Raw genomic sequence first — 85,284 nt, forward strand, 5'->3', positions numbered from 1 at the left:
GCCAGGCCGCCTCGAGCCGCCCGGCCTGCGCCAGCGCGCGCCGCACCCGCGGCAGGTTGCGCCCGGTCTTCATGATGACCAGCGCATCGGCACGCGCCATGTGCCCGGCGAGCTCGTCCTCGGGCAGGGTGCCCATCAGCACGGTCAGCACGTCGTCGCCCCAGGTGAAGGGCTCGCCCGTCGCGTTCCAGCAACCGGTCATGCCGGTGATGCCGGGGATCACCTCGATCTCGACCTTGCCGCGCAACCGCACGTAAAGGTGCATGAACGAGCCATAGAAGAACGGGTCGCCCTCGCAGGGGATGACGACATCGCCCGCCTGCGCGAGCGTCACCAGCCGCGCCGCCCAGCTGTCGTAGAAAGCCGCCAGAAGCGCGTTATAGGCGGGGCTGTCGAAGGGGATCTCGGTCGTCACCGGATATTCCATCGGATGCTCGGCGACGCCCGCGGGCAGCAGCCCCTCGACGATGCGCCGCGCCTGGCCCTGCCGGCCCTTCTTGCGGAAATAGGCGATCTGGCGGGCCGTGCGCAGCGCCCGGTCCGCCCGCACCGAGATCAGATCGGGGTCGCCGGGGCCGAGCCCGGCACAGATGATGCGTCCCATGTTCATTCCTTCCGGCTGGCGAGGGCATTCACCGCGGCGACGGTGATCGCGGAACCGCCAAGCCGCCCCTCGACGATCAGGCAGGGCACCGGCGCCGCGGCGATCAGCGCGGCCTTCGATTCCGCCGCCCCGACGAAGCCCACCGGACAGCCGATGATCGCCGCCGGCCGCGGGCAGGTCGGGTCCTCGAGCATGTTCAGCAGGTGAAAGAGCGCCGTCGGCGCATTGCCGATCGCCACCACCGCGCCGCCCAGATGCGGCCGCCACAATTCCAGCGCCGCGGCCGAGCGGGTGTTGCCCATCTCGCGCGCCAGATCCGGCACCGCCGGGTCATGCAGCGCGCAGAGCACGTCATTCGCGGCGGGCAGGCGGGCGCGGGTGATGCCCTCGCTCACCATCCGCGCATCGCACAGGATCGGCGCGCCGGCCTGAAGCGCGGCGCGCGCCGCCGCCGCCATGCCGGGGGTGAAGCGCACCGCGCGCTCCAGCCCGACCATCCCCGCGGCATGGATCATCCGCACCACGACGGGTTCCTCGTCGGGGGTGAAGCGGGCAAGGTCGGCCTCGGCGCGGATCATCGCGAAGGATTGCGCATAGATCTTCGCGCCGTCCTTTTCGTAGTCATAGGGCATCAGGAAAACTCCGGCAGGGAGGGGATCTCGGCCGCGCTCAGGGCACGGCGGCAGGGGGTGTCCGCGGCGCGGCCACGGGCGATCAGGTCAAAGCCCGCGGGCGTCGCGGTCAGCGTCAGCGCGGCCGGCGCCGGATGGGCGCAGCCCTTGGCACAGCCCGAGACATGCAGCACCGCCCCGGGCGGCAGCTGCGGTGCCAGCGTGCGGGCGAGCGCCCGGGTCTCGGCCAGGGCCTGCGGACAGCCCGGCGCGCCGGTGCAGGCATAAACGCGCAAAAGCGGCTCGGCCGGGTCGGTGATCAGGCCCGGCAGCTCGGGCAGGCGCGAAAGCCCCTCGATCAGCAGCATCCGCCAGGGCGTCAGGCGCAGCGCGCCAAGGCCGGCGAGCGTTGCCAGAAGATCGGCCCGCATCTGACCGAAGGGAAAGGCCACGAGCGCGCCGGCAGGGCACAGGCCCGGCCCGGGCGGGGCGCAGGCCGGCGCCGGGGCCAGCCGCGGCGCCAGCGCGCCCTCGGGCCGCGCGCCCCGCGCGGTCAGCGCCGCCATCCGGCCGCGGCCGTCCGTCACACCACCCGCCGCCACGAACCAGCGGGCAAGCGCGATCGCCGCGGCGGGGGCTTCGGCCGCGGTCACCGGCGCGCCCGCGGCCAGCCCCTCGGCGCGCAGGATCAGCCCGCCATCCCGGGCGCGCTCCAGCCGGATATCGGCGGGCGTGCCTTGCAGCACCGGCGCCGCGCCGGTGTCGACGGCAAAGCCGAACTTGCCGGGCAGCAGGGGCGCCTCGGAAAGCGCCCCGGCCAGCGCCGCCGCGAGCGCGTCGGTCGCGGCATCGGCAAAGGGGGTGACCAGGATGTTGCGCCGGGTCTCGGCCGCGACATCGTCGTCAATGAGCCCCGCCCCGCGCAAGGCCGCGATCAGCGGCGCGTGGCTCTCCGCCGTCACCCCGCGCAGCTGCACATGCGCCCGGCCCGAGAGGTCGATGATGCCGCTGCCGAAGCGCCGCGCCGCCTCGGCCACACGCGCCGCGGCGTCGGCGCTCAGCCGCCCGCCCGGCGGGCGCAGCCGCACCACCAGCCCGTCGCCAGAGGCCATCGGGCGCAGCGCGCCCGGGCACCAGCCCTGCACCGTGAAACTCATCGCAGATCCTCCAATGCCGCGGCGATCGCATTGCGCCGACTGTGCCACAGCCCCGCCTCGGCCAGCCGCCGGAACAGGTCGCGCAGCGCGGCAAGCGCGCCCGGGTTTTCCGCCGCCATGAAATCGGTCACCTCGGGCCGGCCAAGGGTCGCCTCGAAGTAAAGGTCGAAGAGATGCGCCGGCACCGCGTCTGCAAGCTGCGCGAAGGCGGCCAGGTGATCGGCCGTCGCCGCGATCTCGGCCGCGCCGCGAAAGCCGTGGCGCATCATCCCCGCCGCCCAGTCCGGATTCGCGGCACGCGCACGCACGACCCGGGCGATCTCCTCGGTCAGGCTGCGGGCGCGGGGGCGGGCGGGATCGGTGGTGTCGAGGTGGTAAAGCGCCGGCGCCGGCGCCCCGAGCCGCGCCATCGCCGCGGCAAAGCCCGCCTCGTGGCCGGCGTAATCGACGGCAAGCAGCAGGTCGCTTTCGGGCAGATCCTGCGCATGGACGAAGGCATCCGCCCCGGCAAGCCGGGTCTCGAGCGCCGCACGTTCGGGCCGCACCGCGCCATCCGCCCCGATCGCATGGGCCGAGGCCGCAAGCCAGGCCTCGCCCGCCGCCGCCCGCGCCTCGGGCGTCAGCGCCGCAGTGACATCGCCCATGCCCAGCCCGTATTGCCCCGGCCGCGGCCCGAAGACGCGCGGGATGCGGGCGGTATAGGGGTTGTCCTCGGGCGCCTCCTCGCGCCCCGCGAGCGCCGCGGCGCCGGTCTCGAAAAGCTGCGCGAGGGCCGGAAAGATGTCGCGAAAGAGGCCCGAGACCCGCAAGGTCACGTCGATCCGCGGCCGGCCCAGAAGCGCCGCCGCGATCACCTCGACCCCGGTCACCCGGCCCGATTGCGCGTCCCAGACCGGTTTCAGCCCGGCCAGCTGCAGCGCCATGGCGAAATCCTCGCCCGCGGTGCGCATCGTGGCCGAGCCCCAGAGATCGACGACCAGACCCCGGGGCCAGTCGCCGTGGTCCTGCAGGTGGCGGCGCAAGAGCTCCTCGGCGTGCGTCACCCCCTGCGCATGGGCGGCGGGCGTCGGCACCGCGCGCGGATCGACGGAAAACAGGTTCCGCCCGGTCGGCAGCACGTCCGAACGCCCCCGCGCCGGACTGCCCGAGGGGCCGGGCGCCACCCGCCGGCCGGCGAGCGCCGCGATCAGCCCCGCGCGCTCGGCCGCGCCACAGGCGCCCCGGCCGAAGACATGAAGCCCGTCGCCGAAGCGGCTTTCCTTCAGGTCGCAGACGAAGCGGTCGATGCGGGTGATCGCCTCGGCGGGGCTGGCGCCCGCAGACAGGGCGAGGTCCTCGGCCACCCCGCTTGCCGCCGCCGCGTCGCGGATCGCGCCGATCAGCCGGTCGCGCCGCGCCGGGTCGAGCCCGTCGGCGGTCGAATATTCGTCAAGCAGCGCCTCGAGCCCGGCCAGCCGCTCGGGCAGTGCGGCTTCGGTCAGCGGCGGCGGCAGGTGGCCAAGCGTGACCGCCCCCAGCCGGCGCTTGGCCTGCGCGGCCTCGCCCGGGTCGTTGACGATGAAGGGGTAAATGACCGGCAGCGGGCCCAGCAGCACCTCGGGCCAGCACGCCGCCGAGAGCGCCACCGCCTTGCCCGGCAGCCATTCGAGCGTGCCATGCGCCCCCATGTGCACGAGCGCCTGCAGCCCCTGCGCCCGCAGCCACAGGTAGAAGGCGACATAGCCGTGCCGCGGCACCCGGGCGAGGTCGTGATAGTCGGCCTCGCGCGCCGTGACCTCGCCACGTTCGGGCTGCAGCGCCAGCAGGATCTTGCCCCGGCGCAACGCGGCGAAGTGGAAGGCGCCATCGTGGCAGGCGGGGTCCTCCGCCGGCGCGCCCCAGGCGGCGGCCAGATCGTCGCGCAACACTGCGGGCAAGGCGGCAAGCGCCGCCTGATATTCCGCCAGCGGCCAGCTCATCCGCTCGGTCGCCAGCGCTTCGGCCCCCGGCCCCGGTGCGATGTCATAGCCCTCGGCCGAAAGGTCATCGAGCAGCGCCCCGGTCGAGGCAAGCGCATCGAGGCCCACGGCATGGGCCATCTGCCAGCTCCGCCCCGGATAGGTCGACAGCACCACGGCCACCGCCCGCGCCGGGGCCGGGGTGGTGGCCAGCCGGTGCCAGGCCGCAACCCGCGCCACCAGTGCGGCGATCCGGTCGGGCTCGGGCGCGTGGATCAGGCGGGCGTGTTCCAGCACCGCGTCGCGCGCGGCCGGCGCCTTGAACGAGACGACGCCGGCAAAGATCCGGCCATCGACCTCGGGCAGCACCACGTGCATCGCCAGATCGGCGGGCGAGAGGCCACGCTCGGCCGCGGCCCAGTCGGCGCGGGCGGCGGTCGACAGCGCGCCCTGGAAGACCGGCACATCAAGCCCGTCAAAGGGTGTGCGCCCCGCCGCGCCCTGCGCCGAAAAGGCGGTGAGGTTGACCACCGCGACCGGCGGCGCCGCGGCCAGATGCGGGGCGAGCCAGTCGGCAAAGCCCGGCGCCTTGAGCGAGGGCGCAAAGCAGGCCGTGGCCTGAAACCCCGCCGCGCGGAGGGCCTCGATCAGCGCCGCGACCGGCGCCATGTCGGCCGCCGCCAGCCAGGCGCGGTAACAGGGCACAAGCACCCGCGGCCCCGCGCCCACAGGCGCGGGGGTCACCCCCGCCTCGGGCGTCCAGAAGCCGAATTCGGGGAGCGCCGCCGGCGCATCGGGCGCGGGCGCGGGCAGGCCCGCGGCGCGGGCCAGGTGGCACAGCGCGGCGCGCGCGGCCTCGGCTCCGCCCGCATCGCACAGCGCGGCAAGGGTGGCGAGCGTCTCCGCGGGCAGGGTCGAGGCCTCGGCCAGCCGCGGATCGGGCCGGCCATCGGCAGGCAGAACGGCCAGCGCCATGCCCCGCCGCCGCGCCAGATCCTGCACCGAGGCAAGGCCATAGGGCCAATAGCCCTCGCCGCCGATCAGCCGGATCAGCACCGCCTTCGCCCCCCCGAGCGTGCGCTCGAGATAGGTGTCGACCGAGACCGGGTGGCGCAGCGCCGCCAAGGGGGCAAGCCGCAAGGGCGGCAATGCCCCCGCCGCCGCATGCCAGCCCTCCGCGAAAGCACCGAGATCCGAATCCGAGAAGGACAGCACCACCAGATCCGCGGGCGATTGCCCCAGATCGGTCGGCACTTCGGTCTCCTCGAGCCCGTGGCTTTCGCGGAAGACGACATGCATCAGGCGGCGGCCTCGCTCAGCGCGGCGCGGATCGCCCCGGCGTCGACATCGGCGCGTTCGGCGATCACCACGAGGGCCGAACGGCGCGGATCGGCGCCCCAGGGCCGGTCGAACTGCCGCCGCACCCGCGCGCCGACCGCCTGCACCAGAAGCCGCATCGGCTTGCCGGTGACCGCGACATGGCCCTTCACCCGCAGGATGTTGCGCTCGGCCGCCAGCCGCTCGATCGCGGCGACAAGGCGCTCGGGATCGGCGACCTCGGGCAGCTCGATCACCACCGTGTCGAAATCGTCATGCTCGTGATCGCCGTGGTCATCGTGATGCGAGGGGCGCGCAGCAAGGTCGTCCTCGGCCGCGGCGGCAAGGCCCAGCACCACGGCCGGATCGATCGCGCCCTCGACCATCGGCAGGATCGGCAGCGGCCGCGGCGCCTCGGCCTCGATCGCGGCGCGGGCGGCGGCAAGCCCCGCCTCGCCGGCGAGATCGGCCTTCGACAACAGCACGATATCGGCGCAGGCGATCTGGTCCTCGAACACCTCGGACAGCGGCGTCTCGTGGTCGATGCTGTCATCGGCGGCGCGCTGCGCATCGACCGCGGCCAGATCCGGGGCAAAGCGCCCGGCCGCCACCGCCTCGGCATCGGCGACCGCGATCACCCCGTCGACGGTGATGCGCGAACGGATCGCCGGCCAGTCGAAGGCCTTGAGCAGCGGCTTCGGCAGGGCAAGGCCCGAGGTCTCGATCAGGATGTGGTCGGGGCGGACGGGCTGGGCCAGAAGCGCCTCGATCGTCGGGATGAATTCGTCGGCGACGGTGCAGCAGATGCAGCCGTTCGCCAGTTCGACGATATTGTCGAGCGGACAGCTCTCGTCGGCGCAGGCGCGCAGGATGTCACCGTCGACGCCCACGGTGCCGAATTCGTTCACCAGGATCGCCAGGCGCCGGCCCTGCGGGTTCGCCATCAGATGGCGGATGAGCGTGGTCTTGCCGGCACCGAGAAAGCCGGTGATCACGGTGACGGGGATCTTGGTCAGGTCGGTCATGGTCACTCCTGCGGGGGGATGCGGGCAAGGCTCTGCTTGCGGAAGATCTCGGGGCGCGCGCGCCAGGGCACGAGCCCGTCGGCGCTGGCGGCATAGAGCGCGGCGCCGGAGAGGATCTCGGCGGCGTTTTCGGGGCTCAGGCGGCCGTAGACATAGCTCCACTTGCCCGGCGCGCTCAGCGCCACGGCACAGCCCTGCGCACAGGCCGAGAGGCATTCGACGCCCCGGATGCGCAGCCCCTCGGGGCAGCGGCCCGCGGCCAGTGCGGCCAGCAGCGCGGCACCGGGGCGCGCGCCCTCGCCGGGGTCCTCGCCCGCCCTGCGGCAGGTGGTGCAGACATGAAGTGTCGCGGTCATCGCCCGTCCTTCCAGTTCGCGGAAAGGGGGCTGGCCAAGGGATCGACGGGCACACGGGGGCGACCGGCAATCCACCCGGTCGCGGCACACCCCGTCCGCCCGTAATCGTCAGCGCTGGCAGGTCTCCCGGCTTGCGGATCCAGGGTTTCCCCAACGGGCGCCCACCTTCCCGGCCAAAGGCCAGTGGCTTGGGCGACCTTTCCGGTCACGGTCGCGGGGGCGGCTGCGCTTGAGGCCCGGCAAGGCCCTATCGCATTCCCTCTTCGCCTGTCGTAGGACAGGAACCAACGCGCGGCCACCAGAGGCCCGGGCGCGCGATTTGTCAAGCCGAAGGAGAGCCGCGATGACGCCCGAGACCGAAGCCGACGCCGCCCGCCACGCCGCGAAGATGGCCAGGAAGAAGGCCGCGCGCGACCGGATGATGGCGACGAAGACCGGCGAGAAGGGGCTGATCATCGTCCATACCGGGCCGGGCAAGGGCAAAAGCTCGTCGGGCTTCGGGATGATCCTGCGCGCCATTGCGCATGAGATGCCCTGCGCCGTGGTGCAGTTCATCAAGGGCAGCTGGGACACTGGCGAGCGGCGCCTGATCACCACCCATTTCGGCGATCTGTGCCGCTTCGTCGCCTCGGGCGAGGGCTTCACCTGGGAAACCCAGGACCGCGAGCGCGACATCGCCGCCGCCCGCGCCGGCTGGGACAAGGCCAAGGCGCTGATCCGCGACCCCGAGATCCGCATGGTGCTGCTCGACGAGATCAACATCGCGCTGCGCTATGGCTATCTCGACCTCGACGAGGTCCTGGCCTTCCTGCGCGACGAGAAGCCCGAGATGACCCATGTCATCCTGACCGGCCGCAACGCCGCCGAGGCGCTGGTCGAGGCGGCCGACCTGGTGACCGAGATGACGCTGGTCAAGCACCCGTTCCGCGCCGGCATCAAGGCCCAGCCGGGCGTCGAGTTCTGAGCCCGGACCGGGGGCCAGCCCCCGGACCCCCGAGGTATTTTCGGCAAGATGAAAGCAGGGAAGGCTTAAGAATGATGTGCCACGCTGACGGGGCGGTACAGGGAGAGGTCCCGATGACCGCGCAAGGTGAAAGCGCCGCGTCTCCCCCGCCCTGCCGGCCCGAGGCGCGGCGCGGCATTACTGAAACCGCCCTGCCCTTTCATCTTGCCCCAAATACCTCCGCCGGAGGCTCCCGCACTCTCGGCCGCGCGACGGCGGGAGGCCGGGGATGACGGCGCTGATGATCCAGGGCACGGGCTCGAACGTCGGCAAGTCGATGCTGGTCGCGGGGCTGTGCCGGGCGGCGCGGCGGCGCGGGCTGAGTGTCGCCCCCTTCAAGCCGCAGAACATGTCGAACAACGCGGCCGTCACTGCGGACGGCGGCGAGATCGGCCGGGCGCAGGCGCTTCAGGCGCGGGCGGCGGGGCTTCTGCCCGTCACCGACATGAACCCGGTGCTGCTGAAGCCCGAAAGCGAGACCGGGGCGCAGGTCATCGTGCAGGGGCGGCGGCGCGCCGTCACCGGGGCGCGCGATTATGCCACCTTCCGCGCCGGGCTGATGGGGGCGGTACTTGAAAGCTTCGGCCGGCTCTCGGCGGCGCATGACCTTGTCCTTGTCGAGGGCGCGGGCAGCCCGGCCGAGGTGAACCTGCGCGCGAACGACATCGCCAACATGGGCTTTGCACGCGCGGCCGGGGTGCCGGTGGTGCTCGCCGGCGACATCGACCGCGGCGGAGTGATCGCGCAGATCGTCGGCACCCAGGCGGTGCTGGACCCGGCCGACGCGGCGCTGGTGCGCGGCTTTCTGGTGAACAAGTTCCGCGGCGACCCAAGGCTCTTCGACGACGGCTATCGCTTCATCGAGACGCGCACCGGCTGGCCCGGTTTCGGCGTGCTGCCCTGGTTCTCCGCGGCGCATCGGCTGCCCGCCGAGGATGCGCTCGACCTGGCCTCGGGCCCGGCCTCGGGCGGGGTGAAGATCGCCTGCCTCACCTTCTCGCGGATCGCGAATTTCGACGATCTCGACCCGCTCGCGGCCGAGCCGGGGGTCGAGCTGGTGATGGTGCGCGCGGGCGAGCCGATCCCGGGCGATGCGCGGCTGGTGATCCTGCCCGGCACGAAATCGACGCGCGGCGATCTCGCCTTCCTGCGCGCGCAGGGCTGGGACATCGACCTCGCCGCCCATCTGCGCCGCGGCGGCGCTGTGCTGGGCATCTGCGGCGGCTATCAGATGCTGGGCCGCGTGATCGCCGATCCCGAGGGGATCGAGGGGCCGGCGGGCGAAAGCCCCGGGCTGGGCCTTCTCGACGTGACCACGGTGATGACGCCAGAGAAGCGGTTGAGCCGGGTCTCGGCGCGTCATGCGGGCACGGGGCTGGCGGTCGAAGGCTATGAAATCCACATCGGCCGCACCGAGGGGCCGGACCGCGCCCGCCCCTTTGCCGATATTGCCGGCGCGGCGGAGGGCGCGATCTCGGCCGACGGGCGGGTGAGCGGCAGCTATCTGCACGGGCTCTTTGCCGCAGACGACTTCCGCGCGGCCTTCCTCGGCGGGCTGGGCATCGCCGCCTCGGGGCGCGGGCACGAGGCCGGGGTCGAGGCGGCGCTCGAGGCGCTCGCCGATCACGTCGAGGCGCATCTCGACGTGGGCGGGCTTTTCGCCCTCGCGCGCTAGCGGGCGAGGGCTGCGCTCAGGCGGCCCCATTCCGCCGCGCCGCCCGGCAGGCCAAGGCGCAGCCAGGTGGGTGACCAGGGGAAGATCCGCGACCAGATCCGTTCGCGGGCAAGGCCCTCCTGCGCCGCCGGCGCATCGGGGGTGGCATAGGTGCGAAACAGCGCCGTGCCGCCGACGAGCGACCAGCCCGCGCACTGCGCCAGCGCATCGAGGCGGAGGGCCTCGGCCTCGAGCCGGGCGATGGTCGCGGCGCGCCAGGGCGCATCGGCAAGCGCGATCCGGCCGATCTCGAGCGCGGGGCCCGAGACCGGCCAGGGCCCGGCCGCGGCCTCGAGCGCAGCGACCGTCGCGGCATCGGCGAAGACAAAACCAAGGCGCACCCCGGCAAGGCCCCAGAACTTGCCGAAGGAGCGCAGCACCGTCAGCCCATCGGTGCCGGCATGGGCGGCAACCGACAGCCCCGGCACCGGGTCGGCAAAGCTTTCGTCGACCACCAGCCGACCGACGGCGCCCGACAGCGCCAGCAGATCGGCGGGCGCGTGGGTCTGGCCATCGGGGTTGTTCGGGTTGACGACCACGGCCAGATCGGCACCGGCAAGGTCCGTCAGCCGCGCCACCTCCTCGACCTGCCAGCCGGCGGCGCGCAGCTGCGCGGCATGCTCGTTATAGGTCGGCGCCAGCACCCGGGCGCGGCCGGGCGGGCCAAGGCGCGGCAACATCTGGATTGCCGCCTGCGCGCCGGCCAGTGCCACCCCGGGAGCAGCCGTGCCGAAGGCCGCCTGCGCGGCGGCAAGCAGCGCGGCCTTCGCCGGCGCCGTGGGCAGCGCCGTCCAGGCCTCGGGCGGCAGCGGCGGCAGCGGATAGGGCTCGCGGTTGATGCCGGTCGAGAGGTCGATCCAGTCGGTGCCGCCAAAGCGCGCCCGCGCCGCATCCAGATTGCCACCGTGATCGCGCATCAGATCCCCCAGACTGCCGCCGCCGCGATGAGAAGCCCGAGCCCCGCCATCGCCCGGCGGTAAAGCGCAAGGCCGCGGGCAAGGTCAAGCGGCGCCGGATCGGGGGCGGTGCCGTTCAGCCAGGGCTCGGCCGCGACGGTGGTGCCATAGATCCGCGGCCCGGACAGCCGCACGCCAAGCGCCCCGGCAAGCGCCGCCTCGGGCCAGCCGGCATTGGGCGAGCGATGCGCGCGGGCGTCGCGCGCCATCACCGCAAGCGCGCGGCCCGGCGTGCGCGAGACCAAAGCGAAGACCACCCCGGTCAGCCGCGCCGGGATCAGGTTCGCGACATCGTCGATGCGCGCCGCGGCCCAGCCGAAGGCCTCGTGCCGCGCGGTGCGGTGGCCGATCATCGAATCGAGCGTGTTGATCGCCTTGTAGGCGGCAATCCCCGGCAGCCCCGCCACCACGCCCCAGAAGAGCGGCGCGGTGATCCCGTCCGAGCTGTTCTCGGCCAGGCTTTCCAGCGCCGCGCGGGCAACGCCCGCCTCGTCGAGCGCCGCGGGATCGCGGCCGACGATCATCGACACCGCCTGCCGCGCCGCGCCAAGGTCACCGGCGACGAGCGGCCGGGCGACCGCGGCGACATGGTCGTGCATCGAGCGGATCGCGACCAGCGGCCAGGCCAGCACGCCGCCGATCACGATGCCGAGCGGCCCCGCCGGCAGCAGCGCCTGTGCGACCGCCCCCGCCCCCGCCGCAAGGGCGATGGTGAGAAGCGCCGCAAGGACACCACGCGCTCGCCGTGCCGTGCCCTCGCGGTTCAGCCGGCGGTCAAGCGTCGCGATCAGCGCGCCAAGCCAGGTGACCGGGTGGCCGATGCGGCGAAACAGCGCGTCGGGCCAGCCGAACGCCAGGTCGATCGCGCAGGCAACCAGCATCATCGCGGCAAAACTCATCTCTCTCCTCCGGTGAAGCGGCGGATGCCGGTAAGGCCCGCGGCGCGCAGCACCGCCCCTGCGCCCGCGGGCAGAGTGCCCGGCACGAAGAGGAAGGCACGGGCGGCGCCGGTATGGGCGATCGCGTACCCGGCGGCGCCAAGCGCGCGGGCGATCTCGGCCGTGGGATCGCCCACGGGCCCGCGCAGCGCAAGGGTGCGGCGCGCGCTTTCGCTGGCGAGTGCCGCCAGGGTGGGCAGATCGCCGCCCCGGGCCCAGAGCCGGGCGAGATCGGCGATGTCGGGGAACCCCGCGTCACGCGGCTCGGTCCGGCGCGGCGGGCCCCAGAAACCGCCGATTGCATGGAACCGCGGCAGCGCCGGCAGGTGCGCCACCGTCCGCCCCTCGCGCGAGGCCCACAGATGCCGCGCGGGAGACGCGAACATCAGCGGGTCCGAGGCGCCCTCGGCCGCGACGCAGGCGCGGGCGAGCCCCTCGGGCGGGCCCTGCCAGCCCGCAAGCCGGGCAAGGGCGACGAGGGACGCCGTCGAAACCCCGGTGCCCATGCCGGGCGGGGCGAGCGGGCGCAACGCCACGCGGCCGGGCAGCGGCAGGCCAAGCCGGGCGAGCAGCGCGCGCACCTGCCCCGACGGCGGTCCGCCATGCAGCATCAGCCCCAGCCCGCCGCTGGCCTGCGCCACGACACCGAGCGACGGGCAGGGCAGCGTAATCAGCGCCACCGGCCCGTCGGGGCCAAGCCGGCCCTGCAGGAACTCGCCGAAATGGCCCGGGACGTGCAGGCTTGCCCTCATCCGCAGACCCGGTTCACGCCGGCCACCGACCAGCCGCCGCCGGGCAGCGCCAGCAGCCGGGTGAGCGACAGCGGCGCCACCTGAAAGGCGAGCGCGCCCGGCACCGATCCGGTGGCGAGCGCCAGCGCCGCCCGCACGATGCCGGCATGGGCGACGACGGCCACCCGCCCCTCGCCCGCGGCCAGCGCCGCAATCGCCGGGGTGGCGCGAGCACACAGATCGGCAAAGCTTTCGCCGCGCGGCGGGCGGTGCGCGGCGAGTTCAGACGCAGAGAGCGTGCCGATGTCGGGCAGATCGGCGAAGGGCAGGCCTTCCCAGTCGCCGAAATCCTGCTCCCACAGCCGCGGGTCGGTCTCGGGCTCCAGACCGGGCCAGAGCGCCGCCGCGGTCTGCCGGCAACGCAGCGCGGGCGAGGCGACGACGCGCAGCGCCCCCAGCTCGGCGCGCAGCGCGGCAAGCGTGCCCACGTCGGGCAGATCGGCCGGCACATCGCGGCGGCCGGCCAGACAGCCGCCATGGCGCGCGGGCGCATGACGGATGAAGACCAGCTCGCGCATCCCCTCGGCGGACATCTCGCATTTCTCCTTTCGCGGCTGCGCCGTTTCTGCTTTGAAGCCGGGCGGGGGACAAGAGAAACCATGAGCCAGACCATTCTGATCACCGGCGGCGTGCGTTCGGGCAAGAGCGCGATCGCCGAGGGCCGCACCCTCGGCTTCGGCACGCCGGCCGTCTACATCGCCACCGCGCAGGCCTTCGACGGCGAGATGGAAACCCGGATCGCGGCGCATCAGGCCCGGCGCGGCGCCGAGTGGCGGACGGTGCAGGAGCCGCTCGACCTTGTCGGCGCGCTGGCCGCGACCGATGGCGCGCCGCGGCTGGTCGATTGCCTGACGCTGTGGCTGACGAACCAGATGCTGGGCGGGCACGACTGGCAGGCGGCGGGGCGCGATCTGTGCGCGGCGCTCGCCCGGCAGACCTCGCCGGTGGTTCTGGTGACGAACGAGGTCGGACTGGGCATCGTGCCCGAGAACCGGCTTGCCCGCGAGTTCCGCGATGCCGCGGGGCTTCTCAACCAATGGGTCGCGGCCGTGGCGGACGAGGTGATCTTCGCCGTGGCCGGCCTGCCGATGAAGGTGAAATGATGACATTCCAATCGCTTGCCGAAATCGCCGCACTGGCGGACACGCTGCCGGCCGTGGACGAGGGCGCCCGCGCCGCAGCCCTTGCGCGGCAAAACAGCCTGACCAAGCCGCCGGGGTCGCTCGGTCGGCTCGAGGATCTGGCGATCTTCATGGCGGGCTGGCGCGGCACCGACCGGCCGCGCATCGCCAAGGCGCAGGCGGTGATCTTTGCCGGCAACCACGGCATCTGCGCGCAGGGGGTGAACCCCTATCCGCAGGACGTGACGAAGCAGATGGTGGCGAATTTCGAGGCCGGCGGCGCCTCGATCAACCAGCTGTGCCGGGTCAACGGGGCCGAGCTGAGCGTCGTCGCGCTCGATCTCGATCATCCCACCGCCGATTTCACCCAGGGCCCGGCGATGACCGAGGCCGAGACGCTTGATGCGATGAACCGCGGCGCGGCGGCGGTCGATCCCACGGCCGATGTGCTGATCCTCGGCGAGATGGGCATCGGCAATTCGACGATCGCGGCGGCGCTCGCCTCGGCGCTCTTCGGCGCGACGCCGGCCGACTGGGTCGGGCCCGGCACCGGCTCGGACGATGCGGGGATCAGGCGCAAGATCGCGGCGATCGAGGCGGGGCTGCGGCTCCATGGCGGCAAGGACGCGATGACGACGCTCGCGCGCCTTGGCGGGCGCGAGCAGGCGGCGATCTGCGGCGCGGTGCTGGCGGCGCGGGCGGCGCGGATTCCGGTGATTCTCGACGGCTTCATCTGCACCGCGGCGGCGGCGACGCTCTATGCCGCCGACCCGCGGTTGCTTGACCATTGCCTCGTCGGCCATGCCTCGGCCGAGCCCGGGCACCGGCGGCTGCTGGCCGCGCTCGGCAAGACGGCGGTGGTCGAATTCGACATGCGCCTTGGCGAGGGCTCGGGCGCGGCGCTTGCGCTTGGCATCCTGCGTGCCGCGCTCGAATGCCACAACGGCATGGCGACCTTCGGCGAGGCGGGGGTCAGCGAGGCATGATCCGCGCCCGCGTCGCCGAGGCACAGCTGGCGCTGATGCTGCTGACGCGGCTGCCGGCCGGGCGGCTGCCCGAGCCCGCGCCGGCGATCGGCGCGGCGGCCTGGGCCTTTCCGCTGGCGGGGCTCGCCGTCGGGCTGGTCGCGGCGGCGGTGCTGGCCGTGGCCGGCGCGCTTGGCCTGCCGCCGATGCTGGCGGCGGGGCTTGCGCTTGCGTCGATGGTCGTGACCACCGGCGGTCTGCACGAGGACGGGCTCGCCGATGTCGCCGATGGCTTCTGGGGCGGGCGCGAGCGGGCGCGGCGGCTCGAGATCATGCGCGACAGCCGGATCGGCTCCTATGGCACGCTCGCGCTGATCCTGTCGCTTGGCCTGCGCTGGCAGGCGCTGGCGGCGCTGACTGCGGCGGGGCACGGAGTCGCGGCGCTGATCGTCACGGCCGGGGCCGCGCGCGTCGCGCCCGTGGTGCTGATGGCGGCGCTGCCGCCCGCGCGCGCCGATGGCATGGGCCATCTGGCCCGCGGCGTGCCGGGCGAGGCGGTGGGGACGGCGCTGCTGATCGGGCTGGCCATCCTGGTGCTGGTCCCGGGCACCGCGCTGGCCCTGCTGGCCGCGGCGCTGGCCACGCTCGGCGTCGGCCTGCTTGCCCGCGCGAAGATCGGCGGGCAGAGCGGCGACGTTCTGGGCACCGGCGAGCAGATGGCCGAGATCGCCCTTCTTCTGGCGCTGGTCGCTCAGCTCGGCTGAGGCGGCAGGCTCGGCCGGCTCAGCAGCCGCTCCATCACGAAGCGCGAGGAAACAGCGCGCATCGGCACGGCCTCGGTCAGGCGCCGGTAGAGCGCGTCATAGCTTGCCATGTCGGCGGTGACGACGCGCAGCAGGTAATCGGCCGCGCCGCCAAGCCGCAGCACCTCCATCACCTCGGGGATCGGCTCGAGCGCCGCCAGAAAGGCCGCGCGCCACGCCGGCGTATGGTCGAGCGCGATCACCTCGACATAGACGGTGAGCCCGAGACCGAGCGCCTCGGGCGCCACCCGGATCGTGCGGCCGGCGATGACGCCGGCCTCTTCGAGCTTGTGCACCCGCCGCCAGCACGGGCTTTGCGACAGGCCGACGCGGTCGGCAAGCTCGGCGATCGGCAGGGCGGCGTTGATCTGCAACTCGCGCAGGATGCGGCGGTCGATCGCGTCCATCTGCCCCTCCTCAGGCGGTCAGGAACTCGCGCACGAAGGCCGAGGCGGGACGCGCGCGCAGATCGGCCGGGCGGCCCACCTGCTCGATCCGGCCCATCGACATCACCACCACGAGGTCGGACAGCTCCATCGCCTCTTCCTGATCGTGGGTGACGAAGATCGTGGTCAGCCCGGTGGTGTCGTGGATCTCGCGCAGGCCGTGGCGCAGTTCCTTGCGGACCTTGGCGTCAAGCGCCCCGAAGGGCTCGTCCAGCAGCAGCATCCGCGGCTCGATCGCCAGCGCGCGCGCCAGGGCCACGCGCTGCCGCTGCCCGCCCGACAGCTGCGCCGGATAGCGCCCGCCGATCTCGGGCAGACGGATCAGCTCGAGGAGTTTCGTCACCCGCCGCGCGATCTCCTCCTTCTCCGGGCGCAGCGCGCGCGGCCGCGCCTTCAGCCCGTAGGCGATGTTCTCGAACACCGTCATGTGGCGGAAGAGCGCATAGTTCTGGAACACGAAGCCCGCGCGGCGCTCCTGGATCGTCATCCCCGTCGCGTCCTGCCCGTCGAAGAGCACGCGGCCGGATTCGGGAAACTCGAGCCCGCCGAGGATGCGCAGCAGCGTCGTCTTGCCCGAGCCCGAGGGGCCGAGCAGCGCGACCAGCGCCCCCGAGGGGATCGACAGCGACACCGGTTGCAGCGCAGCGGTGCGGCCGAAGGTCTTGGCGATCTCGTCGATCTCGATATGCATGGCAGGCTCCTTTCAGGCGCGGCGGTTGGCCGACAGCGCATCGGCATGACGCCATTCGAGCGCGGTCTTGAGGGCGAGGGTGAAGAGCGCCAGCACGGCGAGCAGCCCTGCAAGCGAGAAGGCGGCGACGGTGAGATACTCGTTGTAGAGCATCTCGATCGCGATCGGGATCGTGGCGGTGACGCCGCGGATCTTGCCAGACACGACGGCGACGGCGCCGAACTCGCCCATGGCGCGGGCGGTGGCGAGCAGCACGCCATACATCAGCGCCCAGCGGATATTGGGCAGCGTCACGGTGAAGAACATCCGCCAGCCCGAGGCGCCGAGGCTGAGCGCGGCCTCTTCCTCGGTGCGGCCCTGCTCGACCATCACCGGCAGGATCTCGCGCGCGACGAAGGGGAAGGTGACGAAGACGGTGGCCAGCACGATCCCCGGCAGGGCGAAGACGACGGGCATCCCCTGCCCCACCAGCCAGCCGCCCAGCGTGGTATTCGCGCCGAAAAGCAGCACGAGGCAGAGCCCCGCCACCACCGGCGAGACCGAGAACGGCAGGTCGATGAGGGTGATGACCACCGCCTTGCCGGGAAAGTCGAAGCGCGCGATCGCCCAGCCGGCAGCCAGGCCGAAGACGGCGGTCAGCGGCACCGACAGCGCCGTGACCAGCAGCGTCAGCCGGATCGCGGCCTGTGCCTCGGGCTCGGCCAGCGCGGTCAGGGCGGCGCCGGCGCCCTGCGACAGCGCCTCGCCGAAGACGGTGACGAGGGGGGCGAAGAGCAGCACCGCCAGCAGCGCGAGCACAAGGCCGATCAGGGCACGGCGCAGGAACGCCGGCTCCTCGGTCGCGGCACGGAAACGGCGCGCCGGGCGGGGCGGGGCAAGATGGGCGGCGTCAGACATGACCGATCCTCCGGCGGCTCCAGACCTGGACCGCGTTGATGAGCAGAAGCATGGCGAAGGAAATGCCGAGCATGGCGATGCCGATCGCGGCGGCGCCGTCGACGTCGAACTCCTCGAGCCGGATGACAATGAGGAGCGGCGCGATCTCGGTCTTCATCGGCAGGTTGCCGGCGATGAAGATGACCGAGCCGTATTCGCCCACCCCCCGCGCCAGCGCGAGGGCAAAGCCGGTGAGCGCGGCGGGCATCAGCACCGGCGCCACCACCCGGCGCAGCGTCGTCAGCCGCGAGGCGCCGAGCGTCGCCGAGGCCTCCTCGACCTCGCGGTCGACCTCGGCGATCACCGGCTGCACGGTGCGCACGACGAAGGGCAGACCGACGAAGACCAGTGCCACCAGAATGCCCGGGGGCGCATAGGCGATGCGCAGCCCGGCCTCGGCCGCGATCTGGCCGAAGACGCCGTTCGGCGCATAAAGGGCGGTGAGCGCGATGCCCGCGACCGCCGTCGGCAGGGCGAAGGGCAGGTCGATCGCGGCGTCGATCAGGCGCCGGCCGGGGAAGCGGTAGCGCACCAGCACCCAGGCCACGAGCACGCCGAAGACGAGGTTGAAGGCTGCGGCGATCAGCGCCGAGCGGAAGGAGAGCAGGAGCGCCGAGCGCACCCGCTCGCCCGAGATCGCGGTGGCCAGATCGGTCAGCCCCATTCCCGCGCCGCGCACGAGCAGCGCGCCGATGGGCAGAAGCACGATCAGGCTCAGCAGGCTGAGCACCAGCCCCGCGCTGAGCGCGAAGCCGGGCATCGGGGATTTCGCGACGATGCGCATGACGGCCTCACTTCGCGGTATAGATCTGGTCGAAGGTGCCGCCGTCGCCGAAGTGCTCGGGCTGTGCCTTGGCCCAGCCGCCAAAGTCCTCGATCGTCACCAGATGCAGCGGGGCGAAGCGGGCGGCATCCTCGGGCGCGGCCTTCGAGCTGTCCCAGGCGCGGTAGAAGTGCTTGAGCGCGAGCGCCTGCGCCTCGGGGCTGTAGAGGTGCTCGAGATAGGCATTGGCCAGGTCGCGCTGTGCATCGGTCTTGATGTTGGCGTCGACCACCGCGACCGGCGGCTCGGCCAGGATCGAGACCGAAGGCACGACGATGTCGAAGGAATCTTCGCCAAGCTGCTTCTCGGCCAGCCAGGCCTCGTTCTCCCAGGCCAGCAGCACATCGCCGATGCCGCGCTGCGCGAAGGTCGTGGTCGCGCCGCGCGCGCCGGTATCAAGCACCGGGACATGGCGGAAGAGATCGCCGACGAAGGTCTTCGGGTCCTGCCCGTTCTTCTCGGCCCAGGCCCAGGCGGCCAGGTAGTTCCAGCGCGCCCCGCCCGAGGTCTTCGGATTCGGGGTGATGACCTCGACGCCGTCCTTCACCAGGTCGCCCCAGTCGTGGATGCCCTTCGGATTGCCCTCGCGCACCAGGAAGACGATGGTCGAGGTGTAGGGTGAGGAGTTGTGCGGCAGACGCCCCTGCCAATCGGCCGGCAGCTTGCCCGCCGCGGCGATCTTGTCGATGTCGGAGGCGAGCGCGAGGGTCACGACCTGCGCATCAAGCCCGTCGATCACCGCCCGCGCCTGCGCGCCCGAGCCGCCATGCGAGACCTCGACCTTCGCCGCCTCGTGCCCCTGGGCAACCCACCAGTCGGAGAACAGCTTGTCGTAATCGCGGTAGAACTCACGGGTCGGATCGTAGCTGACGTTGAGCAGAGTCTCGGCCGCCTGCGTCGGATGGGGCGCGGCAGCAAGGGCCGCCAGCGCCAGCGCCAGCGCGGTGATGGTCGTGCGCGCCGCCCGCACCAGGTTCACCGGAAAGCCGGTGAGGGTCTCGCGGCCGGTGGTGATGGTGACGCGCCCGTCGGGATGCGCCTCGACAAGCTGGCCCTGTGCGCTGAGTCGGCCGGCGAACTGGATCGTCCTGAACATGCTTCCCTCCTGTCGTGCTGGGCTCCTGGCCCCTTCACGCTTATCACGACAGAGATTGTCGTTATTTGCAACGGAAAAAACTCGGCTTATTTCATCGAGATTTTGGAAATTTATTCCCCGGCGCAAAAAGACAGGCCCGGACTGCAAGGGCAGCCCGGGCGCAATGGTCTTTCAGCGGTTTGGCGGATCAGCCCGGCGGCAGCGGCTGCGCCAGGATCTTCTGCGCCATCGGCGTGGCGTGCAGCATGTCCTCGAGCGTGAGCGATTCGATCAGCACGAGATAGGACCAGTAGAGTTCGGCAAAGACGCGCCGGATCCGGCAGCTTTCCTCGTCGGAACAGTCGTCGCAGCGCTGGTAGGCCTTGCGCGAGAGGCAGGGCAAGGGCGCGATCGGCCCGTCGATCATCCGCAACAGATCGGAAATCGGCACCTGCGCCGGCTCCTTGATCAGTGTGTAGCCGCCCGAACGGCCGCGGGTCGAGGCGATGAAGCCGCCATTGCGCAGCTCGAGCAGGATGTGTTCGAGAAAGCGCTTCGGCGCGCCCGATCGCGTCGCGATCTCTTCGATGCGCAGCGCCTTGCCCTCGGCGGCCTTCTCGTCGCCCAGCACCATCAGCGCCTTCAGCGCATATTTCATCTTCTGCGTGATCATGCGCCTTGATAGCCCAGCCCCGCCGGCCCCGCAACAAAATCGACCGATCGGGTCGGGTTTTCCCGCCCCGCGGGAACAGGCCCGGCCCGGCTCGCGTTCGCCCTGCGGGGCGGACCGAAACGACGCAGGGTCTTGCCGAACGGGCATTTCCGGCGCTTGATCGGGACCGAGCCCCGGAACCGGAGAAGGGAGCAGACGATGAGCCTCAAGGACGAAATTGCCCAGCTGCGTGCGGAATTTGACGCCCATGTCGCCACTCAGGCGGCCACGGCCCGCAAGGCGGCCGAGGCGGTGCGCGACACCACCGGCGAGATCGGCGACAGCGCGCGGATGGAGGCGCTGATGGAAACCATCGGCGACACGCTTGACGACATGTCGGGCGAGATCGAGAAATTCCCGAAGCTGACGGCCCTTGCCGCGCTTGGCGTCGGGCTGGCGCTTGGCGTGGTGATCGGGCGCCAGCTGCGCTGAGGAGGGATCATGACCGGATTCGAATCGACGAAGTTCTATGCCCGCGTCGCATTGATGCGGCGCCGGCTGTTGCTGAAGCAGATGATCCGCCGCGCGCTTGCGGGCACCCTCGCCGTGGCGGCGCTGATCGTCGCGGCGGGCTTCGCCACCCGCACACTCTATCTGGCACTGGTGCCGTCGCTGGGCGAACTTGGTGCCACCGGTGTGCTGGCGGGCGGCTACCTGATTGTCGCCATCGGGCTGCTGCTCTACGCGCTGAGCGAGCCCGGCTCGGCCGAGATGACGGCGCTGACCGAGATGGAGGAGATCGCCCGCGCCCGCGCACTGTCGGAGACGCAAGGCACCGTCGCCGGCGTCGAGGGCCGGATCGAATCGCTTGGCAGCTCGATCTCGATCGGGCTCGGTCTGCTGGGCATGCTGCGCCGGATCATGGCCCGGAAGAAGGCGGCGGAGTAAGCCCGCCGTCCGAGCTGCGGTCGTGCATGTAGAGCGCCCAGACCGCGACGAAGAGCGCCGCGATCAGCGGGCCGACGACGAAGCCGTTCACCCCGACGAGCGTCAGCCCGCCCACGGTCGAGATCAGCACCAGGTAATCGGGCAGCCGGGTACCCTTGCCGACCAGCGGCGGGCGCAGGAAGTTGTCGATCAGGCTGATGACCAGCATGCCGACCAGCATCAGCGCAACGCCGCGCATCACCTGGCCCGAAATCAGCAGGTAAAGCGCCACCGGCAGCCACACGAGGCTCGCCCCCACCGCCGGCACCAGCGACAGCACCGCCATCAGCACCCCCCAGAGCAGCGCCGCACCGATATCGAGCGCGGCGAAGGCCAGCCCGCCAATCGTGCCCTGGATCAGCGCAATGATGATGTTTCCCTTCACCGTAGCGCGCATCACCGCCTCGAATTCCTCGATCAGCTTCTCGGTATGACGGTCGCTGAGCGGGCTTGCGCGGCGGATCGTGGCGGCGAGTGCCGGCCCGTCGCGGAACAGGAAGAACAGCAGATAGAGCATCACGCCGAAGCTGACGAAAAGCTGCGCCGTGCCCTGGGTGATGGTGAAGGCGCGGGTGGCGATGGTCTGGCTCGCGGTCTCGAGAAAGCTGGTGACACCGGACTGGACATCGCCGAAATCGCCAAGATTCAGCGCCGAAAGCGCCCGCCGCGCCGCCGGTGGCAGCGCCGCGCGCACCTGGTCGAGCAGCGCCGCGGGATCGAATTCGCGGCTGCTGATCGAGGTGGTAAGCGCCGAGGCCTCGCGCGCCAGCGCCCCGAGAATCACCACCCCCGGGATCACCACGATGCAGATGCAGGCGGCGACGCTGACCAGCGCCGCCAGCGACCGACGCCCGCCGAAGCGGCGCTCGAGCCAGACCTGCAGCGGCCGGAACAGCAGCGCCAGGATCACCGCCCAGAGCACCGAACCATACCAGGGCAGCACCAGCCAGATGAAGGCGACGGAGACCAGCACGACCAGGGCGAAGAAGCTGGCATTCGGCGAGGGGGATCTGAACATCGGGCGGAGCTCCGCAGGGATCACGACGGGGGCAAGGCCCCGACGGCGGCAGCATATCGCAGCGCGCCGGCCAAGAACACGCGGATTGCCGCCGCGGTTCCCCAGGGCCTTAAACATCTTGTCAATAAATTGAAAAACATCGGATTTTGCCGCGACGGAACAGCGCGCAGAACGCACCCCCGCGTTGACAGGGGCCGGCTTTCGCGGCAGCCTGAGCGCAACCGCAATGCCGGCGTCCCGCCGGCCGGCCCCGCCTCCCCGGGGCGCGTTCCGCAAGGAGGTCGTGCATGATCCGTGCAAAACAGGTGTCGCTGGCCCGGGCCGTTCTCGTCTGCGCCTGCCTCAGCGTCACCCTGCCCGGCCCGGCGCTGGCCGGCGGGTTTTTCGATGGTCTGCTGGTCAGGCTCGGCCTGCGCGAGGCCGAGACGGCGATCGCCAGCTCGAACGGCCGGATCGAGGCGCAAAGCGTCGATGTCGCACCGAAATACGCCGGCCGGATCACCGAGGTCGACGTGCACGAGGGCCAGATCGTCGAGGCCGGCGAGGTGATCGCGAAGATCGACGACCGCTCCTATCAGGCGCAGTTGCTGGCCGCCGAAGCCTCGGTGCTGCAGGCGAAGGCGGCGAAGGAACAGGCACAGGCCGCGGTGACGCAGGCGCAAAGCGCGCTCTCGGTCGCGCAGACCACCTATGACCGCACCGTCACCCTGCATGCCGAGGGCCACGCCGCGCAAAGCGTGCTGGATGACGTGACGAACGCGCTTGAAACCGCGAAGGCGGCGCTTGCCGCGGCGCAGGCGCAGGTCTCGAACGGGGACGCGCTGATCGCAGCGGCAGAGGCCAGCGTCGAGCAGGTCAAGGTGGCGATCGACGATCTGACGGTGCGCGCGCCGCTGCGCGGGCGGGTCGAATACCGGCTGCACGAACCGGGCGAGGTGATCGCCGCGGGCACGCCGGTGGCGACGCTGCTCGATCTGACCGACGTCTACATGAACCTCTATCTGCCGGCGACGGTGGTCGGCACGCTGGCCACCAATGATGAGGCGCGGATGATCCTCGACCCGATCCCGCAATATGTGGTGCCGGCGAAGATCACCTTCATCGCCCCCGAGGCGCAGTTCACGCCGAAGAGCGTCGAGACGCAGGAAGAGCGCGAGCAGCTGGTGTTCCGCGTCAAGCTGACGATCCCGAAGGAGCTCCTCGAGAAGTTCGAAGAGCAGGTGAAGGTCGGCGTGCGCGGCATCGGCTATGTCCGCACCAGCCCCGAGGCCGAGTGGCCGGCGAACCTTCAAGTCAAGCTGCCGCAATAGGCCGGTCATGGGCTTTGCCGCGGAACTCGAGGCTGTCAGTCACCGCTACGGAGCGACCGCCGCGCTTGCCGGGGTGACGCTGCGGATCCCGGCGGGCTGCATGGCCGGGCTGATCGGACCGGACGGCGTCGGCAAATCGAGCCTGCTCGCCCTCGTCTCGGGGGTGCGCAAGCTGCAGGCGGGCAAGGTCACGGTGCTCGGGCAGGACATGGCGCAGGCCGCCGCCCGGCAGGCGACGGCGCCGCGCATCGCCTACATGCCGCAGGGCCTTGGCCGCAACCTCTACCCGACGCTGACGGTGCAGGAGAACCTCGACTTCTTCGGCCGGCTGTTCGGCCAGAAGGCCGAGGAGCGCGCCGCGCGCAGCAAGATGCTGCTCGAGGCGACAGGGCTTGCCCCCTTCCCCGACCGGCCGGCGGGCAAGTTGTCGGGCGGCATGAAGCAGAAGCTCAGCCTGTGCTGCGCGCTGATCCATGACCCGGACCTGCTGATCCTCGACGAACCGACGACCGGCGTCGACCCGCTGTCGCGCCGGCAGTTCTGGGAACTGATCGACTCCATCCGCGCCCGCATGCCCGGGATGAGCGTGATCGTCGCCACCGCCTACATGGAAGAGGCCGAGCGCTTCGACTGGCTTGCCGCGATGGACGACGGCAAGGTGATCGCGCAAGGCACGCCGGCCGAGCTGCGCACGCAGGCCGGGGCCGACACGCTGGAAGAGGCCTTCATCCGCCTTCTGCCCGAAGAGGAGCGCGCCGGCCACAAGCCGGTCGAGCTGCGCCCGCGGGTCATCAGCGAAAACAGGGCCCCGGCGATCGAGGCGCGGCACCTGACCAAGCGTTTCGGCGCCTTCACCGCGGTCGAGGACGTGAGCTTCGAGATTCCCGAGGGCGAGATCTTCGGCTTCCTCGGCTCGAACGGCTGCGGCAAGACGACGACGATGAAGATGATGACGGGGCTCCTTGACCCGACCGAGGGCGAGACCCGGCTGTTCGGCGAGGCGCTGAAGAACTCCGACATGCAGGCGCGGCTGCGCATCGGCTACATGTCGCAAAGCTTCTCGCTTTATACCGAGCTGACGGTGCGGCAGAACCTCGAGCTGCACGCGAAGCTTTATGGCGTGGCGCCCGAGCGGCGCGCGGCGCGGGTGAGCGAGGTGCTGGCCGAATTCGAGCTGGACGAGATCGCCCGCGAGATGCCCGAGAGCCTGCCGCTCGGCATCCGCCAGCGGTTGCAGCTGGCCGTGGCCACGATCCACGAGCCGCGGATCCTGATCCTCGACGAGCCGACCTCGGGCGTCGACCCGGTGGCGCGCGATGCGTTCTGGCGCAAGCTGATCTCGCTCAGCCGCGACAAGGGCGTGACGATCTTCATCTCGACCCATTTCATGAACGAGGCGGCGCGCTGCGACCGGATCTCGCTGATGCATGCGGGCAAGGTGCTGGCCGTGGGCGCGCCCGCCGAGCTGGTCGAGAGCCGCGGCGCGCAGACGCTGGAAGAGGCCTTCATCGGCTTCCTGCAGGACGCGCTTGGCCCCGAACCCGCGGCGGGCAACACCGATTTCGACGGCGCCCGCAGCCCGCGCAGCCCGCTGCGCCAGTCGTTGACGCGGCTGTGGGCCTATACCTGGCGCGAGACGCTGGAACTCGTGCGCGATCCGATCCGGCTGTTCTTCGCGCTGATGGGGCCGGTGATCCTGCTGATCACCGTGGGCTATGGCATCTCCTTCGATGTCGACGACCTGTCCTTTGCCGTGCTCGATCAGGACCAGACCCCGGAAAGCCGGCGCCTGACCGAACAGTTCAGCGCAATCCGCCAGTACGGCGAGGAGACACCGCTGACCGGCACCGGCGACATGACCGCCCGCATGGGCAAGGGCGAGCTGACCGTCGCACTCGAGATCCCGAATGGCTTCGGGCGCGAGCTGCATCAGGGCAAGGTGCCCGAGGTCTCGCTCTGGATCGATGGCTCGATGCCCTTCCGCGCCGAGACCGCACGCGGCTATGCCCTTGGTCTGCTGACCTATTTCTCCGAAATCTATGCCCGCGAAAACGGCCGCACCGACCGCACGGGCGTTTCGATCGAAACCCGCTATCTGTTCAATCAGGCGTTCAAGAGCACCAATGCGATCATGCCGTCGGTGGTGATGCTGATCCTGATCATGATCCCGGCGGTGATGTCGGCGATCGGTGTCGTGCGCGAGGTCGAAACCGGCACCATCGCCAATTTCCGCTCGACCCCGATCCGCAAGATCGAGTTCCTGCTCGGCAAGCAGATCCCCTATATCGTGATCGCGACGCTCAATTTCTGGATGCTCTTCGCGCTCGGCATGGTGCTGTTCCGGCCGCCCTTCACCGGCTCGCTCGTCGCGCTGGCGGGGGTGACGCTGCTTTACGTGATCGCCACCACCGGGATCGGTCAGCTGATCTCGTCCTTCACCAAGACCCAGGTCTCGGCGGTGTTTGCCGTCGCGGTGATCACCATCATCCCGACGGTGAACTTCTCCGGGCTGATCGTGCCGATCTCCTCGCTGAAGCCAAGCGGCCATGCCCTCGGCCTCGCCTTCCCCGGCGCCTGGTATCAGACGGTGTCGATGGGCACCTTCCTGAAGGGCTTCGGCTGGGCCGATATCGGCGCCAGCACCCTGGCGATCGCCGGCTTTGCCCTTTTCTACATCGTCGCCGCGGTCTTTGCGCTGCGCAAGCAGGAGGCCTGAACCGATGTGGCAAAGCCTGCTCAACACCCTGCGCCTGACCGGCAAGGAGCTGCGCGCGATCCGGCGTGACACGGTGATGCTGGTGCTGATCTTCTACGTCTTCACCGTGGCCACCTACATGGTGGCCGACGCGATCTCGACCGAGATCAACGATCTCGCCGTTGCCGTGGTCGACGAGGACCAGAGCGCATTGTCGCACCGGCTCACCGATGCGATCCAGCCGCCGCTGTTCAAGCATCCGGTGAGCCTGAGCCCGGCGCAGGCGGAACAGGCGCTGAAATACGGCGATTACATCCTCGTCGTCTCCGTCCCGCCGAAGTTCGAAAGCGACCTGCTGTCCGGCCACGCGGCCACGATCTCGATCGACGTGGATGCGACCGCGGTGGCCCATGCCGGCAATGGCGCCGCCTTCATGCAGGAGTTGCTGGCGGGCGAGCTCACGGCCTTCTTCACCCCGAACGGCTCGACCGCCTCGCTCGTCGACGTGGTGTTCCGCAACCGCTTCAACCCGAACCTGACCTCGAAGTGGTTCACCTCGGTGATGCAGCTGATGAACTCGGTCACCATCCTGACGCTGATCCTCGCCGGCGCCTCGCTGATCCGCGAGCGCGAACATGGCACGATCGAGCATGTCCTGGTGATGCCGGTGCGCCCGCATGAGATCGTCTTCTCGAAGATCCTGGCAAATGGGGCAGTGATTCTCGGCGCCTCCGTGTTCAGCCTGCTGGTGGTCATCGAGTGGCTGATCGGGGTGCCGCTGACGCAAGGCGTGCTGCCGCTCTTCATCGCGGGCACCGCGATCTATGTCATCGCCGTCGCCTCGATCGGGCTGCTGCTGTCGACCTTCACCCACACGATGGGGCAGTTCGGGCTGCTGATCATCCCGGTGATCATCGTGATGATCCTGCTGTCGGGGGGCATGACGCCGATGGAATCGATGCCCGAGTGGCTGCGCCTGCTGATGCAGCTGATCAGCCCGGCGCCGCATTTCGTGGCCTTCACCCAGTCGGTTCTCTACCGCGGTGCGGGGCTTGGCCTCGTGGCGCCGGAGATGGCGGCGATGGCGGCGATGGCGGCAGTGGCGCTGGCTGTCGCGCTTGCCCGCTTCCGCCGGGTGCTGGCGAATTGATCCCTTCCATCAATCTGTTGCAGGAAGGACAGACTCGCGCATAGCGTGTAGTCGGCTCTGGCGCCGCCGGAATAATTGTGTGACAGTCGCGCGATAGTGTCGGCGACGGCGAGCGCGAAAAAGAAAAGAATGATGCCCGACAAGAACCGCATCAGACGGATCAACCTGATGATCGAGCTGGCGACTTATGTCGCCATCATGCTCGCGTTCGTGTCGCTGTCCTACAACCTCGAACGATTCTCGCGGCTTGCGGCGCAGGATCAGCAGATGTCGGGGCTTTATGCCGCGCAGACCAAGATCACCGAGCGCATCCACGAGGCGGTGAACCGCAAGGAACTGTTCGCCCGGGGAATCGCCGCGGCGGTGGCGCTGCGGCCCGACATCACCGAGCAGGAATTCGCGCGGCTCTCGTCCGGCATCCGACTCGAGGACCCGTCCGTCGTCAACATGGCGCTGGTGCGCGACAAGCGCATCACCCATGTCTATCCGGAAGACGAGAACGAGGGCCTGATCGGCACCGACCTGCGCAACGTGCCGCGGCAGAGCGCCGTGCTCGATCGCGTCGGCCGCACCGGAAAATCGGCGCTCGACGGCCCGATCACGCTGCTGCAGGGCACGCAGGGCTTCATCCTGCGCGAGCCGGTCTTCCTGCTCGGCGACGACGGTGACGCGGGGCAGCTCTGGGCCATCGCCTCGATCGTCTTCGACAAGGACAAGTTCCTGCGCGAGCTCGGCCTCGACGAGTTCACCGCCGAATACCAGATGACCATCCGCGCCCACAACATGCTGGGTGACGAGCGCACGATCTATGGCGAGAACGCGATCTTCGCCCATGACCCGGCGATCCAGCAGCTGCGCCTGCCCTCCTCGATCTGGACCATCGCCCTGCTGCCCGTGGCCGGCTGGGACGCAACCCCCGCCCAGACCGAACGCAACCGGATGCTGACCGGGATCGCGATGATCGTCACGCTCGCGATGGCTTGGTATCTGAACCGGCTGCGCGCCGCGAACTGGCACAGCGCGGCGCAGCTGCGCGCCGCCGTGAACGTGCTGCAATCGGGCTTCGTGCTCTTCGATCGCAATGACCGACTGCAGATCTGCAACGAGCGCTACCGGGAAATCCACGGCCCCGCCGGCGGCGCCATCGTCAAGGGCGCAACCTTCGAAAGCATCCTGCGCGAGGGGCTGCGCCATGGCATCTTCCCGGATGCCATCGGTCACGAGGAAGCCTGGCTTGCCAAGCACCTCGCCCGCGGCGAGCAGAAGGCCAGCCGCTTCGAGCTCGAGCTCAGCAACGGTCACTGGCTGCAGATCCTCGAGCAGGAAACCCCGACCGGTGGCCGCGTCGCGGTGCTGAACGACATCACCGAACTGCTGCACAGCCGCCAGCGCGCGCAGCTGGCCGAACAGCGCCTGTTCGACGCCATCGACGCGCTGCCGGTGGGGTTCTGGCTGTTCGACGCCGAGGACCGGCTGATCATGTTCAACCGCGTCTCGGGCAATATGCTGCCCGGCATGCAGCGCGCGTTGCGGGAAGGCCGCAAGCTAGGCGAACTGGTCGAGCGACGCGCCGCGATCTCGAAGGAAATGCTGATCGGTGGCCGCCCGGTCACCGACCCGCGCGAGGTGCTCGACAACCTGCACGCCGAGACCTCGGAACTCGAGGTCTGCTATGACGGCGACCTGTGGTTCCGCTACTTCACCCGCCGCACCTCGGAAAACGGGCTGGTGATGTTCCGCGTCGAGCTGACCGACCTGCGCCGCCACCAGCGCCAGATCGAGACCTCGAACGCCGAGCTGCGCGCCGCGCTGGCCGAACGCGACGCCGCCGAAAGCCGCTTCCGCGATGTCGCCGACATCAGCACCGAATGGTTCTGGGAGCAGGACGAGAACCTGCATTTCACCTATCTTTCGGAAGGCTTCCGCCGGGCGATGGGGCGTGACCCCGCCGATTTCATCGGCCGCGCCCGGATCGAGTTCCTGGTCGAGCGCGACGGCAGCCCCGAGGCCGAGAGCCTCGTCGCCCTGCGCGAGACGATGGAGCGGCACGAACCCTTCAAGGACGTGGTCTACAGCTATCGCTTCCACCCCGACCACGAATCCTGGATCCGCACCAGCGGCAAGCCGGTCTTCGCCAAGGACGGCAGCTTCCGCGGCTATATCGGCACCGCGGCCGATGTGACGCAGTTCTATGCTGCGCTGCGCCAGGCCGAACAGGCCGACGAGGCCAAGACCCAGTTCCTGAACATCATCAGCCATGAGCTGCGCACGCCGCTGACCGTCGTCACCGGCTTCAACAGCTTCATCTATAACTCGGACCGGCTGCCCTCCTACGTCACGCTGCACAAGCTGCTCGAGGCGCAGGACAACCCCTCGCTGCGGCGGCTGTTCGACGCCTATCGCACCGACATCCGCTCGTTCTCCGACCGGATCCGCAGCGCCGGGGTGCAACTGCAGACGCTGATCGACGACATGCTCGACCTCGCCCGGATCGAGGCGAACACCATCCGCATCGAGACCACGCGCATCGACAGCCTGCGAGTGACGCAATCGGTGGTCGACCAGATGCAGTCGATGGCCGCCGAGAAGCATCTCGAGCTGCGCTGCGAGATGACCGACCTGCCGGTTGCCGCCGACGAGACGCGGTTGCGCCAGATCCTCACCAACCTGCTCGGCAACGCACTGAAGTTCACCGATCACGGCTCGATCACCGTGCGCAACGAACGGCAGGGCGACATGGTGGTGTTCCGCGTCGAGGATACCGGCATCGGCATCGCCGCGGACAAGCTCACGGTGATCTTCGACCGTTTCGCGCAGGTGACCGAGGGCACCGGCACCACCCGCCGCAACCAGGGCGTCGGCCTCGGCCTGGCGATCTGCAAGGACCTGGTGCGGCTGCAGGGCGGCTGGATCCGCGCCGAGAGCCGGATCGGGCGGGGCAGCACGCTGGTCTTTGCGCTTCCGGCCTGGAAGGACGCCTGAGACGCGCCCCCCCGCGGCGGCAATCACGTCGAAAAAGCGGCGTGCCGCCACGATTTCGACCGGTTCTATCCTTAGTCCCGGGCCAATTGGATGCGATAGATTTGTTAACCGCGATTAGGACGATGCCGCCCTGAGCTTCCTGTCTGTGCAATCGGGCCGTGACGCGGTCCGACAGCCGGCGGCTGAAATTCAGGGGCAGATCATTGATGGGGTTTTGTTGACGATGGAACAGTCTGTTCGACTTGCCGTCCCGGCTGTGCTCGGGTCTTTCTCCAGGACGGCGCTTGTGTCGCTGAAGGGGGGGGCTGCCCGGGCAGAGGAGGCCATCGCCGCGCTTCCCCAAAACGAGCACGGAGGTGCGGGTCAGGTGATGGACGGCAATGCCATGGTCATCGTGTCCGGCCCTGATGGCCGGATCTGCGAGGTCAGCGAGAAATTCCTGCACGCAATCGGCTACCCGAGCGCCGCGCTGATCGGCATGGCCGCAGAGCGGATCTATGCCGACGAGGACGGCCGGCTGCATGACGAGATCCGCGAAACCACCGGCCGCGGCCGGATCTGGTCAGGCGCGCCGCAACTGCGCGCCGCCGACGGCCGCCTTCTGGCCACGCGCTGCATCATCATTCCGGTGCGCGACCCCGATGGCCGCAACCGGCGCAACGTGGCGATTCACCTCGAGGTCACCGGCACCCGGCTGACGCAGATGGAACACATGATCGCTTCGGCCTTCAACAAGATGCGCGAGGCGGTCTATGTCGTCGACGCCGCCACCCAGACCCTGTGCTTCATGAACGACTTCGCCTTGCAGGAGCAGGGCTGGTGCCTGGGAGAGATCGCCACGCGCACCATGTCGGACACCAATTACATGGCCGAACAGGAGGTGATCGACGCGCTCTTCCGCATGGTCGAGAGCGACGGCAAGGGCTCGGCCCTGTTCCAGTCGGAACACGGCGCGCGCACCTGCGAGGCGCAGGCCTATGCCATCACCACGGAGACCGGCGAACATCGCATCCTGCTGATCCTGCGCGACATCTCGCAACAGGCGAAGGCCGAGCGCGACCGCAAGGAGCTGCTCTCGGTGATCACCCACGAGCTGCGCACACCGCTGACCAGCATCAAGGGCGCGCTCGAACTGCTGAAGGCGGGCGCGGTCGGCGCGCTTTCCGAACAGGCGCATTCGCTCGTCACCATCGCCGCGAACAACAGCGAGCGGATGCTTGGCCTGATCCGCGACATCCTCGACATGGAGGAGATCGGCCAGGACAGCTTCGAAATCGAAAGCGAGCCCGTCGATCTGAGCGCCCTCGTGCGCAACGCGATCGAGGCACATCGCGGCTATGGCGCACATCTGGGCGTCAGCTTCGTCGACGGCGGCACCATGCCCGGCGTCATCGCCCAGGCCGAACCCGTGCGGCTTGCCCAGGTGCTGTCGAACCTGCTCTCGAATGCCGCCAAGGTCACCGCACCGGGCGGCAAGATCGAGATCTGGGCACGCCGCGAGCAGGGCTGCGGCGTGATCTACGTGCGCGACCACGGCCCGGGCATTCCGCTGCAGCTGCGCGACAAGCTGTTCAGCCGCTTCACCAAATCCGAGGCCCCGAACCGCTCGCGCGTGTCGGGCTCGGGGCTGGGGCTGAGCATCGTGAAGACCATCATCGACAAGCTCGACGGCGAGATCACCTTCTCGACCGAGACCGGCAAGGGCACCACCTTCCGCGTCGCCCTGCCGCTCTGATCCCCCGTCCCGACCTGCGCCCCGCCCAGCGGTTCCTCCGCGGGCGGGCGTTTCGTTTCGGATGCCCGCCCCCACCGCAGCACCTTCTCGGACAGACGAAAGCCGCCGGCACGGGGTGCGGGCGGCGGGGATCGCGCGGCGGCGGGGAAAGCGGGTCAGTCGTCGAAGGCCGCGGCTTCCATCAGATCCATCAGCGGATCGAGCATCACGGCAAGCCCAGCGGGAACCTTCGGCTGCGGCATCCGCAGCAGGCGCTGCAGCTGCCCGTCCAGCTCGGCCGCGCGGGTTCCAAGTTCGGGAAAGCCGACCGTGGCCGCGACGCCGCTGATCTTGTGGACCAGGAAGGCAAGCGCGCCGATCGCCTCGGCCGCCTGTGCCGGATCATCGAGCGCCGCCTGCAACCGCTCGACCTCGACGATCTGCGGCACCAGACGCTCGGTGAACTGCGCCCGCGCCTCCGCCAGCGCCTTCGCCAGCGGGGCAGGCATCGGACCGGGGAAGGAGGGGGCAGGCATGATCATCGCCTTTGCGAAAGGGGTCCTCAGTTGAACAGGCCGCGGAACTGCTGCAGCGCGCCGGACCGCGTCCGGGTCTGAGCGTAGGCCTGCGAGATCGTCTTCGCAATCAGGTCCTTCGGGCTCGTGTCGAACATCGAGGTATGGACCTGCTCGCCCACCGAGACCGAGACGTTCATCGGCAGACCGCAATCGATCGTCAGCCCGAATTCCGCCAGCGTCATGCCAAGCGCCACTTCCAGATCCTCGCGCTCGATGTCGTTCACCCGCGGCAGGACGGCGACGAAGCTGCCGTTGCCGTAATAGGTGATCATCACCTCGAGATGGCGCAGGTTCTCGAACACCGCCTCGGCGACATCGGTCAGGATGCCGCGGAACTCGGACGGGCTGCTCATCGAATAGAGGCTTTCCACCCGGCGGATCTGGAAGCCGACCGCCGCCACCATGAAGCGGCGCAGGCGGCTGAGCCGGTGCAGATAGTTTTCCATGGCGAGCGCGTTGATGACCCGCGGCACATCGTAAAGCGTGATCGGATCGGCCAGCTCGAAGGGCACGGCCTGGCCCTGCTGCAGGCTGTCGATTTCCGAGCGCAGCGCCTGCGCCGCCTTCACCGAATCGGCGGCCCGCTGCTGCTCGGAGTAGAGCGCCTGCGCCACGCGCAGCCGCGCGCCCAGTTCCTGCACCTCGATCGGCTTGGTGATGTAATCGGTCGCGCCGGTGGCGAAGGCCGCGTCGATGAACGGCTTCTCGGTGACCGAGGTCAGCATCAGGATCGGCGTGCGCCGGTGCAGCGGATTGGCGCGGATGTGGCGGACAAGCTCGATCCCGTCCATCCCCGGCATCTTGATGTCGAGCAGGAAGGTGCTGAACAGATCGCCCGACCGGCCGATCTTCTGCAACGCCTCCTCGCCGCTCATTGCATATTGCACATCCGCGTAACCGAGAGAGGAAAGGACCCCGTCCATCAGTCGCAGGATGATCGGGTCGTCATCGACCACAAGCAATGCCATCGTCTCGTCTCCGCTTCTTCGGGACCCCGCCTGCCCGTGTCGACACCGACCTCGAGGCAACGATTCCCTGCTCAAACAACCTTGAGACGAACGTCAGGGTTAATTCAGGCGCATTTAAGGCAATTTATTGGAAACCATGCCCCGGGGGATTTCATCCGCAGGATGAGTGACCGGGCCGGAGCCCCCGAAGGAAAAGGCCGCGCGGTTTCCCGCGCGGCGCTTCATTCGTCCATCTTGAGGGCAGAGATGAAGGCGGATTGCGGGATCTCGACCTTGCCGAACTGCCGCATCTTCTTCTTGCCGGCCTTCTGCTTTTCCAGAAGCTTCTTCTTCCGGGTGGCGTCGCCGCCATAGCACTTGGCCGTCACGTCCTTGCGCATCGCGCTGAGCGTCTCGCGGGCGATGACGCGGCCGCCGATCGCCGCCTGGATCGGGATCTTGAACATGTGCCGCGGGATCAGCTCCTTGAGCTTTTCCACCATGGCGCGGCCCCGCGCCTCGGCACGGTCGCGGTGCACCATGATCGACAGCGCATCGACCGGCTCGTCGTTCACCAGGATCGACATCTTCACGAGGAAATCCTCGCGGTATTCGCTGAGCTGGTAGTCGAACGAGGCATAGCCCTTCGTCACCGATTTCAGCCGGTCGTAGAAGTCGAACACCACCTCGGCGAGCGGCAGGTCATAGACCACCATCGCGCGCGAGCCGGCATAGGTCAGGTCGAGCTGGATGCCGCGGCGGTCCTGGCACAGCTTCAGCACGTCGCCCAGATACTCGTCGGGCACCATGATCGTCGCCTTGATCCGCGGCTCCTCGATATGGTCGAGATAGGTCAGATCGGGCATGTCGGCGGGGTTGTGCAGGTCGCGCACCTCGCCGTCCTTCATGTAGAGCTTGAACACCACCGAGGGCGCGGTGGTGATCAGGTCGAGGTCATACTCGCGCTCCAGCCGGTCGCGGATCACCTCGAGGTGCAGCAGGCCCAGGAAGCCGCAGCGGAAGCCGAAGCCAAGCGCCGCCGAGGTCTCCATCTCGTAGCTGAAGGAGGCGTCGTTCAGCGCCAGCTTCTCGATCGCGTCGCGCAGCGCCTCGAAGTCGTTCGCGTCGACCGGGAAGAGGCCGCAGAACACCACCGGCTGCGCCGGCTTGAAGCCCGGCAGCGGCGTCGCGCAGGGCTTCTTCTCGTGGGTGATGGTGTCGCCCACGCGGGTGTCGCGCACCTGCTTGATCGAGGCGGTGAAGACGCCGATCTCGCCCGGGCCCAGTTCCGGGAAATCGACCATCTGCGGTTTCAGAACCGCGAGCTTGTCGATGCCGTAGACGGCGCCGGTCTGCATCATCTTGATCCGGTCGCCCTTGCGCACCACCCCGTCCATGACGCGGATCATCACGACGACGCCGAGATAGGCGTCATACCAGCTGTCGACCAGCATCGCCTTGAGCGGCGCGTCGCGGTCGCCCTTCGGCGCGGGCAGCCGGTGCACGATCGCCTCGAGCACGTCGGGAATGCCGAGCCCGGTCTTCGCCGAGATCGGAATCGCGTCCGAGGCGTCGATGCCGATCACGTCCTCGATGTTCGCCTTGACCGCCTCGGGGTCGGCCGCCGGCAGATCGATCTTGTTCAGCACCGGCACGATCTCGTGGCCCGCGTCGATCGCCTGATAGACGTTGGCGAGGGTCTGCGCCTCGACGCCCTGCGAGGCGTCGACGACGAGGAGCGAGCCCTCGACGGCGCGCATCGAGCGGCTGACCTCATAGGCGAAGTCAACGTGGCCGGGGGTGTCGATCAGGTTCAGGACGTAGGTCTCGCCATCCTTCGCCGGGTATTCGATGCGAACGGTGTTCGCCTTGATGGTGATGCCGCGCTCGCGCTCGATATCCATGCTGTCGAGCAGCTGCGCCTTCATGTCGCGCTCGGCCACCGTCCCGGTCATCTGGATGAGCCGGTCGGCGAGCGTGGATTTGCCGTGGTCGATATGCGCCACGATGGAGAAGTTGCGGATGTGATCGAGCTGGGTCATGGCGCGCGTATAGCTGTAAAAACAAGGGCCGGGAAGAGGGATTGCGTGCCCTCCCCGGCCCCGTCGCGGGCGCCGTTCCGGTCCGGGCTCAGCGCGTGCGCGACAGAAGCGCGCCGGGGCGGTAACGGGCGATGGTGGCGGTCAGCCAGCCGGCGATCGCGGCCTTGATCAGGTCGCCCGGCACGAAGGGCAGCGACAGCATCAGCGCCTCGACCGGGCCCTTGCCCAGCACCGCCATCAGCCCGAGCGTGCCGCAGGCGTAAAGCACGACGATACCGCCAAGCGCCGCGCCAAGACCGGCGGCAATGCCGATGTGCAGCCCGCGCAGCTTCTCGACGATCAGCCCGGTGACGAAGGCCGCGGGCAGCCAGCCCACCAGGAAGCCGACGGTCGGCCCGGCGAAGACGCCCAGCCCGCCGCGCCCGCCCGCCAGCACCGGCAGGCCGAGCGCGACGATGATCTCGACTACCAGCACGGCAAGCGCGCCGCGCACCGAGCCGAGCACCGCGCCCGCCAGCATGACGCCCAGCGACTGCGCCGAGACCGGCACGCCCGAGGCGAGCGGGATCGGCGGCACGAGGCCGAGCACCGCGATCAGTGCGGCGAACAGCACGACGAGGGTGAAATTGCGTTCCAAGTCAGTCTCTCCCTTGGGTTGGTTGGGCCGGGCGCGGGGCAAGCCCGCCACGCGCACGCAGCGCATCGGCCAGATGGTCTGAATCATCGAGAAGCGAGAGCGCCAGCGGCGCGATCAGCCGCGGCCCCGGCCGTCGGCGCGAGCGCGCCCGCCAGGACAGCGCCAGAAGCTCCATCCGCCCGCGCAACACCGGAATGAAGCGCAGCACCAGCGCGACGGCCAGCGCCGGCAGCCGCGGTGAAAGGCCGAAGCGGGCCAGCGGCCGCGCCAGCCGCTCGATCAGCGCGATGAGGTCCGGCAGCGGCGTGACCAGCGTGACGAAAGTCGCCAGTGCCACCATGGTGCAGATCCGCAGGCCAAGGGTAAGGCCCAGCAGCGGCGCCCCCTCCCAGACCTGCCAGGACGCGATGAAGGCGACGATCCACAGCACCGGGCGCAGCGCGCGGGCGCCCTCGGCCACCGCGCGACGGCCAAGGCTGACATAGAGCCCCGCCGTTGCGCCAAGCGCCGCGGCAAGCGGCAGCGGCGCGGTGAGCCAGGTCAGCCCGAGCATCGCCGCCGCAAGCGCACCGAACTTCAGCCCGACCGGCAGCCGGTGCGCCCAGCTCGTGCCCGGCAGCGCAAGGCTCAGCATGGCTCGTCCTGCGCCGCGGCCTGCATCGCCGCGACATAGGCGGGCAGAACTGCAGCGGGCGGGCCGTCGGCGGCGACACGCCCGGCCTCGATCCAGATCACCCGGTCATAGCCCGCGACGCGGGCCGGATCGTGGGTGATCAGCATCACGTTTTGCGCAAGCGCGGCGATCCGCGCCTCGATCCGCAGCGCGGCGGGGATGTCGAGGCTGTTGAACGGCTCGTCGAAGAGGATCCAGCGCGGCTCCATCGCCAGCACCGCCATCAGGCAGACCAGCTGGCGCTGGCCCTGCGACAGGGTGTGGCACAGCCGCTCTTCCCAGTCGGCATGGCCGAACCGGGCGAGCATCGCGCGGGCACGCTCGCGCGCCACGCCACGCGGATGGCCCTGCTGCTCGAGCCCGAAGGCAAGCTCCTCGATCACCGTCGGGAAGATGATCTGGTGGTCGGGGTTCTGGAACAGGATGCCGACGGCCGAGAGCGCCCCGGCCCGGTCGCGCGCCACATCGACGCCCGCCACCCGCAGCCGCCCCGCCTTCGGCGCGATCAGCCCGGCCACCGCGCGCAGAAGCGTGCTTTTCCCCGAGCCGTTGCGGCCGACGACGCCCACGCGCCGCTCGCCGATGCGCAGGCTCAGCCCGTCGAAGATGCGGGTGCCCTCGCGCTCCAGCGTCAGGGTCTCGATCTCGATGCTGCCGTCCATCATGCCCTCCGGTCGCGGTGGTTTGCCCGCTTGTCGGCCGCGGGTCAAACGAAACCCGCGCCGCAGGACCGGCGCGCAAGAAATTCATCACGCGGGGCATTGACGCGGCGTCGGCGCGGGAGAATCTGTAGCGCAGAAGATCAGGAGGCACAGATGATCCTTTCCGTCCCGAACATGACCTGCGGTCACTGCAAGGCCGCCGTCGAATCCGCCATCACCGAGGTCGGCGGCAAGGCCATCGTCAGCCTCGAAGACCGTGAGGTCGAGGTGAATGGCCTGCCCGAATCGACCGTGCTCGCCGCGCTGAAGGCCGCGGGCTATGAGGCCGAGGTCATCGCCTGAGACGGCAAGACCGACCTGGGCAGACGCAAGGGGTTGGGCCGGAAACGGCCCTGCCCGCAAAGCCTGCCATCCCGGTTCCCGGTGAAATTTCGCATCGGTGAAATTCCGCCTGTTTCATTGTGAAACCTTGCGTGATCGGTTAGGATCGGCTGCTAATCGACGGGACTCGGGCAACGGACCCTCCCGCAGGAATTGAGGCAGCAGATGAAGAAATCCCTCCTTGTGGCGGCCTGCATGATGGTCGCCGGTGCGGTCGGTGCCGGCCCGATCGACAGCGCCTGCATGAAGGCCGGGCGTGCGAACAACCGCGCGCTGTGCGGCTGCATCCAGCAGGTCGCCGACCTGACGCTCAGCACTTCCGACCAGCGCCGCGCGGCGGGCTTCTTCAAGGACCCCGACAAGGCACAGCAGGTGCGGATGTCGGACAGCGCCTCGGACAACGACTTCTGGGCCCGCTACAAGAATTTCGCCGCGACGGCCGAATCCTACTGCGGCGGCTGAAGCCGGGCGAGCAGGGCGCGCGCCCCGGCCTCGATGATGTCGAGGCAGCCGTCGAAATCACGGGTATAGTAGGGATCGGGCACCTCTTCGGTGCCCGTTTCGCCATTCAGGAACAGCGCAAGCCCGGCCCGCGCCCCCGCGGGGGCCAGACGGGCGGCATCGCGCAGGTTCTGCCGGTCCATCGCCAGAATCAGATCGAAGCGGTCGAAATCGGCGCGCACCAGCTGCCGGGCGCGCAGCGCGGCAAGGTCATAGCCCCGCGCCCGGGCCGCCGCCTGCATCGGGCCATAGGGCGGCTCGCCCACATGCCAGTCGCCGGTGCCGGCACTGTCGAGATCGAGCGCAAGCCCCGCGTCCTGCGCGAGCTGGCGCACCACCCCTTCGGCGGCAGGAGAGCGGCAGATGTTGCCAAGGCAGAGAAACAGGATACGCATGAAGTCTTGGTAACCGAGGAGCGGACGGATGGCCAGAATCGTGATTCTCACCGGCGCCGGGATCTCGGCCGAAAGCGGCATCCGCACCTTCCGCGCCGCGGACGGGCTGTGGGAGGATCACCGGGTCGAGGATGTGGCGACGCCCGAGGGCTTTGCCCGCGACCCGGAACTGGTGCTGCGCTTCTACAACGAGCGCCGCGCGGCGGCCGCCGCGGCCGAACCGAATGCCGCACATCGCGCGCTCGCCGCACTCGAGGCCGATGGCCGGCACGAGGTGCTGGTGGTGACGCAGAACGTCGACGACCTGCACGAGCGGGCGGGCTCGCGCGCGCTGATCCACATGCACGGCACACTGACCGGGGCGCTGTGCGCCGCCTGCGGCGCGCGCTGGCCCGCGCCCGCGGTGATGCGGGTCACCGATCCCTGCCCCGCCTGCGCGGCGCGTGCGGCGCGGCCCGACATCGTCTGGTTCGGCGAGATGCCCTATCGGATGGAGGAGATCTGGGCCGCGCTGCGGGCGGCCGATCTCTTCGTCTCGATCGGCACTTCGGGCAATGTCTATCCGGCGGCGGGATTCGTCGCCGATGCGCGGCATGCCGGGGTCGAGACGCTCGAGCTGAACCTCGAGCCCTCGATGGGCACGCGGTTCTTCGATGCGGCACGGCACGGGCCGGCGACGCAGGTGGTGCCGGACTGGGTCGCGGCGATGCTGGCCTGAGGTCGCGAGGGGCGCCGCCCCTCTTCGGCTGCGCCGCATTCACCCCACCGAATTCATCCGCGGGATTTCGGGCAAGGAGAAAGCGCGCGGGCAGGCAGGGGCGCGGCGCGATGAATCGCTTGACGCGGCGGGGCTTTGCCCTTATGCCCCGCAAACAGATTTCCGGGCGCCGCCTTTGCGGTGTCCGCTTGGTATGAACAGGGCGGACACGCGCCCCGAGGAAACGAAGGATTGATGCCATGTCGCGCGTCTGCGAACTGACCGGCAAGGGCCCGATGTCGGGCAACAATATCAGCCACGCGAACAACAAGACGCGTCGCCGGTTTCTGCCGAACCTGAACGAAGTTACCCTGATCTCGGACGTGCTGGGCCAGTCGTTCAAGCTGCGCATCTCGGCCGCCGGCCTGCGCACCGTGGACCACCGTGGCGGGCTTGACGCCTTCCTGCTGAAGGCCGCCGATGCCGAGCTCTCGGGCACCGCGCTGAAGATCAAGAAGGCGATCCTCAAGGCTCAGGCCGCCGCCTGATCAGGGATTTCCCGATGTTTCGAAAGGCCTCGCTTCGGCGGGGCCTTTTCGTTTTGCCTGCGTCACGATGACGTGAAAGGGCCTCTGGCGCGCCCCCAGGCGCGCGGATATGCTGCCCTCATGTCCGTGCGATCCCTGCGCCCCCTCTTCATCGCCCTGATGGCGACGATCCTCGCGGTGACGAGCCTGACCATGGCCGTCGCCCGGGGGCAGGCGCGGATTGCCGGCGAGATCGTGATCTGCACCGGCTACGGCATCACCATGGTCACGGTGGACGACGAGGGCAATCCCACAGGCCCCGTCCATCTGTGCCCGGACATGGTGCTTGGCATGATGGCCGCGCTCGATACGCCGCCCCCGGTCCTCACGCGTCCCGAGGGACGGGTGGAGCGGGTCGAGGCGCCCGCCCCCGCGCCGCTGCGGGGCAGCCTGGTGCCCCAGCCCCGGGCGCGCGATCCGCCGGCTTTCGTCTGATCCCTTCGCATTCCGAACGCTTCTGGACAGACCGAGGACCCTTCATGTTCCGCACTTCCCTTCTTGCGACCGCCGCGGCGGTCTTTCTTGCCGCGCCCGCTCTTGCCGGCGACATCACGATCACGGACCCCTATGCCATCGCCTCGACGATGATGTCGAAATCCGGCGCCGCCTTCATGCGCATCGAGAATGCCGGCGCCAGCGATGACCGGCTGGTCGGCGCGGCCTCCGACATCGCCGAGCGGGTCGAGCTGCACACCCATATCGCCGATGCCAATGGCGTGATGAAGATGGTCGAGGTGAAGGAAGGCTTCCCGGTGCCAGCCCATGGCGAACACATCCTGCAGCGCGGCTCCGACCATGTGATGTTCCTCGGGCTGAAGCAGCCGCTGAACGACGGCGACACCGTGCATGTGGTGCTGACCTTCGAGAAGGCGGGCGAGGTTCCGGTCGACATTCCGGTCGATCTGAAGCGCGTGCCGGCCGCCGCCGCCCCCGCCGCCGGCCAGATGAACATGAACGGCATGGACCATGGCGCCATGCCCGGCATGAACATGTCGAACTGAGCCTGCCCCCTGCAGCACAGCGAAACGCCGCCCCGAGGGGCGGCGTTTTTCGTTGCCTTGGGGGTTTTCTCAGGCGCCGAGGGCGGCCAGCATCTCGGCCGCGGCCGCCGCAGGAGCGGCCTCGCCACGGGCCACGGCGGCGCCAAGCGCGTCCATCTTCGCGCGGATCTCGGGGTCGCGGTGCAGCCGGGCCAGAAGCCCCTCACGCACCTCGCTTTCGAACCAGTGCCGCGCCTGCGCCGCGCGACGGCGGTCGAAATGGCCATGCTCGCGGCGCCAGGCGGCCAGCGTCGACATCTCGTCCCAGGCCGATTTCAGCCCCTGCTCCTCAAGCGCCGAGACCGGCAGCGCCTTCGGGAAGCCCTCGGGGTCCTGCGGCCGCTTGCGCAGAAGCCGCAGCGCCCCGGCGTAATCGCTGACCGTGCGCATCGCTGCGGGCTTCAGATCGCCATCGGCCTTGTTCACCAGGATCATGTCGGCCATCTCCATGATGCCGCGCTTGACCCCCTGCAACTCGTCGCCGCCCGCGGGCGCCATGAGCAGGATGAACAGGTCGGTCATCTCGGCCACCAGGGTCTCGGACTGGCCCACCCCCACGGTCTCGATCAGCACCACATCGAACCCCGCCGCCTCGCACAGGGCCACCGCCTCGCGGGTGCGCCGCGCCACGCCACCCAGCTGCGCCTGGCTCGGCGAAGGCCGGATGAAGGCCATCGGATCGCGCGACAGCCGCTCCATCCGCGTCTTGTCGCCAAGGATCGAGCCGCCCGAGCGCGCCGAGGACGGGTCGACCGCCAGCACCGCGACCTTCAGCCCCTGCGCGGTCAGCATCAGGCCGAAGCTCTCGATGAAGGTTGACTTGCCGACGCCGGGCGTGCCCGACAGCCCGACCCGCAGCGCCTGCCGGCCGGCGCCCGCAAGCGCCTCGAGCAGCGCCGCGGCCTGCGCGCGGTGATCCGCCCGCCCCGATTCCACCAGCGTGATCGCCCGCGCCAGCGCCCGCCGCTCGCCCGCAAGGATGCGTGGCACCATATCGGCGACGAGAGGATCGGAGACGGGAGCGGCGGAAATCGGATCGGTCATCGGCGGGCCTTCGCTGACGGGGCAGGACGCACGATCCCTCAGCGGATCGTGAAACGGTTTCGGTTTTCTGCCCCCATCGGGCAGTGTATGTCCAGTGCGAAGGCCGTGTTTCCGAGGAGAGCCATGATCCGCGCGTTTCCGAACCCCCTGCGCCGCGCCACCCTGCCGCTCGCCGGTGCGCTGGCTGCGACGCTGTGTCTCGCCGCGCCGCTCCACGCGGACCAGACCGACCGCATCGTCTTCGACGTCTCGCTGCGCGGCGTCTCGGCGGGCCGGCTCAGCATCAACGGCAAGATCGAGGGGGCCAATTACGGCGCGAACGGCACGCTCGAGACCACCGGCCTGCTCGGCTTCCTGCGCAAGATCCGCTATGACGCGACGGTCGCCGGCAGCTATGCCGCGGGCACCTTCACCCCGCAGCGCTTCGACGAGACCGCGAACCGGCCGGGCGACGAATCGGAACATGTGATCGTCTATCAGAACGGCACGCCGGTCTCGGTCAGCCGCAACCCGCCGCGCAAGCCGCGCAAGACCGATGTCGACCCGGCCAAGCAGGGCGGCACGATCGACCCGCTCACCGCGCTTTACGCGGTGCTGCGCGATGTCGACCGCGACGAGGCCTGCAAGCTGAACGTCACCATGTATGACGGCGCCCGGCGCAGCCAGGTCAGCCTGAACGCGCCGCAGGCCGATGGCGACGGCGTCACCTGCACGGGCGAGTATCGCCGGCTCGAGGGCTTCTCGGCCAAGGACATGAAGGAGAAGAGCCGCTTCCCCTTCACCCTGATCTATGCCCCCACGCCCGACGGCAAGCGCCTGCAGGTGGTCGAGATCAACACCGACACGATCTATGGCACCGGCCGGCTGAAACGGCGATAAGGGCCGGGTGAAAGACCGACTGCCCATAGACACGGTTCTGCCCGACCTCGCCTCGGCGCTGATGCGCGCGGGGCGCGTGGTGCTGATGGCGCCGCCTGGCGCCGGCAAGACCACGCGGGTGCCGCTCGCGCTTCTCGACCATGTCGCGGGCCGGATCGTGATGCTGGAACCGCGCCGCCTTGCCGCGCGCGCCGCGGCCGAGCGCATGGCCGAGACGCTCGGCGAGCCCGTCGGCGGGCGCGTCGGCTACCGCATCCGTGGCGAGACGAAGGTGTCGAAGGCCACCCGCATCGAGGTGGTGACCGAGGGCATCCTCACCCGGATGCTGCAATCCGACCCCGAGCTGACGGGCATCGGCTGCCTGATCTTCGACGAGTTCCATGAACGCTCGCTGAACGCCGACCTCGGCCTCGCACTCGCCTGGGAGGCGCGGGGGGCGCTGCGCCCGGATCTGGCGATCGTGGTGATGTCGGCAACGCTCGATGCCGGGCCGGTGGCGGCGCTTCTCGACGATGCGCCGGTGATCGTGTCGGAGGGCCGCGCCTTCCCGGTCGAGACCCGCTGGCTCGGCCGCCCCGTCGCCGCGGGGATGCGGCTCGAGGCGGCGGTGGCCGGGCTGGTCACTGAGGCGGTCGCCGAAAGCAGCGGCGGCGTCCTGGTCTTCCTGCCCGGCGAAGGCGAGATCCGCCGCACCGAGGCGCTGCTGAAGGGCCGCCTGCCCGCCGATGTGGCGATCCGCCCGCTCTTCGGCGCGATGGATTTCGCCGCACAGCGCGCCGCCATCGCGCCCGCCGCGCAGGGCCGCAAGGTGGTGCTGGCAACGGCGATCGCCGAGACCTCGCTCACCATCGAGGACGTCCGCATTGTCGTCGATGCCGGCCGCGCCCGGCGGCTGCGCTTCGATCCGGCCTCGGGCATGGCACGGCTGGTCACCGAGCGGGTGAGCCGCGCCGAGGCCGAGCAGCGCCGCGGTCGTGCCGGCCGCGTCGCCGAGGGCACCTGCTACCGGCTCTGGACGAAGGGCGAGGAGGGGGCGCTCGCGGCCTTTGCCCCGCCCGAGATCGCAGTGGCCGATCTCGCCGGCCTCGCGCTCGAGCTCGCGCAATGGGGCTCGGACGGCTCCGATCTCGCCTTCCTGACGCCGCCGCCCGCCCCGGCCCTCGCCGAGGCGAGGGCCCTGCTGCACGGCCTCGGCGCACTCGAGGGCACGCGGATCACCGCCCATGGCCGGGCGCTTGCCGCGCTGCCGCTGCACCCGCGGCTCGCCCATATGCTGGTGACCGCCGGGCCCGCGGCGGCGACGCTCGCCGCGACGCTCGAGGAGCGCGACCCGATCCGCGGCGCCCCCGCCGACCTTGCCCTGCGCCTTGCCGCGATCGCCAATCCGGGCCGCTTCGAGGCCGATCACCCCTGGCCGGTGCACCGCGGCGCGGTCGAGCGCATCCGGATCGAGGCGAAACGCCTCGCCCGTCTCGTCACGCCCGGCACTGAACGCTTCTCTCTCGCCGAGCAGCTTGCGCTGGCCTATCCCGACCGGATCGGGCTGCGGCGCAAGGGCGAGGCCGCGCGCTATGTGCTTTCGGGCGGCAAGGGCGCGGTGGTGGACGAGACCGATGCCCTTGGCAAGCACCGCCTGATCGTCGCCTCCGACCTCGACGGCGACCCGCGCGAGGCGCGCGTGCGCCAGGGGGTTGCCCTGGCCGATGCCGAGCTGCGCCGCCTCTACGCCGCTCAGATCGGCTGGCACGACGTCTGCGAATGGTCGAAGCGCGAGGGCCGGGTGGTGGCGCGCCGACAGGAGCGTTTCGGTGCCCTCGTCCTCGAAGACCGGCACTGGCCCGAGGCCCCGCCCGAGGCCCTCGCCCGCGGCGCGCTCGACGGGCTGCGCCAGATCGGGCTCACGTTCTCCCCGGCCGCCGCACGCTTCCGTGCCCGGGTCGAGATCCTGCGTGCCGATGGTGCCGCCCTGCCCGATCTCACGGACGGCGCACTTCTGGCGGGCGAGGCGCTGCTCCCTTTCCTGCGCGGCAAGCGGACCGAGGCCGAGCTGCGCGCGCTCGACCTGACCGAGGCTCTGCGCGCCCAGCTGAGCTGGGAGCAGATGGCCGAGCTCGACCGTCTCGTGCCCGGCCATTTCGAGACGCCGCTCGGCCGGCGCGTGCCGATCGACTACTCGGGCGAGGTGCCGACAATCGAGGTGAAACTGCCCGAGATGTATGGCGTCACCATTCACCCCACGGTCGGGCAAAGGCGCCACCCGCTGCGCATCGCGCTGCTCTCGCCGGGCTCGAAGCCGATCCAGGTCACGATGGACCTGCCCGGCTTCTGGGACGGCTCCTATGCCGAGGTGCGCAAGGAGATGCGCGGAAGATACCCACGCCATCCCTGGCCCGAGAACCCGCGCGAGGCCGACCCGACGACGCGGGCGAAACCGCGCGGCACCTGAGCCGGCTCAGCGCTTGTGGATCACCGCGACCTGATCGCGCAGGCCTTTGTTGTAATGGGCCTGAAACACGAAGCAGCCCGAGATGTCGGCCCGCAGCGCCGAGAATTCCGCCGCCATCGCCGGATCGCTGTGCCGGAAGACGCCGCTTTCCGAATAGACCCGAAACAGGTCGCCGGTACGGGTGATGCCGGGACGCTCGTAGGTGGCGGGCTGCCAGCGCAGGTCCTCGATGATGTAGAGCCCGCCAGAGGCCAGCCTGGGAAAGAGCTCGAGGAAGGCGAACTGCTGATGATGCGAGGCATGCGAGGCATCGTCGATGACGATATCGAGCTCGGGCAGCGCCTCGGCCGCGGCCCGGATGTTCTCGCGCTCATCCATGTTGCAGCGCAGGAAGGTGAAGCGCGGGTCCTGGAACCAGCTGAAATCCGACACGTCGAGGCCGAAGATCCGCGCCTCGGGGAAATACTCCAGCCACATCCGCACCGACGGCGCATCCGTGGTCTGCCGGTCGGCGCTGTTGCCGTGCTCGGGTCCGCCGATCTGCAGGCCCATTTCCAGGAAATTGAGCGCCCGCTCACGGTGCGGCAGGAACAGCATCTGATAGAGTTCGGCATAGCGGTGCTTGGTCGACCCCTTGTCCGACCCGAAGCGGTCGGCGAGATCAGTCAGGTTCATCGCCCCGCGGCCATAGCGCATCGCGGCGGGGAGCGGCTTGTCCTGGCGCGCATCGGCCATTCCGGCAGGGGGTGCCCCTTCCGCGGGGGCGGCATTCACTGGAAATTCTGACATCTCAAATCAGGCCATTCTGACCGGGCGCGACGCTACGCCCGGCAGAAAGCAAATCATGACGGGCGCAGACTGGCAATTGCGCACCGCCCTAGGGGGCTCACTTTCCGAGACACCAGCGCATCACCGCCTTCTGCGCGTGCAGCCGGTTCTCCGCCTCGTCGAAAATCACCGAATGCGGCCCGTCCATCACCGCCGAGGTCGCCTCGTCGTTGCGATGCGCTGGCAGGCAATGCATGAACAGCGCGTCGGGCTTCGCCTTCGCCATCAGCGCCTCGTTCACCTGATAGGGGCGCAGCTGGTTGTGACGCCGTTCCTTCGCCGATTCCGGGTCGTGCATCGAGACCCAGGTGTCGGTGACGATCAGATCCGCGCCCTCGACCGCCTTCGCCGGGTCGCGCTCGATCTCGACCGTCACCCCTTTCGAGCGGGCGAAGTCGATCCATTCGCGCTCGGGGTCGAGGGTCTGCGGCCCGGTGAAGGTGAGGTCGAAGCCGAACTGCCCCGCCGCCTGCAGGAAGGACGCGCAGACGTTGTTGCCGTCGCCCGACCACACCACCTTGCGCCCGGCGATCGGGCCGCGGTGTTCCTCGTAGGTCACGATGTCGGCCATGATCTGGCACGGGTGGGTGCGGTTCGTCAGCCCGTTGATGACGGGCACCGAGGCGTATTCCGCCATCTCGAGCAGCGTCGCCTCCTCGAAGGTGCGGATCATGATCATGTCGACATAGCGCGACAGAACCCGCGCGGTGTCGGCGATGGTCTCGCCATGGCCGAGCTGCATTTCCTTGCCCGAGAGCACCATCGTCTGCCCGCCGAGCTGGCGCACGCCGACGTCGAAGCTGACGCGGGTGCGGGTCGAGGGTTTCTCGAAGATCAGCGCAACCATGCAGCCGGCAAGCGGCTGCTCGTCGTCGGGCGCGCCCTTCGGGCGGCCGGCGCGGGCGTCCTTCATCGCGCGCGCGGAATCGATGATCTTGCGCAGTTCGGTGGCGTCGGTGGTGTGGATGTCGAGAAAATTGGTCATCGGTTCGTCTTTCTGACGGCGGCCGGGGCAGAGCCCCCGGACCTCCGGAGCGTGGGCCGGAAACTCAGGCCGCGGGTTTCGCAAGGGCGGTGGCGGCAGCATCGAGGCGCGACACCGCCTCGGCCATCTCCTCCTCGGTGATCGTCAGCGCGGGCAGGATGCGCAGCACATTGTCCGCCGCGGCGACGGTCAGCAGATGTTCGGCATAGCCCGCCGCCACCAGCTCGCCCGGCGCCACCTTGCATTTCAGCCCGAGCATCAGGCCGACACCACGCACTTCCTCGAAGATCTCGGGATGCGCGGCCACGAGCCCCTCGAGGCGCTGGCGCAGGAAGCCGCCCTTGGCGTTCACCGCAGCGAGGAAACCGGGCTCGGCCACGATCTCCATCACCTTCGCGCCGACCGCACAGCCGAGCGGGTTGCCGCCATAGGTCGAACCGTGGGTGCCCGCGGTCATGCCTGCCGCGGCCGCCTCGGTCGCGAGCACCGCGCCGAGCGGGAAGCCGCCGCCGATGCCCTTCGCCACCATCATGATGTCGGGCGTCACACCCGACCATTCATGCGCAAAGAGCCGCCCGGTGCGGCCCATGCCGCATTGCACCTCGTCGAAGATCAGAAGCGTGCCGGTCTCTTCCGAGATCTGCTTGAGCGCCTTCAGGAAGGCGTCGGGCGCGGGCCGGATGCCGCCCTCGCCCTGCACCGGCTCGAGCATGATCGCGCAGGTCTTCTCCGACACCGCCGCCTTCACCGCCTCGAGGTCGAGCCAGTCGAGATGGACGAAGCCCGGCAGCACCGGGCCGAAGCCCTTCACCATCTTCTCCGACCCCGCCGCGGCGATCGCCGCCGAGGAGCGGCCATGGAAGGCGCCGCGGAAGGTGATGATCTCGACCCGCTCGGGCGCGCCCTTCTCGTACCAGTACTTGCGCGCCATCTTCACCGCGAGCTCGCAGGCCTCGGTGCCCGAGTTGGTGAAGAACACGGTGTCGGCGAAGGTCTTCTCGACCAGCGCGTCGGCAAGCTTCTGCTGCTCGGGGATCTGGTAGAGGTTCGACACGTGCCAGACCTTGTGCGCCTGTTCGGTCAGCGCCTCGACAAGGACCGGGGCGGCATGGCCGAGGGCGTTCACCGCGATCCCGGCGCCAAGGTCGAGGTATCGGGTGCCGTCCGCCGTCTCGAGCCAGGAGCCCGCACCCTTCACGAAGGCGAGGGGCGCGCGATTATAGGTGGGCAGGACGGAAGAAATCATCGTCAGTCTCCAGAAAGGAAGGCCAAAGGCGTGCCCGACACCCGGGGGGCTGTCAACGGCTTTGGCCGGATTTCGGCGGGTTTGCTGGGAAATGTGGCGATGGGCCACGGGCGATCGGACGTCAGGCGCTGGCGCGGCGACGTCGGGGACGAGCGATATGGGTGGTCCGTGCGATCATGTCCGCCCGATAGCGCGCGCCCCCCCTTCTGTCAAAGGAAATGCGCGCCGGCTTGACCTGTGGCGCGCTTCGCGCCATTGCGGACACAACCCGAAAGGAGCCGCCATGCCCACCTTCACCGCCTTCTGCACCCTCGATGATCGCGACGCCGCCGAGGCGCTGGCCGAACGGATCGAGGACCTCGATCCCGCGCCCTATGGTGTGGGCGTCTTCGAGATCGAGGATGGCTCGGATCGCTGGGAGGTCGGCTCGTATTTCCTCGCCGCGCCGGACGGCGTGGTGCTCGACCTGCTCGCCGCCGCGCATGGGGCGACGCATTTCGTGGTGTCGGAACTGCCCGAGACCGACTGGGTCGCGCATGTGAAACGTGAACTCGCCCCGGTCGTCGCCGGCCGCTTCTTCGTCTATGGCAGCCACGACGCCGACAAGGTGCCCACCGAGTCCGTGCCGCTGCTGATCGAGGCGGCGATGGCCTTCGGCACCGGCCACCATGGCACCACGCTCGGCTGCCTGAGCGCGCTCGACCGGCTGGAACGGGCCGGGCTGCGGGCACGGAACGTCGCCGACATCGGCTGCGGCACCGCGGTGCTGGCGATGGCGGCTGCAAAGCTCTGGCCCGAGACGGTGCTGGCCTCTGACATCGACCCGGTGGCGGTCGAGACGGCGGCGGCGAATGTCGTGGCGAACGGGCTTGCGGGCCGGGTGATCTGCCTCGAAGCGGCGGGTTTCGCCCATCCGCAGATCGAGGCCGCCGCCCCCTTCGACCTGATCTTCGCCAACATCCTGAAGGCGCCACTGATCTCGCTCGCCCCCGACATGGGGCGGTTCTGCGCCGAATCAGGGCACGTGATCCTGTCGGGCATCCTGCATGAACAGGCCGACGAGGTGATCGCCGCCTACGAAGCCCAGGGATTTACCCTTGTTTCGCGCGACGAATACGGCGACTGGACGACATTGGTGATGCAGCGGAAATAATGCCGCAATTGATCGTTCGCACCTCGGCCGCATTTGCGCCATAATCCATTAATGCCTTGTTAGGCATGTCATTCGGATGACGTGGTGAGTGGACCGGGGAGTGTGACCATGAGCGACCATGGCCTGAAGAGTTTCGAGAAGCGGCTTGCGCGGATCGACCGGATCCACGCGGCCGGTGGCGCCTTCGAGGCGACGGGGGCGCTCGGGCGTTCCTATTTCGACTCGATGCGGCCGCGGAGCCGCCGGGCGATCCCGTTCCGGGCGATCGCCCTGCTCTTCGTCGGCGCGCTGCTGTTCAAGGGGGCGATCTTCGCCCAGCTCGGCGCCGAGACCTATGATGCCCGCGTCGGCGCCCTGGCACAGGGCACGCTGCCGGAACAGGTCGGGGCCTGGGTGCTGCATGCCGATCCCGTCACGCGGGGCATCGGAGACCTGCTGCACCGGCTGATCTACTGATTTCGGGGGAGGGTGCCGGCTCGGGAGGGTCGGCAGAAACGGAAAGGGCCGCGCGGCGTCACGCCTGCGCGGCCCTACCGATTGCGGCGCTCACGTCAGAGCCCCATGTGCTCGGCGTCGTAGCGGGTCAGGCCGATGTCGCTCAGCTCGCGGTCGCTCAGCTTGGCCAGCGCATTGCGGGTCACGCGCGCGTCATTCCAGGCGACGACGGCGTCGATCAGTTTCGAGAAGGGGCTGGTGTGGCCAGCGCGGCCGAGCACCCGGTTGGTGTCGATAGCGGACATTTCGCGTTTTCCTTAGGTTTTCACAAACTGCGTATTTGCTGGGCAATGCCCTTGTGACACCGCACATAGAGGTGGCCATTTGCAAAAACAACAGCGGCACGGGCAGTCCCGCCATGCGTTTTCTGCATGCCGCAACACAGCGAAGCCAGGGATCGCGGGCACCTGGCAGAACGCCGGCAAAACCGGTCATTCTGCAGCGCAGCAGAGCGGCCGAACGCGCATTCCGCCCGGTTTCGCAGCCGTCTCCGCCGATCCCCGCCGGGGGCTTTCCTGTTTGCGATGTTCACTTTTCGTGCTAGTCGTTGGAAAAATGCCACAGCGAAGGGCGAGCAGGATGCGGGTGATCGGAATCGATCCGGGGTTGCGAAACCTCGGCTGGGGCGTGATCGAGATGGAGGGCTCGCGCCTGCGCCACCTCGGCAACGGCATCATCCACTCGGCCGGCGAGGAGCTGGCGCTGCGCCTCGTCACCCTGCACGAAGGCCTGACCGAGGTCGTCGCCCGCTTCGCCCCCGAGGCGGCAGCGGTCGAACAGACCTTCGTCAACAAGGACGCGGTGGCGACGCTGAAACTCGGCCAGGCGCGCGGCATCGCGCTGCTGGTGCCGGCGCAGGCCGGCATCCCTGTCGGCGAATATGCGCCCAATGCGATCAAGAAGGCGGTGGTCGGCGTCGGCCATGCCGACAAGGGCCAGGTGCAGCACATGGTCCGCCATCAGCTGCCCGGCGTCACCTTCGAGGGGCCCGACGCCGCCGATGCGCTGGCGATCGCGATCTGCCACGCCCATCACCTGCAATCGGCACATCGCGCCAACGCCGCCCAGCTCGGCCGCGGCGCGATCGAGATCACCGCCGGTCAGGCCCGGATCCGGAGGGCCGCGCAATGATCGGCCGCATCGCCGGCACCATCCTGCACCGCGCCATGGATCACGTGCTGATCGACGTGCGCGGGGTGGGCTATATCGTCCATGTCTCGACCCGCACCGCCTCGAGCCTGCCGCCGGTGGGCGAGGCCTGCGCGCTCTATACCGACCTGCTGGTGCGCGAGGACCTGTTGCAGCTCTTCGGCTTCCCGACGCTGCTCGAGAAGGAATGGCACCGGCTGCTGACCTCGGTGCAGGGGATCGGCGCCAAGGCCTCGCTCGCCATTCTCGGCACGCTCGGCCCCGAGGGCCTGGGCCGCGCGCTTGCGCTTGGCGACGCGTCGGCGATCAAGGCGGCCCCCGGCGTCGGGCCGAAGCTTGCACAGCGCGTGGTGATGGAGCTGAAGGACAAGGCGCCGACGGTGATGGCCATGGGCGGCACGCTGACCGTCGACACCGCCCCCTCCGACGAGGGGATCGAGACGGCGCCGAAGCCCCGCATCCGCCCGGCCCCCGCCGCGACCCCGAAGGTGAACTTCACCGCCGAGGCGCTCTCGGCCCTCACCAACCTCGGCTACAACCCGTCCGAGGCGGCCAGTGCCGTCGCCCAGGCCGCGGAAAACCCGGAAGCGACCGACACCGCGAAACTGATCCGCGCCGCGCTGCGCCTGCTTGCGCCGAAGGACTGATCCCTTCATCTTGCCGAAAATACCTCGGGGGCGCGGGGGCAGCGCCCCCGCCCTCGCCACAAAGGCCCTGACCGATGACCGAGCCCGACCCCACCCTTCGCCCCGACCGCCTGCCCGAAGACTCCGACCGCGCCCTGCGGCCACAGGCGCTCGAGGAGTTCGTGGGCCAGGCCGAGGCGCGGGCGAACCTGCGCGTCTTCATCGAAAGCGCGAAGATGCGCGGCCAGGCGATGGACCACACGCTGTTCCACGGCCCGCCCGGCCTTGGCAAGACCACGCTCGCACAGATCATGGCGCGCGAGCTTGGCGTCAATTTCAAGATGACCTCGGGCCCGGTGCTGGCGAAGGCGGGCGATCTGGCCGCGATCCTGACCAATCTCGAGCGCAACGACGTGCTCTTCATCGACGAGATCCACCGGATGAACCCGGCGGTCGAGGAAGTCCTCTATCCGGCGATGGAGGATTTCGAGCTCGATCTGGTGATCGGCGAGGGCCCGGCCGCGCGCACCGTGCGGATCGAGCTGCAGCCCTTCACCCTCGTCGGCGCCACGACCCGCCTCGGCCTGCTGACGACGCCCTTGCGCGACCGCTTCGGCATCCCGACGCGGCTGCAGTTCTACACCGAGGACGAGCTTGACCTGATCGTCGCGCGCGGCGCGCGGCTTCTGGGCATTCCGGCCGACCCGGACGGCACCCGCGAGATCGCCAAGCGCGCCCGCGGCACACCGCGCATCGCCGGCCGCCTGCTACGCCGCGTCGTCGATTTCGCACTGGTCGAGGGCGATGGCCGGCTGACCCGCGCCATCGCCGACCGGGCGCTCACCCGGCTCGGCGTCGACCATCTCGGCCTCGATGGCGCCGACCGGCGCTACATGATGCTGATGGCCGAGCATTACGGCGGCGGCCCGGTGGGCGTGGAGACGCTGTCGGCGGCGCTGTCGGAAAGCCGCGACGCGATCGAGGAAGTGATCGAGCCCTACCTGCTGCAGCAGGGGCTGGTGCAGCGCACGCCGCGCGGGCGGATGCTCGGCCAACGGGCCTGGCGCCACCTCGGCCTGGACGCACCGCCTGTTCCGGGTGCCGCGCCGCCGCCGCAGGGCGAGCTGTTCGAGGACCGCTGAGACATCCTGTCGCTGGACGCGCCTGCCCCTGTGCCCTAGCTCGGGTCGGGAAGGAGACCCGCATGACCGCCATTCCGCCGCGTTTCGAGATCACCGAGGCCGAGATCGACCTTGTCGTGCAGCGCTTCTACAGGCGCGTGCGCGCCCACCCCGAGCTTGCCCCGATCTTTGCCGCCCATGTCACCGACTGGCCCGCGCATGAGGCGAAGATCGCGCGGTTCTGGAAGGGGGCGATCCTGCATGCGCCCGGCTACGAGGGCAGCCCGATGATGGCGCATCGCCGTGCGGGCAACGTGGCGCCCGGGCACTTCCCCGACTGGCTCGGCACCTTCGACGCGGTGCTGAAGCAAAGCCTTGCGCCCGAGGCGGCGGCAGGCTGGTCTGCGCTCGCGCATCGCATCGGCCTTGGTCTGCGCCAGGGGGTCGAGGATGTCGGGCGCGCCCCCGGCGCGGTGCCGAACCTGCGCTGAGCCACCCTGCCCCGCGGGCAGGTTTCGAGTATTCTTGCCAAGAAAAAGCCAGGGGCGGGAGATCGGTCAGGGGGCCGGGTCTTCGGGCGCCTTGTCGCGACCGAAGAGCCCGGTCAACGCGCGCCGGGTCAGGTTCGTCACCCGCGGTTTTTGCAGGGCGCGGAACGGCATCGGCCGGCACACCTCGATCGCGGCGACGCCGACGCGGGCGGTGAGCGCGCCGTTCACCACCCCCTCGCCGAAGCGGCGCGAGAGTTTTGCAAAAAGGTGCCCGCCGGTCACCGTCTCGATCAGGTCGTCGCCCGCGGCCACGGCGCCCGTTGCGACGAGATGGGTCATCACCGTGCGCGCAAGCCGCATCGCCCCCAATGTGCCGGCGCGGCCGCCATAGATCTCGGCGACGCGGCGGATCATCCGCAGGTTCGCGGTGAGCGCGGCAAAGACATCGGCGAGCGCCAGCGGCACCACCGCCGTCACCGTCGCCACCATGCGCGCCGCCGCCTCGACCTCGAGCCGCGCGGCGGCATCAAGCGGCGCCATCAGCTCGGTTTCGACGAGCCGCAGCAGCGTATCGGTATCAAGCTGCTCGGGCCCGCGCTCGGCCAGCGTCCGGCGCGGCCAGTCCATCTCGGCCCGCGCCGCATAAAGCCCCGAGACATGGGTGACGACCTTGCGCGCCCGCCCGAGGTCATCGGCCTGCGCCGCCTCGAGCACCTCGCGATGCACCCGGTCGAGCCGACCGAGCCGGGCAAAGGCCGCAAGCTCGCGCGCCGCGATCAGGAGCGCCGCAAGGACAAAGGCGGCAAACAGCACGGTCGCGATCCAGCCCAGCACCGGGTTCGATGCGAACAGCCCCTCGACGAAGCGCCAGGCCGCGACCGAGGCGAGGAAGGTCACAAGCGCCCCGGCAGCGCGCCAGAAGAAGCGGCCGAGTTTCGAGGGCGGGCGCGCGGCGATCCGCGCCGCGATCTGCATCGCGCGGCCTTCGGGCGGCGGCGCGTCGCCCGGATCGGTGACCGGCGGCGCCTCGGCCGGCGAGGGCGCGGCCTCCTCGATCTCGATCAGCAGGGGTTTCTTCACAGCTTGTCTCCGATCAGGAATTCCGCGGCGCGATCAAGACGGATATGCGGCGGCCCCTCGCCCGGGCGCAGGGTGACGGGGGCAGGCACGAAGTCCATCAGCGTGTAATCGGCATCGAGCCAGCGCGTCGCGCCCTCGCGCGCGGGCGCCAGAAGCTGTGCCGGATCGGCGGGCAGATCGCCCGGGAAAAGCGCGACCGAGCGGCCGTCGGCCAGCCGGCCGCGCAGCGCCGGCAGCTCCTCGCCCTCGTGGCGGATCACGTCCTCGGTGGTGGTGCGCAGGCTCGCGAGCGACAGCGCCAGCGTCTGCGCCCCGGCGAAATCGGCCCGGTCCTTCGCCTCGCGCAGAAGCGCGCCGGTGATCGCGGTCAGCCGGGCGTGCTGCGAATGGTGCAGATGGTCGGCCTTGGTCGCGGCGAAAAGAATGCGCTCGATCCGCCGCGCGCCCAGGAGCGCGGCCAGCACGCCGGCCTTGCCGGGGCGGAAGGCGGCCAGGATCCCCGCCATCGCGGCGCGCAGATCCTCGAGCGCGGCGGGCCCGGCATGGATCGCGCCGAGCACGTCGACCAGCACCACCTGCCGGTCGATGCGGGCGAAATGCTCGCGGAAGAAGGGCTTGACCACCTTGTCCTTGTAGGCCTCGAAGCGGCGCGCCATCTCGCGACCAAGCGAGCCGCGGGGATACTCGCCCGGCGGCAGCGGCGCGAAGGTGAGCGCTGGGGAACCTGCCATTTCACCGGGCAGCAGGAAGCGGCCCGGTGAACAGTCGGAAAAGCCCGCCTCGCGCGCGGCATGCAGATGCGCGGTGAAGGGCGCGGCCAGCGCCCGTGCGGCAGGTTCGGTGAAGGCGGCGGCCAGGTCGGCCGCCGCCAGCGCGGCAAGGAAAGGCGCGCTTTCGGGGCGGCCCGGCAGACGCGCCAGCACCGCCTCGGACCATTGCGCGAAGCTGCGGTCGAGCAGCCCCAGATCCAGCAGCCACTCACCCGGGTAATCGACGATGTCGAGATGCACGGTGCGCAGCCCCCGCAGCCCGCCCAGAAGTCCCGTGGGGGCCACGCGAAAGCTCAGCCGCAGCTCGGAGATGGCGCGCGTGCCCTCGGGCCAGTGCGGCGCGGGACCGGTCAGCGCGGCAAGGTGGCGCTCGTAGTCGAAGCGCGGCACGGTGTCGTCGGGCTGCGGCTGCAGGAAGGCCGCGCGGATATTTCCGCCCCCGGTCAGCGCCGGCATCCGGCCGCGGTCGAGCAGGTTGGCGACGAGCGAGGTGATGAACACCGTCTTGCCCGCCCGCGACAGGCCGGTGACGCCCAGCCGGATCACCGGCTCGAACAGCGCCTCGGAAACGGTGGCGCCCAGCCCCTCGACCTGGCGGGTGAGCGTGTCGGCGATGTCGGAAATGCCCAATGCGCTGCCTCGTGTCTTGCCTTCCCTAGATAGGCAACCGCCCGCCGGTTTCACAGGGGGAAAGGCGGGGGCGCTGCCCCCTCTGCGCCTGCGGCGCATTCACCCCCGGGATATTTGAAGCAATTGGAAGCGGGTCGTCCCCTGCTTTCTCCTTGCCGGAAATACCTCGGGGGTGAGGCCGCGAGGCCGAGGGGGCAGCGCCCCCTGCCCCGCTCGGGGCCCGTGCTCGCTCGGGGATTGCGCGCGGGCCGGCGGCAGGCTATCGCCGGGGCATGCCCAGATATGCGTTCAGGATCGAATATGACGGTGGCCCCTTCGCGGGCTGGCAGCGACAGGCGGACCAGCCCTCGGTGCAGGGCGCGGTCGAGGCGGCGCTGGCGCGGCTCGAGCCCGGGCCCCACACCATCGCCGCGGCGGGCCGCACCGATGCGGGCGTGCATGCGACGGCGCAGGTCGCGCATGCGGATCTGCGCAAGGACTGGGACCCGTTCCGCCTGTCCGAGGCGCTGAACTTCCATCTGAAGCCCGCGCCGGTGGCGATCAGCGCCTGTGCGCGGGTGGCCGACGATTTCCACGCCCGCTTCTCGGCGCTCGAGCGGCGCTATCTCTTCCGTCTCGTCGCCCGCCGCGCGCCGGTCGTGCATGACCGCGGCCTCGTCTGGCAGGTGCAGAACCCGCTCGATGTCGCGGCGATGCGGGCGGGGGCGGCGCATCTGCTCGGCCGGCACGACTTCACCACCTTCCGCTCCTCGCTGTGTCAGGCGGCAAGCCCGGTGAAGACGCTCGACGAGATCCGGATCGAGGAGATCGACTACCCGTCCGGGCGCGAGATCCGCTTTCATCTGCGCGCGCGCAGCTTCCTGCACAACCAGGTGCGCTCGATCGTCGGCACGCTCGAGCGGGTCGGCGCCGGCTCTTGGGCGCCCGATCAGGTGCGCATGGCGCTCGAGGCCTGTGACCGGGCCGCCTGCGGGCCGGTCTGCCCGCCGCAGGGGCTCTACCTGAACGGGGTGAGCTATCCGGAAGAACCCTTCGGCTGAGTCACTCCGCCGGCACGTCGGCGGCGTGTTGCGCCTCGACGATGCGGCATTGCAGCGCCGATTTCGGCAGGCTCTGCGGGTCGTATTCGCGCACCGCCCGCGCCACGACCGAGATCACCTCGGCGTCGCTGCCGCGCTCGACCGCATCGCGCAGATCGCGCAGGGCCGCGGCGGTTTCCAGCTCGGACAGGTGATCCTCGCGCACCCGGATGATCTTCGGATGCGCGGTGGCCTGGGCGCCCTTGCGCACCATCAGCTCCTCGTGCAGCTTCTCGCCCGGGCGCAGGCCGGTGACCACGATCTCGATGTCGCCATTCGGGTTCCCGTCATCGCGCACGGTATAGCCCGAGGCGGCGATCATCCGCCGCGCCAGATCGCCGATGCGCTGCGGTTTGCCCATGTCGAGAACATAGACCTCGCCGCCCTCGGCGAAGGAGCCCGCGAGCAGCACGAGGCGCGAGGCCTCCTGGATCGTCATGAAATAGCGCGTCACCTTCTCGTCGGTCAGCGTGACCGGGCCGCCGCGGGCGATCTGCTGCTGGAAGAGCGGGATCACCGACCCCGAGGAGCCGAGCACGTTGCCGAAGCGCACGATCGAGAAGATCGTCTTCGGCGCCCGCGCCGCCAGATCCTGGATCACCAGTTCCGCGAAGCGTTTCGAGGCGCCCATCAGGTTGCCCGGCCGCACCGCCTTGTCCGAGGAGACGAGCACGAAGCGCTTCACCCCGGCGTCGCGCGCGGCCTTCGCCAGCACCGCGGTGCCGAGCGTGTTGTTCGCCAGGCCGACACGCGGGTTCATCTCGACCAGCGGCACGTGCTTGTAGGCCGCGGCATGCAGCACCACGGCAATCGCGTTGCGCTCGATCACCTGGCTCACATGCACGCCGTCGCAGATCGAGCCGAGCACCGGAATGATCTCGACGCCGAAGGATTCGGCAAGGACGTGCATCTCGGCTTCGGCATTGTAGAGCGCGATTTCGGACAGCTCGAACAGCACCAGCCGCGCCGGCCGGCAGCCGATCACCTGACGGCAAAGCTCGAGCCCGATCGAGCCGCCGGCGCCGGTGATCATCACATTCGCGCCGCGATAGGCCGAACAGCCGGTGGTCAGCGCCTCGTTCAGCGGGTCGCGCATCAGCAGCGCCGCGGGGCCTGCCGGCACCAGCCGGCTCATCAGCTCGTCGCCGCCATGCAGCTGCGAGAAAGCCGGCAGCGTCTGCACCTCGAGCCCGAGCTTGTCGAGCCGCTTCGTGATGAAGGTCTGCTTGTCGACCGAAACCGAGGGCATCGCGAGGATCACCCGGTTGATCTTGAAGCGGTCGCGCAGCAGCCCCGCATGCACGCCCGAATAGATCGGCAGCCCGTTCGCATTCATCCCGGCCAGCGTCGCGTTGTCATCGAGAAAGGCATAGACGACAAGGCCTTCGACCTTTCGCAGCTCGCGCGCCAGCGCCATGCCGGTGCGGCCCGCGCCATAGATCGCCACGCGCGTGAAGATCCGCGACCGGCGATACATCTGCGTCAGCAGCCAGACCATGACCTGCCGGGTACCGAAATAGGCCGCGAAATAGACCAGCGCGAAGATCACGTGGAATCCGCCGCTGAGCCCCGCGCCGGTGACCTTCGAGAAGGCCGCTGACAGGATTCCGAGTACCGCCGCCACCAGCATCGACCGGGCGACGGCATCGCCCTCGTACTCCTTCAGCTTCAGCCGGTTCAGCCCGAAGACGGCGCTCAGCAGCGCCGCGGCCCCCATCAGCACCGGCAGCAGCAGCCAGTGATTGAGCAAGACCGAGGCGATCAACGCCTCGGCCCGCGTGCCCTTGAGCAGCATCGTCGCAAGGAACGCGAGCGGCACAAGCAAGACATCGACGAAGAGAAGGATGGACGCCTTCTGCGCGCGGGTCAGCGTGATGATTTTCTTAATCATGATTTCCGGCCGTCCGCGGGGCAAGGGAACAAATGAAACATACTTTGTCGCGGCGGTTCTATCAACTCTTCGCAGTTGCAGAAACCCAGAATCCTGCCGAAAAAAGCGGCAAATTTCCGCCGAGGTCAGCGTGCGACCCGGGCGAGCGTTCTGAAAATCAGCACAATGTCAAAACAGACCGACGCATTTTGCGCATAGAGCAGGTCAAGCTGCGCCTTCGCGGGAACGCAGCGGGCACAATAGACCCGGTCGGTCTCTGCTGCAGTGCGGCATCGCGCCAGCAGCCATTCCTCGTGCCGGTGATAGTGGATCGAGGCAAGCCCCGTCACCCCCGGGCGTGAACGCAGCACCGGACCATAGATCTCGGGGAAACGCTCGACATATTGCCGCAGCGGCGGGCGCGGCCCGACGAAGGAGATGTCGCCGATCAGGATGTTCCACAGCTGCGGCAGCTCGTCGAGACGGAAGCGGCGCAGGATGCGGCCCGCCGGCGTGATCCGCGCGGTCTTGTCCGCCCCCGACACGCCCGAGTCGCGCGCCACGGTGGTCATCGTGCGGAACTTCCACAGCCGGAAGCCTCGGGTTGGCGTCTTCATCCGCTCGGCCGCATAGAAGAGCGGACGCCCCTGGGTGAGCAGCAGCGCCGCCGCCACGATCAGCCCGACCGGCAGCACGATCGGCAGGATCGCAAGGGCGAAGAGGATGTCGAAAAGACGTTTCGAAAGGGTCACGCACGGGTCTCCTGCAGGGCGCGCAGATCGGCCACCACGGCCGCGGCGCGGGCCGGCGTCTCGGGCACGAGGCCGAGATCGACGGCGCGGGTCACGTCAAGCTCGACCTGCGCGATCACGCCTGCGGGCGCCGGGCGCGGCACCCAGGTCTCGCCGGCCGCGGCCAGCAGCGCATCCATCGGCAGCGCACCGGCAAGCGACAGGTTCAGCACCGACGGCAGATCGGCCCCGGCGGCCGCGAGCCGCACCAGACGGGCCAGCGCCGCGGCGAGCGCCTGCGGGCCGATAAAGCTGCGCCGCGGCCCCTGCCCGTCGGGCAGGATGTCGAGCACCCGCCCGCCCTCGGGCGCGGCGCGGCCCAGAAGCGCATCCGCCCCGGCGACATTGCCGATGCGCAGCCAGATCGCCCCCGCCCGCCCGGCAAGCGCCTCCTCCATCGCGGCCTTCGCCGCGCCATAGGGGGCAAGCGGCGCGGGCGCGTCGGTCTCTCGGCAGATGCCCGCGTGGCCCGCGCCATAGACCGCCGCCGAGGAAGCAAGCAGCACCGGCCGGCCGCCGGCCGCATCCGCCGCATCAAGCGCCGCCCGCGCCAGCGTGGTGTTCAGCGCCAGCGCCTCGGGCGTCCCGGCGGTCACGCCGGCAAGATTGACGATCACGTCGCAGGCCCGCGCCGCGGCCGCGAAGGCCTCGGGGTCGCGCATTGGGTCGAAGACCACAGACGGGCCACCCTGCCCGGCAAAGGCCGATTCGCGTCGGGCCTGCCAGACGATGTTTTCCGGAGCCGGTTCTGCAGCTGCCGCGAAAGCGGGCGACCATGCCTGCCGCAGCAGCGGACCAAGGCGTCCACTTCCGCCGATGACGAGGAGTCGCGGATTCTTCGGCTTGAGAAATGGCTGTTTTGTGCTCATAGACGAAGGACGGAATGCTGGGGTGACTCGTGCTGCCATCGCAAAGCCTTAGCATCGGTCGCATGACCGCGAAACGGGGGATGTCTGAATGAAGTCGATGCGCCGTCTATCGGCCGCAGCCGTGTTGTTGTGCTCGCTCGCCGCCTGCACCCTGCCCCGCGGGGCGGCGATGCAGTCGGAGATCCTGGAGAACACGGGCTCGGAAGCACCGCAATTCGCCCATTACCCGGTCGACAGCAAGCTGCTGCCCGAGGTCCAGCGCTGGCCCGCGAGCAAGGCAGCGGTGTCGCGTCCATGGCTCTCGGGCGGGGTCGGCCGCTCCGGACAGGTGCTGACGGCCGGTGATTCGGTGCAGATCGCGGTTTGGGAAAACGGCGAGAACAAGCTGATGACCAACCCCGGCTCGCCGACGACGCAGCTGCAGACGACGCAGATCTCGAGCTCGGGCTCGGTCTTCGTGCCCTATGCCGGCCCGGTCAAGATCGCCGGCCTCACCCCCGACGAAGCGCGCGAGAAGATCCAGACCAAGGTCTCGGAACTGATCCCGGCGGCGCAGGTGCAGCTGGAGTCGACGCCCGGCAAGTCGAATGCCGTGTCGCTGGTCGGCGGCGTGCTGCGGCCGGGCAACGTGCCGCTCACCGACCGCTCGCTCACCGTGCTGAACGTGATCTCGGAAGGCGGCGGCGTGCAGCCGTCGATCCTGAACCCGCAACTGCGCCTGCTGCGCGGCGGCAAGGTCTACGAGACCTCGATGCAGCGCGTGCTCGACGATCCGGCGCTCGATGCCGGGGTGCGGCCGGGCGACAAGCTGGTGGTCGAGCCCGACCGGCGCAGTTTCCTGGCACTTGGTGCCGCGGGGCGCGAGCAGGTGGTCAAGTTCCCGCAAGACCACGTCAATGCGCTTGAAGCCGTCACCCTCGTCGGCGGCATCGACGGCGCGCGCGCCAACCCCAAGGGGGTGCTGATCCTGCGCCAGTACCCGGCCTCGGCGGTGCGCGCCGACGGCAAGGGCGGCCCGACGCAGCAGCGCGTGGTGTTCTCGATCAACCTGACGACGACCGACGGCCTGTTCTCGGCGCAGAACTTCGAGATCCAGCCGAACGATCTCGTGCTGGCGACCGAAAGCGCGCTCGTCAACGTGCGGACCGTGCTCGGGCTGTTCAGCACCTCGCTCTCGACCGTGCGCACGGCGCAGCGGGTCGAGGCGGGCAACTGACCTCTTTCACAGGCGGCGGCAGCCCCGCCGCCTGTGACGCCGCTTGATACCGATACAATCGCGGCACTGGACCTTTGCCGGAAACGGGGCTTAGTCTCCGCCCCCGACAAAGGAGAGCAGACATGTCTTTCGGCAAGAACATCCGCACCTATTTCGAGGGCAAGTGGCATGAGGGCGACATTCCCGTCATGCGCGCGGCCGACCATGGCCTGTGGCAGGGCTCGTCCGTGTTCGATGGCGCCCGCCTCTTCGACGGGCTCGTCCCCGACCTCGAGGCGCATTGCGCGCGCCTGAACCGCTCGGCGCAGGCGCTGATGATCACCCCCACCGTCGGCGACGACGAGATGGTCGAGATCGCCCGCGAGGGGCTGAAGAAATACCCCTCGGGCGCCGCCGTCTATGTCCGGCCGATGTACTGGGCGATCGACGGCTCGGACGTGGGCGTCTCGCCGGCGCCGAACTCGACCCGCTTCGCGCTGTGCCTTGAAGAGGTGCCGATGCCCGCCGCCGATGCCGCGACGACGCTGACCACCACCTCGTTCCGCCGCCCGGTGATGGCCGACAACGTGTGCAACGCCAAGGCCGGCTGCCTTTACCCGAACAACGCCCGGATGCTGGTCGAGGCGCGCTCGAAGGGCTTCGGCAACGCGCTGGTGCAGGACGCCATGGGCAATGTCGCCGAAACCGCCACGGCGAACGTCTGGATGGTGAAGGACGGCGAATTCTTCACCCCGATCGCGAACGGCACCTTCCTGTCGGGCCTGACCCGCAAGCGCCACATGGGCCTGCTGCGCGAGGCGGGCTATACCGTGACCGAGGCGGTGCTGACGCTCGATGACTTCCGCGGCGCCGACGAGATCTTCCTGACCGGGAACTTCTCGAAGGTGACGCCGGCGGTGGCCTTCGACGACGTGAAATATGCCCACGGCCCCCTCACCAAAAAGGCGCGCGAGCTTTACATGGACTGGGCGCTCAGCCGTCCGCTCTGAGCCCGGCGCCCGGCAATCGGGCGGCGGGGGAGAGCGGCCCGATCAGAGGAGTCCGTCGATGCCCCCGTTCCCGTCCGACGACCGGAGCCCGCGATGATCCGCGCCACGGCGCGGCTGGCCCTCGCCCTCTGGGCGGTGGCCTGTCTGGCCGGGGCGCTCTGGGGGCTTTCCCAGAACCCCTTCGCCGCCCCGTTCGTCGAGCGCAGCGCGGCCGAGGCAAAGGCCGCCCTCACCCGCGCCATGGCGCGCGAGGCGACGCCCGAGTGGCTGCTGCCGCGCCTGAGCGCCGCGATCGCCGCCGATGACCCCGACGAGGTCGCGCTGCTGCGCGACATCGGTCGCGACCACGCCATCCCTATCCCCCCGGCTCTGGACACCACGGCCGAGGCGCTGATCGCCCGCCATGACAGCCTCCTCGCGCAGGCCGGCGCCTGCCTGCAGTGCATGGCCGACCTCTCCACCTGCCCCTCGCTCACCCTGGTCGCGGTCTGCGCGATTCCCTTCGAGCTGAGCCCGGCGGGCGATGTCGCGGCCCTTGGCCGGCAGGGCGCGAACCTTGCGACCGGCGAGGAGGTCGACGGGATCGAGGCGGGGCTGGCCGCCGTGGGGCTGGCGGCGACGCTGGTCGCGCTCCCCTCGCTCGGCAGTTCGGTGCCGGTGAAGCTCGGCGCAAGCGTCCTGCGCGTGGCGCGCAAGGCCCGCGCGCTGTCGCCCGGCATGACCGAGGCACTGCGGCTGGCCGCGCGCGGCGGCGGCCGGGCCGAACGGCTTTCGGCGCTGGCCACCGACGTCACCCGCATCGCCGCACAGACCTCGCCGGCCGAGGCGCTGCGGGTGCTGCGCCTTGCCGACAGCCCGGCCGAGCTGAGCCGCCTTGCGCGCCTCGCCGACGCCGCCGGCCCCGACACGCGCAAGGCCCTTGCGGTTCTGGGCAAGGCGCGTAGCCTGCGCATGCTGCACCGTCTGAGCGATCTTGCGGTGATGACGGCGGGTCTCCTGTTGTCGATCGCCGCGCAGATTGGCACTCTGGCCGGAGCCATACTGAAACTGATGCTGCGCCGCGCCCTGCGCCGCCCTCCGCCTCGGCGCCTGCCGCCCGGGCTGCGGACCCGGCCGGGGCCCGGCTGAAGGAGACCCGATGCGCAAGTTCCTTGTCGTGCTCGACGACACGCGCGAATGCCTGAACGCGATGCGCTATGCCGCGATGCGCGCCGCCCATACCGGCGGCGGCGTGACCATCGTCTCGGTGATCCCGCCCGAGGAATATCAGCACTGGATCGGTGTCGCCGAGATCATGCGCGCCGAGGCCCGCGACCGGATCGAGGCGCATTTCGAGGTCTTCGCGAAATGGATGCGCGACCGGCAGGGAGTGGACCCGGAACTGGTGATCCGCGAGGGCGAGCCGGTGCACGAGATCCTCGACGTGATCCGCACCGATACCGAGATCGGCGTGCTTGTCCTTGGCGCCGGCACCGACAAGTCGGGTCCCGGCCCGCTGGTCACCCAGCTCAGCCGCACCTCCGGCTCGCTGCCCTGCCCGCTGACCGTGGTGCCCGGCGACATGTCGAAGGAACGGCTCGAATCGATCACCTGAGCCACGGCGGGCGGGGCCCGGCTGCGCCAAAGCGGCGCATTTTGCCCCGCAAAACTTGACGGAAACACTCGGCGGCCGCATATGTGCCGCAAGCCAAGGAGGCGCGCCATGTTCATCCAGACCGAAACCACCCCGAACCCCGCAACGCTGAAGTTCCTGCCCGGCATGACCGTGCTCGAGGCCGGCACCGCCGATTTCCCCTCGGCCGAGGCGGCGGCGAAATCGCCGCTCGCGAAGCGGCTGTTCTCCGTGCCGGGGGTGGCCGGGGTGTTCCTCGGCGCCGATTTCGTCACCGTGACCAAGGATCCGGCGACCGACTGGGCGCATGCGAAGCCCGCGATCCTCGGCGCGATCATGGAGCATTTCCAGTCCGGCGCCCCGGTGATGGAAGGCGAAGGCACCCCGGTGCACGCCGAGCATGACGGCGAGGACGGCGCGATCGTCGCGCAGATCAAGGAGCTGCTCGACACCCGTGTGCGGCCTGCCGTGGCGCAGGACGGCGGCGACATCACCTTCCACGGTTTCGAGCGGGGCGTCGTCTACCTGCACATGAAGGGCGCCTGCGCCGGCTGCCCGTCCTCGACCCTGACGCTGAAGATGGGCATCGAGAACCTGCTGCGCCACTACATCCCCGAGGTCACCGAGGTGCGCCCCGTTGCCGGTTGAGGGATACGTTCTCGGCTTCGACACGTCGGCCGCGCATTGCGCGGCCGCTTTGCTGCGCGCGGGCCAGCCGGTGGCCGAGCGGCGCGAGGAGATGTCGAAGGGCCAGGCCGAACGGCTGATGCCGCTGCTCGAGGAGCTGCTCGCCTGTGCCGGCATCGGCTGGCATGACCTGGCCGCGATCGGCGTCGGCACCGGCCCGGGCAATTTCACCGGGGTGCGGATCTCGGTCGCGGCGGCGCGCGGGCTGGCGCTGTCGCTCGGCATCCCGGCAATCGGCGTGAGCACGCTCGAGGCGCTGGCCGAGGGCCTCGCCCGCCCGGTCACCGTGGTCGAGGACGCCCGCCGCGGCGAGGTCTATCTGCAGAGCTTCACCGCCGAGGGCGCCGGCGCCCCCGCTCTTCTGGCCCTGACCGAGCTGCCCGCGGGCATCGCCGGCCATGCGCTGACCGGCTCGGCCGCGGCACTCGCCTATTCCGAGGTGCAGGCGGGCGAACTGGTCGAGCCGGCAATGCCCTTGGCCGAAGCCATCGCCCGCATCGCCGCGCGCCGCGCCGGCACGCCGCAGCCGCGCCCGGCGCCGCTTTACCTGCGCTCGGCCGATGCCGCGCCGCCCTCGGACCCGCCGCCGGTGATCCTCGACTGATGACCGCCGCCGAGCTTGCCGCGCTGCATGCCGCGTGTTTCACCACGCCGCGCCCCTGGTCCGAGGCGGAGATCGCGGATCTCCTCGCCTCGCGCTTCTGCTTCCTGATCGAGGCACCCGCGGGCTTCCTGATCGGGCGCGAGATCGCGGGAGAGGCCGAACTGCTGACTGTCGCCGTTGATCCCGCCGCGCGCCGGCAGGGGCTTGGCCGGCGCCTGCTTGCGGACTTTGCCGCCGAGGCCCGCGCCCGCGGCGCCGACACCGCGTTCCTGGAAGTCGCCGAGGACAACGCCGCCGCCCGCGCGCTGTATGCCGCGGCTGGCTGGCAGGGCGCCGGGCGCCGGCGCGGCTATTACCACAGCCCCGACGGGCGCGCCGTGGACGCCCTCGTGCTGAGCCTCGCGCTGGCGCCGCCCAGCATTTGACCATCCGCTCAAATCCCCGCCAACTGCTGCCCGGGCGCGGCAAAATCGCGCTTGACCGGCCGCCGGTCCTCGGCGCTAATCGGGCTGGTCCGCGGGCCCTGCGCCCGCCAACGGCGTTCCGCGAGGGAACGCAGCACAACGACCGGGAGTGACCAATGACCTTGATGAAAAAGTTTCTCGGCGCGGCCGCCACGCTGGCGCTTCTCTCCGGCGCAGCCGCTGCCGATCCGGCGCTGATCTACGACCTCGGCGGCAAGTTCGACAAATCCTTCAACGAAGCGGCCTATGCCGGCGCGAAGAAATGGGCCGAGGAAACCGGCGGTTCCTACAAGGAACTGGAAATGCAGTCCGAGGCGCAGCGCGAACAGGCCCTGCGCCGTCTGGCCGAGTCGGGCGCCAACCCGATCGCGATGACCGGCTTTGCCTTCGGTGACGTGCTGAACACCGTCGCGCCGGACTATCCGAACACCAAGTTCGTCATCATCGACGCCGTGGTCGACCAGCCGAACGTGCGCTCGGTCGTCTTCACCGAGGAGCAGGGCTCCTACCTCGTCGGCATGATGGCCGCGCTCGCCTCGAAGTCGCAGACCGTGGGCTTCATCGGCGGCATGGACATCCCGCTGATCCGCAAGTTCGCCTGTGGCTATGCCCAGGGCGTGAAGGCGGTGAACGCCGACGCCAAGGTGCTGCAGAACATGACCGGCACCACCCCCGCCGCCTGGAACGACCCGGTGAAGGGCGCCGAGCTGACCAAGGCCCAGGTCGCGCAGGGCGCCGACGTGATCTATGCCGCCGCGGGCTCGACCGGCATCGGCATCCTGCAGGCGGCGGCCGACGCGAACATCCTGTCGATCGGCGTCGACAGCAACCAGAACTATCTGCATCCGGGCCAGGTCCTGACCTCGATGGTGAAGCGCGTCGACAACTCGGTCTACGAGGCGTTCAAGGAAGGCCCCGAGCTGAGCACCGGCACCATGGTGATGGACCTCGCCAAGGATGGCGTCGGCTATGCGATGGACGAGAACAACGCCAAGCTCGTCACCGACGAGATGAAGGCCAGGGTCGATGCCGCGGCCGCCAAGATCAAGTCGGGCGAGATCACCGTGCACGACTACATGACGGACAACACCTGCCCGGTGGAATGATGGCACCGGCACAGGAGACGGGGCGGCAGGCAACTGCCGCCCCGGCGATCGAGCTGCGGGGCATCTCCAAGGCCTTCGGCCCGGTGCAGGCGAACAAGGACATCTCGATCCGGGTGATGCCCGGCACGATCCATGGCATCATCGGCGAGAACGGCGCGGGCAAGTCCACGCTGATGTCCATCCTTTACGGCTTCTACAAGGCCGACGCGGGCGAGATCCTGATCCACGGCCGCGAGGCGAAGATCACCGACAGCCAGGCCGCGATCCGCGCCGGCATCGGCATGGTCTTCCAGCATTTCAAGCTGGTGCAGAATTTCACCGTGCTCGAGAACGTCATTCTCGGCGCGGAAGAGGGGGCGTTGTTGCGCCCCTCGCTTGCCAAGGCGCGGCGCGAGCTGAAGCGGCTGGCCGAGGAATACGAGCTCGAGGTCGACCCCGATGCGCTGGTCGAGGAGCTGTCCGTCGGCCACCAGCAGCGCGTCGAGATCCTGAAGGCCCTTTACCGTCAGGCCGATATCCTGATCCTCGACGAGCCCACCGGGGTGCTGACGCCCGCCGAGGCGGACCACCTGTTCCGCATCCTCGCGAACCTGCGGATGCAGGGCAAGACGATCCTGCTGATCACCCACAAGCTGCGCGAGATCATGGAGATCACCGACACCGTCAGCGTCATGCGCCGCGGCGAGATGACCGCGACGGTGACCACGGCCGGGACCTCGCCCGAGGAACTGGCCGAGCTGATGGTCGGGCGCAAGGTGCTGCTGCATGTGCCGAAGGCGCCCGCCAATCCGGGCCGCACCGTGCTGGAAATTCGTGACCTGCGGTTGCGCGACGCGACCGGGGTCGAGCGGATCAAGGGGATCGATCTGACGATCCGCGCGGGCGAGATCCTGGGCATCGCGGGGGTCGCCGGCAACGGCCAGTCGGAACTCCTCGAGGTGCTCGGCGGCTTTGCCGCGGCGACCGGGAGCGTGCGGATGAACGGCGAGGAGATCGACCTGACCGGCCGGCACTCCGACGGCCAGACCCGGCGCGCGCGCGGCATTGCCCATGTCCCCGAGGACCGCCACCACCTGGGCCTGATCCTCGATTTCTCCGCCTGGGAGAACATCGCCTTCGGCTATCACAACGCGCCCGAATACCAGAAGAACGCGCTTCTGATGGACAATGCCGCGATCATCGCCGACACCGAGGGCAAGATCGAGCGCTTCGACGTGCGCCCGCCGAATGCCTTCCTGCCGGCGAAGAGCTTCTCGGGCGGCAACCAGCAGAAGATCGTCCTGGCCCGCGAGATCGAGCGCAATCCCGATCTTCTTCTGGTCGGCCAGCCCACCCGCGGCGTCGACATCGGCGCGATCGAATTCATCCACAAGCGCATCGTCGAGCTGCGCGACGCCGGCAAGGCGGTGCTTCTGGTCTCGGTCGAGCTGGACGAGATCATGTCGCTCGCCGACCGCATCGCGGTGATGTTCGACGGCCGCATCATGGGCGAGCGCCTGCCCGCCGACACCAACGAACGCGAGCTGGGCCTGCTGATGGCCGGCGTCGCCGACAGCGCGGAGACCGCGGCATGACGAAACTGCCGACCTGGGCCGACCTCGTGCTCGTGCCACTGATCTCGCTCGTGCTGGCCGCGGCGATCTCGGCGCTCGTCATCCTCGGAATCGGCGGCGACCCGGTCGAGGCGGTGAAGGTGATGGTCGATGGCGCGCTCGGCTCGCCCTATGGCTGGGGCTACACGCTTTACTACACCACCTCGTTCATCTTCACCGGGCTCGGGGTGACGGTCGCCTATCACGCCGGGCAGTTCAACATCGGCGGCGAGGGGCAGGCGCAGCTCGGCGGGCTTGGCGTGGCGCTCGTCTGCCTGGCGCTGCCCTGGCCGCACTGGACGCTCGCCCTGCCCGCGGCGATGGTCGGCGCGGCGCTCTTCGGTGCAGCCTGGGCCGCGGTGCCGGCCTGGCTGCAGGCGAAACGCGGCAGCCACATCGTCATCACCACGATCATGTTCAACTACATCGCCGCGGCGCTGATCGTCTATCTGCTGGTCGAGGTGCTGCGCCCCGCCGGGCAGATGGACCCGGCCACCCCCCGCTTCCCGAAGGGCGCGGCGCTGCCGGGCTTCCACGAGATCCCCGGCCTGTCGCTGATCTTCACCAGCAAGGTGCCGGCGAACGTCACCTTCTTCGTCGCGCTGCTGGCCTGCGTCGGCGTCTGGCTTTTGCTGTGGCGCACCCGGCTTGGCTACGAGATCCGCGCCTTCGGCAAGTCGAACTCGGCCGCGCGCTATGCCGGGATCTCGCCCGTCAAGGTCATCCTGCTGTCGATGCTGATCTCGGGCGGGCTGTCGGGGCTGATGGCGATCAACAACGTCATGGGCGAGGCCGGGCGACTGCTGCAGAACTCGGCCGAGGGCGCGGGCTTCATCGGCATCGCGGTGGCGCTGATGGGCCGCAACCACCCGCTCGGCGTGTTCCTGGCCGCGTTCCTCTTCGGCTTCCTCTATCAGGGCGGGGCCGAGATGGGGCTCTGGACCTCGATCCCGATCGAACTGCGCCTGCTGGTGCAGGGCCTCGTGATCCTGTTCACCGGGGCGCTCGACACCATGGTGCGGATGATGATCGCCCCGTTCTTCCGCCCGCGCCGGAAGGAGGCCGCCTGATGGATTACGCAACGCTTCTGCAGGTTCTGGCCTCGACGCTGCGGCTCGCGACGCCCTTGCTGCTTGCCTGTCTGGCCGGGCTCTACTCCGAGCGCTCGGGCATCTTCGACATCGGCCTTGAAGGCAAGATGCTGATGGCGGCGATGGCCTCGGGCGCGATCGCGGCGATGACCGGTTCGGCCTGGATCGGGCTTGCCGCGGGGATCGGCGCCTCGCTGCTGCTGGCGGCGCTTCACGGCGTCGCCTCGATCACCTTCCGCGGCAATCAGCTGATCTCGGGCGTGGCGCTGAACTTCGTCGCCTCGGGCGCCACGGTGCTGATCGCGCAGGCGCTGTTTCAGCAGGGCGGCCGCACGCCCCCGCTGACCGGCGCAGCCCGGTTCGAGCCGCTCGCCCTGCCCTTCGTCGACACGCTGAAGGGGGTGCCCCTGTTCGGCCCCTTCTATGCACAGGTTCTGTCGGGCCATTCGATCCTCGTCTATCTCGCGCTCGCCGCGGTGCCGGCGAGCTGGTGGCTGCTTTACCGCACCCGCTTCGGGCTGCGCCTGCGCGCCGTGGGCGAGAACCCGGAATCGGTCGACACCGCGGGCGTCTCGGTGATCCGGCTGCGCTATACCGCCGTCGCGCTCACCGGCGTGCTGTGCGGCGTCGCCGGCGCCTACATGGCGACCGCGCTGCAGGCGGGCTTTGGCCGCGAGATGACCGCCGGGCGCGGCTATATCGCCCTTGCCGCGCTGATCTTTGCGAAATGGCGGCCGTGGTCGGCGCTGTGGGCGACATTGCTCTTCGGCTTTCTGCAGGCGCTGGCGCTGCGCCCCGACGTGATCGAGGGCACGCTGCACATGAAGATCCCGGTGTCGTTCCTCGACGCCCTGCCCTACATCCTGACGGTGATCGTGCTGGCCGGTTTCGTCGGTCGCGCCATCCCGCCCCGTGCCGGAGGAGAACCCTATGTCAAAGAGCGCTGAGCTTGCCGAACTGATCCGCGCGCGCGCCGGCACCGAGCCGCCGCGCCTCGGGCTGATCCTCGGCTCGGGCCTCGGCCATCTTGCCGCCGAGGTCGAGGGCGTCGCGATCCCCTATGCGGACCTGCCGGGCTTTCCCCATGCCGGGGTCTCGGGCCACAACCCGCAGCTGGTGATCGGCACGCTCGAGGGCGTGCGTGTCGCGGTGCTGGGCGGTCGGGCGCATTACTACGAGCACGGCAGCCCCGCCGAGATGCGCCTGCCGCTCGAGGTGCTGAAGGCGCTCGGCACCGAGACGCTCTTGCTCACCAATGCCGCGGGCTCGCTGCGTGCCGACATCGGCCCCGGCGATCTGATGATGCTGAACGACCACATCGCCTTCGCCGGCACCAACCCGCTGATCGGCGAGCCCTCGGACGCGCGCTTCGTGCCGATGACCGAGGCCCATGACCCGGTGATGCGCTCGACCCTGCGCGCCGCCGCCGAGGCCGAGGGCGTGGCGCTGCCGCAGGGCGTCTATTGCTGGTTCTCCGGCCCCTCTTTCGAGACCCCGGCCGAGATCCGCGCGGCCAAGGTGCTGGGCGCCGATGCCGTCGGCATGTCGACCGTGCCTGAGGTGATCCTGGCCCGTTTCCTCGGGCTGCGGGTCGCCGCCGTCTCGGTGATCACCAACATGGGCGCCGGGCTGTCGGCCGAAAGCATCAGCCACGAGCACACCAAGGCGATGGCGCCACTTGGCGCGGCAAAGTTCGAACGCGTGCTGCGACGATACCTGCGCAGCCTCTGAGCCCCGAAAGCGTCATTTGACAGTGGCCCCCGGCGGGGCAACACTGAAGGCTCATCCCGACGGGCGGCCGAATGCAGATCTACCTTCCCATCGCCGAGGTCTCGGTCAACGCCTTTCTCCTGCTCGGCCTCGGCGGAATCGTCGGTCTCTTGTCCGGGCTCTTCGGTGTGGGCGGCGGCTTTCTCATCACGCCGCTGCTGTTCTTCATCGGCATCCCGCCCTCGGTGGCGGTGGCGACCGGGGCGAACCAGGTCGTCGCCTCCTCGGTCTCGGGGGTGCTGGCGCAGTTCAAGCGCAAGGCGGTCGATGTGCCGATGGGCATCGTGCTGCAACTGGGCGGTCTTGCCGGCTCGGCGCTTGGCATCTGGGTGTTCAACCGGCTGACCAAGCTTGGCCAGATCGACCTCGTGGTGCAGCTGGCCTATGTGCTCTTCCTCGGCTCGATCGGGCTCTTGATGCTGCAGGAGGCGGTGCGGGCGATCCGCCGCGCCCGCAAACCCGGCGCCCGCCCCCATGTGAAACGGCACCAGCACCTCTGGGTGCACAAGCTGCCGCTGAAGATGAAGTTCCGCACCTCGGGGCTCTACATCTCGGTGATCCCGCCGGTGCTGGTCGGCATGGCGGTCGGCGTTCTGGCCGCGATCATGGGCGTCGGCGGCGGCTTCATCATGGTGCCGGCGATGATCTACCTGCTCGGCATGCCGACCAAGGTGGTGATCGGCACCTCGCTCTTCCAGATCCTCTTCGTCTCGGCCTTCACCACGCTGATGCACGCGATCACCAACCAGTCGGTCGACGTGATGCTGGCGCTTTTGCTGATCATCGGCGGGGTGATCGGCGCGCAGATCGGCTCGCAGCTCGGCGGCCGGCTGAAGGCCGAACAGCTGCGCATCCTGCTGGCCCTGCTGGTGATCGCGGTGGCGGCGAAACTCGGGCTCGACCTGCTGATCCGCCCGGCCGAACTCTTCTCCCTTTTCGCGGGAGGCCGGGGATGATCCGCTGTCTGCTGCTGCTGCTGCTCTTCGCGCTGCCGGCACGCGCCGGCGACGAAGAGGTCGTCGCCGGTCTCAGCCGCGACAACATCGGCATCACTGCCGCCTTCAACGGCTCCGAGGTGCTGATCTACGGCGCGGTGAAACGCAACGCGCCCGAACCGGGCGGCGCCCCGCTCGCGGTGATCGTCACGCTCGAGGGGCCGGCGCATCCGGTCACCGTCCGCCGCAAGTCGCGCGAGTTCGGGATCTGGGTGAACACCGACAAGGTCCGCGTCGCCGCCGCACCAAGCTATTACGCCGTCGCCACCACCGGCCCGGTGGCCGAGATCCTGTCGCCAGAGACCGACGTGACGCAGCGCATCACCGTGCCGCTTGCCGTGCGCGCCTTCGCCGGCCCGATCGAGGTGGCGGACGCCCGCCCCTTCACCGAGGCACTGCTGCGCATCCGCGAGGAGGCGGGGGTCTATTCGCTCGACGAGGGCGCGGTGCGGCTGGTCGAGGACACGCTCTTCCGCGCCGACTTCCAGCTTCCCGCGAACCTGACCGAGGGCGATTACAAGACCCGCATCTTCCTGCTGCGCGACGGCAAGGTCGTCGACCGCTACCAGACCGCGATCTACGTGCGCCGCGTCGGGCTCGAGCGCTGGCTCTACATCCTGTCGCGCGAACATGCGGCGATCTATGGCGCGATGTCGCTGGCGCTTGCGGTCTTCGCTGGCTGGGCCGCGGCGGCGCTGTTCCGGCTGATCCGGAGCTGAGCCGCTCAGAAGGCGCGGAAGGTCATCGTGGTCAGGGTGCGCGCGATGCCCGGGATATCGAAAAGCGTCTCATTCAGGAAATGGCCGACATCGGCATCGTCGGGCACATAGACCTTGGCGATCAGGTCGAAGTCACCCGAGGTCGAGTAGAGCTCGCTCACCACCTCGCGTTCATAGATCGCGTCGGCGACCGCATAGGTCTTGCCGGGCTGGCAGCGGAACTGGACGAAAACGCAGCGCATGAGAGGCCTCCTTCTGTCGCCGCCACACTAGGCGCAGCGGCGGCCGAGGGGAAGCACCCTCAGCCCTCTTCCTCGCGCTCGAGCGTCAGCGTCGCGCCGCCCTTCGGCAGGTCGTCGATCGAGAGCGGCGCCGAGGGCCGGGCGAGCCGCGCCCGCACCACCCACAGCAGCCGGGTCTCGGCCCGGGTGATCGCGACATAGGCAAGCCGCTTCCACAGCGGGATCCCCGCCTCGGTGCGGCCGGCCCGATAGGCGGCATAGATGTCGGGGGCGAAGACCTGCACATCGGGCCACTGGCTGCCCTGCGCCTTGTGGATCGTCACCGCCGCGCCATGCAGGAAGGCCGCCCCCATCCGCGCCGCATAGGGGATGAAGGGCTCCTCCTCGTCGGGCAGCTCGATCTTGATGATCGAGGCCGCCGACAGCCGCGGCTCCTCGGCCCCCATCACGTGGAGCCGCGAGAAGCCGGGCTTCTTGCCGGGGCCGAGATAGATCACCTGCGCGCCCTTGATCAGCCCCCGCGCCTCGAGGTCGATGCGCTTCTTGCGATGCTTCAGCGGCAGCTCGATCCCGTCGCAAATGAGCGGCTCGCCCGGCAACAGCGCGTCCGCCGGCGCGCCATGGGCGGCGCGGAAGGCCTGGATCAGCCGGATCCGCGTCGCGTTGCGCCACACCAGCACCGGGCTGCGCGCCATCAGGTCGCTCTCCACCCGCTCGGCCCAGACCACCCGCGGATCGCGCGCCGCGGCCGTCTCGATCATCCGCTCGAACGCCTCGAAGGTCAGGCTGTCGTCGGCCAGCGCATGGGCGAGGTCAAGGATCGGGTTGTCATCGGCCTGCCGGTGAATGCGGTGCAGCACGTGCTTCGAGGCAGCGGGCAGACGCTCGAAACACATCTCGCCGGACTGGTTGACCGGCGCGAGCTGCGCCGGATCGCCGAACAGCACCAGCGTCGGGAAGATCTCGCGCAGATCGTCGAACTGCCGCTCGTCGAGCATCGAGGCCTCGTCGACGAAGCCGATATCGAGCGGATCCTCGCGCCGTTTCCAGCCCTGGATGAAGTCGGACCCGCGCAGCCCCGCCGAGGCCAGCGCCCCGGGGATCGACTTGTGCAGATCGTAAAACGCCTTCGCCCGGTCGAGCACCTCCTCGGTCAGGCCCATGTCGCCCAGAAGATCGGGTTTCGGCCGCTCGCCCTGCCCCGCCAGCCATTCGGCGATGCGCTCGTATTCCGGGTCATAGACCGGGGTGTAGAGGATGCGGTGAATGGTGGTCGCCGGCACCCCGCGCGAGCGCAGCACCGAGGCCGCCTTGTTGGTCGGCGCCAGAATCGCGAGCGTGCGCCGCTCCTTGCGCTTGCGCCCCTCGAAATCGCCCGAGACGATCTCGATCCCGGCCTCTTCCAAGGCCTTGTAGAGATTGGCGAGCAGCAGCGTCTTGCCCGAGCCAGCCTTGCCGATCACCGACAGAACGCTCGGCGCGCCGCCCTCGGGCATCACCGTGCCCTCGACGATGTCGACGCCTGCAGCCTCGAGCGCCTCGGCAACGGCATCCCAGGCCTCGGCCTGATCTTCGGAAAACTGGACGGTCGCAGGGGTGGTGCTCATGGGCGCGACCTTACAGGGCGCACCCGGCTTTCGGAAGGCGGGAAATCGGCCCGGACAGGCGCCTCCGGCGGAGGTATTTTCGGCAAGATGAAAGCCCCCTCCCCTTTCATCTTGCCTCAAATACCTCGGGGGCGCCGATTGCTGCGCCATTGGTTCAAGCACCAATCGGCGCGGGGCAGCGCCCCCGGCACCCTATCAGGCCGCGCGCGAGGTCGGGGAGACCAGCGCGACGATGTCCATCATGATCCGGTTCAGTTCGAAATCCTTCGGCGTATAGACCCGCGCCACGCCGAAGCCCTTCAGCTTCACCGCGTCCTCGTCGGGGATGATGCCGCCGACGACCACCGGTACATGGTCGAGCCCGGCCGCACGCATCCGCTCCATCAGCTCCTCGATCAGCGGAATGTGGCTGCCCGAGAGAATCGAAAGACCGACCACATGCGCCTCGTCCTCGACCGCCTTCGCGACGATCTGCTCGGGCGTCAGGCGGATACCGTCATAGGTGATGTCCATGCCGCAGTCGCGGGCGCGGAAGGCGATCTGCTCGGCGCCGTTCGAATGGCCATCAAGCCCCGGCTTGCCGACCAGGAACTTCAGCCGCCGGCCGAGCTGCGAGCTGACCGCATCGACCGCGGCGCGGATCTCGTCGAGCCCCTCGGTCTTGTTCGAGGGCGCGCGCGAGACGCCGGTGGGCCCGCGGTATTCGCCATGCACGGCGCGCATCACGCCCGCCCATTCGCCGGTGGTGGCGCCGGCCTTCGCCGCGGCGATCGAGGCGGGCATGATGTTGCGCCCGGCCTTGGCATCGTCCGAAAGCCGCGCCAGCGCCGCCTGCACCGCCGCCTCGTCGCGCGCCGCGCGCCAGGCGGTGAGCCGGCCGACCTGATCGGCCTCGACCGCCGGATCGACGACCATGATGCCGCCATCGCCCGCGGTGAGCGGCGAGGGCTCGCCCTGCTGCCAGCGGTTCACGCCGACGACGATGGTCTCGTTCGCCTCGATCCGGTTGATGCGGGCGGCGTTCGAGTCGACGAGCCGCGCCTTCATGTAGTCGATCGCCGCGATCGCCCCGCCCATGGCGTCGAGGGTCTCGAGCTCCTGGCGCGCGCCGGCCTTCAGCTCCTCGACCTTCGCCGTCACCGCCGGGTTGCCGTCGAAGAGATCGCCATATTCCAGAAGATCGGTCTCATAGGCCATGATCTGCTGCATGCGCAGCGACCATTGCTGGTCCCAGGGCCGCGGCAGGCCGAGCGCCTCGTTCCAGGCGGGCAGCTGCACAGCACGGGCGCGGGCGTTCTTCGACAGCGTCACCGCGAGCATCTCGATCAGGATGCGGTAGACGTTGTTTTCCGGCTGCTGCTCGGTCAGGCCGAGGCTGTTCACCTGCACGCCATAGCGGAAGCGGCGGTATTTCTCGTCCTCGATGCCATAGCGCTCGAGGCAGATCTCGTCCCACAGCTCGGTGAAGGCGCGCATCTTGCACATCTCGGTGACGAAGCGGATGCCGGCGTTCACGAAGAACGAGATGCGGCCCACCATCGCCGGGAAGCCCTCGGCCGGGACCTTCTTCTTCAGATCGTCCAGAACCGCGATGCCGGTCGCCAGCGCAAAGGCCAGCTCCTGCTCGGGCGTCGCGCCGGCCTCCTGCAGGTGATAGGAACAGACGTTCATCGGGTTCCACTTCGGCAGGTGCTCCCGCGTATAGGCGGCGACGTCGGTGATCATCGCAAGCGAGGGCTTCGGCGGGCAGATATAGGTGCCGCGGCTCAGGTATTCCTTCACCAGGTCGTTCTGCACCGTGCCCTGCAGCTTCGACACATCCGCCCCCTGCTCCTCGGCCACCGCGATGTAGAGCGACAGCAGCCACGGCGCCGTCGCGTTGATCGTCATCGAGGTGTTCATCTGCTCGAGCGGGATCTGGTCGAAGAGCGCGCGCATGTCGCCCAGATGGCAAACCGGCACGCCGACCTTGCCGACCTCGCCCCGCGCGAGCACGTGGTCCGAATCATAGCCGGTCTGGGTCGGCAGGTCGAAGGCCACCGAAAGCCCGGTCTGCCCCTTCGCGAGGTTCATCCGGTAAAGCTCGTTCGACTTCGCGGCCGTGGAATGGCCCGCGTAGGTGCGGAACAGCCAGGGCTTGTCCTTGGCGGGTTTCTGGATCTCGGTCATGGCGGCCTCCGGGGCTGGGGCGATTCACGAATGGGCAAGAAAATTGCCGTTCGAGACCTGATATGCGAAAGAATGTGTCCCTGTCAATTCGCTGCGGCGCGGCGCCGCGGGTGGACATGCAGAGCGGTTGCGGCAAGCCCTGCTGGGCGCAGGACAATCCTTTTGCTTGTGCAGCATGGACTTGCCGGTTTCGGCCCGCAGCCGAAACGAGAGGGACACAAAATTACAAAATCACAACTTCGAGCATTGCATTATTGCGCGAGCAATATTATTTCGGTCTGCAATCCCCGCCCGATTCTGCGGCGCGGCAACGACAACAGGAGATGCTCATGGCCCTCGACGTGAACACCGGGATCGCCCCTTATGACGCGCCCGAGAAGGACCTCTACGAAATCGGCGAGATGCCGCCCCTCGGCTATGTTCCGAAGAACATGTACGCCTGGGCGATCCGTCGCGAGCGTCACGGCGAGCCCGAGCAGTCGTTCCAGGTCGAGGTCGTGCCGACCTGGGAGATCGACAGCAACGAGGTGCTGGTGCTCGTGATGGCCGCCGGCGTGAACTACAACGGCGTGTGGGCCGGCCTCGGCGTGCCGATCTCGCCCTTCGACGGCCACAAGCAGCCCTATCACATCGCAGGCTCGGATGCGGCCGGCATCGTGTGGAAGGTCGGCGACAAGGTGAAGCGCTGGAAGGTGGGCGACGAGGTCGTGATCCACTGCAACCAGGACGACGGCGACGACGAGGAATGCAACGGCGGCGACCCGATGTTCTCGCCCAGCCAGCGGATCTGGGGCTACGAAACGAACGACGGCTCGTTCGCGCAGTTCACCCGCGTGCAGGCGCAGCAGCTGATGCCGCGGCCGCGTCACCTCACCTGGGAGGAATCGGCCTGCTACACGCTGACCCTCGCCACCGCCTATCGCATGCTCTTCGGCCACGAACCGCATGACCTGAAGCCGGGCCAGAACGTGCTGGTCTGGGGCGCCTCGGGCGGGCTTGGCTCCTTCGCGATCCAGCTGGTGAACGCGGCCGGCGCCTCGGCGATCGGGGTGATCTCGGACGAGGACAAGCGCGACTTCGTGATGTCGCTCGGCGCCAAGGGCGTGATCAACCGCAAGGACTTCAAGTGCTGGGGTCAGCTGCCCAAGGTGAACTCGGAAGAGTACAACACCTGGCTGAAGGAAGCGCGCAAGTTCGGCAAGGCGATCTGGGACATCACCGGCAAGGGCGTGAGCGTCGACATGGTCTTCGAACACCCCGGCGAGGCGACCTTCCCGGTCTCGACGCTGGTGTGCAAGAAGGGTGGCATGGTGGTGATCTGCGCCGGCACCTCGGGCTTCAACTGCACCTTCGACGTGCGCTACATGTGGATGCACCAGAAGCGCCTGCAGGGCAGCCACTTCGCGCACCTCAAGCAGGCCTCGGCGGCGAACAAGCTGATGATCGAGCGCCGCATCGACCCGTGCATGTCCGAGGTCTTCCCCTGGGACGAGATCCCGAAGGCCCACACCAAGATGCTGCGCAACCAGCACAAGCCCGGCAACATGGCGGTGCTGGTGCAGGCGCCGCGCACCGGGCTGCGCACCTTCGAGGACGCGCTCGAGGCCAGCAAGCAGGGCTGAGCCCCTCGCACGAGAAAGAAAAGACCCCGCGTCCGGAAGGGCGCGGGGTTTTCGTTTCGCCGGCTGGTCGGGAAGGTCAGGCGCGCAGGCGGCGCATGGCGAGGATCTGCGCCGCGGCCGCGTGCAGCGGCACGGTGCGAAACATGTCGGCCAGCATCCGCACATCGGCCTTCACACCCTCCCAGCGGCCGCGCTTCGCCCCCTTCCAGGGGCTTGCGACCTCGGGCCAGCGCACCACGGCGATGCGCTGCCGGCTGCCGATCCAGCGCCGGTTCAGATAGACCTCGAGCCCGAAGCGGGGCAGCGTGCGCAGCGCGCCGGTCTCGCCGATCAGCGCCTTGGGCATCACCCGCTCGCCCGAGATGTAATCAAGCCCGATCGCCCGCCAGGGCCAGGGGGAATTGCCGCGCAGGCTGATCGAGACATCGGCCCGCCCCTCGCGCACCGGCGCGATCAGCGCCTCGAGCGCGGTCGGGCCAAGGCCGATCAGGTCGCTGTCGATCAGCATGACCAGTTCGTGCGTCGCCGCCTCGATGCCGACCGAGACCGCCCAGCTCTTGCCGCGGTTCTCGGGCAGACGGATGAGGCGCGCGCCCTCGACCGCCGCGGCAGCGTCCGCAGTGCCGTCGGACGAGCCGTCATCGACCACGATCACCTCGTCGATGGCCGGGTGGCCCAGCACCTCGCGCAGCACGGTGGCGATGCGCGGCGCCTCGTTGAAGGCGGGGATCACGCAGCTCAGCCGTCGGCTCATGCCTCGGCGCCCCCGGCCCGCGCCGCCTCGAGCCCGCCCATCGCGGTGCCGCGCCACTCGAAGCCGCGGCGCATCCAGGTGGTCACCCAGAGCGGCGCCAGCAGCAGGTCGCGCAGCCCCATCGCGGCGATGTCGCGCGGCCCGCAGGGCCAGCCGGCGATGCGGCACAGCGCGATCTCGGCCCCATACCAGAGCGCGAGGAAGGGCAGCGCCCAGCCCAGCCCAGCCAGACCGCCCAGCGCGATCAGCGCGGCGACGGGCGGCCAGGGGCCGAGCAGGATCTCGGCCACGAACAGGCCCGGAAAGCCGTCGCGCCGCACCCGCGCCCAGCGCAGCTGCCGGTCCCAGACCGCGCGCAGGCTGCGCGGCCCGATCGGCTGCGCGAAGGGCTCGCGCGCCAGACGCACCACCAGCCCCTGCCCGCGCACCGCCTTGGTCGAGGCGACGTCCTCGGCCAGATCGCGACCAAGCGCCACCAGCCCACCGGCGCGCTCGAGCACATCACGGCGCCAGAACAGCGTCTTGCCCTGCGCAAAGCCAAGGCCGAGGCTGTCGGCCGCCAGCTGCCAGCGCGCCTGGAAGCTGTTCAGGAAGGCGCATTCGAGCGCGCCGCCCATCCCCTCGCCACGGATGCCGACCGGCGGGCAGGACACCAGCCCCGTGCCCGGCTGCCAGACCGACAGCAGCCGCTCGATGTAATCGACGGGCAGCAGCAGGTTGGAATCGGTCATCGCGACGAAGGCGCCGCGACTGACGCGCCACCCCTTCTCGAGGTTGTTGAGCTTCGGATTGCCGCTCAGCCCGCTTTCGCCGATCAGCAGCTGTGCGTTCACCTGCGGGTTCTCGGCGATCAGCCGGCGCACCAGCGCCACCGCCGGATCGCTTTCATGCGCAGCGCAGAAGATCACCTCGAGGTCGCGCCAGCTCAGCCGGAAGGAGGAGCCGAGCGTCTCCTCGTCATGCAGGTCGAGGCCGCAGACCGGGCGGATCAGGCTGACCATCGGCCGGCCGGGGATCGGGCGCACGGGGGTGAGGTGCAGATAGCGCCGCGCGGTCAGCACGGCCGAGGCGAGGTGCAGCGCCAGCGTCACCGCCACAAAGACCGACAGCAGGATGACAAGGGCGGTCATGCGCGGCGGCTCCGCTCGGCGGCGGGGGTCCAGAGTTCGGCGCTCTGCGTCTCGCCCGACCATTCCAGCATCTTCAGCGAGCCATCGGCGGTTTCGACAAGGGCGGTCTGGTTATCGACCCAATCGCCGCAATTCGCGTAGACGAGCCCGTCGCGGTGATGCAGCGCCGCCTTGTGGTAGTGGCCGCAGATCACCCCGTCGTGGCCGCGCTCGCGCGCAAGCGCGGAAAGCCGTTCCTCGAACTTGTTGCCCACCAGCATCAGCGCGTTCACCCCCATGATCGCAAGCTCGAACAGCCCGCGTTCCGAGGTGCGATGCAGGTGCAGCTTCAGCCACTGATCGGCGGCGCGCAGCGTGGCATCGGCGCGGCTGCCGATCCGGGTCATCACATGCCAGCGGAAGATCCGCGCGTCGCATTGGTCGCCGTGCAGGATCAGATAGCGCATGCCGTCCGCCGCCCGGTGCACGTCGGTCTCGCGCAGCTCGAAGGCACCGAACATCGGCCCCTCGTGCAGGCGCAGCGCCGCATCGTGGTTGCCCGGCAGATAGACCACACGGACCCCCGCCCGCGCCCGCGCACTCAGCTCTTCGATGATCGCGTCATGCACCTCGCCCCAGTGCACGCGGCCCGGGTGCCAGATGTCGAGGATGTCGCCCACCAGATAGATCGTCTCGGCCTCGGTGCGGTTCAGGAAGTCAAGGAAACGCGCCGCCCGGCTGCCTCGGGATCCGAGATGCAGATCGGACACGAAGAGGGTGCGATAGCTCTTGCGGATCGTCTGGGGCGCGGTTTCGGGCATGACGGTTTCCTTTTGCTTCCTGACCCCCAATGCGCCGCAAGCGATACGGTTTCATGTCAGTTCCGCAAAACTATGTGACAGTTTCTGCGACGCAGCAACGGCTTTCCGGCGTCACACGCAAGCGTGACACGAATGGACCGCATGTCAATCGCCTCGCGGCGGAGTCTCCGGTCTGTCGCCGGAGCCTTGAAACGGCCTGATTTCCATGCCCTTCTGCGGCAAATCCTTTGTGCCGCGAATTCGGGAATGTCCCGCCGATGTCGATCTATTCAGACCTGCCCGACCGTTGCTTCTGGCGGCGCTGCCTGCGCAGCCCGCGCTTCGATTTCGCCGAGATCTACCAGCCCACGGTGACGATCGAGGCGGGCGAGCCGATCGCCACCGCGGGCAGCTGTTTCGCGCAGAAGATCGGGCGCGAGCTGAAGCGCTCGGACGCGCGCTTCCTCGACCTCGAGCCCGCGCCCCCGGGGATGAGCGAGACGACGGCGACCGGCTTCGGCTATGGGCTCTATTCGGCGCGCTACGGCAATATCTACACCACCGCGCAGCTGCTGCAGCTGGCCGAGGACGCCTTCTCGGATCATGTCCGCGAAGACACGCTGTGGACGAAGGACGGCGCCTGGTTCGACGGGCTGCGGCCGCGGATCGAACCGGGCGGCTTTGCGCGCCGTGCCGATGTGGTGACGGCGCGGCGCTCGCACCTGCGCCAGGTGCGGCGGCTGTTCACCGAGGCCTCGGTCTTCGTCTTCACCCTCGGGCTGACGGAACGCTGGGAACATGCCGAGACCGGCACCGTCTATCAGCTCTGTCCGGCGACGGTCGATCCGGCCTTCGGCGCGCCCGAGCACCGCTTCCACAACACCGGGGTGAGCGAGGTGGTGTCGGAACTCACGCGCTTCATCGCGCTGGTGCGCGCCTACACGCCCGACCTGCGCTTCCTCTTCACCGTCTCGCCGGTGCCGCTCGCGGCCACCGCGACCGGCGGCCATGTGCTGCCGGCCACCATCCGCTCGAAATCGGTGTTGCGCGCGGCGGTCGACGAGGTCGTCACCGCCCTGCCCGGCTGCGACTATTTCCCCTCCTACGAGATCGCCACTGCCAACCCGCTGTTGCGCGACGCCTTCGACGCCGGCCAGCGCGAGGTGAAGGACGAGGTGGTGGCCGAGATCATGACGACCTTCTTCGCCGCCCACCCGGGGCTGAGCCGCACGCGAACCGACATCGCCGCCGAAGAGCCCGACACGGTCTGTGACGAAATCCTGCTGGACGCGTCGCGCACATGAAGATCTTCGTCACCGGCAATTCGCATTCCGCCTGCCTGATCGAGGCCTGGAAACAGCTGCAGGACAGCTCGCCACATCAGATCGACTTCTTCGTGCGCGGCGGCAGCGGGGTGAAGGACTACCGCATCGACGGCACCCGGATCGAGGCCGGCAATGACGATTTCCGCGGCTATCTCGCCCGGCTCGGGCTGAGGGACAGCTTCGATCTGGCCGAGTATGACGCCCGCGTGGTGATCGGCGCCGAGGTCAGCCCGTTCCTGATGATCGCGATCCTGAACAAGTGCCACGTGCTCGGCTGGCCCGACCCGAACCGCCGCGGCGCGCAGGAGATCACCGAGCGCTGCCTGCAGGCGGCGCTGGCCGACGGGTTGCGGGGCGCGAACGGCGGGCAGATGGTGGCGGCGCTGCAGGCCCTGCCAGGGCTCGGCGCACGGCCGATGCTGGTCGTGCCCCAGCCCTTCCCGTCAGAGCGACTCAGGACCATGGCGACGGCCGGGGCGGGTTTCCTGCGCGCGATCCGGGGGCGCATCGCCCCCCTTGCCGCGGCGGGGTTCGCCGATGTCGCGTCGCGCACCTTCGCCGATCTCGGCGCGCGCTTCCTGCCTCAGCCCGAGGACACGACGGTCGATTTCATCCTCACACCCGAGGCCTTCACCAGCCGGGCCAAGCGGCTGATCGACCTCGACAAAGTGCAGCCGAAGGGGGATTTCCTCCACGCCAATGCGGCCTTCGGCGCACGCATCCTGGACCAGATCCTCGGCGCCCTCGACGCCTGAAGTCGATTAAAAAGCGCGATAAATCCCGAGCAAGATTGGCGGAACAAATAGGAAACCTTTAACCGCCCGAGGCGCAGTCTCCCTCCGAAGCAGGAGACACGCCATGTCCGGAATTTACATCATCGCGGGGCAGAGCAACGCCAACAACATCGCCGACGAGATGACGGCGGAATTGCAGGCGCGCGACCCGGGCTGCACCGTGCTCACCATCGCGGATGCGGGGGCGCCGCTGACCTGGGGGCGGGGGGGGGACACCGACTGGTATCAGGGCAACGACCTGCCGAGGGCGCTGCTCGATGCGCTGGACGCGGCGCTGAGCCGCGACGGCAGCGCCCATCTCGAGGGGATCATCTGGGTGCAGGGCGAGGCCGACACGCTCGCCTGCGCCCGCAGCAGCCTTTATGCGGAGAAGGCAGAGGCGCTTTTCGATCGGATCGAGGCGCATCTGCACGACGGCTTCGCCGGCCGGGAGGCTGAGTTCTACGATTTCGACGTGGCGACACTGCAGCTCTCCAGCTATGCGCCCGGCGCCACCCGCGCGGCCTGGTCGACGATCGTCGGCGAGCAGCAGGCGCTGGCCGCCACGGATGACCGGGTGCAGCTGGTGAATGTCGATCTCGTCGCGGCGCAGGCAGGCATCCACCCCGGCGCGATGTTCGTCGACGCGCTGCATTACAGCCAGACGCTGGTGAACGCGCTGGTCACGGCCACCGCCGACAGCCTGCTTTCGGGCACCAGCGCCGCGGCCGCACGGGTGACCATGGGCACCGACGGGGACGACGTGTTCGCCGCCGTGCAGATCCCCGCCGCGGCCGGCGGCGACCCGAAGATCCCGCCCCTCGCCTTTGCCGGCTTCGGCGGGGACGACACCTATACCGTGCTGTCGCCCCAGACGATGGTGATCGAGGCGGCGGGGGGCGGAACCGACCTGATCCGGGCGCAAAGCAGCTACGACATGTCGATCTGGGCGCCGCAGGTCGAGGCGCTGACGGTGATCGGCGCCACGGGGCGACGCATCGTCGGCAACGCCCTCGGCAACAGCCTGCAGGGCAACGCCGGGCACGACTGGATCGCCGGCGGCGGCGGCAATGACATGATTTTCGGCGCCGGCGGCAACGACACGTTGCGGGGCGGCTTCGGCGCCGACCGGCTTGCCGGCGGCATCGGCAACGACCGGCTCTGGGGGGATGCCGGCAATGACACGCTGCAGGGCGGGGTGGGCAGCGACACGCTCGTCGGCGGCAATGGCACCGACTTCCTCAACGGCGGCGACGGCAACGATCTGCTGCGCGGCGGCTGGGGCGCGGACCGGTTCTATCACGACGGCACCGCGGCCGCGGGCTGCGACCGCATTGGCGATTACAGCAGTGCCGACGGCGACGTGCTGATCTTCCGCGACAGCACCGCCTCGGTCGATGATTTCGAGCTGCGCCTGGCGACGGTGCCGGGGGCGGGCGATGCGCAGATCCGCGAGGTTCTGGTGATCCACGAACCGACCGGGGCGCAGGTCTGGACGCTGGTCGACGGCGCGGCGCAGGATCACATCTGGCTGCAGATCGGGGGGCACAGCTATGACCTGCTCGCCTG

At 69.5% G+C, this 85,284-nt stretch carries 85 protein-coding genes and 1 riboswitch (1 of these 86 cut by a window edge); of the genes, 45 read left to right on the forward strand and 40 right to left on the reverse strand.

What is annotated here, in order from left to right; all coding sequences use genetic code 11:
* The 6 genes in view from DYS74_RS10535 to DYS74_RS10560 are tightly spaced (at most 2 nt apart) and all read right to left on the reverse strand, a layout consistent with a single transcriptional unit that may run on beyond the window.
* A protein-coding gene (locus DYS74_RS10535) for a precorrin-2 C(20)-methyltransferase (RefSeq protein ID WP_121533593.1) crosses the window boundary here: on the reverse strand, positions 1 to 604 show its 5' portion. 134 nt of this gene lie to the left of the window's left edge; 604 of the gene's 738 nt are visible here — the first part of the coding sequence; the start codon lies at positions 602 to 604; its stop codon lies beyond the left edge, outside the window.
* A gap of 2 nt (positions 605 to 606) precedes the next feature.
* Positions 607 to 1,236, reverse strand: coding sequence for a precorrin-8X methylmutase (locus DYS74_RS10540; RefSeq protein ID WP_121533595.1), 630 nt, complete (start codon positions 1,234 to 1,236; stop codon positions 607 to 609).
* On the reverse strand, positions 1,236 to 2,372 hold the full coding sequence (cobG, locus tag DYS74_RS10545; RefSeq protein WP_121533597.1) for a precorrin-3B synthase: 1,137 nt from the start codon (positions 2,370 to 2,372) through the stop codon (positions 1,236 to 1,238). The genes DYS74_RS10540 and cobG overlap by 1 nt, the downstream gene beginning before the upstream one ends.
* Positions 2,369 to 5,608 (reverse strand): cobaltochelatase subunit CobN, encoded by a 3,240-nt coding sequence (gene cobN, locus DYS74_RS10550; RefSeq protein WP_121533599.1) that lies wholly within the window; start codon positions 5,606 to 5,608, stop codon positions 2,369 to 2,371. The genes cobG and cobN overlap by 4 nt, the downstream gene beginning before the upstream one ends.
* Positions 5,608 to 6,651, reverse strand: coding sequence for a cobalamin biosynthesis protein CobW (gene cobW, locus DYS74_RS10555; RefSeq protein ID WP_121533601.1), 1,044 nt, complete (start codon positions 6,649 to 6,651; stop codon positions 5,608 to 5,610). Before cobW ends, cobN begins: the two co-directional genes overlap by 1 nt.
* 2 nt (positions 6,652 to 6,653) lie before the next feature.
* A complete protein-coding gene (locus DYS74_RS10560; protein WP_113899917.1) occupies positions 6,654 to 7,007 on the reverse strand; it encodes a DUF1636 family protein in 354 nt (117 codons plus the stop codon).
* A gap of 99 nt (positions 7,008 to 7,106) precedes the next feature.
* Positions 7,107 to 7,311: riboswitch (cobalamin riboswitch) on the reverse strand.
* A gap of 39 nt (positions 7,312 to 7,350) precedes the next feature.
* Here DYS74_RS10560 and cobO point away from each other — a divergent pair.
* Both cobO and DYS74_RS10570 read left to right on the forward strand, forming a co-directional pair.
* Positions 7,351 to 7,971: a cob(I)yrinic acid a,c-diamide adenosyltransferase gene (gene cobO, locus DYS74_RS10565; RefSeq protein WP_121533603.1), complete on the forward strand. Its 621-nt coding sequence runs from the start codon at positions 7,351 to 7,353 to the stop codon at positions 7,969 to 7,971.
* Positions 7,972 to 8,239: 268 nt separating this feature from the next.
* Positions 8,240 to 9,685, forward strand: a complete 1,446-nt coding sequence (locus tag DYS74_RS10570; RefSeq protein ID WP_121533605.1) for a cobyric acid synthase — start codon at positions 8,240 to 8,242, stop codon at positions 9,683 to 9,685.
* Here DYS74_RS10570 and cobD read toward each other — a convergent pair.
* The 4 genes from cobD to DYS74_RS10590 are packed head-to-tail and all read right to left on the reverse strand — an operon-like array spanning position 9,682 to position 12,942.
* Positions 9,682 to 10,641: a threonine-phosphate decarboxylase CobD gene (cobD, locus tag DYS74_RS10575; RefSeq protein ID WP_121533607.1), complete on the reverse strand. Its 960-nt coding sequence runs from the start codon at positions 10,639 to 10,641 to the stop codon at positions 9,682 to 9,684. The two genes, DYS74_RS10570 and cobD, sit on opposite strands and share 4 nt — an antisense overlap.
* A complete protein-coding gene (cbiB, locus tag DYS74_RS10580; protein ID WP_121533609.1) occupies positions 10,641 to 11,579 on the reverse strand; it encodes an adenosylcobinamide-phosphate synthase CbiB in 939 nt (312 codons plus the stop codon). The genes cobD and cbiB overlap by 1 nt, the downstream gene beginning before the upstream one ends.
* Positions 11,576 to 12,370: a propanediol utilization protein gene (locus DYS74_RS10585; protein ID WP_183077505.1), complete on the reverse strand. Its 795-nt coding sequence runs from the start codon at positions 12,368 to 12,370 to the stop codon at positions 11,576 to 11,578. The genes cbiB and DYS74_RS10585 overlap by 4 nt, the downstream gene beginning before the upstream one ends.
* Complete coding sequence (locus DYS74_RS10590; RefSeq protein WP_121533611.1) at positions 12,367 to 12,942, reverse strand: histidine phosphatase family protein; 576 nt, start codon at positions 12,940 to 12,942, stop codon at positions 12,367 to 12,369. The genes DYS74_RS10585 and DYS74_RS10590 overlap by 4 nt, the downstream gene beginning before the upstream one ends.
* A gap of 66 nt (positions 12,943 to 13,008) precedes the next feature.
* Between DYS74_RS10590 and cobU the strand changes: the two genes are divergently transcribed.
* The 3 genes from cobU to cobS are packed head-to-tail and all read left to right on the forward strand — an operon-like array spanning position 13,009 to position 15,259.
* Positions 13,009 to 13,512, forward strand: a complete 504-nt coding sequence (gene cobU / locus DYS74_RS10595) for a bifunctional adenosylcobinamide kinase/adenosylcobinamide-phosphate guanylyltransferase (RefSeq protein WP_113899923.1) — start codon at positions 13,009 to 13,011, stop codon at positions 13,510 to 13,512.
* Positions 13,509 to 14,516, forward strand: coding sequence for a nicotinate-nucleotide--dimethylbenzimidazole phosphoribosyltransferase (gene cobT / locus DYS74_RS10600; RefSeq protein WP_121533613.1), 1,008 nt, complete (start codon positions 13,509 to 13,511; stop codon positions 14,514 to 14,516). The genes cobU and cobT overlap by 4 nt, the downstream gene beginning before the upstream one ends.
* Entirely contained in the window at positions 14,513 to 15,259 is a 747-nt protein-coding gene (cobS, locus tag DYS74_RS10605; RefSeq protein WP_183077506.1) for an adenosylcobinamide-GDP ribazoletransferase, read from the forward strand. The genes cobT and cobS overlap by 4 nt, the downstream gene beginning before the upstream one ends.
* Here the strand turns inward: cobS and DYS74_RS10610 are convergent.
* From DYS74_RS10610 to DYS74_RS10635, 6 genes are all read right to left on the reverse strand, one after another.
* Complete coding sequence (locus DYS74_RS10610) at positions 15,247 to 15,705, reverse strand: Lrp/AsnC family transcriptional regulator (RefSeq protein ID WP_121533617.1); 459 nt, start codon at positions 15,703 to 15,705, stop codon at positions 15,247 to 15,249. The two genes, cobS and DYS74_RS10610, sit on opposite strands and share 13 nt — an antisense overlap.
* Positions 15,706 to 15,715: 10 nt before the next feature.
* A complete protein-coding gene (locus DYS74_RS10615; RefSeq protein ID WP_121533619.1) occupies positions 15,716 to 16,435 on the reverse strand; it encodes a sulfate/molybdate ABC transporter ATP-binding protein in 720 nt (239 codons plus the stop codon).
* Between the two features lie 12 nt (positions 16,436 to 16,447).
* Positions 16,448 to 17,332: a sulfate ABC transporter permease subunit CysW gene (cysW, locus tag DYS74_RS10620; RefSeq protein ID WP_121533621.1), complete on the reverse strand. Its 885-nt coding sequence runs from the start codon at positions 17,330 to 17,332 to the stop codon at positions 16,448 to 16,450.
* Positions 17,325 to 18,155: a sulfate ABC transporter permease subunit CysT gene (gene cysT / locus DYS74_RS10625; protein ID WP_121533623.1), complete on the reverse strand. Its 831-nt coding sequence runs from the start codon at positions 18,153 to 18,155 to the stop codon at positions 17,325 to 17,327. Before cysT ends, cysW begins: the two co-directional genes overlap by 8 nt.
* 7 nt (positions 18,156 to 18,162) lie before the next feature.
* On the reverse strand, positions 18,163 to 19,290 hold the full coding sequence (locus DYS74_RS10630) for a sulfate ABC transporter substrate-binding protein (protein ID WP_121533625.1): 1,128 nt from the start codon (positions 19,288 to 19,290) through the stop codon (positions 18,163 to 18,165).
* A 187-nt stretch (positions 19,291 to 19,477) separates the two neighbouring features.
* Positions 19,478 to 19,942 (reverse strand): RrF2 family transcriptional regulator, encoded by a 465-nt coding sequence (locus DYS74_RS10635; RefSeq protein WP_121533627.1) that lies wholly within the window; start codon positions 19,940 to 19,942, stop codon positions 19,478 to 19,480.
* 198 nt (positions 19,943 to 20,140) lie between these two features.
* On the opposite strand from DYS74_RS10635, the gene DYS74_RS10640 reads away from it, so the two are divergent.
* Positions 20,141 to 20,413 (forward strand): hypothetical protein, encoded by a 273-nt coding sequence (locus DYS74_RS10640; protein ID WP_121533629.1) that lies wholly within the window; start codon positions 20,141 to 20,143, stop codon positions 20,411 to 20,413.
* A gap of 9 nt (positions 20,414 to 20,422) precedes the next feature.
* The gene (locus DYS74_RS10645) at positions 20,423 to 20,869 is read left to right on the forward strand and encodes a hypothetical protein (protein WP_121533631.1); all 447 of its coding nucleotides are present in this window, start codon (positions 20,423 to 20,425) and stop codon (positions 20,867 to 20,869) included.
* Here the strand turns inward: DYS74_RS10645 and DYS74_RS10650 are convergent.
* Positions 20,841 to 21,926 carry an AI-2E family transporter gene (locus DYS74_RS10650; RefSeq protein WP_121533633.1) on the reverse strand — a complete coding sequence of 362 codons (1,086 nt, stop codon included), beginning with the start codon at positions 21,924 to 21,926 and terminating at the stop codon, positions 20,841 to 20,843. The two genes, DYS74_RS10645 and DYS74_RS10650, sit on opposite strands and share 29 nt — an antisense overlap.
* 287 nt (positions 21,927 to 22,213) lie before the next feature.
* Here DYS74_RS10650 and DYS74_RS10655 point away from each other — a divergent pair, with 287 nt between their 5' ends.
* The 5 genes from DYS74_RS10655 to DYS74_RS10675 all read left to right on the forward strand — a co-directional run bounded on the left by DYS74_RS10655 (position 22,214) and on the right by DYS74_RS10675 (position 31,798).
* Positions 22,214 to 23,236: an HlyD family secretion protein gene (locus tag DYS74_RS10655; protein WP_121533635.1), complete on the forward strand. Its 1,023-nt coding sequence runs from the start codon at positions 22,214 to 22,216 to the stop codon at positions 23,234 to 23,236.
* A 7-nt stretch (positions 23,237 to 23,243) separates the two neighbouring features.
* Complete coding sequence (gene rbbA, locus DYS74_RS10660; protein ID WP_121533637.1) at positions 23,244 to 25,952, forward strand: ribosome-associated ATPase/putative transporter RbbA; 2,709 nt, start codon at positions 23,244 to 23,246, stop codon at positions 25,950 to 25,952.
* Between the two features lie 4 nt (positions 25,953 to 25,956).
* The gene (locus DYS74_RS10665) at positions 25,957 to 27,081 is read left to right on the forward strand and encodes an ABC transporter permease (RefSeq protein ID WP_121533639.1); all 1,125 of its coding nucleotides are present in this window, start codon (positions 25,957 to 25,959) and stop codon (positions 27,079 to 27,081) included.
* A gap of 129 nt (positions 27,082 to 27,210) precedes the next feature.
* A complete protein-coding gene (locus tag DYS74_RS10670; protein WP_121533641.1) occupies positions 27,211 to 30,063 on the forward strand; it encodes a sensor histidine kinase in 2,853 nt (950 codons plus the stop codon).
* Positions 30,064 to 30,433: 370 nt separating this feature from the next.
* The gene (locus DYS74_RS10675) at positions 30,434 to 31,798 is read left to right on the forward strand and encodes a PAS domain-containing sensor histidine kinase (protein WP_183077508.1); all 1,365 of its coding nucleotides are present in this window, start codon (positions 30,434 to 30,436) and stop codon (positions 31,796 to 31,798) included.
* A gap of 155 nt (positions 31,799 to 31,953) precedes the next feature.
* Here the strand turns inward: DYS74_RS10675 and DYS74_RS10680 are convergent, their stop codons facing one another.
* The 6 genes from DYS74_RS10680 to DYS74_RS10705 form a co-directional block, all read right to left on the reverse strand.
* Positions 31,954 to 32,313, reverse strand: a complete 360-nt coding sequence (locus DYS74_RS10680) for an Hpt domain-containing protein (RefSeq protein WP_183077509.1) — start codon at positions 32,311 to 32,313, stop codon at positions 31,954 to 31,956.
* A gap of 26 nt (positions 32,314 to 32,339) precedes the next feature.
* Positions 32,340 to 33,323 (reverse strand): response regulator, encoded by a 984-nt coding sequence (locus DYS74_RS10685; RefSeq protein WP_121533647.1) that lies wholly within the window; start codon positions 33,321 to 33,323, stop codon positions 32,340 to 32,342.
* Positions 33,324 to 33,544: 221 nt separating this feature from the next.
* Positions 33,545 to 35,344 carry a translation elongation factor 4 gene (gene lepA, locus DYS74_RS10690; RefSeq protein ID WP_121533649.1) on the reverse strand — a complete coding sequence of 600 codons (1,800 nt, stop codon included), beginning with the start codon at positions 35,342 to 35,344 and terminating at the stop codon, positions 33,545 to 33,547.
* 88 nt (positions 35,345 to 35,432) lie between these two features.
* Positions 35,433 to 35,981 carry a biotin transporter BioY gene (locus DYS74_RS10695; RefSeq protein ID WP_121533651.1) on the reverse strand — a complete coding sequence of 183 codons (549 nt, stop codon included), beginning with the start codon at positions 35,979 to 35,981 and terminating at the stop codon, positions 35,433 to 35,435.
* A 1-nt stretch (position 35,982) separates the two neighbouring features.
* The gene (locus tag DYS74_RS10700; protein WP_121533653.1) at positions 35,983 to 36,615 is read right to left on the reverse strand and encodes an energy-coupling factor transporter transmembrane component T family protein; all 633 of its coding nucleotides are present in this window, start codon (positions 36,613 to 36,615) and stop codon (positions 35,983 to 35,985) included.
* A complete protein-coding gene (locus tag DYS74_RS10705; protein WP_245965260.1) occupies positions 36,609 to 37,316 on the reverse strand; it encodes an energy-coupling factor ABC transporter ATP-binding protein in 708 nt (235 codons plus the stop codon). Before DYS74_RS10705 ends, DYS74_RS10700 begins: the two co-directional genes overlap by 7 nt.
* Before the next feature lie 153 nt (positions 37,317 to 37,469).
* On the opposite strand from DYS74_RS10705, the gene DYS74_RS10710 reads away from it, so the two are divergent.
* Together DYS74_RS10710 and DYS74_RS10715 are read left to right on the forward strand one after the other, a co-directional pair.
* Positions 37,470 to 37,658 (forward strand): heavy-metal-associated domain-containing protein, encoded by a 189-nt coding sequence (locus DYS74_RS10710; protein ID WP_121533656.1) that lies wholly within the window; start codon positions 37,470 to 37,472, stop codon positions 37,656 to 37,658.
* A 204-nt stretch (positions 37,659 to 37,862) separates the two neighbouring features.
* Positions 37,863 to 38,159 carry a hypothetical protein gene (locus DYS74_RS10715; RefSeq protein WP_121533658.1) on the forward strand — a complete coding sequence of 99 codons (297 nt, stop codon included), beginning with the start codon at positions 37,863 to 37,865 and terminating at the stop codon, positions 38,157 to 38,159.
* On the opposite strand, the gene DYS74_RS10720 is transcribed toward DYS74_RS10715, so the two are convergent.
* The gene (locus DYS74_RS10720) at positions 38,144 to 38,593 is read right to left on the reverse strand and encodes a low molecular weight protein-tyrosine-phosphatase (RefSeq protein WP_121533660.1); all 450 of its coding nucleotides are present in this window, start codon (positions 38,591 to 38,593) and stop codon (positions 38,144 to 38,146) included. The two genes, DYS74_RS10715 and DYS74_RS10720, sit on opposite strands and share 16 nt — an antisense overlap.
* Before the next feature lie 28 nt (positions 38,594 to 38,621).
* On the opposite strand from DYS74_RS10720, the gene DYS74_RS10725 reads away from it, so the two are divergent.
* The 4 genes from DYS74_RS10725 (at position 38,622) to DYS74_RS10740 (ending at position 40,878) form a co-directional block, all read left to right on the forward strand.
* Positions 38,622 to 39,311 carry an NAD-dependent deacylase gene (locus DYS74_RS10725; protein ID WP_121533662.1) on the forward strand — a complete coding sequence of 230 codons (690 nt, stop codon included), beginning with the start codon at positions 38,622 to 38,624 and terminating at the stop codon, positions 39,309 to 39,311.
* Between the two features lie 239 nt (positions 39,312 to 39,550).
* Positions 39,551 to 39,838: a 50S ribosomal protein L28 gene (rpmB, locus tag DYS74_RS10730; protein WP_121533664.1), complete on the forward strand. Its 288-nt coding sequence runs from the start codon at positions 39,551 to 39,553 to the stop codon at positions 39,836 to 39,838.
* Positions 39,839 to 39,958: 120 nt separating this feature from the next.
* Positions 39,959 to 40,312 (forward strand): hypothetical protein, encoded by a 354-nt coding sequence (locus DYS74_RS10735; protein ID WP_121533666.1) that lies wholly within the window; start codon positions 39,959 to 39,961, stop codon positions 40,310 to 40,312.
* A 44-nt stretch (positions 40,313 to 40,356) separates the two neighbouring features.
* Positions 40,357 to 40,878: a copper chaperone PCu(A)C gene (locus tag DYS74_RS10740; protein WP_121533668.1), complete on the forward strand. Its 522-nt coding sequence runs from the start codon at positions 40,357 to 40,359 to the stop codon at positions 40,876 to 40,878.
* Positions 40,879 to 40,947: 69 nt separating this feature from the next.
* On the opposite strand, the gene meaB is transcribed toward DYS74_RS10740, so the two are convergent.
* Positions 40,948 to 41,910, reverse strand: a complete 963-nt coding sequence (meaB, locus tag DYS74_RS10745; protein WP_394342955.1) for a methylmalonyl Co-A mutase-associated GTPase MeaB — start codon at positions 41,908 to 41,910, stop codon at positions 40,948 to 40,950.
* A gap of 174 nt (positions 41,911 to 42,084) precedes the next feature.
* Here meaB and DYS74_RS10750 point away from each other — a divergent pair, with 174 nt between their 5' ends.
* Together DYS74_RS10750 and hrpB are read left to right on the forward strand one after the other, a co-directional pair.
* A complete protein-coding gene (locus DYS74_RS10750; RefSeq protein ID WP_121533672.1) occupies positions 42,085 to 42,840 on the forward strand; it encodes a DUF3108 domain-containing protein in 756 nt (251 codons plus the stop codon).
* A 7-nt stretch (positions 42,841 to 42,847) separates the two neighbouring features.
* Positions 42,848 to 45,286: an ATP-dependent helicase HrpB gene (gene hrpB / locus DYS74_RS10755; protein ID WP_121533674.1), complete on the forward strand. Its 2,439-nt coding sequence runs from the start codon at positions 42,848 to 42,850 to the stop codon at positions 45,284 to 45,286.
* A gap of 6 nt (positions 45,287 to 45,292) precedes the next feature.
* Here the strand turns inward: hrpB and DYS74_RS10760 are convergent, their stop codons facing one another.
* The 3 genes from DYS74_RS10760 to DYS74_RS10770 form a co-directional block, all read right to left on the reverse strand.
* Entirely contained in the window at positions 45,293 to 46,021 is a 729-nt protein-coding gene (locus tag DYS74_RS10760; protein WP_245965261.1) for a hypothetical protein, read from the reverse strand.
* 151 nt (positions 46,022 to 46,172) lie between these two features.
* Complete coding sequence (gene argF / locus DYS74_RS10765) at positions 46,173 to 47,099, reverse strand: ornithine carbamoyltransferase (protein ID WP_121533676.1); 927 nt, start codon at positions 47,097 to 47,099, stop codon at positions 46,173 to 46,175.
* Between the two features lie 64 nt (positions 47,100 to 47,163).
* The gene (locus DYS74_RS10770; RefSeq protein WP_121533678.1) at positions 47,164 to 48,345 is read right to left on the reverse strand and encodes an aspartate aminotransferase family protein; all 1,182 of its coding nucleotides are present in this window, start codon (positions 48,343 to 48,345) and stop codon (positions 47,164 to 47,166) included.
* Positions 48,346 to 48,628: 283 nt separating this feature from the next.
* On the opposite strand from DYS74_RS10770, the gene DYS74_RS10775 reads away from it, so the two are divergent.
* Together DYS74_RS10775 and DYS74_RS10780 are read left to right on the forward strand one after the other, a co-directional pair.
* Positions 48,629 to 49,498 (forward strand): 50S ribosomal protein L11 methyltransferase, encoded by an 870-nt coding sequence (locus DYS74_RS10775; RefSeq protein WP_121533680.1) that lies wholly within the window; start codon positions 48,629 to 48,631, stop codon positions 49,496 to 49,498.
* Between the two features lie 108 nt (positions 49,499 to 49,606).
* Positions 49,607 to 49,954 (forward strand): hypothetical protein, encoded by a 348-nt coding sequence (locus DYS74_RS10780; protein ID WP_121533681.1) that lies wholly within the window; start codon positions 49,607 to 49,609, stop codon positions 49,952 to 49,954.
* 95 nt (positions 49,955 to 50,049) lie between these two features.
* On the opposite strand, the gene DYS74_RS10785 is transcribed toward DYS74_RS10780, so the two are convergent.
* On the reverse strand, positions 50,050 to 50,238 hold the full coding sequence (locus DYS74_RS10785; protein WP_121533683.1) for a DUF1127 domain-containing protein: 189 nt from the start codon (positions 50,236 to 50,238) through the stop codon (positions 50,050 to 50,052).
* Positions 50,239 to 50,572: 334 nt separating this feature from the next.
* Between DYS74_RS10785 and ruvC the strand changes: the two genes are divergently transcribed.
* The 4 genes from ruvC to DYS74_RS10805 all read left to right on the forward strand — a co-directional run bounded on the left by ruvC (position 50,573) and on the right by DYS74_RS10805 (position 53,380).
* Positions 50,573 to 51,124 carry a crossover junction endodeoxyribonuclease RuvC gene (gene ruvC, locus DYS74_RS10790; RefSeq protein WP_121533685.1) on the forward strand — a complete coding sequence of 184 codons (552 nt, stop codon included), beginning with the start codon at positions 50,573 to 50,575 and terminating at the stop codon, positions 51,122 to 51,124.
* Positions 51,121 to 51,789 carry a Holliday junction branch migration protein RuvA gene (gene ruvA / locus DYS74_RS10795; protein ID WP_121533687.1) on the forward strand — a complete coding sequence of 223 codons (669 nt, stop codon included), beginning with the start codon at positions 51,121 to 51,123 and terminating at the stop codon, positions 51,787 to 51,789. The genes ruvC and ruvA overlap by 4 nt, the downstream gene beginning before the upstream one ends.
* Before the next feature lie 74 nt (positions 51,790 to 51,863).
* On the forward strand, positions 51,864 to 52,910 hold the full coding sequence (gene ruvB, locus DYS74_RS10800; protein ID WP_121533689.1) for a Holliday junction branch migration DNA helicase RuvB: 1,047 nt from the start codon (positions 51,864 to 51,866) through the stop codon (positions 52,908 to 52,910).
* Between the two features lie 62 nt (positions 52,911 to 52,972).
* On the forward strand, positions 52,973 to 53,380 hold the full coding sequence (locus DYS74_RS10805) for a group III truncated hemoglobin (RefSeq protein ID WP_121533691.1): 408 nt from the start codon (positions 52,973 to 52,975) through the stop codon (positions 53,378 to 53,380).
* 66 nt (positions 53,381 to 53,446) lie between these two features.
* Here DYS74_RS10805 and DYS74_RS10810 read toward each other — a convergent pair whose 3' ends face one another.
* Both DYS74_RS10810 and DYS74_RS10815 read right to left on the reverse strand, forming a co-directional pair.
* Positions 53,447 to 54,460 (reverse strand): YcjF family protein, encoded by a 1,014-nt coding sequence (locus DYS74_RS10810; protein ID WP_121533693.1) that lies wholly within the window; start codon positions 54,458 to 54,460, stop codon positions 53,447 to 53,449.
* Positions 54,457 to 55,860 carry a YcjX family GTP-binding protein gene (locus DYS74_RS10815; protein WP_245965262.1) on the reverse strand — a complete coding sequence of 468 codons (1,404 nt, stop codon included), beginning with the start codon at positions 55,858 to 55,860 and terminating at the stop codon, positions 54,457 to 54,459. Before DYS74_RS10815 ends, DYS74_RS10810 begins: the two co-directional genes overlap by 4 nt.
* A gap of 272 nt (positions 55,861 to 56,132) precedes the next feature.
* Here DYS74_RS10815 and truA point away from each other — a divergent pair, with 272 nt between their 5' ends.
* Complete coding sequence (gene truA / locus DYS74_RS10820; RefSeq protein WP_121533697.1) at positions 56,133 to 56,900, forward strand: tRNA pseudouridine(38-40) synthase TruA; 768 nt, start codon at positions 56,133 to 56,135, stop codon at positions 56,898 to 56,900.
* Between the two features lies 1 nt (position 56,901).
* On the opposite strand, the gene DYS74_RS10825 is transcribed toward truA, so the two are convergent.
* The 3 genes from DYS74_RS10825 to DYS74_RS10835 form a co-directional block, all read right to left on the reverse strand.
* Complete coding sequence (locus tag DYS74_RS10825; protein ID WP_121533699.1) at positions 56,902 to 58,830, reverse strand: polysaccharide biosynthesis protein; 1,929 nt, start codon at positions 58,828 to 58,830, stop codon at positions 56,902 to 56,904.
* Positions 58,831 to 58,955: 125 nt separating this feature from the next.
* Positions 58,956 to 59,561: a sugar transferase gene (locus DYS74_RS10830; protein WP_121533701.1), complete on the reverse strand. Its 606-nt coding sequence runs from the start codon at positions 59,559 to 59,561 to the stop codon at positions 58,956 to 58,958.
* Positions 59,558 to 60,469, reverse strand: a complete 912-nt coding sequence (locus tag DYS74_RS10835) for an NAD-dependent epimerase/dehydratase family protein (RefSeq protein ID WP_183077510.1) — start codon at positions 60,467 to 60,469, stop codon at positions 59,558 to 59,560. The genes DYS74_RS10830 and DYS74_RS10835 overlap by 4 nt, the downstream gene beginning before the upstream one ends.
* Before the next feature lie 88 nt (positions 60,470 to 60,557).
* On the opposite strand from DYS74_RS10835, the gene DYS74_RS10840 reads away from it, so the two are divergent.
* From DYS74_RS10840 to DYS74_RS10905, 14 genes are all read left to right on the forward strand, one after another.
* Positions 60,558 to 61,685, forward strand: coding sequence for a polysaccharide biosynthesis/export family protein (locus tag DYS74_RS10840; RefSeq protein ID WP_121533705.1), 1,128 nt, complete (start codon positions 60,558 to 60,560; stop codon positions 61,683 to 61,685).
* Positions 61,686 to 61,807: 122 nt separating this feature from the next.
* Complete coding sequence (locus tag DYS74_RS10845) at positions 61,808 to 62,674, forward strand: branched-chain amino acid aminotransferase (RefSeq protein ID WP_121533707.1); 867 nt, start codon at positions 61,808 to 61,810, stop codon at positions 62,672 to 62,674.
* A 93-nt stretch (positions 62,675 to 62,767) separates the two neighbouring features.
* Entirely contained in the window at positions 62,768 to 63,802 is a 1,035-nt protein-coding gene (locus DYS74_RS10850) for a hypothetical protein (protein ID WP_121533708.1), read from the forward strand.
* Between the two features lie 10 nt (positions 63,803 to 63,812).
* Entirely contained in the window at positions 63,813 to 64,268 is a 456-nt protein-coding gene (locus DYS74_RS10855) for a universal stress protein (RefSeq protein ID WP_121533710.1), read from the forward strand.
* Positions 64,269 to 64,376: 108 nt separating this feature from the next.
* Positions 64,377 to 64,934 carry a NifU family protein gene (locus tag DYS74_RS10860; protein ID WP_121533712.1) on the forward strand — a complete coding sequence of 186 codons (558 nt, stop codon included), beginning with the start codon at positions 64,377 to 64,379 and terminating at the stop codon, positions 64,932 to 64,934.
* Complete coding sequence (tsaB, locus tag DYS74_RS10865) at positions 64,924 to 65,577, forward strand: tRNA (adenosine(37)-N6)-threonylcarbamoyltransferase complex dimerization subunit type 1 TsaB (RefSeq protein ID WP_121533713.1); 654 nt, start codon at positions 64,924 to 64,926, stop codon at positions 65,575 to 65,577. Before DYS74_RS10860 ends, tsaB begins: the two co-directional genes overlap by 11 nt.
* The gene (rimI, locus tag DYS74_RS10870; RefSeq protein WP_121533714.1) at positions 65,577 to 66,002 is read left to right on the forward strand and encodes a ribosomal protein S18-alanine N-acetyltransferase; all 426 of its coding nucleotides are present in this window, start codon (positions 65,577 to 65,579) and stop codon (positions 66,000 to 66,002) included. The genes tsaB and rimI overlap by 1 nt, the downstream gene beginning before the upstream one ends.
* A 155-nt stretch (positions 66,003 to 66,157) precedes the next feature.
* Positions 66,158 to 67,147, forward strand: coding sequence for a BMP family lipoprotein (locus DYS74_RS10875; RefSeq protein ID WP_121533715.1), 990 nt, complete (start codon positions 66,158 to 66,160; stop codon positions 67,145 to 67,147).
* The gene (locus tag DYS74_RS10880; RefSeq protein ID WP_121533716.1) at positions 67,147 to 68,721 is read left to right on the forward strand and encodes an ABC transporter ATP-binding protein; all 1,575 of its coding nucleotides are present in this window, start codon (positions 67,147 to 67,149) and stop codon (positions 68,719 to 68,721) included. The genes DYS74_RS10875 and DYS74_RS10880 overlap by 1 nt, the downstream gene beginning before the upstream one ends.
* Positions 68,718 to 69,809: an ABC transporter permease gene (locus DYS74_RS10885; protein ID WP_121533717.1), complete on the forward strand. Its 1,092-nt coding sequence runs from the start codon at positions 68,718 to 68,720 to the stop codon at positions 69,807 to 69,809. Before DYS74_RS10880 ends, DYS74_RS10885 begins: the two co-directional genes overlap by 4 nt.
* The gene (locus DYS74_RS10890) at positions 69,809 to 70,777 is read left to right on the forward strand and encodes an ABC transporter permease (protein WP_121533718.1); all 969 of its coding nucleotides are present in this window, start codon (positions 69,809 to 69,811) and stop codon (positions 70,775 to 70,777) included. Before DYS74_RS10885 ends, DYS74_RS10890 begins: the two co-directional genes overlap by 1 nt.
* Positions 70,761 to 71,561 (forward strand): purine-nucleoside phosphorylase, encoded by an 801-nt coding sequence (locus tag DYS74_RS10895; RefSeq protein ID WP_121533719.1) that lies wholly within the window; start codon positions 70,761 to 70,763, stop codon positions 71,559 to 71,561. The genes DYS74_RS10890 and DYS74_RS10895 overlap by 17 nt, the downstream gene beginning before the upstream one ends.
* Before the next feature lie 71 nt (positions 71,562 to 71,632).
* The gene (locus tag DYS74_RS10900) at positions 71,633 to 72,556 is read left to right on the forward strand and encodes a sulfite exporter TauE/SafE family protein (protein WP_121533720.1); all 924 of its coding nucleotides are present in this window, start codon (positions 71,633 to 71,635) and stop codon (positions 72,554 to 72,556) included.
* Positions 72,553 to 73,314, forward strand: a complete 762-nt coding sequence (locus DYS74_RS10905) for a TIGR02186 family protein (RefSeq protein WP_121533721.1) — start codon at positions 72,553 to 72,555, stop codon at positions 73,312 to 73,314. The genes DYS74_RS10900 and DYS74_RS10905 overlap by 4 nt, the downstream gene beginning before the upstream one ends.
* A gap of 5 nt (positions 73,315 to 73,319) precedes the next feature.
* Here DYS74_RS10905 and DYS74_RS10910 read toward each other — a convergent pair whose 3' ends face one another.
* The 3 genes from DYS74_RS10910 to DYS74_RS10920 all read right to left on the reverse strand — a co-directional run bounded on the left by DYS74_RS10910 (position 73,320) and on the right by DYS74_RS10920 (position 77,332).
* Positions 73,320 to 73,556, reverse strand: coding sequence for an Lrp/AsnC ligand binding domain-containing protein (locus tag DYS74_RS10910; RefSeq protein ID WP_121533722.1), 237 nt, complete (start codon positions 73,554 to 73,556; stop codon positions 73,320 to 73,322).
* 59 nt (positions 73,557 to 73,615) lie between these two features.
* Positions 73,616 to 75,163 (reverse strand): ATP-dependent DNA helicase, encoded by a 1,548-nt coding sequence (locus DYS74_RS10915; protein ID WP_121533723.1) that lies wholly within the window; start codon positions 75,161 to 75,163, stop codon positions 73,616 to 73,618.
* A gap of 195 nt (positions 75,164 to 75,358) precedes the next feature.
* Entirely contained in the window at positions 75,359 to 77,332 is a 1,974-nt protein-coding gene (locus DYS74_RS10920) for a protein meaA (RefSeq protein WP_121533724.1), read from the reverse strand.
* A gap of 329 nt (positions 77,333 to 77,661) precedes the next feature.
* Here DYS74_RS10920 and ccrA point away from each other — a divergent pair, with 329 nt between their 5' ends.
* A complete protein-coding gene (ccrA, locus tag DYS74_RS10925; protein WP_121533725.1) occupies positions 77,662 to 78,954 on the forward strand; it encodes a crotonyl-CoA carboxylase/reductase in 1,293 nt (430 codons plus the stop codon).
* 76 nt (positions 78,955 to 79,030) lie between these two features.
* On the opposite strand, the gene DYS74_RS10930 is transcribed toward ccrA, so the two are convergent.
* Genes DYS74_RS10930 through DYS74_RS10940 form a run of 3 tightly spaced genes read right to left on the reverse strand, consistent with a single transcriptional unit; the run spans position 79,031 to position 81,638 of the window.
* Positions 79,031 to 79,708: a glycosyltransferase family 2 protein gene (locus DYS74_RS10930; protein ID WP_121533726.1), complete on the reverse strand. Its 678-nt coding sequence runs from the start codon at positions 79,706 to 79,708 to the stop codon at positions 79,031 to 79,033.
* Positions 79,705 to 80,838 carry a ceramide glucosyltransferase gene (locus tag DYS74_RS10935; protein WP_121533727.1) on the reverse strand — a complete coding sequence of 378 codons (1,134 nt, stop codon included), beginning with the start codon at positions 80,836 to 80,838 and terminating at the stop codon, positions 79,705 to 79,707. Before DYS74_RS10935 ends, DYS74_RS10930 begins: the two co-directional genes overlap by 4 nt.
* Positions 80,835 to 81,638, reverse strand: coding sequence for a UDP-2,3-diacylglucosamine diphosphatase (locus DYS74_RS10940; protein WP_121533728.1), 804 nt, complete (start codon positions 81,636 to 81,638; stop codon positions 80,835 to 80,837). Before DYS74_RS10940 ends, DYS74_RS10935 begins: the two co-directional genes overlap by 4 nt.
* Before the next feature lie 257 nt (positions 81,639 to 81,895).
* On the opposite strand from DYS74_RS10940, the gene DYS74_RS10945 reads away from it, so the two are divergent.
* From DYS74_RS10945 to DYS74_RS19045, 3 genes are all read left to right on the forward strand, one after another.
* Positions 81,896 to 82,921, forward strand: coding sequence for a GSCFA domain-containing protein (locus tag DYS74_RS10945; RefSeq protein ID WP_121533729.1), 1,026 nt, complete (start codon positions 81,896 to 81,898; stop codon positions 82,919 to 82,921).
* Complete coding sequence (locus DYS74_RS10950) at positions 82,918 to 83,697, forward strand: hypothetical protein (protein ID WP_121533730.1); 780 nt, start codon at positions 82,918 to 82,920, stop codon at positions 83,695 to 83,697. The genes DYS74_RS10945 and DYS74_RS10950 overlap by 4 nt, the downstream gene beginning before the upstream one ends.
* A 103-nt stretch (positions 83,698 to 83,800) precedes the next feature.
* The coding region (locus DYS74_RS19045; protein ID WP_147435489.1) for a calcium-binding protein at positions 83,801 to 85,284 on the forward strand (1,484 nt) is incomplete at its 3' end.

Source organism: Paenirhodobacter hankyongi (genome assembly GCF_003664585.1).
In the GTDB taxonomy this organism is placed as follows: domain Bacteria; phylum Pseudomonadota; class Alphaproteobacteria; order Rhodobacterales; family Rhodobacteraceae; genus Rhodobacter; species Rhodobacter hankyongi.

Excerpts from the sequence above, each read along its gene's own strand:
- DYS74_RS10860 (WP_121533712.1), top strand. The coding sequence starts at position 64,377 with ATGTTCATCCAGACCGAAACCACCCCGAACCCCGCAACGCTGAAGTTC.
- DYS74_RS10775 (WP_121533680.1), top strand. The coding sequence starts at position 48,629 with ATGCCCACCTTCACCGCCTTCTGCACCCTCGATGATCGCGACGCCGCC.
- lepA (WP_121533649.1), bottom strand. The coding sequence starts at position 35,344 with ATGACCCAGCTCGATCACATCCGCAACTTCTCCATCGTGGCGCATATC.
- DYS74_RS10675 (WP_183077508.1), top strand. The coding sequence starts at position 30,434 with ATGGACGGCAATGCCATGGTCATCGTGTCCGGCCCTGATGGCCGGATC.
- DYS74_RS10890 (WP_121533718.1), top strand. The coding sequence starts at position 69,809 with ATGGATTACGCAACGCTTCTGCAGGTTCTGGCCTCGACGCTGCGGCTC.
- cobT (WP_121533613.1), top strand. The coding sequence starts at position 13,509 with ATGATGACATTCCAATCGCTTGCCGAAATCGCCGCACTGGCGGACACG.
- cbiB (WP_121533609.1), bottom strand. The coding sequence starts at position 11,579 with ATGAGTTTTGCCGCGATGATGCTGGTTGCCTGCGCGATCGACCTGGCG.
- cobU (WP_113899923.1), top strand. The coding sequence starts at position 13,009 with ATGAGCCAGACCATTCTGATCACCGGCGGCGTGCGTTCGGGCAAGAGC.
- DYS74_RS10725 (WP_121533662.1), top strand. The coding sequence starts at position 38,622 with ATGGCCAGAATCGTGATTCTCACCGGCGCCGGGATCTCGGCCGAAAGC.
- DYS74_RS10560 (WP_113899917.1), bottom strand. The coding sequence starts at position 7,007 with ATGACCGCGACACTTCATGTCTGCACCACCTGCCGCAGGGCGGGCGAG.
- DYS74_RS10740 (WP_121533668.1), top strand. The coding sequence starts at position 40,357 with ATGTTCCGCACTTCCCTTCTTGCGACCGCCGCGGCGGTCTTTCTTGCC.
- DYS74_RS10615 (WP_121533619.1), bottom strand. The coding sequence starts at position 16,435 with ATGCATATCGAGATCGACGAGATCGCCAAGACCTTCGGCCGCACCGCT.
- ruvB (WP_121533689.1), top strand. The coding sequence starts at position 51,864 with ATGACCGAGCCCGACCCCACCCTTCGCCCCGACCGCCTGCCCGAAGAC.
- DYS74_RS10710 (WP_121533656.1), top strand. The coding sequence starts at position 37,470 with ATGATCCTTTCCGTCCCGAACATGACCTGCGGTCACTGCAAGGCCGCC.
- DYS74_RS10640 (WP_121533629.1), top strand. The coding sequence starts at position 20,141 with ATGAGCCTCAAGGACGAAATTGCCCAGCTGCGTGCGGAATTTGACGCC.
- DYS74_RS10680 (WP_183077509.1), bottom strand. The coding sequence starts at position 32,313 with ATGCCTGCCCCCTCCTTCCCCGGTCCGATGCCTGCCCCGCTGGCGAAG.
- DYS74_RS10750 (WP_121533672.1), top strand. The coding sequence starts at position 42,085 with ATGATCCGCGCGTTTCCGAACCCCCTGCGCCGCGCCACCCTGCCGCTC.
- DYS74_RS10670 (WP_121533641.1), top strand. The coding sequence starts at position 27,211 with ATGATGCCCGACAAGAACCGCATCAGACGGATCAACCTGATGATCGAG.
- DYS74_RS10950 (WP_121533730.1), top strand. The coding sequence starts at position 82,918 with ATGAAGATCTTCGTCACCGGCAATTCGCATTCCGCCTGCCTGATCGAG.
- cobW (WP_121533601.1), bottom strand. The coding sequence starts at position 6,651 with ATGACCGACCTGACCAAGATCCCCGTCACCGTGATCACCGGCTTTCTC.
- DYS74_RS10935 (WP_121533727.1), bottom strand. The coding sequence starts at position 80,838 with ATGACCGCCCTTGTCATCCTGCTGTCGGTCTTTGTGGCGGTGACGCTG.
- meaB (WP_394342955.1), bottom strand. The coding sequence starts at position 41,910 with ATGGTGCCACGCATCCTTGCGGGCGAGCGGCGGGCGCTGGCGCGGGCG.
- DYS74_RS10715 (WP_121533658.1), top strand. The coding sequence starts at position 37,863 with ATGAAGAAATCCCTCCTTGTGGCGGCCTGCATGATGGTCGCCGGTGCG.
- DYS74_RS10700 (WP_121533653.1), bottom strand. The coding sequence starts at position 36,615 with ATGCTGAGCCTTGCGCTGCCGGGCACGAGCTGGGCGCACCGGCTGCCG.
- DYS74_RS10880 (WP_121533716.1), top strand. The coding sequence starts at position 67,147 with ATGGCACCGGCACAGGAGACGGGGCGGCAGGCAACTGCCGCCCCGGCG.
- DYS74_RS10610 (WP_121533617.1), bottom strand. The coding sequence starts at position 15,705 with ATGGACGCGATCGACCGCCGCATCCTGCGCGAGTTGCAGATCAACGCC.
- DYS74_RS10705 (WP_245965260.1), bottom strand. The coding sequence starts at position 37,316 with ATGGACGGCAGCATCGAGATCGAGACCCTGACGCTGGAGCGCGAGGGC.
- DYS74_RS10855 (WP_121533710.1), top strand. The coding sequence starts at position 63,813 with ATGCGCAAGTTCCTTGTCGTGCTCGACGACACGCGCGAATGCCTGAAC.
- ruvC (WP_121533685.1), top strand. The coding sequence starts at position 50,573 with ATGCGGGTGATCGGAATCGATCCGGGGTTGCGAAACCTCGGCTGGGGC.
- DYS74_RS10895 (WP_121533719.1), top strand. The coding sequence starts at position 70,761 with ATGTCAAAGAGCGCTGAGCTTGCCGAACTGATCCGCGCGCGCGCCGGC.
- DYS74_RS10735 (WP_121533666.1), top strand. The coding sequence starts at position 39,959 with ATGTCCGTGCGATCCCTGCGCCCCCTCTTCATCGCCCTGATGGCGACG.
- DYS74_RS10835 (WP_183077510.1), bottom strand. The coding sequence starts at position 60,469 with ATGAGCACAAAACAGCCATTTCTCAAGCCGAAGAATCCGCGACTCCTC.
- truA (WP_121533697.1), top strand. The coding sequence starts at position 56,133 with ATGCCCAGATATGCGTTCAGGATCGAATATGACGGTGGCCCCTTCGCG.
- DYS74_RS10585 (WP_183077505.1), bottom strand. The coding sequence starts at position 12,370 with ATGAGGGCAAGCCTGCACGTCCCGGGCCATTTCGGCGAGTTCCTGCAG.
- cobO (WP_121533603.1), top strand. The coding sequence starts at position 7,351 with ATGACGCCCGAGACCGAAGCCGACGCCGCCCGCCACGCCGCGAAGATG.
- DYS74_RS10825 (WP_121533699.1), bottom strand. The coding sequence starts at position 58,830 with ATGATTAAGAAAATCATCACGCTGACCCGCGCGCAGAAGGCGTCCATC.
- DYS74_RS10770 (WP_121533678.1), bottom strand. The coding sequence starts at position 48,345 with ATGATTTCTTCCGTCCTGCCCACCTATAATCGCGCGCCCCTCGCCTTC.
- DYS74_RS10590 (WP_121533611.1), bottom strand. The coding sequence starts at position 12,942 with ATGTCCGCCGAGGGGATGCGCGAGCTGGTCTTCATCCGTCATGCGCCC.
- cobD (WP_121533607.1), bottom strand. The coding sequence starts at position 10,641 with ATGCGCGATCACGGTGGCAATCTGGATGCGGCGCGGGCGCGCTTTGGC.
- cobG (WP_121533597.1), bottom strand. The coding sequence starts at position 2,372 with ATGAGTTTCACGGTGCAGGGCTGGTGCCCGGGCGCGCTGCGCCCGATG.
- DYS74_RS10645 (WP_121533631.1), top strand. The coding sequence starts at position 20,423 with ATGACCGGATTCGAATCGACGAAGTTCTATGCCCGCGTCGCATTGATG.
- DYS74_RS10920 (WP_121533724.1), bottom strand. The coding sequence starts at position 77,332 with ATGACCGAGATCCAGAAACCCGCCAAGGACAAGCCCTGGCTGTTCCGC.
- cysW (WP_121533621.1), bottom strand. The coding sequence starts at position 17,332 with ATGTCTGACGCCGCCCATCTTGCCCCGCCCCGCCCGGCGCGCCGTTTC.
- ccrA (WP_121533725.1), top strand. The coding sequence starts at position 77,662 with ATGGCCCTCGACGTGAACACCGGGATCGCCCCTTATGACGCGCCCGAG.
- ruvA (WP_121533687.1), top strand. The coding sequence starts at position 51,121 with ATGATCGGCCGCATCGCCGGCACCATCCTGCACCGCGCCATGGATCAC.
- DYS74_RS10915 (WP_121533723.1), bottom strand. The coding sequence starts at position 75,163 with ATGAGCACCACCCCTGCGACCGTCCAGTTTTCCGAAGATCAGGCCGAG.
- DYS74_RS10780 (WP_121533681.1), top strand. The coding sequence starts at position 49,607 with ATGAGCGACCATGGCCTGAAGAGTTTCGAGAAGCGGCTTGCGCGGATC.
- cysT (WP_121533623.1), bottom strand. The coding sequence starts at position 18,155 with ATGCGCATCGTCGCGAAATCCCCGATGCCCGGCTTCGCGCTCAGCGCG.
- DYS74_RS10945 (WP_121533729.1), top strand. The coding sequence starts at position 81,896 with ATGTCGATCTATTCAGACCTGCCCGACCGTTGCTTCTGGCGGCGCTGC.
- DYS74_RS10850 (WP_121533708.1), top strand. The coding sequence starts at position 62,768 with ATGATCCGCGCCACGGCGCGGCTGGCCCTCGCCCTCTGGGCGGTGGCC.
- DYS74_RS10910 (WP_121533722.1), bottom strand. The coding sequence starts at position 73,556 with ATGCGCTGCGTTTTCGTCCAGTTCCGCTGCCAGCCCGGCAAGACCTAT.
- DYS74_RS10900 (WP_121533720.1), top strand. The coding sequence starts at position 71,633 with ATGCAGATCTACCTTCCCATCGCCGAGGTCTCGGTCAACGCCTTTCTC.
- DYS74_RS10905 (WP_121533721.1), top strand. The coding sequence starts at position 72,553 with ATGATCCGCTGTCTGCTGCTGCTGCTGCTCTTCGCGCTGCCGGCACGC.
- cobS (WP_183077506.1), top strand. The coding sequence starts at position 14,513 with ATGATCCGCGCCCGCGTCGCCGAGGCACAGCTGGCGCTGATGCTGCTG.
- DYS74_RS10845 (WP_121533707.1), top strand. The coding sequence starts at position 61,808 with ATGTCTTTCGGCAAGAACATCCGCACCTATTTCGAGGGCAAGTGGCAT.
- DYS74_RS10930 (WP_121533726.1), bottom strand. The coding sequence starts at position 79,708 with ATGAGCCGACGGCTGAGCTGCGTGATCCCCGCCTTCAACGAGGCGCCG.
- DYS74_RS10875 (WP_121533715.1), top strand. The coding sequence starts at position 66,158 with ATGACCTTGATGAAAAAGTTTCTCGGCGCGGCCGCCACGCTGGCGCTT.
- DYS74_RS10760 (WP_245965261.1), bottom strand. The coding sequence starts at position 46,021 with ATGGCCGATGCGCGCCAGGACAAGCCGCTCCCCGCCGCGATGCGCTAT.
- rpmB (WP_121533664.1), top strand. The coding sequence starts at position 39,551 with ATGTCGCGCGTCTGCGAACTGACCGGCAAGGGCCCGATGTCGGGCAAC.
- DYS74_RS10940 (WP_121533728.1), bottom strand. The coding sequence starts at position 81,638 with ATGCCCGAAACCGCGCCCCAGACGATCCGCAAGAGCTATCGCACCCTC.
- DYS74_RS10635 (WP_121533627.1), bottom strand. The coding sequence starts at position 19,942 with ATGATCACGCAGAAGATGAAATATGCGCTGAAGGCGCTGATGGTGCTG.
- DYS74_RS10570 (WP_121533605.1), top strand. The coding sequence starts at position 8,240 with ATGACGGCGCTGATGATCCAGGGCACGGGCTCGAACGTCGGCAAGTCG.
- DYS74_RS10650 (WP_121533633.1), bottom strand. The coding sequence starts at position 21,926 with ATGTTCAGATCCCCCTCGCCGAATGCCAGCTTCTTCGCCCTGGTCGTG.
- DYS74_RS10665 (WP_121533639.1), top strand. The coding sequence starts at position 25,957 with ATGTGGCAAAGCCTGCTCAACACCCTGCGCCTGACCGGCAAGGAGCTG.
- rbbA (WP_121533637.1), top strand. The coding sequence starts at position 23,244 with ATGGGCTTTGCCGCGGAACTCGAGGCTGTCAGTCACCGCTACGGAGCG.
- DYS74_RS10840 (WP_121533705.1), top strand. The coding sequence starts at position 60,558 with ATGAAGTCGATGCGCCGTCTATCGGCCGCAGCCGTGTTGTTGTGCTCG.
- DYS74_RS10655 (WP_121533635.1), top strand. The coding sequence starts at position 22,214 with ATGATCCGTGCAAAACAGGTGTCGCTGGCCCGGGCCGTTCTCGTCTGC.
- DYS74_RS10805 (WP_121533691.1), top strand. The coding sequence starts at position 52,973 with ATGACCGCCATTCCGCCGCGTTTCGAGATCACCGAGGCCGAGATCGAC.
- DYS74_RS10540 (WP_121533595.1), bottom strand. The coding sequence starts at position 1,236 with ATGCCCTATGACTACGAAAAGGACGGCGCGAAGATCTATGCGCAATCC.
- rimI (WP_121533714.1), top strand. The coding sequence starts at position 65,577 with ATGACCGCCGCCGAGCTTGCCGCGCTGCATGCCGCGTGTTTCACCACG.
- DYS74_RS10720 (WP_121533660.1), bottom strand. The coding sequence starts at position 38,593 with ATGCGTATCCTGTTTCTCTGCCTTGGCAACATCTGCCGCTCTCCTGCC.
- cobN (WP_121533599.1), bottom strand. The coding sequence starts at position 5,608 with ATGCATGTCGTCTTCCGCGAAAGCCACGGGCTCGAGGAGACCGAAGTG.
- DYS74_RS10685 (WP_121533647.1), bottom strand. The coding sequence starts at position 33,323 with ATGGCATTGCTTGTGGTCGATGACGACCCGATCATCCTGCGACTGATG.
- DYS74_RS10630 (WP_121533625.1), bottom strand. The coding sequence starts at position 19,290 with ATGTTCAGGACGATCCAGTTCGCCGGCCGACTCAGCGCACAGGGCCAG.
- DYS74_RS10885 (WP_121533717.1), top strand. The coding sequence starts at position 68,718 with ATGACGAAACTGCCGACCTGGGCCGACCTCGTGCTCGTGCCACTGATC.
- DYS74_RS10785 (WP_121533683.1), bottom strand. The coding sequence starts at position 50,238 with ATGTCCGCTATCGACACCAACCGGGTGCTCGGCCGCGCTGGCCACACC.
- argF (WP_121533676.1), bottom strand. The coding sequence starts at position 47,099 with ATGACCAATTTTCTCGACATCCACACCACCGACGCCACCGAACTGCGC.